This window comes from Pantoea conspicua, assembly GCF_002095315.1.
In the GTDB taxonomy this organism is placed as follows: domain Bacteria; phylum Pseudomonadota; class Gammaproteobacteria; order Enterobacterales; family Enterobacteriaceae; genus Pantoea; species Pantoea conspicua.
In genome coordinates this window covers 1-84,919 of record NZ_MLFN01000010.1, presented here as the reverse complement: position 1 = coordinate 84,919, position 84,919 = coordinate 1, and the positions used below count along the sequence as shown (strand labels likewise).

The 84,919-nt window shown below is 54.4% G+C and carries 80 protein-coding genes and 6 pseudogenes; 45 read left to right on the top strand and 41 right to left on the bottom strand.

Annotated features, from left to right (window positions below; all coding sequences use genetic code 11):
* A partial coding sequence (gene flhE / locus HA41_RS06125) for a flagellar protein FlhE (protein ID WP_094120017.1) occupies positions 1-329 on the top strand: 329 nt, incomplete at its 5' end.
* 151 nt (positions 330-480) lie between these two features.
* On the opposite strand, the gene HA41_RS06120 is transcribed toward flhE, so the two are convergent.
* The 6 genes and pseudogenes from HA41_RS06120 to HA41_RS21520 all read right to left on the bottom strand — a co-directional run bounded on the left by HA41_RS06120 (position 481) and on the right by HA41_RS21520 (position 5,522).
* Positions 481-813 (bottom strand): HigA family addiction module antitoxin, encoded by a 333-nt coding sequence (locus HA41_RS06120; RefSeq protein WP_094120016.1) that lies wholly within the window; start codon positions 811-813, stop codon positions 481-483.
* Between the two features lie 81 nt (positions 814-894).
* Positions 895-1,212: pseudogene (locus HA41_RS06115) on the bottom strand (type II toxin-antitoxin system RelE/ParE family toxin).
* Between the two features lie 74 nt (positions 1,213-1,286).
* Positions 1,287-2,285 carry an aldo/keto reductase gene (locus tag HA41_RS06110; RefSeq protein WP_094120015.1) on the bottom strand — a complete coding sequence of 333 codons (999 nt, stop codon included), beginning with the start codon at positions 2,283-2,285 and terminating at the stop codon, positions 1,287-1,289.
* Between the two features lie 163 nt (positions 2,286-2,448).
* Positions 2,449-3,369: a LysR family transcriptional regulator gene (locus HA41_RS06105; protein WP_094120014.1), complete on the bottom strand. Its 921-nt coding sequence runs from the start codon at positions 3,367-3,369 to the stop codon at positions 2,449-2,451.
* 91 nt (positions 3,370-3,460) lie between these two features.
* Positions 3,461-5,191: an arginine--tRNA ligase gene (gene argS / locus HA41_RS06100; protein WP_094120013.1), complete on the bottom strand. Its 1,731-nt coding sequence runs from the start codon at positions 5,189-5,191 to the stop codon at positions 3,461-3,463.
* Positions 5,192-5,399: 208 nt separating this feature from the next.
* Positions 5,400-5,522, bottom strand: coding sequence for a hypothetical protein (locus HA41_RS21520; RefSeq protein WP_007889544.1), 123 nt, complete (start codon positions 5,520-5,522; stop codon positions 5,400-5,402).
* A gap of 314 nt (positions 5,523-5,836) precedes the next feature.
* Between HA41_RS21520 and HA41_RS06095 the strand changes: the two are divergent.
* A pseudogene (locus HA41_RS06095) lies at positions 5,837-6,397 on the top strand (VOC family protein).
* Here the strand turns inward: HA41_RS06095 and HA41_RS06090 are convergent.
* Complete coding sequence (locus HA41_RS06090) at positions 6,394-7,539, bottom strand: MalY/PatB family protein (RefSeq protein ID WP_094120012.1); 1,146 nt, start codon at positions 7,537-7,539, stop codon at positions 6,394-6,396. The pseudogene HA41_RS06095 and the gene HA41_RS06090 overlap by 4 nt on opposite strands.
* A gap of 85 nt (positions 7,540-7,624) precedes the next feature.
* On the opposite strand from HA41_RS06090, the gene cutC reads away from it, so the two are divergent.
* On the top strand, positions 7,625-8,377 hold the full coding sequence (gene cutC / locus HA41_RS06085; protein WP_094120011.1) for a copper homeostasis protein CutC: 753 nt from the start codon (positions 7,625-7,627) through the stop codon (positions 8,375-8,377).
* A 112-nt stretch (positions 8,378-8,489) separates the two neighbouring features.
* Here the strand turns inward: cutC and HA41_RS06080 are convergent, their stop codons facing one another.
* Both HA41_RS06080 and HA41_RS06075 read right to left on the bottom strand, forming a co-directional pair.
* Positions 8,490-9,221, bottom strand: coding sequence for a DUF421 domain-containing protein (locus tag HA41_RS06080; protein ID WP_094120010.1), 732 nt, complete (start codon positions 9,219-9,221; stop codon positions 8,490-8,492).
* Between the two features lie 2 nt (positions 9,222-9,223).
* Entirely contained in the window at positions 9,224-9,922 is a 699-nt protein-coding gene (locus HA41_RS06075; RefSeq protein ID WP_094120009.1) for a DUF421 domain-containing protein, read from the bottom strand.
* Between the two features lie 268 nt (positions 9,923-10,190).
* Between HA41_RS06075 and HA41_RS06070 the strand changes: the two genes are divergently transcribed.
* Positions 10,191-11,039 carry a hypothetical protein gene (locus HA41_RS06070; RefSeq protein ID WP_094120008.1) on the top strand — a complete coding sequence of 283 codons (849 nt, stop codon included), beginning with the start codon at positions 10,191-10,193 and terminating at the stop codon, positions 11,037-11,039.
* A gap of 29 nt (positions 11,040-11,068) precedes the next feature.
* Here HA41_RS06070 and HA41_RS06065 read toward each other — a convergent pair whose 3' ends face one another.
* Positions 11,069-12,166 (bottom strand): glycerol dehydrogenase, encoded by a 1,098-nt coding sequence (locus HA41_RS06065; RefSeq protein ID WP_094120007.1) that lies wholly within the window; start codon positions 12,164-12,166, stop codon positions 11,069-11,071.
* Between the two features lie 155 nt (positions 12,167-12,321).
* Between HA41_RS06065 and HA41_RS06060 the strand changes: the two genes are divergently transcribed.
* On the top strand, positions 12,322-12,942 hold the full coding sequence (locus HA41_RS06060; protein WP_094120006.1) for a LysE family translocator: 621 nt from the start codon (positions 12,322-12,324) through the stop codon (positions 12,940-12,942).
* Between the two features lie 2 nt (positions 12,943-12,944).
* Here the strand turns inward: HA41_RS06060 and cmoB are convergent, their stop codons facing one another.
* The 4 genes and pseudogenes from cmoB to HA41_RS06040 all read right to left on the bottom strand — a co-directional run.
* Entirely contained in the window at positions 12,945-13,913 is a 969-nt protein-coding gene (gene cmoB / locus HA41_RS06055; protein WP_094120005.1) for a tRNA 5-methoxyuridine(34)/uridine 5-oxyacetic acid(34) synthase CmoB, read from the bottom strand.
* Complete coding sequence (gene cmoA, locus HA41_RS06050) at positions 13,910-14,638, bottom strand: carboxy-S-adenosyl-L-methionine synthase CmoA (RefSeq protein ID WP_094120004.1); 729 nt, start codon at positions 14,636-14,638, stop codon at positions 13,910-13,912. The genes cmoB and cmoA overlap by 4 nt, the downstream gene beginning before the upstream one ends.
* Before the next feature lie 81 nt (positions 14,639-14,719).
* The gene (locus HA41_RS06045) at positions 14,720-15,115 is read right to left on the bottom strand and encodes an MAPEG family protein (RefSeq protein WP_094120003.1); all 396 of its coding nucleotides are present in this window, start codon (positions 15,113-15,115) and stop codon (positions 14,720-14,722) included.
* Between the two features lie 68 nt (positions 15,116-15,183).
* Positions 15,184-15,531 (bottom strand): annotated as a pseudogene (locus HA41_RS06040) (DUF72 domain-containing protein); the annotation flags it as partial.
* Between the two features lie 302 nt (positions 15,532-15,833).
* Here HA41_RS06040 and HA41_RS06035 point away from each other — a divergent pair.
* The 9 genes from HA41_RS06035 to HA41_RS06000 all read left to right on the top strand — a co-directional run bounded on the left by HA41_RS06035 (position 15,834) and on the right by HA41_RS06000 (position 25,949).
* Complete coding sequence (locus HA41_RS06035) at positions 15,834-16,514, top strand: hypothetical protein (protein ID WP_094120002.1); 681 nt, start codon at positions 15,834-15,836, stop codon at positions 16,512-16,514.
* Between the two features lie 732 nt (positions 16,515-17,246).
* The gene (locus HA41_RS06030; RefSeq protein ID WP_094120001.1) at positions 17,247-18,575 is read left to right on the top strand and encodes a hypothetical protein; all 1,329 of its coding nucleotides are present in this window, start codon (positions 17,247-17,249) and stop codon (positions 18,573-18,575) included.
* Positions 18,576-18,697: 122 nt separating this feature from the next.
* The gene (locus tag HA41_RS20665; protein WP_158086615.1) at positions 18,698-18,985 is read left to right on the top strand and encodes a helix-turn-helix domain-containing protein; all 288 of its coding nucleotides are present in this window, start codon (positions 18,698-18,700) and stop codon (positions 18,983-18,985) included.
* Positions 18,986-19,204: 219 nt separating this feature from the next.
* Positions 19,205-19,582 carry a hypothetical protein gene (locus tag HA41_RS06025; protein ID WP_094120000.1) on the top strand — a complete coding sequence of 126 codons (378 nt, stop codon included), beginning with the start codon at positions 19,205-19,207 and terminating at the stop codon, positions 19,580-19,582.
* Between the two features lie 141 nt (positions 19,583-19,723).
* Complete coding sequence (locus tag HA41_RS06020) at positions 19,724-20,338, top strand: recombinase family protein (RefSeq protein ID WP_094119999.1); 615 nt, start codon at positions 19,724-19,726, stop codon at positions 20,336-20,338.
* An 840-nt stretch (positions 20,339-21,178) separates the two neighbouring features.
* A complete protein-coding gene (locus HA41_RS06015) occupies positions 21,179-21,466 on the top strand; it encodes a hypothetical protein (protein WP_094119998.1) in 288 nt (95 codons plus the stop codon).
* An 8-nt stretch (positions 21,467-21,474) separates the two neighbouring features.
* Positions 21,475-22,323 (top strand): hypothetical protein, encoded by an 849-nt coding sequence (locus tag HA41_RS06010; protein WP_094119997.1) that lies wholly within the window; start codon positions 21,475-21,477, stop codon positions 22,321-22,323.
* 52 nt (positions 22,324-22,375) lie between these two features.
* A complete protein-coding gene (locus tag HA41_RS06005) occupies positions 22,376-24,547 on the top strand; it encodes a hypothetical protein (protein WP_094119996.1) in 2,172 nt (723 codons plus the stop codon).
* A gap of 169 nt (positions 24,548-24,716) precedes the next feature.
* A complete protein-coding gene (locus HA41_RS06000) occupies positions 24,717-25,949 on the top strand; it encodes a hypothetical protein (protein WP_094119995.1) in 1,233 nt (410 codons plus the stop codon).
* On the opposite strand, the gene HA41_RS05995 is transcribed toward HA41_RS06000, so the two are convergent.
* Positions 25,901-27,511, bottom strand: coding sequence for a recombinase family protein (locus tag HA41_RS05995; protein WP_094119994.1), 1,611 nt, complete (start codon positions 27,509-27,511; stop codon positions 25,901-25,903). The genes HA41_RS06000 and HA41_RS05995 overlap by 49 nt on opposite strands.
* Before the next feature lie 54 nt (positions 27,512-27,565).
* Positions 27,566-28,048 (bottom strand): annotated as a pseudogene (locus HA41_RS05990) (DUF72 domain-containing protein); the annotation flags it as partial.
* Between the two features lie 220 nt (positions 28,049-28,268).
* Here HA41_RS05990 and aspS point away from each other — a divergent pair.
* The 6 genes from aspS to ruvB all read left to right on the top strand — a co-directional run bounded on the left by aspS (position 28,269) and on the right by ruvB (position 33,745).
* Positions 28,269-30,047, top strand: coding sequence for an aspartate--tRNA ligase (aspS, locus tag HA41_RS05985; RefSeq protein ID WP_094119993.1), 1,779 nt, complete (start codon positions 28,269-28,271; stop codon positions 30,045-30,047).
* Positions 30,047-30,478, top strand: coding sequence for a dihydroneopterin triphosphate diphosphatase (gene nudB / locus HA41_RS05980; protein ID WP_094119992.1), 432 nt, complete (start codon positions 30,047-30,049; stop codon positions 30,476-30,478). Before aspS ends, nudB begins: the two co-directional genes overlap by 1 nt.
* A gap of 234 nt (positions 30,479-30,712) precedes the next feature.
* Positions 30,713-31,456, top strand: coding sequence for a YebC/PmpR family DNA-binding transcriptional regulator (locus HA41_RS05975; protein ID WP_010258633.1), 744 nt, complete (start codon positions 30,713-30,715; stop codon positions 31,454-31,456).
* A gap of 37 nt (positions 31,457-31,493) precedes the next feature.
* Positions 31,494-32,021: a crossover junction endodeoxyribonuclease RuvC gene (ruvC, locus tag HA41_RS05970; RefSeq protein ID WP_031377446.1), complete on the top strand. Its 528-nt coding sequence runs from the start codon at positions 31,494-31,496 to the stop codon at positions 32,019-32,021.
* 96 nt (positions 32,022-32,117) lie between these two features.
* Entirely contained in the window at positions 32,118-32,732 is a 615-nt protein-coding gene (gene ruvA, locus HA41_RS05965) for a Holliday junction branch migration protein RuvA (RefSeq protein ID WP_031377445.1), read from the top strand.
* An 8-nt stretch (positions 32,733-32,740) separates the two neighbouring features.
* Complete coding sequence (gene ruvB, locus HA41_RS05960; RefSeq protein WP_031377444.1) at positions 32,741-33,745, top strand: Holliday junction branch migration DNA helicase RuvB; 1,005 nt, start codon at positions 32,741-32,743, stop codon at positions 33,743-33,745.
* On the opposite strand, the gene znuB is transcribed toward ruvB, so the two are convergent.
* Together znuB and znuC are read right to left on the bottom strand one after the other, a co-directional pair.
* Positions 33,746-34,531 carry a zinc ABC transporter permease subunit ZnuB gene (znuB, locus tag HA41_RS05955; protein ID WP_094119991.1) on the bottom strand — a complete coding sequence of 262 codons (786 nt, stop codon included), beginning with the start codon at positions 34,529-34,531 and terminating at the stop codon, positions 33,746-33,748.
* Positions 34,528-35,283 carry a zinc ABC transporter ATP-binding protein ZnuC gene (gene znuC / locus HA41_RS05950; RefSeq protein WP_094119990.1) on the bottom strand — a complete coding sequence of 252 codons (756 nt, stop codon included), beginning with the start codon at positions 35,281-35,283 and terminating at the stop codon, positions 34,528-34,530. The genes znuB and znuC overlap by 4 nt, the downstream gene beginning before the upstream one ends.
* Before the next feature lie 77 nt (positions 35,284-35,360).
* Between znuC and znuA the strand changes: the two genes are divergently transcribed.
* The 3 genes from znuA to lpxM all read left to right on the top strand — a co-directional run bounded on the left by znuA (position 35,361) and on the right by lpxM (position 38,752).
* Positions 35,361-36,308 carry a zinc ABC transporter substrate-binding protein ZnuA gene (gene znuA / locus HA41_RS05945; protein ID WP_094119989.1) on the top strand — a complete coding sequence of 316 codons (948 nt, stop codon included), beginning with the start codon at positions 35,361-35,363 and terminating at the stop codon, positions 36,306-36,308.
* A gap of 13 nt (positions 36,309-36,321) precedes the next feature.
* Complete coding sequence (gene mepM / locus HA41_RS05940; protein WP_094119988.1) at positions 36,322-37,653, top strand: murein DD-endopeptidase MepM; 1,332 nt, start codon at positions 36,322-36,324, stop codon at positions 37,651-37,653.
* Positions 37,654-37,777: 124 nt separating this feature from the next.
* Complete coding sequence (gene lpxM, locus HA41_RS05935) at positions 37,778-38,752, top strand: lauroyl-Kdo(2)-lipid IV(A) myristoyltransferase (RefSeq protein ID WP_094119987.1); 975 nt, start codon at positions 37,778-37,780, stop codon at positions 38,750-38,752.
* A gap of 28 nt (positions 38,753-38,780) precedes the next feature.
* Here the strand turns inward: lpxM and HA41_RS05930 are convergent, their stop codons facing one another.
* The 3 genes from HA41_RS05930 to HA41_RS05920 all read right to left on the bottom strand — a co-directional run bounded on the left by HA41_RS05930 (position 38,781) and on the right by HA41_RS05920 (position 42,526).
* Entirely contained in the window at positions 38,781-40,013 is a 1,233-nt protein-coding gene (locus HA41_RS05930) for an MFS transporter (protein ID WP_094119986.1), read from the bottom strand.
* Positions 40,014-40,097: 84 nt separating this feature from the next.
* Positions 40,098-41,540 (bottom strand): pyruvate kinase, encoded by a 1,443-nt coding sequence (gene pyk / locus HA41_RS05925; protein ID WP_031377493.1) that lies wholly within the window; start codon positions 41,538-41,540, stop codon positions 40,098-40,100.
* A gap of 107 nt (positions 41,541-41,647) precedes the next feature.
* The gene (locus HA41_RS05920) at positions 41,648-42,526 is read right to left on the bottom strand and encodes a MurR/RpiR family transcriptional regulator (RefSeq protein ID WP_208612746.1); all 879 of its coding nucleotides are present in this window, start codon (positions 42,524-42,526) and stop codon (positions 41,648-41,650) included.
* A gap of 365 nt (positions 42,527-42,891) precedes the next feature.
* Between HA41_RS05920 and zwf the strand changes: the two genes are divergently transcribed.
* A complete protein-coding gene (gene zwf, locus HA41_RS05915; protein ID WP_094119985.1) occupies positions 42,892-44,367 on the top strand; it encodes a glucose-6-phosphate dehydrogenase in 1,476 nt (491 codons plus the stop codon).
* 202 nt (positions 44,368-44,569) lie between these two features.
* Positions 44,570-45,208: a bifunctional 4-hydroxy-2-oxoglutarate aldolase/2-dehydro-3-deoxy-phosphogluconate aldolase gene (locus HA41_RS05910; RefSeq protein ID WP_094119984.1), complete on the top strand. Its 639-nt coding sequence runs from the start codon at positions 44,570-44,572 to the stop codon at positions 45,206-45,208.
* 35 nt (positions 45,209-45,243) lie between these two features.
* Here the strand turns inward: HA41_RS05910 and purT are convergent, their stop codons facing one another.
* Positions 45,244-46,422 carry a formate-dependent phosphoribosylglycinamide formyltransferase gene (gene purT, locus HA41_RS05905; RefSeq protein ID WP_094120025.1) on the bottom strand — a complete coding sequence of 393 codons (1,179 nt, stop codon included), beginning with the start codon at positions 46,420-46,422 and terminating at the stop codon, positions 45,244-45,246.
* A gap of 168 nt (positions 46,423-46,590) precedes the next feature.
* On the opposite strand from purT, the gene HA41_RS05900 reads away from it, so the two are divergent.
* Positions 46,591-47,247 carry a tellurite resistance TerB family protein gene (locus HA41_RS05900; RefSeq protein ID WP_094119983.1) on the top strand — a complete coding sequence of 219 codons (657 nt, stop codon included), beginning with the start codon at positions 46,591-46,593 and terminating at the stop codon, positions 47,245-47,247.
* A 114-nt stretch (positions 47,248-47,361) separates the two neighbouring features.
* A complete protein-coding gene (locus tag HA41_RS05895; RefSeq protein ID WP_094119982.1) occupies positions 47,362-49,425 on the top strand; it encodes a prolyl oligopeptidase family serine peptidase in 2,064 nt (687 codons plus the stop codon).
* On the opposite strand, the gene exoX is transcribed toward HA41_RS05895, so the two are convergent.
* Together exoX and HA41_RS05885 are read right to left on the bottom strand one after the other, a co-directional pair.
* Positions 49,419-50,087 carry an exodeoxyribonuclease X gene (gene exoX, locus HA41_RS05890; RefSeq protein ID WP_094120024.1) on the bottom strand — a complete coding sequence of 223 codons (669 nt, stop codon included), beginning with the start codon at positions 50,085-50,087 and terminating at the stop codon, positions 49,419-49,421. The genes HA41_RS05895 and exoX overlap by 7 nt on opposite strands.
* Before the next feature lie 2 nt (positions 50,088-50,089).
* Positions 50,090-50,320 carry a DNA polymerase III subunit theta gene (locus HA41_RS05885; protein WP_094119981.1) on the bottom strand — a complete coding sequence of 77 codons (231 nt, stop codon included), beginning with the start codon at positions 50,318-50,320 and terminating at the stop codon, positions 50,090-50,092.
* Positions 50,321-50,471: 151 nt separating this feature from the next.
* Here HA41_RS05885 and copC point away from each other — a divergent pair, with 151 nt between their 5' ends.
* From copC to adhP, 4 genes are all read left to right on the top strand, one after another.
* The gene (gene copC, locus HA41_RS05880; protein WP_094119980.1) at positions 50,472-50,849 is read left to right on the top strand and encodes a copper homeostasis periplasmic binding protein CopC; all 378 of its coding nucleotides are present in this window, start codon (positions 50,472-50,474) and stop codon (positions 50,847-50,849) included.
* Between the two features lie 5 nt (positions 50,850-50,854).
* Positions 50,855-51,730, top strand: coding sequence for a copper homeostasis membrane protein CopD (copD, locus tag HA41_RS05875; RefSeq protein ID WP_143807263.1), 876 nt, complete (start codon positions 50,855-50,857; stop codon positions 51,728-51,730).
* A gap of 31 nt (positions 51,731-51,761) precedes the next feature.
* On the top strand, positions 51,762-52,109 hold the full coding sequence (locus HA41_RS05870; RefSeq protein ID WP_094119979.1) for a YebY family protein: 348 nt from the start codon (positions 51,762-51,764) through the stop codon (positions 52,107-52,109).
* 432 nt (positions 52,110-52,541) lie between these two features.
* Complete coding sequence (gene adhP, locus HA41_RS05860; protein WP_094120022.1) at positions 52,542-53,561, top strand: alcohol dehydrogenase AdhP; 1,020 nt, start codon at positions 52,542-52,544, stop codon at positions 53,559-53,561.
* A gap of 208 nt (positions 53,562-53,769) precedes the next feature.
* Here the strand turns inward: adhP and HA41_RS05855 are convergent, their stop codons facing one another.
* The 8 genes from HA41_RS05855 to betI form a co-directional block, all read right to left on the bottom strand.
* Positions 53,770-53,955 carry a hypothetical protein gene (locus HA41_RS05855; RefSeq protein WP_094119978.1) on the bottom strand — a complete coding sequence of 62 codons (186 nt, stop codon included), beginning with the start codon at positions 53,953-53,955 and terminating at the stop codon, positions 53,770-53,772.
* Positions 53,956-53,996: 41 nt separating this feature from the next.
* Positions 53,997-54,269, bottom strand: coding sequence for a hypothetical protein (locus HA41_RS05850; RefSeq protein WP_094119977.1), 273 nt, complete (start codon positions 54,267-54,269; stop codon positions 53,997-53,999).
* Positions 54,270-54,415: 146 nt separating this feature from the next.
* Positions 54,416-55,558: an acyltransferase family protein gene (locus HA41_RS05845; protein ID WP_094119976.1), complete on the bottom strand. Its 1,143-nt coding sequence runs from the start codon at positions 55,556-55,558 to the stop codon at positions 54,416-54,418.
* 196 nt (positions 55,559-55,754) lie between these two features.
* Entirely contained in the window at positions 55,755-56,084 is a 330-nt protein-coding gene (mdtI, locus tag HA41_RS05840; RefSeq protein WP_094119975.1) for a multidrug/spermidine efflux SMR transporter subunit MdtI, read from the bottom strand.
* Complete coding sequence (gene mdtJ / locus HA41_RS05835; RefSeq protein WP_094119974.1) at positions 56,071-56,421, bottom strand: multidrug/spermidine efflux SMR transporter subunit MdtJ; 351 nt, start codon at positions 56,419-56,421, stop codon at positions 56,071-56,073. Before mdtJ ends, mdtI begins: the two co-directional genes overlap by 14 nt.
* A gap of 424 nt (positions 56,422-56,845) precedes the next feature.
* Entirely contained in the window at positions 56,846-58,528 is a 1,683-nt protein-coding gene (betA, locus tag HA41_RS05830; RefSeq protein ID WP_094119973.1) for a choline dehydrogenase, read from the bottom strand.
* Positions 58,529-58,552: 24 nt separating this feature from the next.
* A complete protein-coding gene (betB, locus tag HA41_RS05825; RefSeq protein ID WP_094119972.1) occupies positions 58,553-60,025 on the bottom strand; it encodes a betaine-aldehyde dehydrogenase in 1,473 nt (490 codons plus the stop codon).
* Between the two features lie 14 nt (positions 60,026-60,039).
* Positions 60,040-60,633 carry a transcriptional regulator BetI gene (betI, locus tag HA41_RS05820; RefSeq protein ID WP_094119971.1) on the bottom strand — a complete coding sequence of 198 codons (594 nt, stop codon included), beginning with the start codon at positions 60,631-60,633 and terminating at the stop codon, positions 60,040-60,042.
* Between the two features lie 257 nt (positions 60,634-60,890).
* On the opposite strand from betI, the gene HA41_RS05815 reads away from it, so the two are divergent.
* The 4 genes from HA41_RS05815 to HA41_RS05800 all read left to right on the top strand — a co-directional run bounded on the left by HA41_RS05815 (position 60,891) and on the right by HA41_RS05800 (position 65,601).
* Positions 60,891-62,921, top strand: a complete 2,031-nt coding sequence (locus HA41_RS05815; RefSeq protein ID WP_094119970.1) for a choline transporter — start codon at positions 60,891-60,893, stop codon at positions 62,919-62,921.
* A 124-nt stretch (positions 62,922-63,045) separates the two neighbouring features.
* Positions 63,046-64,362 carry an MFS transporter gene (locus HA41_RS05810; protein ID WP_094119969.1) on the top strand — a complete coding sequence of 439 codons (1,317 nt, stop codon included), beginning with the start codon at positions 63,046-63,048 and terminating at the stop codon, positions 64,360-64,362.
* Between the two features lie 138 nt (positions 64,363-64,500).
* Positions 64,501-64,716 carry a DUF1272 domain-containing protein gene (locus tag HA41_RS05805; protein ID WP_094119968.1) on the top strand — a complete coding sequence of 72 codons (216 nt, stop codon included), beginning with the start codon at positions 64,501-64,503 and terminating at the stop codon, positions 64,714-64,716.
* Positions 64,717-64,953: 237 nt separating this feature from the next.
* On the top strand, positions 64,954-65,601 hold the full coding sequence (locus HA41_RS05800; RefSeq protein ID WP_094119967.1) for a metallophosphoesterase: 648 nt from the start codon (positions 64,954-64,956) through the stop codon (positions 65,599-65,601).
* Between the two features lies 1 nt (position 65,602).
* Here the strand turns inward: HA41_RS05800 and rsmF are convergent.
* The 3 genes and pseudogenes from rsmF to yebS all read right to left on the bottom strand — a co-directional run bounded on the left by rsmF (position 65,603) and on the right by yebS (position 70,961).
* Positions 65,603-67,035: pseudogene (gene rsmF / locus HA41_RS05795) on the bottom strand (16S rRNA (cytosine(1407)-C(5))-methyltransferase RsmF).
* Between the two features lie 79 nt (positions 67,036-67,114).
* Positions 67,115-69,748, bottom strand: coding sequence for a PqiB family protein (locus tag HA41_RS05790; RefSeq protein ID WP_094119966.1), 2,634 nt, complete (start codon positions 69,746-69,748; stop codon positions 67,115-67,117).
* Positions 69,717-70,961: a membrane integrity lipid transport subunit YebS gene (yebS, locus tag HA41_RS05785; protein WP_094119965.1), complete on the bottom strand. Its 1,245-nt coding sequence runs from the start codon at positions 70,959-70,961 to the stop codon at positions 69,717-69,719. Before yebS ends, HA41_RS05790 begins: the two co-directional genes overlap by 32 nt.
* 213 nt (positions 70,962-71,174) lie before the next feature.
* Here yebS and HA41_RS05780 point away from each other — a divergent pair, with 213 nt between their 5' ends.
* The 4 genes from HA41_RS05780 (at position 71,175) to htpX (ending at position 75,659) form a co-directional block, all read left to right on the top strand.
* A complete protein-coding gene (locus tag HA41_RS05780) occupies positions 71,175-71,675 on the top strand; it encodes a GAF domain-containing protein (RefSeq protein WP_094120021.1) in 501 nt (166 codons plus the stop codon).
* 96 nt (positions 71,676-71,771) lie between these two features.
* Positions 71,772-72,473: an RNA chaperone ProQ gene (gene proQ, locus HA41_RS05775; RefSeq protein WP_046288277.1), complete on the top strand. Its 702-nt coding sequence runs from the start codon at positions 71,772-71,774 to the stop codon at positions 72,471-72,473.
* Positions 72,474-72,492: 19 nt separating this feature from the next.
* Entirely contained in the window at positions 72,493-74,532 is a 2,040-nt protein-coding gene (prc, locus tag HA41_RS05770) for a carboxy terminal-processing peptidase (RefSeq protein ID WP_094119964.1), read from the top strand.
* A 245-nt stretch (positions 74,533-74,777) separates the two neighbouring features.
* Positions 74,778-75,659, top strand: coding sequence for a protease HtpX (htpX, locus tag HA41_RS05765; RefSeq protein WP_094119963.1), 882 nt, complete (start codon positions 74,778-74,780; stop codon positions 75,657-75,659).
* 41 nt (positions 75,660-75,700) lie between these two features.
* On the opposite strand, the gene HA41_RS05760 is transcribed toward htpX, so the two are convergent.
* Positions 75,701-77,077, bottom strand: coding sequence for an MFS transporter (locus HA41_RS05760; RefSeq protein ID WP_094120020.1), 1,377 nt, complete (start codon positions 77,075-77,077; stop codon positions 75,701-75,703).
* A 363-nt stretch (positions 77,078-77,440) separates the two neighbouring features.
* On the opposite strand from HA41_RS05760, the gene kdgR reads away from it, so the two are divergent.
* Positions 77,441-78,232 carry a DNA-binding transcriptional regulator KdgR gene (gene kdgR / locus HA41_RS05755; protein WP_094119962.1) on the top strand — a complete coding sequence of 264 codons (792 nt, stop codon included), beginning with the start codon at positions 77,441-77,443 and terminating at the stop codon, positions 78,230-78,232.
* Between the two features lie 33 nt (positions 78,233-78,265).
* On the opposite strand, the gene HA41_RS05750 is transcribed toward kdgR, so the two are convergent.
* The gene (locus HA41_RS05750) at positions 78,266-78,502 is read right to left on the bottom strand and encodes a YobH family protein (protein WP_094119961.1); all 237 of its coding nucleotides are present in this window, start codon (positions 78,500-78,502) and stop codon (positions 78,266-78,268) included.
* A gap of 211 nt (positions 78,503-78,713) precedes the next feature.
* On the opposite strand from HA41_RS05750, the gene HA41_RS05745 reads away from it, so the two are divergent.
* The 5 genes from HA41_RS05745 (at position 78,714) to rlmA (ending at position 81,850) form a co-directional block, all read left to right on the top strand.
* A complete protein-coding gene (locus HA41_RS05745; RefSeq protein WP_094119960.1) occupies positions 78,714-78,986 on the top strand; it encodes a YebO family protein in 273 nt (90 codons plus the stop codon).
* An 18-nt stretch (positions 78,987-79,004) separates the two neighbouring features.
* Positions 79,005-80,009 (top strand): MBL fold metallo-hydrolase, encoded by a 1,005-nt coding sequence (locus HA41_RS05740; protein WP_094119959.1) that lies wholly within the window; start codon positions 79,005-79,007, stop codon positions 80,007-80,009.
* Positions 80,010-80,536: 527 nt separating this feature from the next.
* Positions 80,537-80,611, top strand: a complete 75-nt coding sequence (locus tag HA41_RS20660; protein WP_143811575.1) for a DUF2627 domain-containing protein — start codon at positions 80,537-80,539, stop codon at positions 80,609-80,611.
* Between the two features lie 81 nt (positions 80,612-80,692).
* Entirely contained in the window at positions 80,693-80,902 is a 210-nt protein-coding gene (gene cspE, locus HA41_RS05735; RefSeq protein ID WP_003852684.1) for a transcription antiterminator/RNA stability regulator CspE, read from the top strand.
* Positions 80,903-81,040: 138 nt separating this feature from the next.
* Positions 81,041-81,850 (top strand): 23S rRNA (guanine(745)-N(1))-methyltransferase, encoded by an 810-nt coding sequence (gene rlmA, locus HA41_RS05730; protein ID WP_094120019.1) that lies wholly within the window; start codon positions 81,041-81,043, stop codon positions 81,848-81,850.
* On the opposite strand, the gene HA41_RS05725 is transcribed toward rlmA, so the two are convergent.
* The 4 genes and pseudogenes from HA41_RS05725 to manX all read right to left on the bottom strand — a co-directional run.
* Positions 81,847-82,305: a DUF986 family protein gene (locus HA41_RS05725; RefSeq protein WP_094119958.1), complete on the bottom strand. Its 459-nt coding sequence runs from the start codon at positions 82,303-82,305 to the stop codon at positions 81,847-81,849. The two genes, rlmA and HA41_RS05725, sit on opposite strands and share 4 nt — an antisense overlap.
* 90 nt (positions 82,306-82,395) lie before the next feature.
* Positions 82,396-83,241 (bottom strand): PTS mannose transporter subunit IID, encoded by an 846-nt coding sequence (locus tag HA41_RS05720; protein ID WP_031374635.1) that lies wholly within the window; start codon positions 83,239-83,241, stop codon positions 82,396-82,398.
* Between the two features lie 15 nt (positions 83,242-83,256).
* Complete coding sequence (locus tag HA41_RS05715; protein WP_094120018.1) at positions 83,257-84,057, bottom strand: PTS mannose/fructose/sorbose transporter subunit IIC; 801 nt, start codon at positions 84,055-84,057, stop codon at positions 83,257-83,259.
* Positions 84,058-84,123: 66 nt separating this feature from the next.
* A pseudogene (manX, locus tag HA41_RS21325) lies at positions 84,124-84,919 on the bottom strand (PTS mannose transporter subunit IIAB); the annotation flags it as partial.

Here is an 84,919-nt window from a genome sequence, read left to right as displayed (position 1 = left end):
GGCAGGCCAGCGCCAGTGGTCCGCTGCTGGCGAACCGCGGCAGCTGGCAGCGGGCACAACCGCTGACGCCACCCGCCGACGTCGGTGGGGAAGTCAGCATCGTCAACTGGCGTTATGAGCTGAGCAGACCGGCCCCGTCTGGTCTGGAAGTCCGTCTGTGTGGCGAACAGCGCTGTACCTCTCTTGAAGGCGCCAGCGGCACCACGCGCGGGCTGGCACACCTGAACGCGGGTGAAACGCTGCACATGGTGTTTGGTTTTGCCGGAAGTGGGGCGCTGCCACCCGGATTACGGGTGGTGAGCAGCGAAGTGATGGTTAATTACCAGTAAGCGTGTCGTTGCTGAATTGAAGGAAGGGGAGACAGAGATCGATCTCTGGCTCCCTTTTTCGTGATGGCCCTGGCTGTAAACTGAAGTTAACTCTGCACCAGATGATTCGCCTGTTTCACATCCTGTCATGACCGGTGCGTGATAAAGCTTTTCACGCCACCTGATTCTCTTTCTGCGCCAGAAAATCCTTCAACGAGGTTACGCGACTAATCTCCTCCTGTGCCCTGGCATCATGCATCACTTCCCAGATATCGACACTGTTTTGCAGATTTAGCCAGAACTCAACGCTGGTTTCGAAGGCTGCCGCCAGCCTGAAAGCCATATCCGGCGTCAGCTTCAGATTATTGTTGACCAGGGCGCTGACTGTGTTGCGGTGCACTTTGAGCATCTCCGCTAAGTCGGGAATCTTCAGGCCGGTTGGCTCCAGATATTCGTAAAGTAATACATCACCGACGGTGGTCGGTTTGCGGGTCGCCTGGATCATAGTCTTGATCTCTTAATTCACTGACAGAGGTTGATGATGTTGCATGCTGTCTTACCGCGCCTGATGCAGCAGGATCAGTTTTCATCGCTTGTGCGTTTTATAGCTATGAGCATCCAGATAAAGGTCAACGGCCTTACCTTCTATCCATTTAAAGATCAGCCGATAATGCTCATTGACCCTGATTGAAGCATATCCCTCAAGAGGTGGATTTAGCGCCTCATACCGGTTGCCTGGCGGCGACCTTAAATCCTTATAGTTAATCGCCACATTGATGATGTCGAGCTTTCGCGCCAGCGCTGATGAGAGGGTTAACGGTATCCTTTTAGAAAATTTGCCCTATAAAAAATAATCCTCAAGCCATTCATCCCTGAAGCTTTCGATGTTCCTTAACGTCGCCACCTGATTACCTCCCTGTATCACGCTGAAAAGAGTTAACGCACCGTAGCATAGTGCGCGTGTGCGTAATGCGTCCTTCAGGCATTCACCCCTTTCATTCCCTCCTCAGAATAGCGACCGCCTTTGACCTCAATCTGCTGATGAATACGATTCAGCATCCGGAGATCTTCCTCTTCCAGCTCGATAGCTGCGGCCTCCGCGTTTTCAGTGAGATAAGCGATCTGTTTGGTGCCTGGAATCGGCACGATTTTTTCATACTGTGCAAGTAGCCAGGCCAGTGCAATCTGCCCGGTAGTGGCGTGATATTTCTCCGCCAGCGGCGTCACCGCGTTAAGAAGCTGGAGATTGTGATCGATATTTTCCTGCTGGAAACGGTCATTATTTTTGCGGAAATCACCTTCAGCAAAATCGCTGTTTTTACGGTATTTACCGGTCAGGAAACCTCTGCCCAGCGGCGAATAGGGCACCAGGCCGATACCGAGTCTTTTCACCACTGGCAGAATTTCCTCTTCGATGTCTCGCGTCCAGAGTGAATATTCCGTCTGCAGCGCGGCCAGCGGGTGGATCGCCTGCGCCCGGTTCAGCGTTGCGGCAGAGGCTTCACACAATCCAATCCGGGCGATTTTTCCCTCCTGCACCAGACGGCTGAGACACTGCATGCTCTCCTCAATCGGGGTCGCCGGGCTGATGCGATGCAGATAAAAGAGATCGATACGCTCGACGCCCAGCCGTTTCAGGGAGGCATGGCAGCTGCGGGTAATGTAGTCTGGCTGATTGTTAATAGTGCGGGCATAGGCCGCATCCGCCGGACGCTCGATGCCACATTTGGTGGCGACGGTGAATTTCAGCCGTTCAGCTTTGCTCAGCCCGGCAAGAAACTCTCCAATCAGCTGCTCGTTGTGGCCACGTCCGTAGAGATCGGCGGTATCGATAAAAGTGATATCCAGGTCGCGCAGCTGGCTGAGCAGTTGCAGGGAATGACGATCATCGGTCTGACCGTAAAATTCGCTTAGCCCCATCGCGCCGTAGCCGATGGCGCTGACGTCCAGACCCTGAGTTAACGTTCGCTTTTTCATTGTCTCTCCTCGTAAGTGAGACGCGATTGTTTCATTCCGCGCGAAAGCAATGAATTGCTCTTTCCGTCATGCAAAAAAGGTATCAGGGACGAGAGGGTACGACATCAGGACGGGCGACAGGCAGCCCGGAAGACGAGAAACCGCGACTCAGTCGCGCGGGGGCTCAGCGTTCAGCGGACTGCGAGAGTGCTCTCAGCGCATCGAGAACCGCCTCATTGTTTTCATCGGCGCGAATAGCCGCATAAACATCAATCGCCAGCTGTTGCGCCGCGCCTTCCGTCAGCGGGCGGTAACAGAGTCCTGCCTGATTAAAGGTACATTTTGACTTCGGCATCAGGGCGAAGCCTTTACCTCTGGCGATGTGCGACAGCATCAGCAGGGAATCTTCCGGCTCTCTCACTCGTTTCAGCGTGACGCTGAGCATGGCGAAGTAGCGCTCGCATTTATCGTAAAACTGCGGGTTGGCACTGCGCGCGAACCAGAACAGCGGCAGGTCAGCCAGCGCCTCCAGTGAGACTTTTTCCGCCAGACTGGCTGGGTGGGCCGACGGCATAGCGACAAGTAGCGGCTCGCGGTAAACCCAGGCGTACTGGACAGCTTTTTCCGCATCCGGGCCTTTTTCGCCGGTGAGGATCAAATCCAGGCTGTTTTTTGCGAGGCTTTGCAACAGCTGAGCGGAAGTCAGGCTGGGCATTTCCATCTCATCGCGGGCATGAAAACCGGCGAGTTGCTTATTGAGCGGCGCGATCAGTTCAAAGTTCAGCGTGCGTGTCAGCCCGATGCGCAGCCGTGCGGCAGGCTGTGCTTCCTGCTTTAAGGCACTCAGCGCACTGAGGATCGCTTCTGCTTTCGCGATCAGCGCACGGCCAGATTCGGTGAGCGTCACCTCGTGGGTTGTGCGACTGAACAGCAACTGACCGAGCAGATCTTCCAGGCTTTGAATCTGGCGGGTGAGCGGAGGCTGCGTCATGCTGAGGCGTTCTGCGGCACGGCGAAAATTAAGCTCGTGCGCGACAGCCAGAAAGCACTGCAACTGTTTAATGGTGGGAAGGTGGCTGCTGATGAGGTGCGCGGCGACAGACATAACACTCTCCTGCTGCGGAGATTTGAGGGAAGTTCAGAGAGGATAACTGAGAGCAGAAACGGAGAGGGAAAACCCCTCTCCGTTTCTGAGATTACATACGCTCGACGGTGTCGATACCCAGCGTATCCAGACCCTGTTTCAGGGTTTTCGCGGTCAGCGCGGCCAGCTGCAGTCGGCTCAGACGTGTCGCCTCCGATTCCGCGCTGAGGATTGGGCAATGCTCGTAGAAACCGGAGAACAGACCCGCCAGATCGTAGAGATAGGCACACATCACATGTGGCGTACCGTCGCGCGCCACCTGAGTGATCACCTCTTCGAACTGTAACAGACGGGTCGCCAGCTGCGCTTCGCGTTCTTCGCTGATCACAATCTCTGCGTCCAGCGCATCGGCATCAATGCCGGCTTTACGGAATACCGACAGCACGCGCGTGTAAGCATACTGCATGTAAGGCGCCGTGTTGCCTTCAAATGCCAGCATGTTATCCCAGTCAAAGATATAGTCGGTGGTGCGGCTTTTCGACAGGTCAGCGTATTTCACGGCGCTGATACCCACCACTTCGGCCAGCGCTTTCACTTCCGCTTCGCTCATCTCCGGGTTTTTTTCACGCACCAGGGTATAGGCGCGTTGATAGGCTTCATCGAGCAGATCGGCCAGCTTGATGGTGCCGCCGCTACGGGTTTTGAATGGACGACCATCTTTGCCCAGCATCATGCCGAACGCGTGATGTTCCAGCGGTACCGACTCCGGCACATATCCCGCCTTACGCACGATGGTCCAGGCCTGCATCAGATGCTGATGCTGACGTGAGTCGATGTAGTAGAGCACCCGATCGGCCTTCAGGGTTTCATAACGGTATTTGGCGCAGGCGATGTCGGTAGTGGTATAAAGGTAGCCGCCATCCTTTTTCTGGATGATGACACCCATTGGTTCGCCTTCCTTGTTCTGGAACTCATCCAGGAACACTACGGTAGCGCCTTCACTTTCCACTGCTAACCCTTTCTGCTTCAGGTCAGCGACGATGCCGGGCAGCATGTCGTTGTAGAGACTTTCACCCATCACATCTTTGCGCGTCAGGGTGACATTCATGCGGTCATAAATTTTCTGGTTCTGACTCATGGTGATGTCGACCAGTTTTTTCCACATCTGACGGCAATAGTCGTCGCCGCCCTGCAGTTTGACCACATAGCTGCGTGCCCGCTCGGCAAACGCCGGATCTTCGTCGTAGGTCCGCTTAGCTTCACGGTAAAACGCTTCCAGATCGGCCAGCGCCATCTCAGCGTGATGCTCGTTTTGCTGTTTTTCGAGGAAGGCGATCAACATGCCGAACTGGGTACCCCAGTCACCGACGTGGTTGGCGCGAATGACCCGATGACCGAGAAACTCCAGCGTGCGGACCGCCGCATCACCAATGATGGTGGAGCGCACATGGCCGACATGCATCTCTTTGGCCACGTTTGGGGCAGAGTAATCAACCACGATGGTCTGCGGTTCCACCTGCTGTACGCCGAGACGCGGCAGAGTCAGCGCTTCACGGGCCTGGGTCGCCAGCCACTGAACGTCGAGGAAAATGTTGATGAAGCCCGGTCCGGCAATTTCAACTTTACTGGCGATGCCGGTCAGGTCGAGATGCTGGATCACTGCTTCCGCTAATTGTCGCGGTGCTTGTCCCAGCTTTTTCGCCACGGCCATAATACCGTTAGCCTGATAATCACCAAACTGGACCCTGGCGGACTGACGAACCTGCGGTTCACAATCGGCGGGAGCGCCGGCTAAAACCATTGCCTGACTGACTTTTGCGGAAAGAAGAGCCTGAATATTCACCGAGTTACCTTCATGTGCTGAACAACGCCCGAACCTGTTGAGTCGAGCCGTCATCATCTTGCCTGGCAGCATCGCGCAACGGAGTGACAGAAACGGATGGAACAGACAAAATGGAAAAAAATGAGGGGAAAAGTATACGTGAAATGTCGGTGGGCGTCAGTAGCAGGATGAAGCGGGGAAACAGAGCCGAAGATGTTTCCCTGAGGCTTTAACGACGTCGCGGATGACGGCGAGGGTTCTTGACGCTTTTATCTTCACGCACCTTCCAATGGCGGGAAATTGCAAATCCCATCAGTGCGATCAGGACAGCGACAACGATGAGCATAGACATATAGCCATTCCTTTTGGTTGTGTTGAGTCAAATTTATAAGAAAGAGGAAGTGGCTGCAATTGTTTGGCCGCCAAATAAGACTTATCTTATTGTATTAAAGAAGGTGATAACAATCATGAAGTTAAGCCACTTTCATCAATAAACTCATGGACCTAAAGAGAGGATTAATCCGAATTGAAAGCTGTTCTTATACGCTTTTGCAGGAAATATTGGGCTAAATAGGATGAATCCTACGATTTTTAGATGCGCAAGGCAGTACGGCTCATGGGTTCTACTGATAAAAAAGTTTAATTAAACCGAGAGGATTTTCCGTTTTGAACAGACCTTTTCCCGCTGAATTGGAAGATTTAAAGACAGATTTGCGACGTTTTGAAGAATCGTTGCAAAATTTTGCGCAGAGGCTGGGTTTACGCCTTAACGATCTTGAAGCCGATCATATTGCGGTGCGTTGTCATCAGGAAGCGACCGCAATACGCTGGCAGTAAGGGCTACAGCAGATGGGCAGCCAGTTTTCGCAGGCAATAATCAATGGCCGGCCAATTTGCCTGTTTAAACTGCATCAGCCACTGCAGGTGGCGGGCTGGCAGGTGGATGTAGTTGAGTTGCCGTGGCCGGGTGAGAAACGTTACCGTCATGAAGGATGGGAGCATGTGGAAGTGGTGTTGCGCGGCGATCATCAGACGCTGGGCGTGCGGGCTATGGCGCTGTTATCCGATGACGCTCTGACTCAGCCGGGCATTTCGTTCAAGACCAGCTCGCCGCAGGCCGAAAATGAGCGCCTGCCCAATCCGACCCTGGCGGTCACAGATGGGCAGACAACCATTAAATTCCATCCGTGGCGACTGGAAGAGATCGTCGCCAGCGAACAGGATTAAGGCCGGGCGGCTACGGCGCGCTGCAGGCGTGCAACTGCCTCATCGAGCAGGGCGCGGGTACAGCCAAAGTTGAGACGGACAAACTGGTCGTCACCAAACTCGCGTCCGGCTGACAGCCCCAGCCCATGTTTTTCGAAGTAGATCGCCGGGCTGGCTACACCCAGGCCGCGTGCATCGATCCAGGCCAGGTAGCTCGCTTCGGGCGCTGAAAGCGACAACCCGGTGAGCTTATTCACCTGCGACACCAGCCAGTCACGGTTGCTGCGCAGGTAGTCGTTCTGCGCACTGAGCCAGGCGCTGCCCTCGCGCCACGCCGCTTCTGCGGCCGTCAGGGCCAGAATATCGACATCAGGCACGATGCCGCGCCGGACACGGTCAAAACGCGCGCGTAACTCAGCATTGGGAATGATGGCGATAGAGGCACCCAGCCCGGCAATATTGAAACTTTTGGAGGGTGACAGCAGCGTAATCGAGCGCTGTGCCGCGTCTTCGCTCAGGGTGGCAAACGGAATGTGCTGCACGCCAGGCTCCAGCACCAGATCACAGTGAATCTCGTCGGAACAGACGATCAGGTCATGCTGCTGAGCAAACGCCAGCTGCGCCTGAAGTTCGTCACGTCGATAGACCGTTCCTCCCGGATTCTGTGGATTGCACAACATCAGCAACCGCTCTTTGCCCGTCATCTGCCCGTCTGCAGCGGCCAGATCCAGCAACCAGCGTCCCTGTTGCAGGCTCAGCGGCAGGTTCAGCTGGCCACGTTCCGCCAGCTTTGCTGCACCGCGAAACGGCGGATAGATGGGCGTCGGGGCGATGCTGCGTTCATCCGGCGCAGTAAAGGCACGTACCGCAAGATTTAACCCGGTCACCACGCCTGGCAGCACCACAATCCATTCGGGATTAACGTGCCAGTGATAGCGTGAGGCCAGCCATGCAATGGCGCTGTCAATGAAACCAGCAGGCTTATCGCCATAACCAAAAATGCCATGTTCGGCGCGGGCCTGTATCGCCTCGATAACACTCTCAGGCGATCGAAAATCAGTGTCAGCCACCCACAACGGCAGAATGTCCTGGTCCGCATATTTGTTCCATTTAAGGCTATCGCTGTGACGACGGTCTATCCGTTGGTCGAAATTGAATGCCATAGTTAACTTTCCCGGTAAACTCATTCCAGCAGCCAGACTAACTGATGAATCTGCCTTGAACCAGAGTCATGTAAAGGAGAAGAGAATGACCACACTGGAAATTTGCTGCTATGGCGTGGATTGCGCAGTGACCGCGCAGCAGGCCGGCGCCGATCGGGTTGAACTCTGTGCCGCGCCGCGAGAAGGGGGCTTAACCCCGTCGGCGGGCATGCTGCACGCGGCCCGACGTGAGGTTTCAATTCCGGTTCATCCCATTGTCCGGCCACGCGGCGGTGATTTTTGCTACACCGCACGCGAATTTGAAGCGATGAAATCTGACGTAGCATTGATACGTGAGCTCGGTTTTCCGGGGCTGGTGATCGGGATGCTGGATGAGGATGCCCATATCCATCGTGGTCAGATGCGGCAGATTATGGCGCTGTGCGACGGACTGGCGGTGACCTTTCACCGCGCTTTCGACCTGTGCCACAGTCCGAAGCGGACGCTGGAAGAGTTGACCGATCTGGGTGTGGCGCGCATTCTGACTTCCGGCCAGCAACAGAGCGCGGAGAACGGAATTGCATTACTGAAGGAACTTAATGAAGTGAGTACAGGTCCTATCATTATGGCAGGTGCCGGTGTCCGCCTCAGCAACCTGCAAAAGTTTCTCGATATGGGCATACGTGAAGTCCACAGCTCGGCCAGCCGGCTAATCGCTTCGCCGATGCGCTACCGTAAAGCGGGTGTGTCCATGTGTTCTGAAGCCGAAACCGACGAGTTCAGCCGCTATTGTGTTGATGGCGATGTGGTGGAGGCAATGAAAAGCGTGATGCAGATGAGCACCGTTCGGGTGGCCTGAATCACTGACGATTTTGCCGCGCAGCACGCCGATCATTGACGTGGTGTTTGCAAGTACCAAACCCCAGTATGCTTGCTGGGGTTCTTTTTGCCTGCAGTTTCTCTTCTTTCCCTTATTCGCCCGCTTCGCGCGGATGCGCTTTCTGATGCGGGTCATAGACATTTTCCGTCCCCAGCCGCTTCACCGCCTGCCGCCATGTCTGCTGAGCACAGTAGTTGCACTGCTGTTCAGGCTGCTGTTCACTTCGCACCACATAACCGCAATGACCACAGGCGAAACAGCCGTCAACCGCGATATGCTGGTTGAAGGTCTCATTCTGTGCGGGCAGCAGCCACAGTCCGCTACGCGGCTTGCGATACAGTAACAGACTGACCCGGCCAGAGGGTTCCAGCCAGGCGCGCCGGACCTCACCGAGATGCTGAATCCCCATCGATCGTAATTCGGAAAATGTACGATCGCGGGAGAACTCTGCATGGTGCAGATGCTCCAGCGCCAGTCGCCCGTCCATGACCAGCAGCGTAGCATCACCCTGGGTCAGAACTTCAAGCCGATGCGAATAGAAAGCGCCCCAGGAAAGCAGGCGGAAACAGCCCAGCAGGGTGATCAGCAATACGATAGTCGTCAGGATTCCTTTCTCTGGCGTCTGCAACGGTGCGCCAATCGCGGCACCCAGCATAATCATAATCGCCAGATCGATAATACTTAGCTGACCGGCGAAACGACGACCCATCAGCCTCATCACCAGCAGTAAAAACAGATAAATAAACAAAAAGCGCAACAGGACTTCCGCTGCAAATGTCCAGGGCGCTTCACCCATCAGCCAGCGGAGCAGAAGATCACCCATTATCAGTCCTCCAGCGACGCAGACGCAGGCAGCCAGTGCTGCGCGTGGCAACAGGGGCAGACACTGTCGGCAGGAGCGTTGCAGTCAGCCAGCTTTCCGCAGGAAGCGCAAACCTGATGCTCACGGGTTTCCATCGCCGCGATCAGGGCGTTATCACCGCGGGGCACAATCGCCAGGCCGGGCCGTGGTGTATCACTCCAGATCAGCGTCAACGCGCCGGAAGGTTCGATGTAGATCCGGCTGAGCTGGCCCAGATGCTGAACGCCACGGCCGCGCAGCAGCGAAAACAGTTTCTCGCGTGACAGCACGGTGGCGCGCAGCGTTTCCAGCTGCAGGCGACCTTCATCCAGCAACACCCGTTCGCTGCCCGCCAGCAGTCGATCGAAGCGGCGTGAACGCAGGCTGAGATGGCCTGCCAGATGCTGTAACGCCAGCAGGCTGACAATGATTACCAGCGGTGGTAACAGCCCGCGTTTGTCATCCAGCAACGGGACGCCCATCGTACCCGCCAGCGTCACCACTGCGGACAATTCGAACAGCGTATATTGTGAGGCAACGCGACGCCCCAGCAGACGTAATGCGATAATAATCAACACAAAGCAGATTACGGCACGTCCCGTCACTTCCAGCAGAAACGTCGGCGGACTCTGCCCAAAAACCAGACGCGCAATATCTGACAAAGCGATTTCATCCCACTTCATGACGCATCTTTCCTCCGGTTAACTCACGCCAGAGTGAAAAGTATATCGGCTGAAATCCACTTTGCCGCACGGCCTGAAACGCGCTTGATCATTGTATCGTCTGGCCTGGATGTTAAAAAAGGCGGTAAAACAGGATGAAAGGATGATCTCTCTCCGGTCGCTGGCGATGGAATAATGGACACTGCCTGACTACGGATATTTTTGCACCACACCGCCATTCGCCGCTGCAGCGTTTACACTTAACGCAACGTTGTCTGGAACTTACCTTATGAAATGCGAACCGATTGTTGCCGTAAGCCTGTTACTGGCTGCGTTGAGTCCTCCGTTGTTTGCGGCCAGTGAGTGCGGCCCGCACAGTGGTGCTATTGCCAGCAGTAATAACTGGATCCTGCTGGGCGGAAGCGCAAAAGGTGCCGTTAAGCAGGTGATCGCCGGTGAGTTTGGCAAAGATGTAAATTCGCAGAAGCGGGTACTGGGTCAATTTGACGCCTGTGGCGATCTGCTGGTGGCCGACGTCAGTTACGACAAGAATGAGCGCAACGTGATCCTCAGTATGGAGCAGCACATCGCCAGAGTGCAGGGCGGCTGGGTGGCGGAATATGCTTATCTGGTGAAGGTGCTGAAAGAGGGGAAAGAAGTGGTGGTGGATAACCGGCAGGGGACGATTAACTGGCACAAGGGCCGGCACGGTAACATCATCAGCGCGTCGGACAAATTTACCAGCATGGGTAACAGCGGATTTACTGACACCACCTATCGTTACGATCCACAGTTCCGGCTGCAAAAGAGCGTGGCGCGTGGCAGCGATCAGCTGACTAACGGGGAATATCTTTATCGCTGGAATCAGCAGGGTCTGGTGACCCGTACCAGTTCAGCCCGCAGCACCGACAGCTACAGCTACGACAACCAGTGGCGCGAGCTGCGCCTGAATGGCACTGCGACCACACCGCTGAGCACCATCCGTACCGTCGATGAATGCCAGTCGTGGGACCAGGCGGGTAACTGTACCCTGAGCTATCTGCATGAAACCGAAATCTTTACCCGCGGTACCATCGAACGCCATCTCAGTTCGGCCTACAAATATGAGTACTGGGATCAGCCCGCCGCCGAAGAGTAGCGGGCGATTGGGCGATCGCCCATAGCGGTTTACTCCACCGTCTTACTGAACGCATCCAGCGCCAGCAGGGCGTTGGCAATATCTTCCGGCGACAGGTTAGGATTCAGATTCTTCAGCGTGTCGCCCTCGCTGTTAGCCAGCGCACCAATTTTGACCAGATTTTCCCAGCTTTCCTGCTCCAGATGCAGCTCTTTCAGGGTAGTTGGCATCTTGATCGCGCGATAGAAACGGATATAACGCGCAATCTCCTCGTCCGGCCGCTGCTCCAGCACCATCTGCGTCAGCGTGCCGTAAGCGACTTTTTCACCGTGCGTCAGGTGATGGATATCGCCATCAATCGCGGTAAAGCCGTTGTGGATGGCGTGGGCCGCGGCCAGGCCACCATTTTCGAAGCCCAGCCCGGAGAGCAGCGTATTCGCCTCAACCACCGCTTCGACTGCCGGTGTTATCCGTTTTTCACTCACCGCCACGTAGGCGCTGTAACCCCAGGTCAGCAGCGTCTCTTCACAGGCACGGGCGATGGCCAGCCCGGCAAGCGTGGGATCGCCATTGACCATTGATTTGGCGTGTGAGCGTGCCACTGCCTGTGCTTCAACCCAGGTAGCCAGGCCATCGGCGATGCCTGAGGCGAACAGCCGCGCCGGCGCGCTGGCACAGACTGCGGTATCTACCAGCACCAGATCCGGGTTCTTGCTGTAGAAACGGTAACTTTCAAACACGCCGCTGTCCGAGTAGATCACGGACAGGGCGCTGCAGGGCGCATCGGTTGAGGCGATTGTTGGCACGATCGCCACCGGCAGCTTCAGCTCATCCGCCACCGCTTTAACGGTATCCAGTGTTTTGCCGCCACCCAATCCGACCACCACATTACAGCCCTGACTTTTTGCCAGCTGGCTCAGGCGGGTGATCTCATTGCTCGACGCCTCGCCGTTGAACTGCTGCCAGTTGAAGTTAACGCCTGCCTTTTGCAGCGCCTGCTGCGCGCGTTCGCCGATCAATTTCCAGACGACGTCATCCGCGACCAGGAAAGCGTTATCGCCCAGTTCGGCAACATAGGGTCCCAGTTCATCCAGCACGCCTGCGCCCTGCACATATTTACGGGGTGAAGAGAAGATAAATTTACTCATAATCACAGCTCCTTAATATGAAGTTAAACCGCACTTAGCCTGGCACACGTCGACGCAACAGTGACAGTTAACAGGGTGAGATAATTCAGCTGGCCTGTTACGCTAACAGGACATCCAAACTTTGCTGACCGGCCGTCATCGCCAGGGAGAACGCCATGACTACCACGCTGTTTTCATTTCTGTTTGCCATCACCATTCTGACGCTGACGCCGGGCTTTGATACCGCGCTGGTGCTGCGCTCTGCGGTGGCCCAGGGCGCAAAGCGCGCCAGCGTGACGGCACTGGGGATCACGCTCGGTTGTCTGGTCTGGGGTGTCGCGGTGGGATTCGGATTAGGCGCGCTGCTGCTGGCCTCCGAAATGGCCTATAACCTGCTGAAGTGGCTGGGTGCCGCCTGGTTACTCTGGCTGGGGCTGAAATTGTTGCTGAAACCCCGCCAGACAGCAATCGACACGCAACAACCGGCGCTGCAACAGGGCTATCTTGCCTGCTTCAGCCGCGGTTTGCTGGGCAATCTGCTGAACCCCAAAGTGGGCATCTTCTATGTGAGTTTTTTGCCGCAGTTTATTCCGGCCGGGGCATCGGTCGCCCTGTGGTGTAGCCTGATGGCGCTGGCGCATATGCTTCTGGGGCTGGTGTGGAATGCGGTGTTGATTGGCGGCAGTCACTATTTCGCCGGTCATCTGCGTCAGCCACGGGTGCTGAAGGTGATGGATCGTCTGACCGGCTGTGTCTTTATCGGCTTTGCGGCGAAACTGGCGTTGTCCCGCCGCTAAACTCAGGGTTTGGTGGCAACCAGCACCGCACGCAGCGGCGCGGGATAACCCTCGACGGTTTTGCTGGCGTCGTCAGGATCGAGGAACTCGGCCAGCGATTCGCTGGTCATCCAGTCGGTACGACGCTGCTCTTCGGTGGTCGTGCGAGCGAAGTCGACGATGCGGACATCGACAAAACCGCTTTTCTCCAGCCAGCTCTTCAGCGCGTCGGCGGAGGGAATAAAGAACACATTGCGCATCTGTGCGTAGCGCTCGCCCGGCACCAGCACCTGATTAACGTCACCCTCAATTACTAAGGTTTCCAGCACCAGTTCGCCGCCGCTCACCAGCTGGTTTTTCAGCTGCAGCAGGTGATCCAGCGGGGAACGACGGTGATAGAGCACGCCCATCGAAAAGACGGTATCGAACGCCTGCAGCACCGGCAGTTGCTCAATCCCCAACGGCAACAGGTGGGCGCGACGATCGTCATTCAGCAGCTTGCGTACCGCTTCGAACTGTACCAGGAACAGCTGCATCGGATCGATACCGACCACCAGATGCGCGCCGGCACCGATCATGCGCCACATGTGATAGCCGCTGCCGCAGCCGACATCCAGCACCGTCCGGCCCGCCAGCGACGAGATATGCGGCAAGACGCGATCCCATTTCCAGTCGGAGCGCCACTCGGTGTTGATGTCGGTGCCGTAGAGCGAGTAAGGCCCTTTGCGCCACGGCATCAGATTACGCAGCAGTTTCTCAATGCCCTGACGGTGGCGATCGCTGATGTCATCGCGATCGGCGCTGACGCTGTGCAGCAGGTCAAGCTTTTGCGGCTCCAGTAGTGGCAGATATTCCAGCGACTTATACCAGTCCCGGAAGTGTCCGTGCAGGTTTTCCCGCTGCCATTCGCTGATTTGCGCTGGCAACACTTCCAGCCACTTCGCCAGCGGACCCACGGCGATTTGCTGATAAAAACGGCCAAAATCGATCATTTTAATGCCACCAGTGATCCAAAGTTAAAGCACTGGAACCAGAGTTCGGCGTGCGAGAAACCGGCCTGTTTCAGGCGGGCTTTGTGCGCTTCTACGCTGTCGGTCAGCATCACATTTTCCAGCATGCTGCGCTTCTGGCTGATCTCCAGTTCGCTGTAACCGTTGGCACGCTTGAAGTCGTGATGCATGTTAAACAGCAGCTCACCCACCTCGACGTCTTCAAAACTGAATTTTTCCGACAGTACCAGCGCACCGCCGGGCTTCAGCCCGTGCCAGATTTTCTCCAGCAGCGCCAGCCGCGCCGGCGGTTCGAGAAACTGCAGCGTGAAGTTGAGCACTACCAGCGAGGCGTTCTCAATCGCAACATCGCGGATATCCGCTTCCAGCACCGTCACCGGCGTGTCAGCGCGAAAGGCATCGATGTGGCGACGGCAGCGCTCGACCATCGCCGGGGAGTTATCCACCGCAATGATCTGGCAGCCGGGCACCTGAATGTTACGGCGCACCGACAGGGTAGCCGCGCCGAGTGAGCAGCCGAGGTCATACACCTGGCTGTCGGGCGTCACAAAACGTTCTGCCAGCATGCCAATCATCGAGATGATGTTGGAATAGCCCGGCACCGAGCGCTGAATCATGTCGGGAAAGACTTCAGCTACGCGCTCGTCAAAAGTCCAGTCGCCCAGTTTTGCAATGGGCGCTGAGAAGAGTTGATCGCGGTCAGACATATCGAAAATCCGAAGAGACGACGGAAAGGGCGCTATTCTGGCAGAAAGTGGGGCGGGCTGCACCCCTTAACCCGGCAACACTCAGTGTAGCGTCAGCACCAGTTCCCATGGCAGATAGATCAGGTTGAAAATCACCATGCCGCACAACGAAAACAGCGTCAGCAGCATGCCATATTTCCGTCCCGGCATGGCGCTGTGGCGCAGACCCCAGGCGTGCAGCAGGCGGCTGATAAAGAACAGCAGGGCGGTCAGATGAACCATCCAGATGTCGGCACCGTTCATCTCCATCATCACCAGCAACAGCAGCGCCAGCGGGATGGTTTCAATGGCGTTGCCGTGAATTCGAATCGCCATTTTTAAATCATGGTAACCGCCGTCGCCATAGGCGACCCGATAAAACCGGCGGTAACGCACCACATCCAGCGTAAACTTCATGACCAGCAACGCACCCCACACCACGTATAACGCGCTAACCATTGTGACTCCATCAGCATCAGTAAGGCGGCTATTCTAACCAGTGCGGAGGGCGCTGTCCTGTCCACTGATTAAAACAGTGATTCCTGTTGCGGCCAGTCGGGACCGCTGCCAATCTGCGGGTCAATCTGTTGCAGCTCGGGCCACAGCGCCTGCACCAGTGGAAATACCTGGCCCATATCCGGCGTATGCAGAAACAGCATCGCGTCACCCTGTTGCTGCCATTCCGCTAACTTTGCTCGCCAGATCTGAAACAGCGGCACGCTCTCCTCCACGCTGTCGCTGCCGATAAAGCGCACCATCGGCTGCGAGCCGGTGCGCAGAGCATGCGGCGGTACGCGCGGCTTCTGATTGCGTGCCGCCAGCGCCGCCGGGCTTTGCGAGGTTGATGCGTGGACCGGACGGCTGTCGAGGATTACAACTGTCCATTGATACACATTGCTAATTCTCAAATATGGTCATGTACACTCTGACAGTGATTCTAAGAGTGGGTAGGGTGATACGGGCCTCATAACTACTATTGCTTTCTACTTTGACGAGGTTATAGTGGTGTTCGGCACCCGCCTAAGTTTTGGACAGCTTAAAAAAGGTAGCAGTACATCCAATCACATTTAAACCTTCTTCATAGTGTCAGATCTGGCAAGTGGTTGAAGGTAACAAAATGTCCAATACCAAACCTTAAACGATTGCCAAGAGATCTGATACACCGGAGTGGTTTATCATGAAAGCTACTATCCAAGCTATCTGCTACAAGATTTCTCAACATTCTGAAATTCACAAGTCATCTCTTACACGTTCACAGATTCTTGAAGTGATCGCTGCTTTTCTTGGTTATAAAAGCTACGCTGCAATGCTTCAGGAAGAGAAAAACCCTGGGCAAGATTATGTATTGTCAGATGCTGAGTTCATCATCCTTAACCCTGCTCAGGGCCGTTACAGAGCTAAACACTTCAAAATGTCAGACACAGCTATTGATCTGTGTATCTCTGAGTTGAAAGAGGGTTTAACAGCTCCCGCCTGGCTCTCAATAGACGACTTTTACGATGACAATCAGGTAGGTTTTCTCGAACGCATCCAGGACGAGATTTTCTCATCAGATGACATTGTTAACAGCAATGCTGAATTTGAGGATTTACCTTATCTGAACCAGAAGATTACGGTTAGTGGCAATTTGTGGAAAGCTACACATGATTGGTCAATCGAAGATACCGGGACTTTGCAGGGTGGATACAGCAGCGATGGAGACCGTCTCTTCAATGGTGACAGTTTTGATGTCACGGCTAAATTTGCTTTCGCTAAAGCAGGTCGCGCAGGCTTGATATTTTTAGAAGACGATAGCCACTGTGTACTCAATGCCAACGAAGACTGGTACGATCCTGAGCTATTTTTGACGACTGAGTAATCAATCACAATTGCCAGATGTTGTAAGGGTGGCAGGGTAGAAACTTTGCCACCTTCACCAACTCACAATCTCGACCTCACCTGATTCGGATTAGTTTTTCTCATACTTCGCATTAGAAAATGTACGGTGAATAGTGCTTGATAGATATTGACAATGTGCGATAATTTTTACATAAACCAGAATCACGCATGACGACACAGCAGTTATGTTAACAGATCTTTTAAGAGTTCTGTTTACAGTCTGGTCACCTAAACAGAATGACTCTCCGCTACGCTCAACGAGTCTTATCGGTCGCTTGCTCCCTCTCTCTGAACAGTCCCACTTTACAGATTACTGATCAGTACCTCTGTACAGACTGAGCGAACTGGTGAGCGTTAAGCAACGATAAGGCAAAGCCAGTTGCATTCTGAACAGTCATACTTAACAGACCCCCCCCGTTACACTACTCCACAAGCTATTGTGACCCGTTCTAACCCCTCTCTTAACAGCATATCTACTATGTCTACAAAACACCCCATGGAAATCTTCAAATTTCTCTGCAAGCCCTTCTAATTACTACACTTTCCTGACTTTTTCATGGGACAGTAAAATGCACCCTGCACAAACCCCTTTGAGGCTCTGTGGGTTTCTAATTCACATAATAATTATAATGTCAATATGATAATCTTGACAATTATGTTAACAAGTGTTAGCATGTGTATATTAGCTAATTAATCAGGATCAGATTTATGAATGACAACGACTAAGCAGCCCCGTAACCGTAAACGCTGTGCACACTGCAAGAAGCGATTTGAAGCCTCCCGTTCATCAGTTCGCTACTGTTCATCCTCTTGCAGAGAAGCAGCCAAACGGAAAGAGTCAGACCCCGCAAAAGAACGCCGTCAAAAGTCACTCAAACTCGCTAAACACCCCCTGTATATCCTGCGTCAATCTAAATTCATAACCGACCTTCTACAGCAGATCGCCAGACATGGCTCTGTAGATTGCCTGTTAGATTTCCCGATTGAGTCTCTATACAGCTTATGGAAAGCACGTGGCAGACTGGCATTCAAAACAGGTACACAGGTTCACATCGCACACCTCGTACCATGCTCCAAGGGTGGGGCATACCATCCACTTAACCTGTCTCTGTTACCTGCAACGATTAACCAGAAGCAGGGCGCTCGCTTCAGATTCCCGAAAGGTATTGGCACACAGTGGACATCTAACCCAATCCAGCCATTCACTGGTGACCACGAACAGATCTGGACAGAACTGGTTAAAAAGCATCGAACCAAACTCACACAGTTCGCTAAGCGTCACCCTAAGATTTCAGGTACAGAACGTGTCAGAACAGCTCAGCGCCTCCTGAAAGCACCAGAGACAGACATACGTTACCTTTCAACAGTAATGTCTACGGCCCCTGAAAACCTTTCAGCCCTGTGTGACCGTCTGAGCATTGCAGAAGTACGCCAGTTAAACGGTACATCCACTGAAGACGAATCAGAAAAATGGCCTGCGGTCATGGTTCACATGTTCCATCTCCAGCGCCTTAAGCAATTCTACACAGACTCCGGTAAGCAGTGCACAGATCGCTTTATCAAAGTCATCTCAGCATTTCCCTCAGACAAGCTACCGATGGACATTATCGAAATTGCCTGCTGTGCAAGACCTGTTGAAGCCATGAACACGCTGCTTACACACATCATCGCCAACGAACACGACCTTCCATTTACCTTCGAGGACATCATGATGACCTTACAGACCGACGAAAACCTTTTCATCACCAGTGACCGTGATGGCAGTAATGAACACTCCCAGCACGTTGACCTTATCCACGAGAAGCAATTCCAGCGTGATGAAGACCTTCCAGCAGAAATGATCGCAATCCTTGACCGTCTGGAAGCTGAACTCTTCGCTAAAGCTGATAAAAATGCTCGTCTGGCATTGCTCAAAGCAAAGAAAACAGGCCAATCCCCTATCTATATTCTCGAACAAGCTGAACAGGCATTCTCAGGTAAACCAGCACTGTTTACCCGCTCTATGTCTCGCCTCGTGGACATCCTTAACGACGCAAGTTAACTATGTCTACAAAATACCCCATGAAAATCTGTAAAATCATCTGTAACTCATTATAATCATTACGATTTTACGACTTTTTCATGGGACAAGAAAAAGACCCCTGCACAAAAGGTATCCCTCCAATGTACACCCTCGCACCTACACCAGAGGTCACAGAGTTTTTGACACTGATTCACTCTGGAAAGTCTCCTTCACAGGCCGCCAGACAGTCTGGTCTCAACCCTCATGAATCGATCCTGATCCGTAAACTGGCAGGTCTCCCGGTTAACAGCCATCAGCCTCATATCCCTGAAAAAGTCGTTTACCTTCGATCTCAGGGAATGACTTACAAGCAGATCGCTCAGCATCTCAATATTTCACTGAGCTATGTGAACATCATTCTTCAGCGCCATCGCTCAGCAACTCGGTAAATAGCCATGCAACAGATAATTCACCATTTTTTCTACGACATACTGCCTACAGGGTTTTTCACCTTCTTCATCTCAAAACTATTTAACGACCTCTATAAATAGTTAACTTATTGATCTGTAATGATTATTCTGAGTATTCTTCTTGATAGTTGTCTGTCCAGATTATCGCTACTGTTTCACAGCTTTCCATTCTCTTAAAAAACAAAAGGTAACCTATGAATGACTACCACAATCACCACATCCAACGCTGATACTGTGACAGAGCAATCAGCCTCTTACAGCTTCCTTGAAGCCATTCTTCACAAAGACGCTGTAACACTCCGCAAATATGGTGTTGATGACAAGACCACTAATGCGATTGACCTGAAGACACAGATTGATGTTGCACAGAAGCTTTTAGCCTCCGACAACAACCAACGTCGATCAATGTCAAAGCGGCTTATGGCTGCTCAGGCTGGATTAACTGCCAAAAATAACGCACCAGACGGTACTACCCTCAACGCTGTGACAGGTGCACCTGCTGAACAAACTGCTCAATCAACTCCCGCCAAAGCAGCATTTCACCTGACAGTTCCAAAAACCCTGAAAGCAGTCTGACGTTCACATAGGGTATGCCTTATTAGTTCATGTGATTAAATCACTCATCACATTCATATTGAGTATAAATATTGACTTATCATGAACTATTCACGTATAGTCAGATAAATTAACTTATCGTGAACTCCGAGGCTGAACATTATGGATACGCTGCTTTACCTAAGAGCCAGTACAGACGAACAAGATGCTAACCGTGCTCGTGAGTCGATGCTTCAGTTTGCTGCTGATCATGGGCTGAATATCATCGCTGAATACGTTGATAATGCTTCAGGAGCATCGTTACAGCGTCCTGAACTGAACAGACTGCTCAAGGATGCCCGTAAGAATGACGTCTTGCTGGTGGAGTCTACAGACCGCTTAACACGCTTATCGGCTGAAGAGTGGGAACAACTGAAGATGCTGCTCACAGAACGTGGACTCAGACTTGTGATTGCGGATGTACCCACCAGCTACATGAACATGCAAACGGGCAATGCTGTTACAGACGGTATCCTTAAGGCTATCAATCAGATGCTGGTCGAGATACTCGCTACGATGGCTCGTGAAGACTACGAGAAACGTAAACAGCGTCAGCTACAGGGAATAGCGAAAGCTAAAGAGGCGGGTCTGTACAAGGGCAGGGCAGCGGATACAGCACTACGTTCGAAGATCCTGGTTAACCGTCAGAAGTTCCCAACAATGTCTCAGAAGGAACTCGCACAGCTTTCAGGATGCTCTGTAGGACTGGTAAACAAAGTTCTAAAAACATTGGCCTGAGAGCTATCTCTGGTTGGTTCTTCATTTCATTGTGACAGTTCCGACCAGATAGCTATAAAGTTCTATAAATATCATTAGGTTAACGATATTTTCACATTTCGCCGAGAATTCTGAGCGTAAGTCTGACCGTCTAAGCACCGAAAGTTAGACTTCAACAAAATCCTCCAGATATCCCTCCACCAGTTTTATCCCCCTTCAGATTTTAGAAAAAAAGAGGTCACCAGTAATGTTCAAGCCAACACGTTCAGAAATTCTTGAGAATAGAAGCTTGTCCGAAAAGGATCGTCAGAGAGAAATCCTGCGACAGCGTGCTTTCCGTGATGTACGAGCACAAGCAAACCTGCACCGTAGCCTGCCAACTGAGCCTGCTCATCATTATCAGAACAGCGAAGGGTATAGCGTGACAGTAAACAGCCTCCCCTTATCACTTTTCTAATACACTGTCAACAAATATCTTGACAGTTTTTACAGAAATGCTAAGATTAAAGAGTGGTCAGTTCTCTCTATCAAGTTCTCCCCATAGTGCGGTGTAAACCTTCACCGCCTATTCAATATCTCTCTGCAAAGATGTCTTATCGGTCATCTCAAACCAAATCCCGTAGCTTCCCATATCTCCAGTGGCATCAAAGCGCAGGTGCAAGAACTCCTACTCCGTTCTTTAGCGGGGTCACGGTTTCAGGAGTCTTTGCAGATAGATATTTTCCTGAGTATTCGTCGTCATACTGATAATCGGGTTGGCGACATTTTTTTAAAAGGTACCCCGCTAATGATTATTACCCCAGCAATCTACGTATTAACTATGACTCTCTGGCACATCGACACGATTTATAAGGTGGCACGATGAACATTGTCCAGTGGAAAGACCCTGAAGACCTGTCCAGAGGCTTCGTGATTGACCTCCAACACTGCTCTGTTAAGCAACTGCTTCAGACCGTCTACAAGAACCCTGAACAACTGATCAGTGCGTTCTCTGACTGTTTCTTACTCATGCGTTATTCACCAGAAGAAGCACAGGAGATGTCTCTGAACCTGTACACGCAGACACGGTTACATGTGACCCAGCTCCTTCAGAACCACATTGACATTCCTTACGTTCAAATCCCCGCTAACGCTGCTGTGCAGCACTAAGGCTTTTAATGACAGACACACAGAAATCACCAGAACTCCTAAAAGCTGAATCTCACGCAGCAGCTTTAGCCAGTATTGCCCGTTCAGAACATGAACCTACTCCGACCGACACAGTGACATATCGTGAAGAATTCAACCCTGCTACTGGTCGCTCACGACTCATCCCTGTTGCTCCGGTTGACACTGATCAAGAACTCGCCGACAAGCTTCAGTCTATCGCAGACGCACAGAACCTTAGCTTACAGGTTAACGCTGATGACGATGAGCGACAGAAGACCTTTGATCAGTTATTCCCCTCAGAACAGCGTCGTATGGTGGAAGAGTACTGGACACCGATCATCACAAAGCTGATCCGAGAACATCAGACTGCCTTTGACGATGTCGAAGATTATGAGTCATCAGAGGGTACTTATCGTGCCAGAATTCAGGCAGAGTTTGCCTTCAACCTCAAACACCCAGACATCAAAACGTTGCAAGTCCAAGGTGATTACCACTTCAACACATTGCTTGCGAATGGCTTGCTTAATATTGAAAGCTACAAACTTTGTGAGCGCAGGAGCAACGGAGGCGGGGTTCAGATAGTCAACGGTGCTCTCGCCCCATCTCAGGGGAGTTTCACATTAGTCTATATACCTGGGAACGTACCTAATGTGATGCATTACGCACAGTCACCAGAAGCTATCGCATATTCGCAAAAGCTTTATGATGCAGATTTACAGCGCCTTATTCAGAACCGTAAAGCCGTTTCAGTAAAGCTCACTGAAGCTAAAAAAAAGGCTCGCGATCAGCTTTCAACTATCCAAACGTTTGATCAGCTTATTTCAGACTCAGTCAAACGCGCTGTTAATAAAAAATAATAAAGGCTCCCTATTCAGGGGGCTTTTTCTTTTTCTGAAGGAAATAATATGAATGACCACATCATCAAAAGTCACTGTCGATGAATTTGTGATTCAGATGTCTTTGTCAGACACAATTCTACGTGGTCTGGCAAAGCTTGAGAAACAGATTCTGCCTATCGCTAACCGCATGGAGAGAACGCTTAACCGTCCCTTCGCTAAAGACCGCTCAGCAGCCCTGAATAAAACTTTCGATAAAATTGAGAAGCGTGCTACTCAGGCAGGGAAAAGCATCAACAAATCACTGTCACGCGGATTTGCTATCGGTCAGGCTAACTCAGGTCTATTTAATCGTTATGAGACAGAAGGCTTAAACGCTGCCCGTAAAGTTGGGGCAGCTATGCGTGCTGCTTATCGTGTCCGTGGGTCTGTACCCCCATTACCCCCCCTATCTCGACCTGGTCAACCTCGTATCACTACACGTCAACGTATCGAGGATATCCACCAGCGCCAGTTAACATCAGGCTTCTATGGTCAGATGGTTAACCGTGATGCTGATCGTGCTGCACAGTACCGTTCACGTCTTGAACGTCTCAGAATGGAATCTACCGCTGCTGGTGACTTTCGTGGCTTCCGTCAAAATCTTAGAACTCTTAATTATGAGTTTGCTCAGACTCAACGAGTAGCCTCACAGCAGCGTGCAGCACAGCGTTTACAGGCTCTTGAAGCGTCTAATGCTGGTAGTGGGTTATCACGTCTTGCAGACTCCGCAGGTGGGCTTGTAGCAGGCTTCTTTGCTCTCAATCGAGCTATGGCCTTTCTACAGGAATCAATCACCATCGGTGGTAAGTTCCAGCAGGCTCACACGATGGGGGTGGTGGCTTACGGTTCAGAAACTGAAAATACACGTATGACCCAGAAGTCTGATGACATCTCTCGTGGGTATGGCCTTGACCCTCTTCAGACACGTGAACAGATGGCTCAGATGCGTATGACAATGCCTGAGAACTTCTCGAACGATAAGATTGCTGAACTGTTTGAGAATGAGTCTGTATTTGCGCATACAACAGGTATGGATCCTCAAGCTGTGGGACGTCTTAACTATGCTTTACAACAGATCGCTGTCAGTGCTCATCTGATGGGTCAGGACTTTATGCAGGTAGTCAATGCGAGTCCAGCACTTGTTAAAAAACTCCAGCAGCTACACGGTCTCCAGAATAGCTCCCAACTCAAAGAGTATTACAAGACTGTACCAGGTTCTGCATTTGTTTCAGACGCTCTTAAGGTCATGAAACCGACCGATCAGCAAAAGACTATGGCTCAAAACAACATCATCGCTGCTCAGGGACGTCTGGCTGGTTCTATGCAATTTGCTAAGCGTGATTTCTTTGATCAGATGGAAAAGCCTATCGTCCGCCTTTTCGCTACCCTGACAGATTCCGCTGATAACCTCGGAGTAGTATTAACACCTGCTGCTAAAGGGGTAGGGTTCCTTGCTGATCGTATCAGCGACCTTGCATCTGGTTCAAACAATGCAGCAATGAATATCTCTGGATATGCAGGACTCGCGTCAGAGCGCTTTGACATGTTTTATTCTGATCTGGACAAATCCACTCAACAGAACCTAAGCAAACTGTCGGGTGTTTTCAATGAATGGTTTGATGCTCTCATTGTGATTATCGCTGGTAAGCTTGCATTAGCTGGAATCTCAAAAGTTGGTCAGTTGGCAGGCTACGGTGGAATCGGGGGCATGATGGGAGCAGCAGGTCGCACTTTCGGTGTAGCGGCTGCTGTTGTGCTGGGTAAGGAACTTGGCGATCTTGTATTTGACCAATGGATACCTGCATTCCACAAGGCTATGGGCTGGGATGACACTAAAACTAATCGCGGTGGAAACGTTGTTGAAGGTAGCTGGGTCGATACAGGGCTTAACTGGTTAGACAACGCGGTTGATACTCTCAAAAAGGCACCACTACCGGGAACTGGTTATCCATCTCTCGCCCCGTCGATTGTCTCATACCTTCCACCAGCCCCGCAGCCAATCACCTTTGCACCTCTGAAGGTAGAGATCAGCAACACAGGCAGCCTGAACGTGACTATGCCTGATGGCTCTGTCCAGAGAGTTGCACTCGACGCTATCCAGTCACAGCATGAGCTACAGATGATGTCTGCTCAGGGACTTCAAGGTGGCTGGCAGGGTGCAGGGAACAATGCTGGATTCACACCATCTTCACTGATGAAATAAACCTAACCCTGTTCAGTGAAAGCTGTTCAGGGTTTTCGTTTATCTGATTAAGGGTAATTGATTGTCTTTAAAGGTCTTTATCCAATAACCCACCAGCATTTTTCACTTGAAATGATAATCCTCAAGGCTCATTATGGGTTTATTAGATAAACAGCCACAAGGATGTAAAATGTCTACGCTTCTTCAAGACTATCAAGTTGAATTAGACCCTGAAGTTATAAGCGAATTTCGTGATGCAGTTAATAGTAATGACTCTTTTGTATGTAATTACTTTAAAAACCGAAATGGTAAAAATCACTGGAATGCTATTTGTAGTTGCATGGATTGGATTAGTGTAACAGTCAGATATATTAACAACTATCCAGAGATCTCAAAAGATATGGATGTTAAAGCGATGCAAATATACTCGCTCATTTCATCCATTGATATAATACATGAATCACTCACTCAATTACATCGTGTTATAGTTGACGGGAATATGAAAAGCTGGCCCTTTAAGGGGCGGTCTCAGATCTTTAACAACAAAGTTAAACACCTCTCACATTGTGATGATGATGACTACTTTAGAGAAATAAGAGCTATATTTGGAGCGCATCCAACTGCTTTAAAAGGTGAGCAAGGCGAGAGAATGTTTGCAAGTTGGCCTCATGACCATTCGTTCCAAGGTGAGGATTTTACCGTAAACTTGTACAGCAACATCCCAGATAAAAAAGATATTCATTTTGGTATTTATATCAAGGAGTTGTTGGAATATGCAAAAGAGCGCTATGAGTATCTTTTTGAACTTGAGAGATTACTTTCTTTATTGTTTCAAAAATACTGCTTAGAATTGGAAACTAAAGTTATACCTCAGACGCATAACACACTTGATGAAATTAGACTTCTGAGTGAAGAGAATGAAGAAAGGTTAGGTAGTGACTATTATCACGGTATTTTGTGGGAGTTGGATATATTATTCAGTGCTGAGTTGTCTGAGCCACATCTTAAGTCAGAAGAGCAGGAGTACAAAGACGAACTTTTGCAGTTGGTGAATGAGATAAGAAAAAACATACAGTCAATGAACATGGTTGATTTAGAATACGATTATCTTTTGCCAGGTTCCTTACCGAAAAACCATTTGCAGTATGACATATCAAAAGTTTTAACATCAATATCAAACGATAGATATGATCCACTGTTGCGCATGTATGTTAAAAATTTCAATGAGTACAGTAATAATCATTACGATTTCAAGCTATCCGAGAGTATTAACGTGATATATTTGAAAATTAAACTAATGATTTACGCCACAATCAAGAAAAAATGTTTAATTGAGTGGACTCTGCTTCAATGGAAATACAGAGTCCTGTTATATTATTCAGACTCGTTCACCCAATCAGGCGCGTCAGCCATCAACATGTGATTCGGTGTGTGACCTTTTCCATTGGTAAACCGCACTTCTGAGTAACCCATTACAGGCAACAGTTCCAGATCCCTGGCTCCATCAATAACCCTGTCCAGTGGGTAATCGTGGAACACAAGCCCGTTATGAAAATCAATCCTGCAAACCTTTCTGGCTGTATCCACTGTGATACAACGGATCATGCGCTTGATGATGATTTGAGCCTCTATCCTGTCCTTTTTAACAGTCAGATCCAGATGGTTAATCGTATCCAGCTTGCTTGATTGGTCACGCTGATGGGCTTCTGCAACAGCCTTTTCAGCTTCCTTAATCTGTTTGTTCAAACCTCGTAATTCACCAGCAATAGACTCAGTGTCATCTGTCAGCATAGCCAGCTTAACAAGCCTCTCCCGCTGCTTCTGTAGCGTTTCTAATGAAGACTGAAGGCTACCTATTACCTTCCCGTTATCGCTGCTCAGATTGAGCCTGTGCGCGTTATACAGCAGCCCCTGAACCAGTGCTTTATCAGTCTGTAACCGGGATATCCCCTTTGCATCGCATCGACCTTCATACTTCATTGAACACCTGTAGTTGCCTGAACGTTTATCAGTTACACCGCTCACGATCATCACGAACCCACATTTAGCGCAGCGCATAACGCCCTTAAACAGATTCGTTAGCAATGGCTTATCAGATGATGGTCTGCGTCCTGAACCTTCTTTAAGTTGCTGTACAGCGAAGAATTGCTCTTGTGTGATAACAGCGGGGTAGTAGTCGGGGATCTCCTGAACACTTTTGACAACCATCGACTTAGAAGGAACTTTATAGCCAATCACCGCACGATTGCTCAGAAGTTCGGTTACAGATGATTGCGACCACACACCAGCCTTTGATCTGAACTGATTGAGTGTGACAAACCCTTCCTCATTCATCTGTTTGGCTATCTTCATATGGGACAGACCATCAAGACGAAGCTGGAAGACACGCTGAACAGCTTTTACATTTTCGGGTATCTGCTCGAACTCTGTACCATCTTCAGAAACCCTGAGCCATGCTACACAGCGACGAGACATTATCTTGCCCGTTGATTCTGCTTCTCTACGTTTATTAGCCCACGCTGATTGAAGCCTCTTCGACTTGGTCAGTGACTCTTCGTGCGCTCTTTCCATCACCAGCATTGCCTTGATCATTGACAGGCTGTCTCTCAGCGACTCTTCCTTGTACCAGCTACCATCCACCAGCGTGACTACTTCAACACCTGCTCTGAGTATCTTCCTGAGTTGTTCGCCAGCCTTATCTATGTCCTGCCTTGAAACCCTGTCCAGACTCTCCACCAGCAGCACTGATCCCGGTTCGATGAAACCAGACTCAACAGCAGCCAGAAACTCACCAAACGCCCCAGATTTAGCATTAGCGCCAGAGTAACCACTGATTCCTAAGTCCTGAAAACGCATGTGTTCATCCAGAACATAACCGGGATTATGTTCAAGCCATGTGTTTATGAGTCTGCTCTGGCGTTTGGTACTGTCACCCTGAACCTGTGATTTTGTTGAAAAGCGTATGTAACTGATGGCTTTTGGCATGGGGAAACCCTGAATAGTCTGCTGATCCAGAGTGTATCATAAGGCAGGTTACATCAGCATCACCCGGTTAACGCTGCGTGCCAGCAAGCCCCGATTCAGCGCTCGCTCGGCTTCACCTTTGGCAAAAAACGCCGCATGGCGCACTTCGACACCGTATTCAAAACGCGCGGGCAGGCTGTCCAGAAAGCGCCAGAGATCGTTAAGCTGCGCCGGGGAAAACGTGGCAGGCAGCTGCAGCCAGTATTGACCAATGCGATCGGCCAGCGGTTCCATCAGCCGCAGAAAGTCGGTCAGCAGGTCATCGCTGTGCTGCAGCGCCGCCTGATGGCTGATGGTATTGGGGAACTTAAAGCAGAAGCGAAAGGCATCATGCGTCATATCACGCCAGCGCAATACGGTGTCGGGCGCGGGCAGCGCATATAGCGTGGTGTTGCCTTCAACACAGTGAAAATAGCGGGCATAGTCAGCCAGATTCTCAATACCCCAGCGTTTCCAGTGTGAGTGCTGCCACTGTGGCAGGCCAATACGAAGCGTCACGCCCTCTCTCCTGGCTCAGAATGAAGATTTACGATTATCCTCTAAGGTCATGCCCCGGTGCAAACAGGTCAACTGCCGATGAAATCGCCGCTTTGGCGCGGCTCTACTTATCCTGTTTGCCTTTTTCCATTATAATGACCGCCATTTTTGCGACAGCATCGCATCAGGTTACGCGGCCGGATGCTGTCAGCTGCAGCGGCGAAGTTAAAAGGATAGCGTTATGCGTACAGAATATTGCGGACAGCTCAATCTGTCTCATGTGGGTCAGCAAGTCACTCTTTGCGGCTGGGTAAACCGCCGTCGCGATCTGGGAAGCCTGATTTTTATCGATATGCGCGACCGTGAAGGCATCGTGCAGGTGTTCTTTGATCCCGATCGTCAGGACGCGTTTAAGCTGGCTTCTGAACTGCGTAACGAATTCTGTATCCAGATCACCGGTACCGTGCGTGCCCGTGACGATAAGAATAAAAACAGCGAAATGGCGACCGGGGAAGTCGAAGTGTTTGCCCATGCGCTGAACATCATCAACCGCTCTGAGCCGCTGCCGCTGGATGCTAACCAGAACAACAGCGAAGAAGCGCGCCTGAAGTACCGCTATCTGGACCTGCGTCGCCCGGAGATGGTGACCCGTCTGAAAACCCGCGCGAAAATCACCAGCTTCGTGCGCCGTTTTATGGATGATGAGGGTTTCCTCGATATCGAAACCCCAATGCTGACCAAAGCCACGCCGGAAGGCGCGCGCGACTATCTGGTGCCGAGCCGGGTGCATAAAGGCAAGTTCTATGCGCTGCCGCAGTCGCCACAGCTGTTCAAACAGCTGCTGATGATGTCGGGCTTCGATCGCTACTATCAGATCGTTAAATGCTTCCGTGATGAAGATCTGCGTGCCGACCGTCAGCCAGAATTTACCCAGATCGACGTCGAAACCTCCTTCATGACCGCGCCACAGGTGCGTGAAGTGATGGAGCGTTTAATCCGCAATCTGTGGCAGGACGTGCAGGGTGTGGATCTCGGTGAGTTCCCGCAGATGACCTTCGCCGAAGCGATGCACCGCTACGGTTCCGATAAGCCAGACCTGCGCAACCCGATGGAGCTGGTGGACGTCGGCGATCTGCTGAAAAATGTCGAATTCCAGGTCTTCTCTGGCCCGGCGAACGATGCAAAAGGTCGTGTGGCGGCATTGCGCGTGCCAGCCGGTGCGCAGCTGAGCCGTAAGCAGATTGATGAATACGGCAAGTTCGTTGAGATTTACGGTGCCAAAGGCCTGGCGTGGATGAAAGTTAACGTGCGCGCCGATGGTCTGGAAGGTGTGCAGAGTCCGGTGGCGAAATTCCTGAATGCGGAAATTGTGGAAGGCATTCTGAGCCGCACCGGCGCACAGGATAGCGACATCATTTTCTTTGGTGCCGATCGCGCCAAAGTGGTCGCTGACGCGCTGGGCGCGCTGCGTCTGAAAGTGGGCCGCGATCTCAGCATCACCGATGAGAAAGCCTGGGCGCCGCTGTGGGTCATCGACTTCCCGATGTTCGAAGAGGACGAAGAGGGCGGCCTGGCGGCGATGCACCATCCGTTCACCGCGCCGAAAGAGATGAGCGCAGAGGAACTGGCTGTTGATCCAACCCGTGCTGTGGCGAATGCCTACGACATGGTGATTAACGGTTACGAAGTGGGTGGCGGTTCCGTGCGTATCCACAACGGCAAAATGCAGCAGACGGTGTTCAGCATTCTGGGTATTGAAGAGCATGAGCAGCGCGAGAAGTTTGGCTTCCTGCTGGATGCACTGAAGTTCGGTACGCCGCCACACGCTGGCCTGGCGTTTGGTCTGGATCGCCTGACTATGCTGCTGACCGGTACCGATAACATTCGTGACGTGATTGCGTTCCCGAAAACCACCGCCGCGGCCTGCCTGATGACCGAAGCCCCAAGCGAAGCGAATCCCGCCTCGCTGCTGGAGCTGGGCATTCAGGTGGTAAAAAAAGAAAAGCCTGAGAATAAATAATGGGCTATAAACACCCGGTTTCGGTGCTGGTAGTCATTATGGCGCGCGACACAGGCCGGGTGTTAATGCTGCAGCGGCAGGACGATCCGGCCTTCTGGCAGTCGGTCACAGGCAGCCTTGAAGCAGGGGAGTCGCCGCTGACTGCCGCCGTGCGTGAAGTGGGCGAAGAGTTGGGTATCGACGTGCTGGCCGAGCGGCTGGAGATGGAAGATTGTCAGCGTCAGATCGTCTTTGAAATCTTTCCGCACTATCGCCATCGTTATGCACCCGGTGTCACCCATAATCACGAGCACTGGTTCCGGCTGCGGTTGCCAGCAGAGCGTGATATCGCGCTGACCGAGCATCTGGCGTTTCGCTGGCTGCGACCGGCGGAGGCTGCGGCACTCACCAAGTCCTGGAGTAATCGCCAGGCGATTGAAGAATTTACCTGAATCGCTGCCGCCGCGCATTTTTCCGGCGACGGATCGATTAAATTTGATGAATCTGGTGAGTTTTAACAGGACTACACCAACCTATTGAACAGTCAGGCGTAATCAGCGCCGCGAGGTTGTTCACCGCCAGCGCGCCCTGACCCGCGTACCGGGGTACGGGCGTTGCGAGAACGGCAGGGGACAAGTTCGCCAGCAGGATAGCCTGCACCATGCTAAGTTCGGAGAAAACGTAAAATGGCAGGACACAGTAAGTGGGCAAACACTAAACACCGTAAGGCGGCGCAGGATGCTAAGCGCGGCAAAATCTTCACCAAAATCATTCGTGAACTGGTGACAGCGGCCAAGCTGGGCGGCGGCGATCCGGGTTCAAACCCGCGTCTGCGTGCAGCAATGGATAAAGCGCTGGCGAACAACATGACGCGTGACACCATGGATCGCGCCATCGCGCGCGGTGTGGGCGGCGATGACAATGCCAACATGGAAACCATCATTTATGAAGGTTACGGTCCAGGCGGCTCCGCTATCATGATCGAATGCCTGAGCGACAACCGTAACCGTACCGTCGGCGAAGTGCGTCATGCCTTCACCAAAACCGGCGGTAATCTCGGCACCGACGGCTCTGTGGCTTACCTGTTCAACAAGAAAGGCGTGATCTCCTATGCGCCAGGTCAGGATGAAGATGCGGTAATGGAAGCGGCACTGGAAGCCGGTGCAGAAGACGTGGTCAGCTACGACGACGGCGCGATTGATGTCTTCACCGCCTGGGAAGAGATGGGCACGGTGCGTGATGCACTGGAAGCACTCGGCCTGAAAGCGGATACCGCAGAAGTGGCGATGATCCCGACCACCAAAGCGGAAATGGATGCGGAAACGGCCCCGAAACTGCTGCGTCTGATCGACATGCTGGAAGATTGCGACGATGTGCAGGAGGTTTATCACAACGGTGAGATCTCCGACGAGGTGGCGGAAACGCTGTAATGGCGCTGATCCGCACCCCCTTAACCGGAGAGGCTTAATGTCGATTATTCTGGGTATCGATCCCGGTTCGCGCATCACCGGTTATGGTGTCATTCGTCAGACCGGCCGCCAGCTCACCTATCTGGGCAGCGGCTGTATCCGCACTAACACCACTGAGCTGCCCGCCCGCCTGAAGCTTATTTATGCGGGCGTCTGTGAGATCATCACCCAGTTTTCGCCCGATTATTTTGCCATCGAACAGGTGTTCATGGCGAAGAATGCGGATTCCGCACTGAAACTGGGCCAGGCGCGTGGCGCGGCGATTGTCGCGGCGGTCAACCACGATCTGCCGGTATTCGAGTACGCCGCGCGTCAGGTGAAACAGACGGTGGTCGGCATCGGCAGCGCCGAGAAAAGCCAGGTACAGCACATGGTGCGAACCCTGCTGAAACTGCCAGCCAACCCGCAGGCGGATGCCGCCGATGCGCTGGCCATCGCGATTACCCATTGCCACGTGTCGCAGAATGCCGCGCGGATGAGCGACAGCAAGCTGGTGCTGACCCGCGGGCGTTTACGGTCGGGTTAAGCGCACTGACGCAGTGAACCCCCGCAGGCTGGATATTCATCCAGCCTTTTTTATGTTATAAAATCCGCCACATTCGTTAGTTAAGGAAGTATTCAGGTGATAGGTCGTTTACGGGGCAATATTCTGGAGAAGCAGCCGCCGCTGGTGCTGCTTGAGGCGCACGGCGTAGGCTATGAAGTCCATATGCCCATGACCTGTTTCTATGAGTTACCTGAACTGAATCACGAAGCGGTGATTTTTACCCACTTCGTGGTTCGCGAAGATGCGCAGCTGCTGTTCGGCTTCAACAGCAAACAGGAGCGAGCGCTGTTTCGTGAATTAATTAAGGTGAATGGCGTCGGCCCGAAACTGGCGTTAGCCATCCTCTCAGGCATGTCGGCACAGCAGTTTGTCACCGCGGTCGAGAAAGAGGAGATCGCCTCGCTGGTGAAACTGCCGGGTGTGGGCAAGAAGACCGCTGAGCGTCTGGTGGTTGAGATGAAGGACCGCTTTAAAGGAATGCATGGCGATCTGTTTGGCGGTGATTCCGCCTTCACGCTCACCACCCCGAACGCGGAACCGGAAACCAATGATGCGGAAGCCGAAGCGGTTGCAGCGCTGGTGTCGCTGGGTTATAAACCGCAGGAAGCCAGTCGTATGATCAGTAAAGTCGGTCGACCGGATGCGGATTGCGAAACCCTGATCCGCGAAGCGCTACGCGCCGCCATTTGAGGTAAGTCATGATAGAAGCCGACCGCCTGGTCTCTGCTGTAAGCGTTAACGAAGAAGAGAGTCTCGATCGCGCCATTCGCCCGAAAATGCTGACCGAATATGTTGGTCAGCCGCAGGTGCGTGAGCAGATGGAGATTTTCATCAAGGCAGCGCAGCTGCGCGGCGATGCGCTGGATCATCTGCTGATCTTTGGCCCGCCGGGACTCGGGAAAACCACCCTGGCGAACATCGTCGCTAATGAGATGGGGGTTAACCTGCGCACCACATCCGGCCCGGTGCTGGAGAAAGCGGGTGACCTGGCGGCGATGCTGACCAACCTTGAACCGCACGACGTCCTGTTTATCGATGAAATCCATCGTCTGTCACCGGTGGTGGAGGAAGTGCTCTATCCGGCGATGGAGGATTATCAGCTGGACATCATGATTGGTGAAGGCCCGGCTGCCCGGTCGATTAAGCTCGATCTGCCGCCGTTTACCCTGATTGGTGCCACCACCCGCGCCGGTTCACTCACCTCACCGTTACGCGATCGCTTTGGCATTGTGCAGCGGCTGGAGTTCTATCAGGTGAAAGATCTGCAGCACATCGTGGGCCGCAGTGCCGCCTGTCTGGGCCTGGCGCTGAGCGACGAAGGCGCGCTGGAGATCGCCCGTCGCGCCCGTGGAACGCCGCGTATCGCCAACCGTCTGCTGCGCCGGGTACGTGACTTCGCCGAAGTGCGCGCTAATGGTGAGCTGAGCGGTGAGGTCTCCTCCAGCGCACTCGATATGCTGAACGTCGACAGTGAAGGGTTCGATTACATGGACCGCAAGCTGTTGCTGGCGATTATTGATAAGTTCATGGGCGGACCGGTCGGGCTGGATAACCTGGCGGCTGCCATTGGCGAAGAGCGTGAAACCATTGAAGATGTGATCGAGCCCTTTTTGATCCAGCAGGGGTTTATTCAGCGCACACCGCGCGGCCGAATGGCCACGCAGCATGCGTATCGTCATTTTGGTATCACCCGCGAGGTCTGATCAGACCGCCGGCTTACGCACCATGCTGAAGATAAACAGGATGGCCGCGCACAGCACCACCGACGGACCGGCGGGCGTGTCATAAAAGGCCGAGAAGGTCAGACCGCCGGTGACGGCGAGTACGCCAATAATCACCGCCACGCCAGCCATCCCTTCGGGGGAACGGACAAAACGACGTGCGGTGGCAGCCGGGATGATCAGCAGGGACGTAATGATCAGCGCGCCGACAAACTTCATCGCCACCCCAATCGTCAGCGCGGTGACCAGCATCAGAATCAACCGGGTACGCTGAATATTGACGCCATCCACCTGTGCCAGTTCCGGGCTGATGGTCATCGACAGCAGCGAACGCCACTGCCACGCCATCACCAGTAACACCACCACTACGCCGCTACCCATCATCCAGAGATCGTCCGGCGTGACCGCCAGCAAATCGCCAAACAGATAGGCCATCAGATCGACCCGCACGTTCTTCATCAGGCTGACCACCACCAGACCCAGCGATAGCGCACTGTGCGCCATGATACCGAGCAGGGTATCGATTGCCAGATGCGGACGCCGCTCCAGCCACACCAGTCCGAGCGCCAGACAGACCGTCACCAGGATCACGGCGTAGTAGGGGTTGACGTTAAACAACAGACCAAAAGCGACGCCGAGCAGTGAAGCATGGGCCAGCGTATCGCCGAAGTAGGACATTTTGCGCCAGACCACAAACGACCCCAGCGGGCCTGCAGCCAGCGCTAACATCACGCCGCCTATCCAGCCCGGTAATAACAACTCAATCATGATGAACCCTGTCCTTTGCGTAAAACAATTCGTCCCTGAAGGTCGTGACGGTGATTATGGTGGTGGCGATAAATGGCCAGCTGCTGCGCGCCGCGAGGACCGAACATGGCGATAAATTCGGGATGTTGCGACACCGCTTCCGGCGTACCGGAACAGCAGATGTGGTGATTTAGACACAGTACCTCATCGGTTTTGGCCATCACCAGATGCAGATCGTGGGAAACCATCAGCACGCCACAGTTCAGTTCATGACGCAGCTGATCGATCAGATCGTACAGCGCCACCTGACCATTAACGTCTACGCCCTGGGTCGGCTCGTCCAGTACCAGTAGCTGCGGCTGGTTGAGCAGGGCGCGCGCCAGCAGTACCCGCTGGGTTTCACCGCCGGAGAGTTTTTGCAAGGGCGCATTGAGCAGGTGACCTGCCTGAACGCGTTTAAGTGCGGGCAGAATCTCAGCGCTTTTACTGCCGCGCGATAAACGCATAAAGCGTTCTACCGTGACCGGCAGCGTCGGATCGATGTGCAGTTTTTGTGGCACATAGCCGATGCGCAAGCCAGGGCTACGTTTGAGCGTGCCGCTGGTCGGGGCTAACAGCCCCAGCACCACTCGCACCAGTGTCGACTTTCCCGCACCGTTAGGTCCCAGCAACGTCAGAATGCGGCCCGGCTGCAGCGCAAGGCTTACGCCAGATAACACAGCGCGCTGGTCAAATTTAATCGAAATGTTTTCGAGTGTAACAAGTGAGTTCATAGTATTTACAGGTTGCACAGAATTTCGAATGTTATAATATCACATTCCACCTTCTGGTCACGATGGAATGACGCATAATGTTACATATTAAAAAAGGCGCACTTTTCGCCTTAACTGCTTTATCCGCTACAGCTTCATTTACCTTTGCAGCACACGCCAATGTGGTTGCTTCACTTAAACCGGTCGGTTTTATCGCGGCGGCGATTGCCGATGGCGTGACTCCGGTCGAGGTTCTGCTGCCGGACGGGGCCTCAGAGCACGATTACGCACTGCGTCCTTCTGATGCAAAACGTATAAAAAACGCGGACTTAGTCGTATGGGTCGGGCCTGAAATGGAAGCCTTTATGGCGAAATCTGTGGCTGAACTACCGGCTAAAAAAAATCTGTCGATGGCCGATATTAATGGGGTTAAACCGCTATTGATTAGCGGTGGGGAAGATGAAGATGAACACGAAGCAGAAAAATCCGAAGCCGCAGACGCCGAGGCCCATCATCATCATCACGGCGAGTTTAATATGCACCTGTGGTTGTCGCCGGAGATAGCACGGAAAACCGCGGTTGCAATCCATGAAAAATTATTGGAACTTATGCCGCAAGATAAAGCCAAACTTGACGCCAACCTCCAGCAGTTTGAGGTAGCTTTGGCGGATACGGACAAACGCGTTAGCGCACAACTCGCGCCGGTCAGAAATAAAGGATATTTCGTTTTTCACGACGCTTACACGTACTTTGAAAAACACTACGGTCTCTCGCCCGCCGGGCATTTTACCGTCAATCCTGAGATTCAACCGGGCGCTCAGCGTTTACACCAAATACGAACACAGTTGGTTGAGCAAAAGGCGGTCTGCGTCTTTGCTGAGCCACAATTCAGGCCAGCAGTCATCGATGCTGTCGCCCGCGGAACGCAGGTGCGTAAAGGTACGCTCGATCCGCTGGGAACAGACATCAGCTTAGCTAAAGATAGCTATGTGAAATTCCTCTCACAGCTGTCGAGCCAGTATGCAAGCTGCCTGAATGGAGCATGAGGAATAGGTAAAAGTGCAGCAGATAGCCCGCTCTGTCGCCCTCGCATTTAATAATTTGCCGCGCCCCCACCGCGTTATGCTGGGTTCTTTAACTGTTGTGACACTGGCCGTCGCCGTCTGGCGGCCTTACGTTTATCACCCCACCGATGATGTGACGCCTATCGTCAAAACCATCGAGCTGGATAAAAATGAACTCCGCACGCTGCTGCCGGAAGCCAGTGAGCCGATTGATCAAAGCACACCGGAACCGGATGAAGAGCTGCCTGCGGACGATGTCGATACCGGCGTACCTGAAACACCAGGCGTTCATGAATACACCGTCTCCTCCGGCGATACGCTGAGCAGTGCACTGAATCAGTATGGCATCGACATTGGCGACATCAATTCGCTGGTGGTCAGTGACCGTGATTTACGCAATCTGCAGGTCGGGCAGCAGCTGAGCTGGACCCTGGCCGATGACGGCAGCCTGAAAACCCTGAGCTGGGAGATCTCCCGTCGCGAAACCCGTACCTATGAGCGCACCGACAAAGGTGGCTTTAAAATGGACGCGGAGATGCAGAAGGGGGAGTGGCGCAACAGCGTGCTGCAGGGCGAAGTGCGCGGCAGTTTTGCCGCCAGTGCCCAGCGTGCCGGGTTAAGCAGTGCCGAAGCCAGTGCTGTCATTAAGGCGCTGCAGTGGCAGATGGATTTCCGTAAGCTGCGGGCCGGCGATCAGTTCAGTGTCTTAATGTCACGTGAAATGCTCGACGGCAAAAGTGCCCAAAGTCAGCTGCTCGGGGTACGCCTGCGAAGCGGCGGCAAAGACTATTACGCCTTTCGTGCCGAAGATGGCAAATTCTACGATCGCAACGGTTCCGGCCTGGCGCGCGGCTTCATGCGCTTCCCGACGGTGAAGCAGTATCGCGTCTCATCTAACTTCAACCCGCGCCGTCTCAACCCGGTGACCGGACGCATCGCGCCGCATAAAGGCGTCGACTTTGCGCTGCCGATCGGCACGCCAGTGCTGGCAGTGGGCGACGGGGAGATTGTGGTGGCGAAGAATGGCGGGGCGGCCGGTAACTACGTGGCGATCCGTCACGGTCGTCAGTACATGACGCGCTACATGCACATGAAGAAAGTGCTGGTGAAGCCGGGACAAAAAGTGAAGCGCGGCGATCGCATCGGGCTGTCAGGTAACACCGGTCGCTCAACCGGACCACATCTGCACTTTGAAATCTGGATCAATAATCAGGCGGTCAACCCGTTAACGGCGAAGCTGCCGCGGATGGAAGGTCTGACCGGCAAAGATCGCAGCCAGTACATGGCGCAGGTGAAATCCTGGCTGCCGCAGCTGGGTCTGAAATAAGCGAATTTCGCCAAATCGCACAGAAACCGACGGCAATCCCGTCGGTTTTTTCTATCTGGCGCACGATGATTGCAAATTTGCCCGTCGTCACTATCATAAGCCGGTCATTGCTTGAGGCGAGTGCATGGAAACCCGAAAAAAAAATAACGCTGAATTTATTCCCGTTTTTGAACGTTCATTTCTCAAACCTGAATACTGGGGAAGCTGGCTGGCGATTGGTGGACTGGCTGGTATGGCGATGTTACCGCCCAAAGTGCGCGATCCGTTGCTGGGTCGTTTAGGCCGCTTTGCCGGCAAGCTGGCGAAAGGCGCGCGTCGCCGCGCCCTGATTAATCTCTACTATTGCCTGCCGGAACTGAGCGAGACCCAGCGTGCCACGCTGGTTGACGAGATGTTCGCCACGGCACCGCAGGCAATGGCAATGATGACCGAGTTAGTGCTGCGCGATCCGGCACGCATCCGTGAGCGCGTAGAGTGGCATGGCCGCGAGATTATCGATCAGATGCAGGCTGAACAACAGAACGTCATTTTTCTGGTACCACACGGCTGGGCGGTGGATATTCCCGCGATGCTGCTGGCATCGGAAGGGCAGAAAATGGCGGCGATGTTCCATAACCAGAGCGATCCGCTGATGGACTATGCCTGGAATACCGCGCGTCGCCGTTATGGCGGCCGGTTACATGCCCGCAATGACGGTATCAAACCCTTTATCAGTTCGATCCGCCAGGGCTACTGGGGCTACTATCTGCCCGATCAGGATCATGGCCCGGAGCACAGCGAGTTCGTGGACTTTTTCGCCACTTATAAAGCGACGCTGCCGGCACTGGGCCGTTTGATGAAGCTGTGCCGCGCCCGCGTTGTCCCGTTGTTTCCGGTCTATAACAGCGACACGCATAAGCTGGAAATCTATGTGCGGCCACCGATGGACGATCTGCTGGAAGCGGATGACCATCAACTGGCGCGCCGGATGAATGAAGAAGTCGAAATTTTCGTGCGCCCGCATCCGGAACAGTACACCTGGATCCTGAAACTGCTGAAAACGCGCAAAGACGACGATATCGAGCCCTATTCGCGCAAAGAACTCTACCCGCGCAAATAGCAAAAAGGCCGCTGATGCGGCCTTTTTCTCAGAGTGCTTCCAGCTTACTGCGACGTTTGCGTTCCCGCATAAACACAATCACCAGACCAAACCACAACACCCCGCTGATAAAGTTAATCAGACAGAACCACAGCGTGCCGCCACTGAAGTAGCCACTTTTCGCCAGTTCAATGCCGATAGCCAGCGTCAGAATGCTGATCATTCCCAGCATCGCCGCCACGCTGCCCTTGCCTTCGTCACTGGCGTAAAGCGTCAGGCGGTAGAGCCCGGCATTGACCATGCCCGCGCCAAAAGCGTACAGGCTGAGACCGGCGGTAATCAGCAGATAGCCGTGACTGTTCAGCAGGCTCGCCACCAGGGCCAGGCTCAGCCCGATAAGGATAGGCCAGGCGGCTAACTTCACCGGCTGCTCAATCGGCACCCGTCCTGCCAGCTTACTCAGCGTCAGATTACCGGCGATCATCGCCAGGAACACCGGCAGCTGCAGCAACGCATACTGCATACGCGACAGCCCTTCGTCATGCATCAGGATCACCGGCGACAGCGCCACCCAGGTCAGAATCGGGATAAACACCAGGCCGATAGCGAACGAACCCGTCATCACCAGCCGATCTTTTATCAGGCGACCGTAGTTGCGCGCCAGATTCGGCAGCGCTATCGAATGGCTGCGATCGCCAGCGGTTTCCGGCATCACCCGCCACAGCACCACAAAGGCCAGCAGGCTACAGGCAGCGAACAGCCAGAACATGCTGCGCCAGCTGCCCACGGTGAGCCAGGCGGCACCCGCCAGCGGACCGGCCAGTGGGGCCAGCAGTGCGACATTCGCCATCAGCGCCATCATCCGCACCGCCAGCGCTTCATCAAACGCCTCCTGAATCGCGGCATAGCCGACCGCACCGATAAAGCACAGGCTGATCCCCTGCACAAAGCGCAGGCTGACAAACTCTTCGATAGAGCTGACCCAGTTAGTCAGCAGACAGGCGGCAGCAAAAAACAGGATACCGAACAGCATGACCGGACGGCGGCCAAACTTATCGGAAAGCGGGCCCAGCAGCCATTGCAGCACCACGCCGCCAATCAGGTAGGCGGTCAGCGAGGTGGAGACCCATTCCGGGCCGACGTTAAATTCTGCCGTGACGATCAGCATACCCGGCTGGATCATGTCATGAGCAATGTAGGTGGCAAATTCGAATAACACTAACGCCAGAGGAAATAACAGTACCCGGCCGGTCAGCTGGCTGATGGGGTGAAAACGGGCCATCTGGCCTCCTTGTCAGAAAAGAAAACGCGACTGGCAGGCAGTCGCGTCTTTTATTCTACACTGGCAATCTCAACCCGGTGTTAATTAATCCACGCGCAGTACGCGAGTGGTATTAGTGGTGCCGGTGGCGCCCATGACGTCGCCCTGAGTGACAATCACCAGGTCGCCTGAAACCAGGAAGCCTTTATCACGCAGCAGATTAACGGCATCGTGTGCCGCTGCCACGCCGTCATTGTTACTGTCAAAGAACACCGGCGTCACACCGCGATAGAGCGCGGTCAGATTCAGGGTGCGCTCATGACGCGACATGGCGAAAATCGGCAGGCCCGAGGTGATACGGGACGTCATCAGCGGCGTACGGCCCGATTCGGTCATGGTGATGATGGCGGTTACACCCTGCAGGTGGTTAGCGGCATACATCGACGACATCGCAATGGCTTCTTCTACGTTGTCGAACTGCACATCCAGACGGTGTTTAGAGACGTTAACGCTGGGGATCTTCTCTGCGCCAAGGCAGACCTTAGCCATTGCCGAGACGGTTTCTGCCGGATACTGACCGGCGGCGGTTTCAGCCGACAGCATCACGGCATCGGTTCCGTCGAGCACGGCGTTTGCCACGTCCATGACTTCTGCACGGGTCGGCATCGGGTTGGTGATCATCGATTCCATCATCTGGGTGGCGGTGATGATGGTGCGGTTGAGCTGGCGGGCGCGACGAATTAACGCCTTCTGAATCCCGACCAGTTCCGGATCGCCAATTTCCACGCCGAGATCGCCACGCGCGACCATCACCACATCAGAGGCGAGAATAATGTCATCCATCGCTTCCTGACTGGCCACCGCTTCGGCACGTTCTACTTTCGCCACCAGTTTGGCATCGCAACCCGCTTCACGGGCCAGACGACGCGCATAGTTCATGTCTTCGCCACAGCGCGGGAAGGAGACCGCCAGATAGTCGACCTTAATTTTCGCGGCGGTGATGATGTCCGCTTTGTCTTTTTCAGTCAGCGCTTCAGCCGACAGGCCGCCGCCCAGCTTGTTAATCCCTTTATTGTTCGACAGCGGGCCACCGACGGTGACTTCGGTGAACACTTTCATCTCCTGTACTTCCAGCACCTTGAGCTGCACGCGACCATCATCCAGCAGCAGGATGTCGCCAGGCACCACGTCGGCCGGCAGGCCTTTATAGTCGATACCGACGCGCTCTTTGTCGCCTTCGCCTTTACCCAGGCTGGCATCCAGCAGGAAACGATCGCCGATGTTGAGGAAAACTTTGCCTTCTTTGAAGGTAGAAACGCGAATTTTTGGACCCTGCAGGTCACCGAGGATCGCAACATGGCGACCCAGTTTTGCTGCAATCTCGCGCACTTTATCTGCACGTATCTGGTGATCTTCTGGCGTGCCGTGGGAGAAGTTGAGTCGTACAACGTTAGCGCCAGCCGCGATGATTTTTTCGAGGTTATTATCACGATCGGTAGCCGGGCCGAGGGTTGTTACGATCTTGGTTCTTCTGAGACGTCTTGACATGAAGGACTCCGTTAACAAATAAGCCGGTCCTGATCTCCGGACGCGGCATGGTTAGCTATTCTATATGATCGATGGGTTGTGATACGACTCACATTGTAAATGTGATGTTAATTATTTTGTTGTGTATCTTTTTCCCGAATGGCGTGCTTTTCGTAACGCGACGCTTTCAGCGCCTGTTTAACGCGCTTGAGGTTTTCCCGGAAGGGCGTTCCGCGTTCCAGGGTAAAACCGGTCGCCAACACATCGATCACGGTCAACTGCGCCAGGCGCGACACCATCGGTAGATAGACATCAGTATCTTCCGGTACATCAAGCACTAAAGCCAGCGCGGCTTCGTCGGCAAGGGGCGAGTCGGCAGAGGTGATGGCAATAACGGTGGAACCGTTTACACGGGCCAGGCGAGCCAGTTCTACCATATTTTTTGTGCGGCCAGTATGTGAAATGAGAACAAAAACGTCACCGGCTCGACTATTTATACAACTCATGCGCTGGATCACAATATCGTCCGACCAGAAGACCGGCAAATCAAAGCGCAGAAATTTTGTGAAGGCGTCATGCGCCACTACCGCGGAAGCGCCCAGGCCAAAAAAGGCGAGTTTATCTGCCCCGGTCAGCAGTGTGACCGCCTGCTGCAGACGCGCGGCGTCCAGCCGGTTGCGGACCTGTTGCAGACCAGCCAGCGCCGAATCAAAAATCTTATGGCTGTAGTTTTCCACATCGTCGTGCTGTTCAACGCCACGGCTGACCCAGCTGCTGCCTTTTACCAGGCTTTGCGCCAGTTGCAGTTTGAAGTCCGGAAAACCGCGCGCACCTAACCGATGGCAGAAACGGTTAACCGTGGGTTCGCTGACGCCCGCCGCGCGCGCCAGCGTGGCAATGCTGGAATGCATTGCAGCCTGCGGCGCTGCCAGAATCTGTCCGGCCACTTTCTGTTCCGCTTTACTTAACGCAGCCTGCTGCGCCTCAATCTTTTCCAGCATATTCATAAGTGGATGACCATTATCACTTTTATCGATTTCAATTATTGCTGTCGCCGGCACCCGATAACAGAGACTATATCGCGTTAGCGCGGGTCGGGCGCAAGGGCGGATAAGCCGGACGCGCTTTTTTTTGGCATACTTTGAGCGGTGCCAGATTTTGTCTGACAACATCAGACACAGAAAAAAGCAGAAATGCGCACGTGTCATCACGCGCGCTGACACTATCCGGTACAGAGTGAATGCGGTTGACCCGGCGAGTCGGTTTACCTGGCGCGGGGAAAAAAGTACATTGTGCTGAAAGAGAATAACAACCTGGACCCGGTGGCAGAGGATGCATCACCATCGGATTATCCTGCAACGAGGAGAGGAAAATGGCGGTTACACAAACAGCCCAGGCATGCGATCTGGTGATTTTCGGTGCCAAAGGCGATCTTGCACGCCGTAAACTGTTGCCTTCATTGTATCAGTTAGAAAAAGCGGGTCAGATTCACGAAGAGACCCGCATCATTGGCGTAGGCCGCGCCGAGTGGGACAAAGCGGAATACACCAAAGTGGTACGTGAAGCGCTGGAAACCTTCATGAAGGAGAAAATTGACGAAGCGCTGTGGGATAAGCTCAGCGGTCGTCTCGACTTCTGCAACCTCGATGTCAATGACACCACGCACTTCCCGAAACTGGGCAAGATGCTGGATCAGAAGAAACGCACCACCATCAACTATTTCGCCATGCCACCGAGCACCTTTGGTGCTATCTGTCAGGGTCTTGGCACCGCGAAGCTGAATGACAAACCGGCGCGCGTGGTGATGGAAAAGCCACTCGGTACCTCACTGGAAACCTCGCAGGAAATTAACGACAGCGTCGGTGAATACTTCGATGAGAGCCAGGTGTTCCGTATTGACCACTATCTGGGTAAAGAGACGGTGCTGAATCTGCTGGCGCTGCGCTTTGCTAACTCGATTTTCGTGAATAACTGGGATAACCGCACCATCGACCACGTGCAGATCACCGTGGCGGAAGAGGTCGGGATTGAGGGCCGCTGGGGATATTTTGACAAAGCTGGCCAGATGCGTGACATGATCCAGAACCACCTGTTGCAGATTCTGACCATGATCGCCATGTCGCCGCCTTCCGATCTCAGCGCTGACAGCATCCGTGATGAAAAAGTGAAGGTTCTGCGTTCGCTGCGCCGCATCGATCAGACCAACGTGCGTGAGAAAACCGTACGCGGTCAGTACACCGCCGGCTTTGTGCAGGGTAAAAAAGTGCCGGGCTACCTCGAAGAAGAGGGCGCTAACAAATCCAGCGCCACTGAAACCTTCGTCGCCATCCGGGTGGATATCGATAACTGGCGCTGGGCGGGCGTGCCATTCTATTTGCGCACCGGTAAACGGTTACCGACCAAATGTTCCGAAGTGGTGGTTTACTTCAAAAACCCTGAGATGAACCTGTTTAAAGATTCTTACTCAGAACTGCCGCAGAACAAGCTGACCATTCGTCTGCAACCGGATGAAGGGGTGGATATCGAGATCCTGAACAAAGTGCCAGGCCTCGACCACAAGCATAAGCTGCAGACCACCAAGCTGGATCTGAGCTACTCCGAAACCTTCAACCAGTCGCATCTGGCGGATGCTTATGAGCGTCTGCTGCTGGAAAGTATGCGCGGCATTCAGGCGCTGTTTGTCCGTCGTGACGAAGTGGAAGCGGCCTGGACCTATGTCGATTCCATCATTGAAGCCTGGGCGGCAGATGGCGACTCCTCCAAGCCGTATCAGGCTGGCACCTGGGGCCCGGTTGCCTCGGTAGCGATGATCACCCGCGATGGTCGTTCGTGGAACGAATTTGAATAACTGATGCTCTGAGGCCCGCACCGTGCGGGCCTTTTTTTTGCCCGGTGCGATCGAAGAAAAGTGAACTGGCGTTTCAAAAAACGCGTCGGGCGATGGACGCTCAGGAACTGAATCATGTATGGTAGTGGCGCAATTAACAGGGCAGGAGCCGAGGCTCCATGACCGGGCCGCTAATCCCGGTGTTATCAAGCAAGGGGAAGTGATGAAGAACTGGAAAACAAGTGCTGAACAGATTCTGACCACCGGACCGGTCGTGCCGGTGATCGTGGTGAACAAGCTGGAACATGCGGTCCCGATGGCGAAAGCGCTGGTCGCGGGTGGTGTCCGTGTGCTGGAAGTCACGCTGCGTACGCCGGTGGCAATGGATGCGCTGCGTGCGATGATTAAAGAAGTGCCGGAAGCGATTGTTGGCGCGGGTACGGTGATTAATCCTCAGCAACTGCAGGAAGTGACCGAGGCTGGCGCGCAGTTCATCATCAGCCCTGGCGTCACTGAGTCGTTACTGAAAGCCGCTGTTGAAGGCCCGGTTCCGTTGATTCCTGGCATCAGCACCGTTTCAGAACTGATGACCGGCATGGACTACGGCCTGCGTGAATTTAAATTCTTTCCAGCGGAAGCCAACGGCGGCGTGAAAGCGCTGCAGGCGATTGGCGGGCCTTTCCCACAGGTGCGTTTCTGCCCGACCGGCGGTATCTCTCCGGCCAACTACCGTGATTATCTGGCGCTGAAAAGCGTGCTGTGCATTGGCGGTTCGTGGCTGGTGCCTAACGATGCGCTGGAAGCGGGCGACTGGGATCGGATTACCCGACTGGCGCGTGAAGCGGTAGAAGGGGCGAAGTAAGTTCAGGCGGTGAGCACAGGCTCACCGCCTGTATCTTATCCCTCGACCGTCACCGCTGCCGCGCTGGCAACCGCACGTGCAATCGCCTGAGTGGTGGTGTCACCGCTGGCCAGCGCCACGCCCAGTCGGCGCTGACCGCTGATCTCTGGCTTGCCGAACAGACGGAGTTGCAGACCGGCACCCAACGCCGCCTCGACATTCACGAACTGCACATTCTGGCTGGTCAGCTGCGGCAGGATCACCGCCGAGGCAGCAGGGCCGTACTGGCGGATGCCGCCAATCGGCAGACCGAGGAAAGCACGGACGTGCAGCGCAAACTCCGACAGATCCTGTGAAATCAGCGTCACCATGCCGGTGTCATGTGGACGTGGCGACACTTCGCTGAAGATCACCTCATCACCGCAGACAAACAGCTCAACGCCAAACAGACCGTATCCGCCCAGCGCCTCAACCACCTGAGCCGCAATCGCCTGCGCCCGCTGCAGCGCCAGATCGCTCATCTGCTGGGGTTGCCAGGATTCACGGTAATCGCCATCTTCCTGACGATGGCCAATCGGTGCGCAGAAATGAATACCGTCTACCGCACTGATGGTCAGCAGGGTAATTTCAAAATCAAACGTGACGACACCTTCAACGATCACCCGACCGGCACCGGCGCGACCGCCTTGCTGTGCATATTCCCATGCGCTGTCCAGCTGGCTGGCATCACGGATAAAGCTCTGGCCCTTGCCGGAAGAGCTCATCACCGGTTTCACGATGCAGGGAAAGCCGATCTCTGCAGCGGCCTGATCGAAACGCGCTTTGCTGTCGGCGAAGCAGTAACGGGAGGTCGGCAGCGACAGCGCTTCGGCAGCCAGACGGCGAATGCCTTCGCGATTCATGGTCAGTTGTGCTGCACGGGCGGTCGGCACCACGCGCTGTCCCTGCTGCTCCAGCGCAACCAGTGTGTCGGTGGCGATGGCTTCGATTTCCGGCACCACGAAGTCAGGTTTTTCCTGCGCGATCAGCGCGGCCAGCGCCACACCATCCAGCATGTTAATTACATGACTGCGATGTGCCACCTGCATTGCCGGGGCATCCGCGTAGCGATCGACGGCAATCACTTCCACACCCAGACGCTGACACTCCAGCGCCACCTCTTTACCCAGTTCACCTGAACCCAATAGCATCACGCGCGTGGCCGAAGGGCGCAGCGCGGTTCCGAGAGTCGTCATAAATTCACCTAAGCAGTCACAAAATGCGCGCGCAGTATAAACGAAAACGATTGCGCACTCATCTTTCTTACCGAACGAACAGCTGTTTGCCTTACTTTTCCCGCTCTGACGTTTCCTGACATCTTTTTCGTCAGGATGACGGACTACCATCTTAAACAGGAGTGGATGATGAATAACTGGTTACAACAAATTCAGTCGGTACTGGCAAAGAAGGGCGGTGACAGCAAGTCTGGCGGTGGTTTAAGCGATATGCTGGCACCGGGCGCGTTGGGCGGCCTGGCGGGTATGCTGATTTCCAGTAAATCGTCGCGCAAACTGTTAACCAAATATGGCGGTAAAGCGCTGATCATTGGCGGTGGTGCTGCCGCTGGCGCGGTGCTGTGGAACAAATATAAGCAGCGGGTCAGCGAAGCGCACCAGAATGAACCTGACTTTGGCGCAGCACAGACGCCCATTGACCTGCGCGCCGAACGTCTGGTCACGGCGCTGGTCTTTGCCGCCAAAAGTGATGGTCACATCGACGATCAGGAACGGGCAGCAATTGAGCAGAATATTCATCAGTCCGGTTACGGTCAGGAGGCGGAACAGCTGATTCAGAAAGCGATGAACCGCCCACTCGATCCGCAGTGGCTGGCCGCCGACGTGAAGAATGAAGAGGAGGCGCTGGAGCTTTACTTCCTGAGCTGCGCCGCGATCGACGTCGATCATTTTATGGAACGCAGTTATCTGTCGGCGCTGGGCGATGCGCTTAAAATTCCGCAGGATGTCCGCGACGGTATTCAGCAGGATATCGTGGCTGAGAAGGCCCGTTTACCCGCCAGTTAATCCTGACTGGCCACCTCCGGTGGCCAGCTTGCTGTTTCCGTACCCGTTGATGCTTGGCTTCCTGCGCCTTTGGTGCCACGCTTACAAATCATTACTTTCACGGAGACGGATGTCATGAAAGCACCCATCGCAAAGAAAATACCGCATGAGATGACGCTGCATGGTGAAACGCGCGTCGATAATTACTACTGGCTACGCGACGACAAACGTGAAGATAACGAGGTCCTTGATTACCTGCGGGCTGAAAATAATTATGGCCGCAAAATCATGGCCTCTCAGCAACCGCTACAGGAGCGGGTACTCAAAGAGATCATCGATCGTCTGCCGCCGGAAGACCATTCGGTGCCCTATGTGAAGAACGGGTATCGTTATCAGAGTCGCTATCAGAGCGGCAATGAATATCCGGCTTATTATCGACAACCCGCCGACAGCGTGAAATCAGATGATTGGACCCTGCTGCTTGATGCCAATCAGCGTGCCTCGCACAGTGAGTTCTACACCATGGGCGCGCTGCACATCAGCCCGGATAACCAGGTGATGGCGCTGGCCGAGGATTTTCTGTCACGGCGGCAATATGGTATCCGCTTCCGCAATCTGCAGAGCGGCAGTTGGTACCCTGAAGTGCTAAGCAATGCCTCTTCCAGCTTTGCCTGGGGCAACGATTCCCGCACCGTTTACTATGTGCAGAAGCATCCGCAGACGCTGCTTTCTTATCAGGTCTGGCGGCATGAACTGGGAACGCCGCAGCGCGACGACCAGCTGGTGTATGAGGAGAAGGATGATACGTTTCACCTCAGCGTGCATAAAACCACGTCAAAACAGTTCATCCTGATCGCGCTGTTCAGCACCACCACCAGTGAAATTCAGCTGATCGACGCTAACTTTCCGGATGCGCTACCGCATGTATTCCTGCCGCGCCGCCGCGATCATGAGTACAGCATTGACCATTACGATCATCAGTTCTTTATCCGCTCGAACCGTGACGGCAAAAACTTCGGGCTTTATCGCACCCGTTATCTGCCTGAATCCCGCTGGGAGACGCTGATCCCGGCGCGGGATCACGTGGTGATGGAAGATTTCCAGCTGTTCCGTGACTGGCTGGTGGTGGAGGAGCGCCAGCGCGGGCTGACCAGCCTGCGGCAGATTAACTGGGCCAGCGGCGAAAACAGTGGCATCGCGTTTGACGATCCGACTTATGTTACCTGGCTGGCCTACAACCCGACGCCACGCACCAGTAAACTGCGATACGGCTACTCATCATTGACCACCCCGACCACGCTGTTTGAGCTGGATATGGATACCGGTGAACGTCGCATCCTGAAGCAGACGGCGGTAAAAGGCTTTAACGCGGACGACTACAAAAGCGAGCATCACTGGATCAAAGTCAGCGATGGCACCGAAGTGCCGGTTTCGCTGGTCTATAACCGTAAGTATTATCAACCGGGGCAGAATCCGATGCTGGTCTACGGCTACGGCGCTTATGGCAGCAGTATGGATGCCGATTTCAGCGTCAGCCGTCTGAGTCTGCTGGACCGCGGCTTTGTGTACGCGCTGGTTCAGGTTCGCGGCGGCGGTGAGTTAGGCCAGCAATGGTACGATGCGGGCCGCCTGCTGAATAAAATGAATAGCTTTACCGATTTTATCGACGTGACCAATGCGTTGGTAGCGCGTGGCATCGGGCATCCTGAACGGCTCTACGCGATGGGTGGCAGCGCCGGCGGGCTGCTGATGGGCGCGGTAATCAATATGGTACCACAGCGTTTCCACGGCGTGGTGGCGCAGGTGCCGTTTGTGGATGTGGTGACCACCATGCTCGATGAGTCGATCCCACTGACCACCGGCGAATATGACGAGTGGGGCAACCCCAGTCAGGCGGAGTTCTATCACTACATCCGCCAGTACAGCCCTTACGACAACATCGAAGCTAAAGCCTATCCCCATTTGCTGGTGACCACCGGCCTGCATGATTCGCAGGTGCAGTACTGGGAGCCGGCAAAATGGGTGGCGAAGCTAAGATCAATGAAAACCGATACTAACCTGTTGCTGCTCTGTACCGACATGGATGCCGGCCACGGCGGCAAGTCCGGTCGCTATAAAGCCTACGAAGGGGTGGCGATGGAGTACACCTTTATCCTCGGGCTGGCGCAGGGGACGCTACCCCCGGCCGGAGATTACTGAGCCTCGCTGAGGTATTTCCGTAGCGCCTGCCGTAATGGCGGGCGCAGATCGGCCACGTTATCCAGCATCCATTTCAGGTAGCCCGGATCTTTGCGGGCGATCACCGCAATCGCCTGGCCACGATACTTGCCGAACGGCAGAACATCGTCGCGCTGGGCCGCCGGTTGCGAGCGCACAATCATCTCGGATGCGCCCCAGCCTGAAGTCTCCATGATGCGTATTAACAGCGCGGCGGTGACATAACAGTCATAGAGCGCGCGGTGCGCATGCAGATCGGCGGGCGGCGTGACGTCCAGCTTCAGCGAATGCCGTAGTGCCTGATTGCCATATTTGATTCCCGGCCACAGCTGACGCGCCAGCTGCATGGTACAGATCCACTCACCGTACATCTCTGGCAGCATGCGACGATCGAAGCTGGCGTTATGCGCCACGTAGAAGGCGCTGCCGTGGTAGCGGGAAATCGCCTGTTCAATGGTCGGCTTGTCGGCCACCATCGCTTCGGTAATGCGATGCACCGCCATCGCCTGCCGACTGATAGGGCGGTCAGGCAGGATCAGATCGCTCATCGGGTTAACAATCTGGCCATTGATCACATCCACCGAGGCCACTTCCACCACGCCGCCCTGCAGGCCGCAGGTTTCGGTATCAATTACGCGTAACATCATTATTTCATCTTCGGTTCATAAGGCAGGCGCGACAGGCTGAGTGACGCCTGACGGTAGTGCATCAGACGCTGACGAAACCAGTCGCGTAGCGCCTCGGGCTGTTCCTGAGCGACCATCTCTGCCACCACCGGCATGTTATAGCGCTCTTTGAACGCCACGCCCGCTGCGGCCAAATCGACATTGATTTTGTCTTTCTCTTCCCGGGACAGCCGGGCAAGGTTATGACTCATAGTGTTCTCCTGATGATGTGGGGCAAAAGTAATGTTTTCCCCGGTCTGAATCAAGGGTTAAGGATCGCATCGCTGGCCTCGACACCATAAATAGAGCAGCGTATCCTTTCGCCACGTTTGTCGCTTCAACGGTTGTTAAAAGGATGATCTTATGCAGAAAAAAGTGGTTTCCCGCATGATCACTGCGCTGGCGGTTGTCGCTGGCCTGAGTTTCAGTCAGTTTGCGCTGGCCCATGCTCATCTTCAGTCATCAGACCCGGCGGCCAACGCGCAGGTGTCCTCTTCAGCGGATGCGCTGACGCTTGATTTTAGCGAAGATATTGAGGCGGCATTCAGCGGTGTGACCTTACTGGATGCGGCACAACAGCCGGTGGCGACCGGCAAAGTGCGTGTCGGGGCGAAACAGGCCAGTCATCTGATTGTTGATCTGAACCAGCCGCTTAAAGCTGGCGACTATCAGGTTAACTGGCATGTGCTGTCGGTTGACGGGCACAAAACCTCAGGAAGCTACCACTTCAGCGTGAAATAAACGTGGTGGAAACCCTCTGGGTGAGTCTGCGCTGGCTGCATTTTGCCGCCCTGATGCTGCTGACCGCGAGCGCAGGTTACTGTGCGCTACTGGCACCGGCACGCTACCGTCCACGGCTGGCGATGGGCTTAAATCCCTTATTGCAGTGGAGCACGTGGCTGGCGCTGCTGAGCGCACTGACAATGCTGGCCTGCCAGAACGTATTAATGAGCGGCGACAGCGCCAACCTGGCCGAGGGTGCCATCTGGCTGGCGGTGCTGGGTACCCGCTTTGGCGCCGTATGGCAGTGGGAGATACTGTTCAGCGTCCTGGCCGTTGCAGGGCTATGGCTGAAGGGACGGCTGCAGGCGCAGACACTGCTGCTGGCGGGCGTGTTACAACTGGTCGCTCTGGCCTTAACCGGACACGCGGCGATGCGGGAGGGCTGGTCGGGCCTGCTACATCAGATCAATCAGGCGTTGCATCTGATTGCTGCAGCGTTCTGGGCCGGTGGTTTGTTACCGTTGCTGCTGTTGATGCGCGAGGCGCGCCAGATCGAGTGCCGTACTGATGCTATCCATACCATGATGCGTTTTTCCCGTTATGGTCATCTGGCCGTCGCGTTAACGCTGCTGACTGGCGTGAGTAACAGTCTGATGATCCTCGGCTGGCCGCCGACATGGCCTGATTCACCTTATGTGACATTACTGCTGTGGAAGGTGTTGCTGGTGGCGTTAATGGTGCTGGTAGCGCTGATCAATCGTTACTGGCTGGTGCCACGCTTTCGTCTGGCGGGCAGTAGGACGCAGCAAAAATTTATCCGCATGACCCAGCTGGAACTGTTGCTGGCGTGTGGCGTGGTTGGGCTGGTCAGCGTTTTTGCCACGCTGTCGCCGGCCTGAATATTATTTAAGAAATGTGTAAAGGTAAGTTATGTTGCTGAAGAAAGTGATTCCCGCAGTCCTGTTGTTATCCGTATGCGGCCAGGCGCTGGCGGCGCAGATCATTACCGTCAGCCGCTTTGAAATCGGTAAAGACAAATGGCCGTTCAACCGTGAAGAGGTGATGCTGACCTGCGAAAAAGACGGTTCGCTATTTGCCATTAACCCCAGCACCCTGATGCAGTATCCGCTGAATGACAAGGCTGAGCAGCTGTTTAAAAATAAACAGGTGAAAGCGCAGCCGATCAGTGTGATTCAGAGCGAAGACAAAGCCAATCCGGGCCATATGATGAGCCTGCAGCCGATTGTTGAGCGCACCCAGGCGCTGTGCGGTAAATAAACCCGCCGGGTACAGCGCCACGCTGTACCCCAATTCTACTGTTTTCTGCCGTTGCGATCACAAACTGTTCCAGATTCCGGCCTCCAGCCTCGTGCTGGCTGGCAAATCCTGCACGCTGATCTAATCTTAAATTGCAAGGCGACACCGCCTGCAAGAATGCCAACTTTTAGCGCACGGCTCCCTGAGAGCCATTTCCCTGGACCGAATATAGGAATCGTATTCGGTCTTTTTTTGTTTAGTACCTGACCTTTCTCAATGTCAATTAAATCAATAAGTTGATCCCCACTCCATCGCCCTTTTTTCCACTCTGCTGGAGCCTGTACCGCCTTAATCCAGAGAAAATTCACCTGCCACCACGCTCATTCCGCCAGTAAACTTGTTATCGCTCGCGTCTGGCTTATCCTTACAGCTCAATCAAAGGGAGGTATGTTTATGAAAGCTGCAATTGCTAACAGTGAGCACCAGGTTGATGTTGTAGAGAAAACTCTGCGCCCGCTGAAGAACGGTGAGGCACGGCTGCGGATGGAGTGCTGCGGAGTTTGCCATACCGATCTGCATGTGAAGAACGGTGACTTTGGCGATAAAACAGGCGTGACCCTCGGACATGAAGGTATCGGCATCGTGGAGGAAGTGGCACCTGATGTCACCTCGCTCAAGCCTGGCGATCGCGCCAGCGTGGCGTGGTTCTTCAAGGGATGCGGCCACTGCGAATACTGTAACGCGGGTAACGAAACACTCTGTCGCGATGTGGTGAATGCCGGTTATACCGTTGACGGTGGCATGGCTGAAGAGTGTATCGTGGTGGCGGATTATTCGGTCAAAGTACCGGAAGGGCTCGACCCCTATGCGGCCAGCAGCGTGACCTGCGCTGGCGTCACCACCTATAAAGCGGTGAAGGTGTCAGAAGTAAAACCCGGTCAATGGATTGCTATTTACGGACTCGGCGGACTGGGCAATCTCGCACTGCAATACGCGAAGAATGTCTTCAACGCCAAAGTTATCGCCGTGGATATCAGCGAGGGTCAGCTTGAACTGGCGAAACAGATGGGGGCCGATCTGGTGGTCAACTCTGCCACTCAGGATGCGGCTGCGGTTATTCAGGAAAAAACCGGTGGCGCGCACGCGGCGGTCGTTACCGCTGTCGCTAAAGCGGCGTTTAACTCAGCTGTTGACGCGGTCCGGGCTGGTGGCCGGGTTGTCGCTGTCGGGCTGCCGCCTGAAGAGATGAGCCTGAATATTCCGCGACTGGTGCTGGACGGTATTCAGGTAGTCGGCTCGCTGGTCGGAACCCGTAACGATCTGGCTGAGGCTTCCCAGTTTGCTGCAGAAGGAAAGGTGGTGCCTAAAGTCACCAAACGGAAGATCGGTGAAATTAATACCATCTTCGATGAGATGATTCAGGGAACCATCCGCGGCAGGATGGTGATCGATTTTACCGGCCAGTCTGCCTGACAGCTGAACGCCCGAATCTGTAGCCCGCGCCATGCGGGCTTTTTTACGCCTCAGGACCGCCATAAGTGGATGCCAGCAAAGGAAGAAAGTATCAGGAAGGCGTCAACTGCGGGCTGATTCTGCCACTAAAACAGAAGTGCAGGTCGGGGCATCTGCTGAACGATAAGAGTAAAACCCCGCCGTAGCGAGGTTAATGCGTCAGGCTGACTTACACCAGGCTGACCGAGAGCAGAGTAATCTCTGCGGTTTGCAGCGACATGTTTTTCTTAATCTCAAACATATAGGCTTCCAGCGCCTCTTCGACATCCTGGCCTTCAATGAAAGCATGGGCGGTAACATGATCTTCGCCTTTCGGCTTTATCACATAAGAAACGAACCACTTCTTATTCTGCATAATCACCTTCCTTCTCTGTATTAAATCATTTTCAACGCGACTCACGATGCTGGCTCGTCAATCGGGGCGGGATGGAGCAGGTCAATCACATCATCTATCTCATTGCTGGCTGCGTGGCGATCAAGCGCGACGGCATAATAGCGGCCTTTACAGTAGTGCCGCGTCACGGCAACCCGATGACCGGTATCACCATTAGCCTCACCGCCGGTAACCGTTCGCAGATGCGGCGGGATCACCAGCTCCTTTTCGAGTTCATCAGCTTCGATGATCAGATGACCACCGTCGCTGGAAAGTAGCAGATGCTGAACGCTCATTGTCTCTCCTCTGTTGATCTCATGGGGTACCGGAAAAGTGTAGCGCAAGGCTGTCAGGGCGCAGTGGATGCGGCAGAGGCTTTTGCTGACCGATAAAAAAAGCCCCGCTGGCGGGGCCTGATGCAGAGCAAGACACAGCGCTGAGATCAGCCAGCCTGACTGGCCAGTTTTGGTTTTAGTACCCGTTTGCCGATCTGGATACCTGGTTTCTCGACATATTTATACAGCAGCGACGCCAGCGCATAGGTGACCGGAATAGCGGTAACGCAGACGATCAGGAAGCGCACCAGGTCGCTTTTGAATTCGATGTCGGTATGGTTAAGCAGCAGGGCGATCAGCGGGATCACAATCAGCAGATGCAGCAGGTAAACCGAAAACGATACGTCGCCCAGCCAGGTGCTCAGGCGGTTATTCAGCAATTTACGCGGCAGCATAATCAGTCGTGCCATCATGCTGTTCTCCTGATACTGCCACAAAATAGCGGTCATCCCGATAATCATCAGCGCTTCCATAATTACCTGCAGCTTAATTGCCTCCAGGCCAATCGCCACGCTGGCGACCGGGCCCAGCAGCGCATAGGCGACGTAAAGCAGGGATTTACGGCGAATCGCTTCGGCCAGCAGCATTCCCGACAGGAACATGTTGAGCTTAATCAGGATCATCGACGGCATCTCAAAGGCTTCGTAGTAATCCGCCAGCAGATAACGTCCGGCGCAACACAGCGCCATAATGCCAATCAGTGAAGCCGCATAGCCAAAACGCAGCGTCACCAGCATGATGAACGGGAACAGCAGATAGAACTGCATCTCCAGACCAATGCTCCAGTCCGGCAGCACAGTATTGAAGCCATATTCAGGCAACAGGCCAAACAGAAAGCTGAAGTGGGTGAGAATATTGGTCAGTGACTGATCGGTGTATCGGGATGATTCGGTCGCGGTCCCTGAGTAGAAATGGGCAATGGTGTCGCGCATCTCACCGAACCAGGGGCCGTAAATCAGGGCGATGATTAACAACAGGTAATAGAGCGGGGCGATACGGAAAAAACGACGAATCCAGAATTTTTTAATGGTTTCAGCGCGCTGCCACGGCTCTTTTTGCTGGCGCTCAACGTAGTTTTTCGCCATCAGATAACCGGAGAGCAGAATAAACAGATCGACCCCGATGCCGGGAGATGAAATCAGCGTGATATGGCAATGTACCAGCAGACTGATATGGCCGACCAGCACCCACAGAGAGGCAATACCGCGCAACCCCTCCAGTTCCGTTGACCATCCTCTTGTTGCAGACATGAAACTTCCTCGTTTTCCGTTTTACCCATCTTTGGGCGCTCACTTAGCCTTATGGTTGCGCTTAAGTAAACGGGGCGGCAACAAAGTGGGAACATTCTGAGCACGTTTCAGCAGTAAAAATCAGGAGGAACAGGCAAGAAAATGCTGCGGGTTAACAGCCTGCCGTCAACCCGCGCAAATCATCTGTCGGAGTCCATCAGGCCAGCTTTAACAGGATCATACCGGCCAGTAGCAGGGTTAATCCGGCCCAGCCTTTCCTGTTGAGACGCTGGCCAAATAACACCCAGCCGGCCGCGACAGTGGCAATAATCCCAAAACCACCCCAGACCGCATAGGCCACCGATAATTCGATGCCTTTCACCGCTTGTGCCAGCGCACTAAAGGCCAGCAATACCGACGCCAGTGAAAGCGCACCAATCAGAGGTTTCTTAAAACCATTGGAGTATTTAAGGAAGATGTTAGCGGCAATTTCCAGCACGACCGCCAGCGCGAGCCAGGCGGGATGAATCAGATCAGCGATAACCATGACTCACCTCCGGCGTGGTCAGGGTGCCGGTTTTGATCAGCACAATGCCCGCTATCAGCGTCACCAGGCCACAGAGTTTCAGCAGGGTCAGGGTTTCGCCAAACAGCTGCACGCTGAACAAAGTAATCAGCATAATGCCAATCCCTTCCCACAGCGCGTAAGCCACCCCCAACGCGATGCGTTTGATGGCAAAGCTCAGCAAAATATAGGAACAGGCAATCATGCCCAGCAGCATCAGGTAGCCCGACTGGCTGCCGCTCAGGCTGGACCATTTCATAAACAGGGTGCCGATAATTTCAGTAACAATAGCGAGTGATAATAAGATCCATGCACGCATGGGCTTCTCCAGCAACGATAGCCATTCCTGCTATCACACGAGGTGTCAGCAGACTCAGAATTCAGTCGAAGTGGAAAGGGGACTACAGGGCGCTGCGCCAGTGCTGATCGGCGGCGTTCCAGCCAGAGAGGAAAGCGGTGATTTTGACAGGGATTGAAATGAACATTCTGCTCATAATATTAACGACGCATCCACATTGTTGCTTCTCATCAGTGGACGAAATATGCCTCCGGTATTAAACACGCCAGATTTATAGCATTTTGCTCAACAGGTAATCAACAGCAGAATATGCTTCGTTTTGGATTCGTTCAGGTCTGACACATTGGAAAGTAAGAGTAATAAGGAGGGTTGTATTGGTCAGGGGAGAATATAAAACAGCCGGGCAACCCAGTGCCCGGCTGTATTTACGTGACAACGTCACTGATTACTTTGCGCGTTGTGGTACCGTACGCACCGGCGCATCACCTGCCACATAATAGCGGGCGGTGCTGCGTGGCAGGGGCTCGCGACCACGGATAATATCGGCAATCTTCTCACCAATCATGATAGTGGTGGCGTTGAGATTTCCGGTGATGATCAATGGCATGATGGACGCATCGACCACGCGTAAACCTTTCAGACCATGCACTTTGCCTTCACCATCCACCACGGACATTTCGTCGTGACCCATTTTACAGGTGCCGCACGGGTGATAAGCGGTTTCACCATGGTTACGCACAAACTCATCCAGCTGCTCATCAGTCTGGCACTCCAGCCCGGGACTGATTTCACGTCCGCGGTATTTATCCAGCGCAGGCTGGTTAATGATCTCACGGGTAATACGAATCGCGTCACGGAACTCGTGCCAGTCCTGCTCATGCGACATGTAGTTGAACAGAATAGCCGGATGACGGCGCGGATCGCGTGACTTCAGGCGGACGTGTCCACGGCTCGGTGAACGCATTGAGCCGACGTGACACTGGAAACCGTGTGCATCAACCGCATTCGAACCGTTGTAGTTAATCGCCACCGGCAGGAAGTGGTACTGAATATTCGGCCAGCTGAACTCTTCACGGCTGCGGATAAAACCGCCCGCTTCAAACTGGTTGCTGGCGCCAGTTCCGCTGCCATTGAACATCCACTCGGCACCGATTTTCGGCTGGTTCCACCATTTCAGCGCCGGATAGAGTGATACCGGCTCTTTGCATTCATATTGCAGATACATTTCCAGATGGTCCTGCAGGTTTTCACCCACGCCTGGCAGATCCTGTACCAGCGGGATATCGAACTGCTTCAGCAGGTCGGGCGAACCGACGCCGGAACGCTGCAGGATTTGCGGCGAAGCGATGGCACCGGCGCACAACAGCACTTCGCGACGCGCGGTCACCTTGAGGATGCTGTTGCTGTCACCCTGCAGGTACTCCACGCCGACTGCTTGTTTGCCGTCGAACACAATCCGATCAGTAGTGGCATGGGTAATAATTTTCAGGTTTGGCCGGCCTTTTGCCTGATCAAGGTAGCCGCGCGCAGTGCTGGAACGGCGTCCCTGCGGTGTCACGGTGCGATCCATCGGACCAAAACCTTCCTGCTGAAAACCGTTGAGGTCGTCGGTGCGCGGATAACCCGCCTGCACGCCGGCTTCGATCATCGCTTCAAACAGCACGTTATTGCCCGCTTTTGGCGTCGCCACGCAGACCGGGCCGTCACCGCCGTGGAAGTCATTCGGGCCGATATCGCGGGTTTCCGCTTTACGGTAGTAGGGCAGGCAGTCGGGATAGCTCCAGTGCTCCAGACCCGGTGCGGTGGCCCAGTTATCCAGATCCATCGCGTTACCGCGGATGTAACACATACCGTTAATCAGCGACGAACCACCCAGACCTTTGCCGCGACCACACTCCATGCGGCGATTGTTCATGTAAGGCTCTGGCTCGGTTTCGTACGCCCAGTTATAACGTTTTCCCTGCAAGGGATAGGCCAGCGCCGCGGGCATCTGGGTCCTGAAATCAAATCGATAATCCGGGCCGCCCGCTTCCAGCAACAGCACATTTACGCTGCTGTCCTCGGTCAGACGGGTGGCCAAAACGTTCCCTGCGGATCCGGCTCCAATAATGATGTAATCAAATTCCATTCATCGTTCCTCAGGTTTTAATGATTAAAATACAGACTGAAAGCGCGACAGCTCAACCTGCACTGACTTCACCTGGGTATAGCTTTGCAGCGTCATCAGGCCATTTTCGCGTCCGATTCCGGAGTGCTTGTAGCCGCCGACCGGCATTTCCGCCGCCGATTCACCCCAGGTGTTGATCCAGCAGATGCCGGCTTCGATCTGGTGAATCACGCGGTGCGCCCGGTTGAGATCCTGGGTCACCAGACCGGCCGCCAGGCCAAAGTCGGTGTCGTTGGCGCGGCGGATCACTTCTTCTTCGCTGTCGTAGCTCAGAATCGACATCACCGGTCCGAAGATCTCTTCACGGACGATTTTCATCTCATCGCGGCAGTCGGTGAATACCGTGGGTGCCACCCAGGCACCCTGATCGAACTCGCCCCCGGTCAGACGCTTGCCGCCGCACAGCAGGCGCGCGCCTTCGGCAATGCCGGATTCGATGTAGCGCATCACGTTGTCGCGATGGCTGAAGCTGACCATCGGACCAAAGTTGGTCTCCGGCTGGCGCAGATCGCCAGCCCGGATGCGGGCGACGCGCTCGCTGATTTTGGCTTCAAAAGCTGCCTGCAGTTTTGTCGGAATAAACACCCGGGTACCGTTGGTGCAGACCTGGCCGGAACTGTAGAAGTTCGCCATCATGGCGATGTCAGCCGCCAGATCGAGGTCCGCGTCGTCGAAGATGATCAACGGAGATTTACCGCCCAGCTCCATCGTGACCTCTTTCAGCGTTGAACCTGCAGCGTTGGCCATCACTTTTTTGCCGCTGACCACGCCACCGGTAAACGACACTTTATCGATACCCGGATGTTCGGTCAGCAACTGGCCGGTGACCGAGCCGATGCCAGGCAACACGTTGAATACGCCGTCCGGCAAGCCCGCTTCGGTGTAAATTTCCGCCAGTTTCAGCGCGGTCAGCGGCGTGACTTCGCTGGGTTTGAAAATCATCGCGTTGCCGGCCGCCAGTGCCGGGGCGGATTTCCACAGTGCGATCTGAATCGGGTAGTTCCAGGCGCCGATACCGGCGACCACGCCCAGCGGTTCGCGGCGGGTATAGACGAAAGAAGTGTCTCGCAGTGGGATCTGCTGGCCTTCCAGTGCCGGCACCAGACCGGCGTAGTATTCCAGCACGTCTGCACCGGTAACGATGTCGACGCTGGCGGTTTCGCTCAGTGGTTTACCGGTATCGAGCATCTCAAGCTCTGCCAGTTCATCGTTCCGTTCACGCAAGATATCGACTGCGCGGCGCAGAATGCGTGAACGCTCCATTGCGGTCATCGCGGCCCAGACTTTCTGGCCTTTTCTGGCGGCGGCAACGGCGCGATCGACATCCTGCTGACCGGCAGCGTGGACTTCGGCCAGCACGTCGCCGTTAGCCGGGTTGATGGTCTGGAACGTTTCGCCAGACGTCGCGGCAACGTAAGCGCCAGCGATGTAGAGTTTCTGCTCGGTGAATCGGGACATGTTATCTCCTTCCGTTATTCGTGCTCGCCAGCCAGTTGCTGACGGATGAATTGGGTAGTCAGTGCGCGGGCCACCACCGGCTTAAACGGCTTACCGCTCAGCGCGGCGCGTAACCATAAGCCGTCGATCAGGGCGGCTAACCCGTGGGCAGCAAGGCGAGCCTGTTCCAGCGGCAGCTCGCGGCGAAATTCGGCGACCAGCGTCGAGTAAAGTCGTCGACTGCTGACCCGCTCAAGCCGATTCAACTGGGGCTGATGCATACTGCTTGCCCAGAAATCGAGCCAGGCTTTCATTGCGGCGCTGTGAACCTGGGTTTCATCGAAATTGCCATCGACGATGGCCCGCAGACGCTGCTCTGCCGGGGCATCAGCCAGCGGCTGCAGCCGGCTTGAGACCGCATCGCGCAACTGGCGCGTCACATCACGCATCGTCGCTTCCAGCAGGCCGTTTTTGTCTTTAAAGTAATGACTAATGATGCCGGTTGACACACCCGCCCGGCGGGCAATCTGGGCGATGGTGGCATCATTAATCCCCACTTCGTTAATCGTGCTCAGGGTCGCATCAATCAATTGCCGACGTCGTATCGGCTGCATCCCCACCTTTGGCATAGCTCCAGCTCCACCCTCAAATCGAGTACCTATTAAAACTTTTTTTGATTGCACGTTCAATATAAAAAGAAAAGTTGTTAGGATGCTGTTCTTTAAATGTAGCGAAAGCGAAACGGCATTGAGTGCGAAGACTGACCCGATTGCCGAAGCGACGAATCAGGAAGAGACAGTACAACAACAGGCCGCACGGCGCGTCAGCCGCAGACGGCGACATTTATCCATTGCGTATTTTCAGGAAAACTAACCAGAGGTAATCGATGAATAATCCACCTGCCGGTGAAAAAGACAGACTCAATCCCGTTGTGTTTTACACCTCTGCCGGATTGATTCTGACGTTTTCACTTGTGACGATTCTCTACAGCGATCTGGCCGGCGGCTGGATCCTCTCGGCGGTGAACTGGGTCTCCGCGACCTTCGGCTGGTACTACATGCTGGCTGCTACGCTCTACATCGTGTTTGTGCTCTACATGGCCTGCTCACGGTTTGGCTCGATCAAGCTGGGACCTGAGCAATCCAAACCCGAATTCAGCGTGCTGAGCTGGTCGGCGATGTTGTTTGCCGCCGGTATCGGTATCGACCTGATGTTCTTCTCGGTCGCCGAACCGGTGACCCAGTACATGCAGCCGCCGGAAGGGGCAGGGCAGACGCTGGAAGCCGCTCGCCAGTCGATGGTCTGGACGCTGTTCCACTACGGTCTGACCGGCTGGTCGATGTATGCACTGATGGGCATTGCGCTTGGCTACTTCAGCTATCGCTATAACCTGCCGCTGACCATTCGTTCGGCGCTCTACCCGATATTTGGCAAACGAATCTACGGTCCGATTGGGCATACCGTTGATATCGCTGCGGTGGTCGGCACCATTTTTGGTATCGCCACCACGCTCGGCATTGGGGTGGTACAGCTGAATTACGGTCTGAAGGTGCTGTTTGATATTCCGGAAGGGCTGACCGCGCAGACCGCGCTGATTGTGCTGTCGGTAGTAATCGCCACGATTTCGGTGACCTCCGGCGTCGACAAAGGGATCCGCATCCTGTCAGAGCTGAATGTAGTGCTGGCGCTGGGACTGATCCTGTTTGTGCTGTTCTTCGGTAATACCGAATTCCTGCTGAATGCGCTGGTGCTGAACGTCGGCGATTACATCAACCGCTTCATGGGCATGACGCTGAATACCTTTGCCTTTGACCGGCCGACGCAATGGATGAATAGCTGGACGCTGTTCTTCTGGGCATGGTGGGTTGCCTGGTCACCATTTGTCGGGCTGTTCCTGGCGCGTATTTCTCGTGGTCGTACTATCCGCGAGTTTGTGCTCGGCACCCTGATCATTCCGTTTACCTTTACGCTGCTGTGGCTGTCGGTGTTTGGCAATGCCGCGCTCTACCAGATCATTCACGGCAATGCCGGTTTTGCTCAGGAAGTGATGGCCCATGCCGAACGCGGGTTCTATAGCCTGCTGGCGCAATACCCGGCGTTTAAACTCAGCGCATCGGTCGCCACCATTACCGGGATGCTGTTTTACGTCACCTCGGCTGACTCCGGTTCGCTGGTGCTGGGTAACTTCACCTCTAAGCTGAAAGATATCAACAGCGATGCACCTAACTGGCTACGTATTTTCTGGTCGATCGCGATTGGGGTCCTGACCCTGAGTATGCTGATGACCAACGGAATTTCTGCATTGCAGAACACTACGGTAATCATGGGTCTGCCGTTCAGCTTTGTGATCTTCTTTGTTATGGCGGGACTCTATAAATCGCTGAAAGTGGAGGACCACCGTCGCGCCAGCGCCACGCGTGATACTGCACCTTATCTGGCGCATGCCACCGATCGTCTGACCTGGAAAAAGCGTCTGTCGCGGCTGATGAACTATCCTGGCTCGCGTTATACCCAGCAGATGATGGAAAACACTATCTATCCGGCGATGCAGGAAGTGGCAAAAGAGCTGGAGCTACGCGGTGGCGGGGTCACACTGGAAAAGGTGGCACCGGATAATGACAATCCGATTGGCTATCTGGACCTGCGCGTCCATCTTGGCGAAGAGCAGGATTTTGTCTATCAGGTCTGGCCGCAGCAATACTCTGTTCCGGGCTTTACCTATCGCGCACGCAGCGGTAAATCGACCTACTACCGACTGGAAACCTTCCTGCTGGAGGGCAGCCAGGGTAACGATTTGATGGACTACAGCAAAGAGCAGGTGATTATCGACATACTCGATCAGTATGAGCGACACCTGAACTTTATCCATCTCAACCGTGAGGCGCCGGGCAGTAATATCTCCTTCCCGAGCGTGTAACAGGCAGCCCGTAAACATACCGTTGTTTACGGGCTTTTTTTAATCCCGATGCCCTATCGGGATTTGATCGGCTATATTCAGGGCTTACTGGTCAGATGCCTGCCAGCTGTAGACAGGGAGTCGTATGCGTAAAATATTCAGTACGTTTCTGCCGTTGTACACCACCACGCTGCTGATGCTATTGGGCTCGGGCCTGTTAACGACCTATGTTTCGTTACGTCTTGCCAGCGAGCAGGTCAATGGCGCACTGATTGGGGCGATTATTGCCGCTAACTACATCGGGCTGGTGATTGGTGGCAAAGTCGGGCACAACCTGATCGCCCGTGTCGGCCATATTCGCGCTTACGTTGCCTGTGCCGGGATCATTACCGCCTCGGTGATTGGTCATGGGCTGACCGATTTTATTCCGCTGTGGGTCTTCCTGCGCCTGATTATCGGGCTGTGCATGATGTGTCAGTACATGGTGCTGGAAAGCTGGCTCAACGATCAGGCGGAATCGTCACAGCGCGGGGTGATTTTTGGTTTTTACATGGTCGCCACCTATCTTGGTCTCAGCGGCGGACAGGTGATCCTGAGCCTGCAGAGCGGCTTTGACGTCAGCACGCTGCTGATTGTGGCGCTCTGCTTTGCTCTCTGCCTGGTGCCGATTGCACTTACCACCCGTACGCATGTCCAGCCGATGTCGCCCGCCCCGATGGAGCTCGGTTACTTCATTCGCACCATTCCTAAACTGCTCGGTACCACGCTGGTGACCGGCATGGTGATTGGTGCTTTTTATGGTCTGGCGCCGGTTTATGGCAGCAGTAAAGGCTTTACCACCAGCCAGACCGGCTACTTTATGAGCATGACCATCTTTGCCGGGCTGGTGTCGCAGTTTCCGCTCAGCTGGCTGTCGGACCGCTACGACCGCCAGCGACTGCTGTTCATCATGTCGTTGCTGTTTGCTGCCGCCTGCGTGCCGCTGGTATTGCTGCCGCATCTGACCTTTAACTGGATGATCGGTATTGCCTTTGCCGCCAGTATGATGCAGTTTTCGCTCTATCCGTTGCAGGTGGCACTGGCAAACGATCAGGTGGCCGCTGAGCGGCGGGTCTCGTTAACCGCCTGTCTGCTGATGGCTTTTGGCATTGGTGCCAGCATCGGCCCGCTGGTGATCGGGGCGCTGATACAGCCATTTGGCAGCAATATGCTCTACCTGTTCTTTAGCCTGTGCGCGCTGGTGATTGCCGGACTGAGTTATGTCAAAGCCCCAGGACCGCTGCCCACTACTGAAGTGCCATTGCCGCATGTGGTGATGCCGGATAGCCTCGCCACCTCACCGCTGGGTGCGGCGTTGATACCCACGCTGGAAGAGGAGGTGATTCAGGCGTCTATGGGCAACAGCGAGCCTGAGCCGGACGAAGAGCAGGAAGATCAACGTGAATATGAGCCGCTAAAATAATCACAGCCAGGGCGTGGCGGCACCGGTCGCCGCCAGCGTGGTCACACCTTAGCCTCAGGTGATTGTACTGATTAGAGGCTCGACAATCGGGCCTCGCCAGGCGAAGCTGGAGAACTTTTCATCGTCTGGATAAACGCCATGCTGGAACTTCGCCCCAACTGTGAACGCTGTGACACCGATTTACCCCCAGCCTCGACCGCAGCACGCATCTGCTCCTTTGAATGCACCTTTTGCGCGGATTGCGCCGAACAATCACTGAACCATCTTTGCCCCAACTGTGGTGGTGAACTGGTGCGGCGGCCGATTCGTCCGGCTGAAAAGCTGGCAAAATTTCCGGCTAAAACCCGCACCTGAGTCGTTTCCGGCCCCAATGGCACGGGTGGTTATCTGTTTGGAAAAATCTTAACGCGGCGATATCACTAAGTTGCACGTCGTCGCTGACAGCGCTAGCCGCTTTACTCAGTGTCGGAGATCAGCGCCGGACGGGACAATCCCTTTCTTGCGTCGTCCAGGCTCTCGGTTTACGCGTGGTAAATCTCCCCGATCTATACTTCACCTATCGTCGTTAACCCCTCCGCTGAAGGTCACGCTATGCACTATCACTATCTCAACGGTGAAAACTGGGACAGGATCTGGATTGTCGGGGACCTGCACGGCTGTCGTCGTGAACTCGATGCGCTGTTATTACGCCACCAGTTCAATCCGCAACAGGATTTACTGCTGTGTACCGGCGATTTAATCGATCGGGGTGAAGAGAGTGAAGGTTGCCTGGCACTGCTTGACGAACCCTGGTTTCGCTGTGTGCGCGGTAACCATGAGGAGATGGCACTGTCGGCGTTACAGGGTCACGAAGTGGCACTCTGGCAGATGAACGGTGGTGACTGGTTCTGGCAACTGCGCGGTGCGGCGTTGATCAATGCCCGTCACGCTCTGCAGCGCTGTCGTGAACTGCCACTGATTCTGCATCTGCAGCTTGAGCAGCGCATTATCGTGGTGGCACATGCCGATTATCCTTCAGCCCGCTATGGCTGGGAAAAAGCGCTTAACTGGCAGGACGTTGTGTGGAGTCGCCGCCGGCTGCAGGCGATAGCGTCGGGCCAGCGGGGCGCTATTGAAGGCGCCGACGCTTTTTACTTTGGTCACACCCCCCTCCAGCAGCCGCTGGAGGTGGATAATTTGCATTACATCGATACCGGCGCGGTGTTTGGCAATCACCTGACGCTGATGCAGCTGCAGTGACTCAGCGGAACAGACGCCCGTCACGCACCAGTTCGCGTGGATAACTGTTTTTAATCCGGCTTCCGACTTTTTTTGCCAGCCCCAGCGGTTGTCGCTGCCAGGTGACGATCATCTCATCACGCGTTATCGCCGATTCAGGATAGATATCCCGGCCGCGATACCACTCCTCTGCCTCCGCGGCGCTGAGTTCAAACGTTTGTTCCGGCGCGGGTTGGGCCAGCGCGATTACCGCTTCATGTTGCCAGCGATAGCCTTTAGCAAAGGTTTCAGCCAGTTTCAGGCCAATCCGTGAGAAGCGTACTTTACCCAGCAGCGGTGTGACGGCGGCGGGGAACAGCCAGATCTCTTTATCGCGCTGCCACAGCTCCAGCGAGTCATCCCATTTGATAGAGACAGCGGCCGCTGCCTGCCGGATTTCGCCCTCCAGCTTGCGGCTGAGGTGGGAGAATGGCAGCTTGCCGACTTTGTAAGTCGCAGCGGTAATGGCTCGACCGATGCGGTTTTACGCAGACGGGCAACAAAAAAGCCTTCGCTGTCGAACAGTTGCGGGAAGACATGCAGATAGCCCTCTGGCGTCGCAGCCTGCGCGGCACCCTCAAACAGCTGATCGAGCGGCATCACTTCGACGGCGTCAGGATAGCGCTGTAACAGCCAGGCGATGACCTGCTGATTCTCGATCTGATTGAGCGTACAGGTCGAATAGACCAGGGTCCCGCCGGGCTTCAGCGCGTGAAAGGCACTGTCGAGCAGATCGCGCTGGGTAGCCGCGATCTCTTCCGTGCTCGCCAGCGACCAGTTTTTCAGCGCATCAGCATCCTTTCGCATCACGCCTTCGCCGGAGCAGGGTGCGTCGAGCAGGATGGCGTCAAACTGTTCCGGCAGGGCTGGCCCGAAGACCCGCGCGTCAAAGTGCGTTAAAGCACTGTTGCTGACGCCGCAGCGGCTGATATTGGCATGCAGCACCTTAACCCGACTGGCGGAAAACTCATTCGCCAGGATGAGCCCCTGATTATTCATCCGCGCGGTAATCTGGGTGGTTTTAGAACCGGGCGCGGCCGCCATGTCCATCACTGCCGTGACCTCAGGCTGTGCATCAAACAGTGCGGTGACCGGCAGCATCGAGCTGGCCTCCTGAATGTAGAACAGGCCGCTGAGATGCTCAGCCACGCTACCCAGCGGCAGGCTCTCATCTTCCCGGCTGATCCAGAATCCTTCGCTGCACCACGGCACGGGCGTCAGTTGCCAGCCATACGGCGCGGTCTGAGCAAGGAAATCGGCCACGCTGATTTTCAGGGTGTTGACGCGCAGGCTGCGGCGCAGCGGTTGCTGACTGATGGCGATAAATTGTTCGAAGCTGGCATCATCGGGCAGGTTCTGGCGCATTAAATTAAGAAAATCAGCGGGGAAGAGCGAAGAGGAGTCTGACACGGGCACATTCCAGTTAAGGCAAAGGCGGCAGTGTAGCATGGAGAAAGGAAACGGGCAGCCAGCAGGCTGCCTGTTTCAGACTAGCTTAATGTGGAGACGGGATCGCCGTTCCCCAGTTACGCCACTCTTTCGGCGCTTCGTCCTGCAGCAGGAAGTGCTTATCCGGATTCGCCTGCGGTGCCAGTGGTACGGTTGGCGGCGTGGCAAACTGGATGCCGCCCTGAATAAACTGCTGGAAGGTGCCGGTTTTCACCACGCCGCCAATCAGACCAAAATCGAGGTTATAGCCTGACGCCAGCCAGAAGACCGAGTTGTTACGCACCAGATGCTGATATTTCTTACTGATGCGCAGTGCAATCTGCACCCGGTCAGCCATGTTGCCCAGCGAGGTGCCGGTCACGGTACCCACCTCCACCCCACGGAACAGCACCGGCGTTCCCAGCGACAGCGAACCGGCTTCGGCGGCATCAACGTAGATGTTCAGGCCATTCAGGTAGCGCGAATCGGTAATGGTGCTCTCCTGCAGTTCAAAGGTGCGCGCCGTGCGTCCCTTGCCCGGATCGACGTTGACGTAAGGCTGCAGCAGGGTTTCCAGATGATTCACGCCGGTCGCGGAGATCTCCGGTGACACCACCGAGAAACGACTGCCGAGGCGGGCGAAATCGTCCACATACTCCGGGTAGAGCACCGCTTTCGCCACCACCTGATTTTTATCGCTGCTCAACGACAGCGACTCCACCTGGCCGACATTAATGCCGAGATAGCGGATGGGCATACCGGCCGACAGTTTGCTGGCATCGTAGGTATGCAGCGTGATCTGGCTACCCACTGCGCGCGCCGCGGTCTCCGACGGATAGAGGATGCGTTTGGCGCCTTTGGCTGACAGCGCACCGCTCATATTATCGAAGCTGATGGCGCCTCTTAGCGCGCGGTTAAGCGGCGATGCCTGTACCGTCAGGCCGCTGCCGTTCAGCTGAACCCGTGCACCACCTTCTGCCCAGAACACGCTTTCGCTGGTCAGCAGCTTGCGATACTCCGGCTGAATATGAACGGCAATATCAAACGCATCGGCGCGTGGCGTCACTTTCACAATCTCGCCGACCTGAAACTTACGGTAGAGCACGATGGAACCGGCCTGCACATCGGGCAGGCTGGTGGCAGTCAGGGTGAGGGTGGTTGAAGGCGCGTCGCCGATAATCCCTTCTTTGGCTTTTTCCGCGTCGGCAAACAGTGGATAGCGGGTTTTTGGCTGGCCTTTCTGGCCGGGATCAAGACGAATACCGCCGTCGACCCACTCGCGGGCGCTGGCACCCAGCACCTGCATACCATCCAGTCCGAATTTCACATCCAGCCGGCTGTTAACGATAAATTTGCTGTCGCCATGCACCAGTTCGCGATGCTCCGGGTTGACCGCAACCACGAAATTGACGCCATTTTCATCCAGCGAGCGCGACATCACCTGACCAATCTGCATCCCGTGCAGCATCAGCGGCTGGCCCTGATCGATGCCATAACTTTCAGGTGCGTTGAGTTTTACCGTCAGCACGTCGGGTTTCTGCAGCAGCGTCTCATTGGAGGCCAGCACGGTATAGTGCTGCTGCGGCGGACCTTCGCCCGGCACCAGTTCAAAGGTGTTGCCGGTCAGCAGCGCACTGAGACTGGTATCGGTCAGGCTGATTTTCGGGCTGCGCATCTCAATGCGGGTTCCGCTGCGCATCAGGCCAACCACGGAAGGATCGATGGTCAGCTCGCCGGTAACCTTACCGCCGTCCTGCAAATTGAGTTTGGTCAGGGTGCCCACTTCCAGGCCCTGATACATCAGCGGCGTACTGCCCGCTTTGAGATTTTTTCCGTCAGGCAGATCGAGGGTGATCAGGACGCCGCGCTGGCTGTGAGCCAGATCGGGATAGAGCTGGTAATTCTGATCCGCTTTAGCCGGTTGCGCATCGTCAGGTGAGTCAAAGGCTACCGCACCGTTAACCAGCGCCGCCAGACTCTCCAGCTGCACTTTGGCGCCGCTCAGGCTGACATCAGCATTAACGCCTGACACGTTCCAGAAGCGGCTGGTCGTTTTCACCAGATTGGTAAAGCGACGATCGATCAACACATCAATCGCCACGCCATCGGTTTTGTTGTTAATGCTGTAGTCATAGACCCGACCCACCGGGATTTTCCGGTAGTAGACCAGCGAGCCGGTGCTCAGCGAGCCTAAATCGGGCGCATGCAGGTGAATCAACAGTTCGCCGGTATTTACCCGATATTTGGGTTGCGTATCCAGGGCGGTAAAGGCTTCGCTCGGCTTACCTTTGCCCGGCATCATGCCGATATAGTTACCTCCGACCAGCGCATCCAGCCCCGATACGCCCGCCAGAGAAGCCTTCGGCGTAACCAGCCAGAACTGGGTATCTTCACGCAGCGCATCACGCATGTCGCTCTTGATGCTGGCTTTGATCTGAATGCTGCGATAGTCATCGCTCAGATTAATGCCTTGCACAGTGCCCACTTCCACACCCTGATAGCGAATCGGTGTGCGGCCCGGGACGATACCATCCGCCGTCTGGAAATTGATGGTGATGGTGGTGCCGCGCTCCTGATAATTGGTCCACAGCAGCCAGCAGGCGATCAGCATCGCAATGATCGGCAGCAGCCAGAAGGGCGAAATTTTACGCTTGTTGCGCAGCGTGGCGTTAGTCGGTGTAGTCGGCGTTTCCTGTTGCATGTGCATCCCAGAGCAGGCGGCTGTCCAGCCACTCAACAGACATAATGGTCAGGATCACGGCGGCGCCAAAAAACAGCGCTGCCGGTCCCATGGTAAAAGCCAGCAGCTGGTCACGGTTGACCAGCGACATGGTTAACGAAATCACGAACAGATCGAGCATTGACCAGCGGCCAACCCAGGTAACGAATCGCAGTAACCGGATACGGGTCTTCATCCCCTGTTCGCAGCGGAAGTGGATACTTAACAGCAGCGTCAGCATCACCAGCACTTTGGTGAACGGCACCAGAATACTGGCGATAAAGACGATCGCCGCGATGGGAATATTGCCGGAGCCCAGCGAAACGATACCGGAGAAAATGGTGTCTTCGCGTCGTGATCCGTTGAGGTAAACCACCGAAATCGGCATCAGGTTGGCCGGGATCAGCAGCACGATAGAGGCAATCAGCGCCGCCCAGGATTTTTGCAGGCTGTGACGGCGGCGGAAATCGAGCGGAGTGTGGCAGCGTGGACAGCGACCGCGCGCATCCGGTATGCCAGTATGGTGGCAGTTAAGGCAGACCTGCAGGTCATCCCGGGCAACATTGTCGGGGCTTTGCGGATAGAAATGATCCCACAGTTGCTCAATATTGAGATGGATTAGCGTCAGCACACTGAGCACCGTCAGGGCGATATAGGCGGCGAGGCCGTAGCCGAGTTCCAGCGAAGCGTAATCCTGCACTTTAATCGAGGCGACAGCGATACCGATCAGGTAGATATCCAGCATCACCCACTCTTTGAGCTTCTCCAGCATCAACAGCACCGGGCGTAAGTTCATCCCCAGCCGATGACCGATGCCGAGATAACAGATGCCCGCGACCAGCGTGACCGGCGCGCCAATGGTGCAAAATGCCACCATTGAGGCGGTCAGTACATCGCCTTGCTGGGTCATCTGGATCACACCTTCCAGCACGCTGGCGTTGATTCGCATACCAAGTAGCCGGATATCCACCAGTGGCAGAGAAAAAGCAAACGGCATCAACACTATCATGGTAGCGGCCATCGCCATTAATCGGGCCATTGGCCAGTCGCGGCCGCTGAGAATTTGTGCGTTGCAGCGTGGGCAATGCGCCGACTGATGCGATTTCACATCCGGTAAGGAAAAAAGGGTATCGCATTGCGGGCAACGCTGATAACGTGCGTGAGGCAATGTCTGGCTGATAGCGTGAATTTTCATAGGGTGATGCAATCTTCGCTCATCGTAAGTAACACATATCGGTCGTTAAGACAGCGCCTGTGTGCCTGTCTCGGGCATCACGCTTCGATCCACAGAATGCTAAGGGTATAGTAACTAACGCTATGATTCACCTTGTGGCTCTGGATATTTAGTGCTTATTTTTAACGAGCGGTGAAATCACTCCGCTCAGATGTCATTGGTAACGGTCAAATAATGAACAAAACTGCCTTTTACGCCGATTTGAATCGCGATATGCGCGCCTTGCTGGCGGGAGAAACGGCGTTCCTCGCCGCAATGGGTAACTTTAGCGCGCTGTTGTATGAACGTCTCGAAGGCGTGAACTGGGCAGGTTTCTACCTGCTGACGGAAGCGGATACGCTGGTACTGGGCCCGTTCCAGGGCAAAATTGCCTGTGTGCGCATTCCGGTCGGTAAAGGGGTATGCGGTACCGCGCTGGCTGAAGAGAAAGTGCAACGCGTGGATGATGTGCATGCCTTTCCGGGACACATCGCCTGCGACGCAGCCAGTAATGCTGAGATTGTGATTCCTCTGAAAGTGAATGGCACTGTGGTTGGGGTGCTGGACATCGACAGCGTGGAATACAATCGCTTTGACAGCGACGACGAATCGGGGCTGGTCACACTTACTGATGGGCTTTGTGAAGTGCTTGCGAACAGCGACTTAGAAAAATATCTGCAGCTGAAGCGCAGCTAATCGACTGGATCACATGGCATTTAGCGATGTTGTCATTATAATGTCGCCTGTTCATGCCTGCGCTGGTCGGCAAACCCGTTGTAATCAGGAAATTTCATGGAAAATCAACCTAAGTTGAATAGCAGTAAAGAAGTCATCAGCTTTCTGGCGGAGCGCTTTCCGCACTGCTTTAGCGCTGAAGGTGAAGCGCGTCCGCTCAAGATCGGTATCTTTCAGGATCTGGTCGAGCGTGTTCAGGGCGAAATGAATCTGAGCAAAACGCAGTTGCGTTCTGCCTTACGCCTTTATACCTCCAGCTGGCGCTATCTGTACGGCATCAAAGCCGGTGCGACCCGTGTCGATCTCGACGGTAACGCCTGTGGCGTGCTGGATGAGCAACACGTAGAGCACGCACGTAAGCAACTGGAAGACGCCAAAGCGCGTGTTCAGGCGCAGCGTGATCAGCAGCGTGCCGCACGTCGTGAAGCAGGCGAAAGCGAAGAGGGCGCGGCACCGCGTCGTCCACGCAAGCCGGCTGCGCGTAAACCTGCCGAAGGCGACGCCGCGCGTAAACCGCGTCCGCAGACTGCAGCAGAACGCCCGACCGCCTCACAGCACCGCAAACCGGCCCCACGCCCGGAGCAGCAAGCCCGACCCATCACTGATACCTCAACTTTGCAGCCCGGCCAGAGTATTAAAGTTAAAGCAGGCAAAAGTGCGATGGACGCGACCGTTCTTGAAGTATCGAAAGACGGCGTTCGGGTCCAGCTCGCTTCCGGCATGGCAATGATTGTGCGCGCAGAACACTTGCAGTTCTGAAACGGAGGCTGACCCCGGCATGAACACCCTTTTTAAAATTGGACTTATTGCGGGCCTGCTGTTGTCAGGCCCTTCCTTTGGCGCGGAGAATATTACGCGCGCCGATCAGATTCCCCAGTTACATGAGGATGCGCAGGATCCGACGGTCAGTGAGCGCGTCACGTCACGCTTTACCCGTTCCCACTACCGCCAGTTCGATCTGAATCAGGACTTTTCAGCGAAAATTTTTGATCGCTACCTGAACATGCTCGATTACAGCCATAATGTGCTGCTGGCCTCGGATGTGGCCCAGTTTGCCAGCAGAAAAACCACCGTCGGCGATGAGCTGCGCAGCGGTAAGCTGGACCTGTTTTACGATCTCTACAATCTGGCCCAGAAGCGCCGCTTTGAGCGCTATCAATATGCGCTGACGGTTCTGGCTCGCCCGATGAACTTTAGCGGCAACGACACCATCGACATTGACCGCGCGAAAGCGCCCTGGCCGAAAGATCAGTCCGAGCTGAACGCGCTGTGGGATGCCAAGGTCAAATATGACCAGCTGAGCCTGAAGCTGGCCGGTAAAGACGAGAAAGAGATTCGCGAAGTGCTGACCAAGCGCTATAACTTCGCTATCCGTCGTCTGGCACAGAGCAACAGTGAAGATGTGTTCCAGCTGGCGATGAATGCCTTCGCCCACGAAATCGATCCTCACACCAGTTACCTGTCACCGCGCAACACCGAACAGTTCAACACCGAAATGAGCCTGTCGCTGGAAGGGATCGGCGCGGTGCTGCAGATGGATGACGACTACACCGTGATCAATTCTATGGTGGCGGGCGGTCCGGCTGCGAAAAGTAAAGCCATTACCGTTGGCGACCGCATCGTCGGCGTAGGCCAGCCCGGCAGCCCCATCGAAGATGTGATTGGCTGGCGTCTGGATGATGTGGTAGCAAAAATTAAAGGCCCGAAAGGCAGCAAAGTCCGCCTGGAAGTGCTGCCTGCTGGCAAAGGCACCAAAACCCGCACCGTAACGCTGACGCGTGAGAAGATCCGTCTTGAAGATCGGGCAGTGAAAATGAGCGTGCGGAATGTCGGTAAGGAAAAAGTCGGCGTACTTGATATTCCCGGCTTCTATGTCGGCCTGACTGATGATGTCAAAGTGCAGCTGCAGAAACTGCAAAAGCAGAACGTGGATAGCGTGGTGATCGATCTGCGTACCAACGGTGGCGGTGCGCTAACCGAAGCCGTTTCGCTCTCCGGCCTGTTTATTCCGAGCGGCCCGGTAGTGCAGGTGCGAGATAACAACGGTCGGGTGCGCGAAGACAGCGACAACGATGGCGTGGTCTACTACAAAGGCCCGCTGGTGGTACTGGTCGATCGCTTCAGTGCTTCAGCCTCGGAAATTTTCGCGGCGGCAATGCAGGATTATGGCCGCGCGGTGATTGTCGGTGAGCCGACCTTTGGTAAAGGCACCGTTCAGCAGTATCGCTCGCTGAACCGGATCTACGATCAGATGCTACGCCCGGAATGGCCGGCGCTGGGCTCGGTCTCTTACACTATTCAGAAGTTCTATCGCATCAACGGTGGCAGTACTCAGCGTAAAGGCGTGACGCCCGACCTGCTGATGCCAACCGGCGTAGAAGCGGCTGAAACCGGTGAGAAGTTCGAGGACAATGCGCTGCCGTGGGACAGCATCAATGCGGCGACCTACGTCAAAACCGGCGATGTTAAACCGCTGGTACCGCAGCTGACCCGTCAGCATGCCGATCGCATCGCCCAGGATCGTGAGTTCCAGTACATCATGAAGGACATTGCCCGTTACAATGCCCTGAAAGATAAACGCAACATTGTGTCGCTCAACCTCGCCCAGCGAGAGAAAGAGAATCACGAAGATGATGCGTCACGACTGGAGCGGATCAATGCCCGTTATCAGGCCGAAGGCAAAAAACCGCTGAAAAATCTTGATGAACTGCCAAAGGATTATAAAGAGCCGGATCCGTATCTTGATGAGACGGTGAAGATTGCCAACGATCTGGCGCAGCTCGATAAATCTCAGCCAGACGCGCCTGCCGCTAAATAAGTCGCCGTCGGGATGAAAAAAGCACCGTTCAGCGGTGCTTTTTTATTGGCAAAAATCGCTTGCCGGTCATCTTTGATAAGCGGCGGTAACCGATGCAGGCGCGGCGCAGACCGGTGAAGATAACAAAATGTAAAGTTATGTCTTTTTAGACACTTAAACGTTAAGGTCGCTTGAAAAGCCGCACAATGGACATAGGATATGTATCCGCGCACATGCGCGTGAACCACTGAGGAAGATTAACAAATATGATGCGTATTGCTCTTTTCCTGATGACCAACCTGGCTGTGATGTTGGTATTCGGGCTGATTCTCAGCCTGACAGGGATCCAGTCAAGCAGTGTTCAGGGCCTGATGATCATGGCGGGTCTGTTTGGCTTCGGCGGTGCGTTTGTTTCACTGCTGATGTCGAAGTGGATGGCACTGCGTTCGGTTGGCGGTGAAGTGATTGAACAGCCACGTAACGAAACGGAGCGCTGGCTGGTAACGACTATTGGACGTCAGGCGCAGCAGGCCGGTATTGCGATGCCTCAGGTTGCGATCTATCACGCGCCGGACATTAATGCTTTTGCAACCGGCGCGCGCCGTGATGCGTCACTGGTGGCGGTTTCAACCGGCTTACTGCAAAACATGAGCCGTGACGAAGCGGAAGCGGTACTGGCACACGAAATCTCACACATTGCCAACGGCGACATGATCACCATGACGCTGATTCAGGGTATCGTGAACACCTTTGTGATCTTTGTTTCACGTATTCTGGCGCAGATCGCGGCGGGCTTTATGTCCGGCAACCGTGATGGCGAAGAGAGCAGCAACGGTAATCCGCTGGTCTATTTTGCGTTATCAATGGTGCTGGAACTGGTGTTTGGTATTCTCGCCAGCATCATCACCATGTGGTTCTCACGTCACCGTGAATTTCATGCCGACGCGGGTTCGGCGAAGCTGGTGGGTCGTGAGAAGATGATTGCAGCGTTACAGCGTCTGAAAACCAGCTACGAACCGCAGGAGCCCAGCAGCATGATGGCGTTCTGTATCAACGGTAAAGGCAAATCGTTCAGTGAGCTGTTTATGTCGCATCCACCGTTAGATAAGCGTATTGAAGCACTGCGCAGCGGTCAGTATCTGAAGTAAACGTGATAACAAGGAAAAGGCGACCTTCGGGTCGCCTTTTTTTATGCCGCGGCGCGGGTCTGGGTCATACGAGACAGGCTGACAATCGCCGCCACCGTTGAAAAGCCACCCGCAAGTAGCAGCGAAGCATGAGTGCCGCTCTGGTCGAAAAGGTTGAACATCAGCGCCACCAGTGCCGCACCGACGCTCTGACCCAGCAGGCGGGCGGTGCCGAGCATTCCGCTGGCGCCACCGCTGCGGTGACGCGGTGCAGAGGTGATAATGGTGTGATTATTGGGCGACTGAAACAGTCCAAATCCCGCGCCGCAGAGCATCATCCGCCAGATAATATCCCCGTCGGTGGGCTGGACCGGCAGCATCGCCAGCAGAAACAGCCCGGCTGCAAACATCGCCAGACCGATGCCGCCAAGCAGGCCGGCGTGGACGCGCTCAATCAGCCGTCCGGCAATCGGGGCGAAAACCATGGTTGCCAGCGGCCAGGGTGTCAGCAGCAAACCGGTTGTCACCTCATCGCGGCCCAGCACGTTCTGCAGGAAGAACGGCAGCGACACCATAGCGAGCATCTGCGCGCAGAATGAACAGACCGAGGTGCCCATCGACAGACTGAAAATGGGGATACGCAGCAGATCCACCGGCAGCAGCGGGACCGCCATGTTCAGCTGACGTCGAATAAAGACCAGGCCCACCAGCAACAACGCCACTAATTCCGCCAGCACCAGCCAGCCATTCTGGCCCTGAGCAAATCCGCTTAAGGCTGATATCAGCAGGCCGAAAAACAGGGCATTCATGATGGCGCTGGGTATATCGAACTTTTGTGAGGTGGCTTTCTGCGGGTTATCCGGCAAGGTACGCAGTGCCAGCCACAGCGCAATAATGCCCAGCGGCACGTTAATCAGAAACAGCCATTTCCAGCTGGCAAAGGACAGGATCGCTGCGGCGACCGTAGGGCCGGCTGCGGTCGATACCGCTACAATCAGCGAATTGATTGCCATTCCGCGGCCAAGGTAGCGCTGCGGATAAATAATGCGTATCAGCGCAGTATTCACGCTCATCAGGGCCGCACCGCCAAAACCCTGCAGCACACGGGCAAAGGTTAGCATATTCAGCGAGGTAGAGAGGGCGCAGAAGAGCGAGGTTGCGATAAACAGCGCCAGCCCGGCCTGATAGACACGGCGGTAGCCCAGCATATCGCCCAGGAACGACAGCGATAACAGCGAGACGATAATCGCAATCTGGTAGGCATTGACGATCCACACCGATTCCGCCGGGCTGGCATTCAGTTCACGGGAAATGGTCGGTAACGCCACGTTGGCAATCGCACCATCCAGCACGGCCATGGTGATGCCCAGTGCAATGGTCAGAATCGCCCAGTAGCGCTGGGCGACAGGGAGTCCGTCTTGCGGAATAGAGGTCGGCATAAAGTAGTTACTAAAGAGGGTGAATATCATCATGCTAATGAAACTGTCATGAAAAAGCAGCGCGCAGCGCGACAAAAAGTTGTCTGAAAATATGTCTTAGCGCGGGCAGCGACCTCTGCGCCGCCGATGCTTCATCTGCTGCTCCTTGCTGCTGTTCACCCTGACGGACGGAATGCCCGGCTATCAGCCCCTGTGCCTGTGCCAGAAACGTAGCGTACGACATGGCATTTCCAGCGTCTTACCGGTCACGATTCTGATGGATAAAGGCGGTCTGACACGCGAAATCATTGCCGCCGTTGCCGGCCTCGCTCTATACTGACAGTCCGTTCCATTTTTTTTGAAACAGGTTTAACAAGGTGCGCGATGTCCTCTGCTGAAAATGACAAACAGCCCGATTCAGTCTCCTCGGTTCTCAAAGTGTTCGGTATTTTGCAGGCACTGGGTGAAGAGCGCGATCACGGTATTACTGAACTCGCGCAGCGCGTGATGATGTCCAAAAGTACCGTTTACCGTTTTCTGCAAACCATGAAGTCGCTGGGTTACGTTACGCAGGAAGGGGAAAGTGAAAAATATTCGCTGACCCTGAAGCTGTTTGAACTGGGCGCAAAGGCGTTGCAGAACGTCGATCTGATTCGTAGCGCCGATGTGCAGATGCGGGAACTGTCGCGCCTGACCAAAGAGACGATTCATCTCGGTGCGCTGGAAGAGGACAGCATTGTCTACATCCATAAAATTGATTCGCTCTACAACCTGCGCATGTATTCACGCATCGGCCGACGTAATCCGCTACATACCACCGCCATTGGTAAAGTGCTGCTCGCCTGGCGCGATCGTCAGGAAGTGAGAGAGATCCTGCGCGACGTTGAGTTTAAACGCAGCACTGCCAATACGCTGTTAAGCGCAGAGGCACTGATTGAGACGCTGGATCAGGTTAAAGCCCAGGGTTACGGCGAAGATAATGAAGAGCAGGAAGAGGGGTTACGCTGCATTGCGGTACCGGTATTTGATCGCTTCGGCGTAGTGATCGCCGGTCTGAGTATTTCCTTCCCGACCATCCGTTTTTCGGAAGACGCCAGACAGGATTATGTGGCCATGCTGCACCGCGCAGCACGCACCCTGTCAGCAGAAATGGGATTTCATCACTACGAATTCTGACAACAGCGGGCCATTGTGCCCGCCGTTTTAAAATCAATTATCAATCACTTCTCCGCTCTTCTTCAGTAACGGACAATCGGTCACGCCGATCACGCCACTGTCAGTATGCAGATACTGCGCGCTGATAAGGCCGCGAGCAGTAAGATAACTGCACTGCAATCCCAGACCTGCCGCGTTTTTGGTGCTGCCGGTCAATACGCCGTAGCCGGTAAAAAGCATCGCCAGCCAGATCACCGCCAGTAAACCCATTGCCCGAATCAACAGTTTCATTTTGTCTCCTTGTGACAGATAACGCAGCGATCCACGTATTGCTGCTGGTCGTGATTGTACCAGCATGCCTCCCTTTTCTGGCCGGATCGATCAGAGATAACTGAAACGGTAAATTCTGTATTCTCGCAAACCCATTATCTTTTACCAGCCTGAGGGTAGAATGGGCGGTTGCCGTGTTTTCAGATTTTCCACAAAGGTGTATGAGGCAGTTATGAATGAGTTAGCCGCAAATTCGGGACCACTGGTCAGTTATGGTCTGCTGGTGATAATTTTGATTGTGGCCTTTATCGTCTGGTTCTTTGTCAACCGGGCCAGCGTTCGTGCCGGTGAGCAGATTCATTTACTGGAATCACTGCTGGAAGAGCAGAAGAAGCAGAACCTTCTGTTACGGCGTCTGATTGAGGCGCAGCCGGGTGCAGAGACCAAAAAAGGCGACGAAGATCAGGATAAACGCGATTTCATCCGCCTGATTCCGGAACGTTAATTCCCGCAGGGAGGCTGGATGGCCTGGAAAAATCGGTGGTATGACCGCAGCAAAGCGCATCACACGCCTGAGGGCTTTCGCAACCCGGAGCCCGACGAGCGTCAGCCAGGCGATCTGCAACGCTGGCGTCGTGAGCGTAAAGCGCAGGGATTGCCACCGCCGCCGCAGCAGGGTTATGCGGGCTTTACCGCACAGTGGTGGCAACCTGCCGATCTGAGCGGCCGCGATGACCGCATCTGGTGGCTGGGACATGCTGCGCTGTTACTTCGGATTCGGCAGCGCTATATCCTGATCGATCCCGCATTATCGCCGCGAGCTTCACCGCTGCGCTTTGCCGGACCACTGCGCCGGACGCCTGCACCTTTGAACATCCGCGATTTACCGCGGCTCGATCTGGTGCTGGTCTCTCATAATCATTACGATCATCTCGACACACCGACGATTAAGCAGATTATCCGGCGGTTTCCGCAGGTCAGGTTTGTGGTTCCGCTCGGTCTGGCCGCCTGGTTTAGCCGTCAGGGTGCCAGAAAGGTGGAGCAACTGGACTGGTGGCAGTCGCTGCAGATTGACGATCTCTGCATTGATGCGGTACCGGCGCGGCACTGGAGTATGCGAACGCCGCGCGATCGCAATCGATCACTGTGGTGCGGCTGGGTCATTCGCTCGGCCGGGCTGCGTTTCTGGTTTTCGGGCGATAGCGGCTACAGTGACACTTTACTGGAGATTGCGACTCGTCTCGGGCCGTTCAACTTCGCGGCTTTACCCATCGGGGCCTGGGCACCAAAATGGTTCATGGCGAGCCAGCATATGGACCCGGATCAGGCTGTTGCACTTTGGCGAGCGGCTGGCAGGCCGCTGACGGTTCCGATCCACTGGGGCGTCTTTGAGTTGGCTGATGAGTCCTTAGACGTACCTCCGGCCGAACTGAAGCGTGCGCTGCAGCGGGCAGGGGAGAAGGAGACCCGTTTTACTGCCTGGCGAATAGGGGAAAGCCGAACACTGGATAATACTAACCAGGAATAATCTTAAAGCAGAGGAAATGATTTTAATCAGACTCAGTTTTAACTGACAGCAATTTTTCAGATCAAAAGCAGAATTTTTAATAAGTAAAATCTGAACTCCTGCTTTTATTTGGCGCAGCAAAAAATGATGTTTCCTGTTTTTGGTGCATCGTGCTTTTTATATTTGTACTTAATAAAGTGCGCTGTACAGGATTGGCGCTGCGTTAATCACTTTCTTGGTCTTCCGCTTCGCTTATTATTTTAGCGTTTGCCATATTTGTGAAATAATAATTTCTTATGGTATCCATCAGTTTAGCTGAAGCCGGGCGCAGAGACGCAGGCTGCTGCGACCGCTAACGCATATGACGGAATAGCGAAAGCCTTTATTTCATTGGGCCGAAAATCGCGTCTTCTGAACCAGACGGAACATTCATTGTGAGCACTCTGGCAATTGTGCGCAAAGCTTCTCACCTCGTTTAAAAATGGCTTGCCATTATTTTGAGGATATGTGATAACAATTCGTGGGTTAAACGAGGTACAGTTCTGTTTATGCATGGCATCTTCAGTAAAGAAGTTACGAGTAAAGACGTTGACGTTGAATACCGCTTCCTTGCCGAACCTTAATTAGTGCCTCATTCAGTAACGTCTCTGGTTTCTCTGTAAGTCAGCCTTCGGGCTAAATAAACATTCAAAGGAATTTGCAAAATGGCAAAGATTAAAGGTCAGGTTAAGTGGTTCAACGAGTCTAAAGGTTTTGGTTTCATTACGCCTGCTGACGGTAGCAAAGATGTGTTTGTACACTTCTCCGCTATCCAGGGCAATGGTTTCAAAACCCTGGCCGAAGGCCAAAGCGTTGAGTTCGAAATTCAGGACGGCCAGAAAGGCCCGGCAGCAGTAAACGTTACTGCTATCTGATTCGACTCCGACTCGGTGCAACTGCACCTCGACACGGAATCTTAAAGCCCTGGCGAATTAGCCGGGGCTTTCTTTATGCTTCCGAAGCGCAAACGTAAAGGGTACACTGCGGCGCGTTATCTGCTGCCGGAGTACCTCATGTCGTTGATCTGCCCCCTTTGCTATTCCCCTCTTATCCTGACTGAGCGTAGCTGGCGCTGTGAAAACCGTCATCAGTTTGATCAGGCGAAAGAGGGCTACGTCAATTTGCTGCCCGTTCAGCATAAACGTTCACGTGAGCCGGGTGACAGTGCGGAAATGATGCAGGCACGGCGCGAATTTCTGGAGGCGGGCTATTATCAGCCGCTACGCGACCAGGTGGTCAGCCTGCTGGCCCCGACGCTCTCCCAACCGGGCAGCCAGATACTTGATATTGGTTGTGGCGAAGGCTATTACACCGCGGCGCTGGCGGCAGCCAACAGCGAGACGGGACAGGTTTATGGGCTGGACGTCGCCAGAATGGCGATCCGGCTGGCGGCAAAGCGCTACGCTGAGGTGATGTTCTGCGTCGCCTCGAGCCAGCGTTTACCCTTTGCCAGCCAGTCGCTGGATGCGATAGTGCGGATTTACGCACCCTGTAATGAAGCGGAGCTGGCGCGGGTGCTGAAGCCCGGCGGCATCGTGCTCACCGTTACTCCAGGCCCGCACCATCTGCAGCAGTTTAAGGCGCTGATCTATCGTGAGGTGCAGTTGCACGCGGCGGAACAAAAAAGCTATCCCGATTTTCACCTGCTGGGGCAGCATTCGCTGCGTTACCCGATGGCGCTGACCGGCGCAGCGGCCACCACGCTATTACAGATGACGCCTTTCGCCTGGCGGGCACGTGATGAGGTCTGGCAAACGTTGCAGCAGAGCGAACAGTTCAACTGCGACGCGGATTTTACCCTGACGCTGTGGCAGCGCGACTAACGCGCCTCGACCAGGGTGTTATAGATGCGCTCCAGATCGTCAAGTTGCTGTACTGCAACCAGCAGCCGACGCTGTTCGAGCTGGATCACCAGAATGCCATCTTCAGAGAGATTCATCCCCTGAATCCGTCGGTAGTCGATCCAGACGCCGGCATAAAACAAGCCGCCGTTTTTCATCAGCAGTTTTGGCCGGCGTAACCAGAACAGCCAGAACGCCAGAAAGCTCAGCACCATCAGTAGCGAAGTGGTGAGTTGCGGGCCGTGATGGCTGACGTTATTCCACAATAGAATCAGCAGCAGTCCAATGAAAATCAGACTGTCGATTTTATGTCGCCGCTGCAGCGCTACCCGCAGACGGGTGGGTCCGTGACGACGCGGCAGAATCGCCTCGTCATAAATCGCGAAAAGCAGCAGGGCGGCAATACAGCCTGCAATCAACATGTCGGTCAATGACATGGAACCTCCTCAAACAGGGTGAGATCAGCCCACCAGGGCTCAGCTCACCATGCTCAAAAAGTCGGGAGCCTGGGCTCCGACCGGCTGGCATTACAGGCCGAGCAGCCCGATCCAGTAACCGAAGATACCGATGGCGAAGAAGCCGACGATAATCCACAGCGCATTGACCTTACGGCGCAGCAGCCACATACAGGCGAAGGTCAGCAGCAGCGGCACGACGCCCGGCATCAACTGATCGAGAATCGACTGGACCGTAGTGACAGTGGTTTTGCCGGTTGAATCGGTGATACGCGAGACGACCAGCGGAATATTAACGTGCGTCCACTTGTTCACCAGCGCGCCCATGACAAACAGGCCCAGTATTGAGGCGCCCTCCGTCAGTTTTTGCAGGAAGCCGCCGCCCATATCACTGACGATATCGATCCCTTTGCGGTAACCGTAGGCCACGCCGTAATAGCGGGTCAGCAGACGCGCCAGGTTAAACAGCACAAAGAACAGCAGCGGGCCGAGCAGGCTACCGCTCATCGCAATGCCTGCACCCAGAGCTGCAAACACCGGGCGTACCGTTCCCCAGAAGATCGGATCGCCAACCCCGGCCAGCGGCCCCATCAGACCGACTTTGATACCGTTAATGGCACCATCATCAATCGCGGCACCATTGGCACGCTGCTCTTCCATCGCCATGGTCACGCCCAGGACCGGCGCTGCCACGTAAGGGTGAGTATTAAAGAATTCGAGGTGGCGCTTGATCGCCTGTTTGCGTTCGTCATTATTTTCAGGATAGAGACGGCGGATCACCGGCACCATCGAGAAGCAGAAACCGAGCGCCTGCATACGTTCAAAGTTCCACGATCCCTGAAACAGGTTGGAGCGCATAAAGACAGCACGGACGTCACCCGGCGTGAGTTTCTTTTCGACTTTGGTAATATCAACCATGTTCTCACCTGTTCCTTAATCGAGTTCGTTATCGAGATCGTTAGCACTGGCTGGGCCTGCAGGCGCGCCAGCGACACGGTTGTATTTCGGGCTGAGCTGGATGTAGAGTACCGCCATCACCACACCGATCACGCCCAGTGCCACCAGGTTGAAGTCGGTAAAGGCTGCGGTCACGAAGCCCAGATAGAAGAACGGCATCAGGTAGCCTGCGCGCATCATATTGATGACCATCGCGTAACCTACGACCACGATCATCCCGCCGGCGATGTTCAGGCCATTGGTCACTACGTCAGGAATCGAGCTGAGTAAGGCGTGAACCGCACTGGTACCGACGGAAATCGCCACAATCAGTGCCGGAATAGCGATACGCATCGCCTGCAGCAGCAGGGCAGAGACATGGATCCAGGAGATAGCGGTCAGATTCCCTTTCTCGGCCGCCTTATCGGCAGCGTGCTGGAATGCCACGGTGATGGTACGCACGATAATCGTCAGCACCTGTCCGGCTGCCGCCAGCGGAATCGCCAGCGCAATACCGGCACCGACGCTTTGGCCGCCAGCGATGACCAGAATGGTCGAGATGATGGAGGCGAGCGCGGCATCTGGCGCGACAGCGGCACCGATGTTCATCCAGCCCAGCGCGATCATCTCCAGCGTACCGCCGATGATAATCCCGGTTTTCATATCACCTAATACGGCACCAATCAGCGTACAGGCGACCAGCGGGCGGTGAAACTGGAACTCATCCAGAATCGATCCCATACCGGCAATACAGGCGACAATAAAAATCAAAATGATTTGTAGCGAGGTTATTTCCATCATACTTCTTGTCCTCAGCAGGATAACGAAAATGAGCCTGGCGAAGCAGGCGCAGACGGCACTCCGTTACGAATTAACCTTCGCAATCAGATCCATCATTTTCAGTTTCTGGTCGCTGGAAACTTTACGGACTTCCAGTTCAATATTGCGCTCATTCAGTTTGCGAAACGCGGCAATGTCCTTTTCATCGACCGAGACGGCATTGTTCACCTGGGTTTTGCCCTGACGGAATGCCATGCCGCCAATATTGACGGTTTTAATATCAACACCCTGTTCTACTACCCGCAGCACATCGGTAGGTTAGTAAACAGCAGCATCACCCGATCCTGACCATATTTCGGGTTATTCCACACCCGCACCATTTTATCGACATCCACCACGTGTGCAGTGACACCCGGCGGCGCAACCTGCGTCAGTAGGGTTTTACGTACATGATCGTTAGCTACCTCATCGCTGACCACGATAATGCGCTGAACGTTGGTCTCTTTGGTCCAGCGTGTCGCAACCTGACCATGGATCAGGCGGTCATCAATACGTGCCAGCCCGATTTTCATGTGGTCGCCCGGCGCCATCGGTTTCGCCGGTTGTGCGGGTGCTGCCGCCGGTTTTGCTGCTGCCGGAGCAGGGGCCGCTTCTTTGGCTTTCAGCGCTTTCACGCCTTCACGGCCGGTTTCGACCGCCACGGCAATCAGTTCGTCAAAAGCAGGGTTGTCATCGCGTGCCATCAGGGTTTCGACCAGCATCGGGATATTGACGCCAGCAACCACATCATAATCGGGCTTATCCACTACGATGCGGCTGGCCGCATTAAAGGGACTGCCTCCCCAGGTATCGACTAAAAACAGCACACCCTGCGCGGGGC

Bases quoted from the DNA above. Each gene is read 5' to 3' on its own strand.
- HA41_RS06120 (WP_094120016.1), bottom strand. From the start codon at position 813: ATGATCCAGGCGACCCGCAAACCGACCACCGTCGGTGATGTATTACTT.
- HA41_RS06110 (WP_094120015.1), bottom strand. From the start codon at position 2,285: ATGAAAAAGCGAACGTTAACTCAGGGTCTGGACGTCAGCGCCATCGGC.
- HA41_RS06105 (WP_094120014.1), bottom strand. From the start codon at position 3,369: ATGTCTGTCGCCGCGCACCTCATCAGCAGCCACCTTCCCACCATTAAA.
- HA41_RS21520 (WP_007889544.1), bottom strand. From the start codon at position 5,522: ATGTCTATGCTCATCGTTGTCGCTGTCCTGATCGCACTGATGGGATTT.
- HA41_RS06090 (WP_094120012.1), bottom strand. From the start codon at position 7,539: ATGGCATTCAATTTCGACCAACGGATAGACCGTCGTCACAGCGATAGC.
- cutC (WP_094120011.1), top strand. From the start codon at position 7,625: ATGACCACACTGGAAATTTGCTGCTATGGCGTGGATTGCGCAGTGACC.
- HA41_RS06080 (WP_094120010.1), bottom strand. From the start codon at position 9,221: ATGGGTGATCTTCTGCTCCGCTGGCTGATGGGTGAAGCGCCCTGGACA.
- HA41_RS06075 (WP_094120009.1), bottom strand. From the start codon at position 9,922: ATGAAGTGGGATGAAATCGCTTTGTCAGATATTGCGCGTCTGGTTTTT.
- HA41_RS06070 (WP_094120008.1), top strand. From the start codon at position 10,191: ATGAAATGCGAACCGATTGTTGCCGTAAGCCTGTTACTGGCTGCGTTG.
- HA41_RS06065 (WP_094120007.1), bottom strand. From the start codon at position 12,166: ATGAGTAAATTTATCTTCTCTTCACCCCGTAAATATGTGCAGGGCGCA.
- HA41_RS06060 (WP_094120006.1), top strand. From the start codon at position 12,322: ATGACTACCACGCTGTTTTCATTTCTGTTTGCCATCACCATTCTGACG.
- cmoB (WP_094120005.1), bottom strand. From the start codon at position 13,913: ATGATCGATTTTGGCCGTTTTTATCAGCAAATCGCCGTGGGTCCGCTG.
- cmoA (WP_094120004.1), bottom strand. From the start codon at position 14,638: ATGTCTGACCGCGATCAACTCTTCTCAGCGCCCATTGCAAAACTGGGC.
- HA41_RS06045 (WP_094120003.1), bottom strand. From the start codon at position 15,115: ATGGTTAGCGCGTTATACGTGGTGTGGGGTGCGTTGCTGGTCATGAAG.
- HA41_RS06035 (WP_094120002.1), top strand. From the start codon at position 15,834: ATGAAAGCTACTATCCAAGCTATCTGCTACAAGATTTCTCAACATTCT.
- HA41_RS06030 (WP_094120001.1), top strand. From the start codon at position 17,247: ATGACAACGACTAAGCAGCCCCGTAACCGTAAACGCTGTGCACACTGC.
- HA41_RS20665 (WP_158086615.1), top strand. From the start codon at position 18,698: ATGTACACCCTCGCACCTACACCAGAGGTCACAGAGTTTTTGACACTG.
- HA41_RS06025 (WP_094120000.1), top strand. From the start codon at position 19,205: ATGACTACCACAATCACCACATCCAACGCTGATACTGTGACAGAGCAA.
- HA41_RS06020 (WP_094119999.1), top strand. From the start codon at position 19,724: ATGGATACGCTGCTTTACCTAAGAGCCAGTACAGACGAACAAGATGCT.
- HA41_RS06015 (WP_094119998.1), top strand. From the start codon at position 21,179: ATGAACATTGTCCAGTGGAAAGACCCTGAAGACCTGTCCAGAGGCTTC.
- HA41_RS06010 (WP_094119997.1), top strand. From the start codon at position 21,475: ATGACAGACACACAGAAATCACCAGAACTCCTAAAAGCTGAATCTCAC.
- HA41_RS06005 (WP_094119996.1), top strand. From the start codon at position 22,376: ATGACCACATCATCAAAAGTCACTGTCGATGAATTTGTGATTCAGATG.
- HA41_RS06000 (WP_094119995.1), top strand. From the start codon at position 24,717: ATGTCTACGCTTCTTCAAGACTATCAAGTTGAATTAGACCCTGAAGTT.
- HA41_RS05995 (WP_094119994.1), bottom strand. From the start codon at position 27,511: ATGCCAAAAGCCATCAGTTACATACGCTTTTCAACAAAATCACAGGTT.
- aspS (WP_094119993.1), top strand. From the start codon at position 28,269: ATGCGTACAGAATATTGCGGACAGCTCAATCTGTCTCATGTGGGTCAG.
- nudB (WP_094119992.1), top strand. From the start codon at position 30,047: ATGGGCTATAAACACCCGGTTTCGGTGCTGGTAGTCATTATGGCGCGC.
- HA41_RS05975 (WP_010258633.1), top strand. From the start codon at position 30,713: ATGGCAGGACACAGTAAGTGGGCAAACACTAAACACCGTAAGGCGGCG.
- ruvC (WP_031377446.1), top strand. From the start codon at position 31,494: ATGTCGATTATTCTGGGTATCGATCCCGGTTCGCGCATCACCGGTTAT.
- ruvB (WP_031377444.1), top strand. From the start codon at position 32,741: ATGATAGAAGCCGACCGCCTGGTCTCTGCTGTAAGCGTTAACGAAGAA.
- znuB (WP_094119991.1), bottom strand. From the start codon at position 34,531: ATGATTGAGTTGTTATTACCGGGCTGGATAGGCGGCGTGATGTTAGCG.
- znuC (WP_094119990.1), bottom strand. From the start codon at position 35,283: ATGAACTCACTTGTTACACTCGAAAACATTTCGATTAAATTTGACCAG.
- znuA (WP_094119989.1), top strand. From the start codon at position 35,361: ATGTTACATATTAAAAAAGGCGCACTTTTCGCCTTAACTGCTTTATCC.
- lpxM (WP_094119987.1), top strand. From the start codon at position 37,778: ATGGAAACCCGAAAAAAAAATAACGCTGAATTTATTCCCGTTTTTGAA.
- HA41_RS05930 (WP_094119986.1), bottom strand. From the start codon at position 40,013: ATGGCCCGTTTTCACCCCATCAGCCAGCTGACCGGCCGGGTACTGTTA.
- pyk (WP_031377493.1), bottom strand. From the start codon at position 41,540: ATGTCAAGACGTCTCAGAAGAACCAAGATCGTAACAACCCTCGGCCCG.
- HA41_RS05920 (WP_208612746.1), bottom strand. From the start codon at position 42,526: ATGAATATGCTGGAAAAGATTGAGGCGCAGCAGGCTGCGTTAAGTAAA.
- zwf (WP_094119985.1), top strand. From the start codon at position 42,892: ATGGCGGTTACACAAACAGCCCAGGCATGCGATCTGGTGATTTTCGGT.
- HA41_RS05910 (WP_094119984.1), top strand. From the start codon at position 44,570: ATGAAGAACTGGAAAACAAGTGCTGAACAGATTCTGACCACCGGACCG.
- purT (WP_094120025.1), bottom strand. From the start codon at position 46,422: ATGACGACTCTCGGAACCGCGCTGCGCCCTTCGGCCACGCGCGTGATG.
- HA41_RS05900 (WP_094119983.1), top strand. From the start codon at position 46,591: ATGAATAACTGGTTACAACAAATTCAGTCGGTACTGGCAAAGAAGGGC.
- HA41_RS05895 (WP_094119982.1), top strand. From the start codon at position 47,362: ATGAAAGCACCCATCGCAAAGAAAATACCGCATGAGATGACGCTGCAT.
- exoX (WP_094120024.1), bottom strand. From the start codon at position 50,087: ATGTTACGCGTAATTGATACCGAAACCTGCGGCCTGCAGGGCGGCGTG.
- HA41_RS05885 (WP_094119981.1), bottom strand. From the start codon at position 50,320: ATGAGTCATAACCTTGCCCGGCTGTCCCGGGAAGAGAAAGACAAAATC.
- copC (WP_094119980.1), top strand. From the start codon at position 50,472: ATGCAGAAAAAAGTGGTTTCCCGCATGATCACTGCGCTGGCGGTTGTC.
- HA41_RS05870 (WP_094119979.1), top strand. From the start codon at position 51,762: ATGTTGCTGAAGAAAGTGATTCCCGCAGTCCTGTTGTTATCCGTATGC.
- adhP (WP_094120022.1), top strand. From the start codon at position 52,542: ATGAAAGCTGCAATTGCTAACAGTGAGCACCAGGTTGATGTTGTAGAG.
- HA41_RS05855 (WP_094119978.1), bottom strand. From the start codon at position 53,955: ATGCAGAATAAGAAGTGGTTCGTTTCTTATGTGATAAAGCCGAAAGGC.
- HA41_RS05850 (WP_094119977.1), bottom strand. From the start codon at position 54,269: ATGAGCGTTCAGCATCTGCTACTTTCCAGCGACGGTGGTCATCTGATC.
- HA41_RS05845 (WP_094119976.1), bottom strand. From the start codon at position 55,558: ATGTCTGCAACAAGAGGATGGTCAACGGAACTGGAGGGGTTGCGCGGT.
- mdtI (WP_094119975.1), bottom strand. From the start codon at position 56,084: ATGGTTATCGCTGATCTGATTCATCCCGCCTGGCTCGCGCTGGCGGTC.
- mdtJ (WP_094119974.1), bottom strand. From the start codon at position 56,421: ATGCGTGCATGGATCTTATTATCACTCGCTATTGTTACTGAAATTATC.
- betA (WP_094119973.1), bottom strand. From the start codon at position 58,528: ATGGAATTTGATTACATCATTATTGGAGCCGGATCCGCAGGGAACGTT.
- betB (WP_094119972.1), bottom strand. From the start codon at position 60,025: ATGTCCCGATTCACCGAGCAGAAACTCTACATCGCTGGCGCTTACGTT.
- betI (WP_094119971.1), bottom strand. From the start codon at position 60,633: ATGCCAAAGGTGGGGATGCAGCCGATACGACGTCGGCAATTGATTGAT.
- HA41_RS05815 (WP_094119970.1), top strand. From the start codon at position 60,891: ATGAATAATCCACCTGCCGGTGAAAAAGACAGACTCAATCCCGTTGTG.
- HA41_RS05810 (WP_094119969.1), top strand. From the start codon at position 63,046: ATGCGTAAAATATTCAGTACGTTTCTGCCGTTGTACACCACCACGCTG.
- HA41_RS05805 (WP_094119968.1), top strand. From the start codon at position 64,501: ATGCTGGAACTTCGCCCCAACTGTGAACGCTGTGACACCGATTTACCC.
- HA41_RS05800 (WP_094119967.1), top strand. From the start codon at position 64,954: ATGCACTATCACTATCTCAACGGTGAAAACTGGGACAGGATCTGGATT.
- HA41_RS05790 (WP_094119966.1), bottom strand. From the start codon at position 69,748: ATGCAACAGGAAACGCCGACTACACCGACTAACGCCACGCTGCGCAAC.
- yebS (WP_094119965.1), bottom strand. From the start codon at position 70,961: ATGAAAATTCACGCTATCAGCCAGACATTGCCTCACGCACGTTATCAG.
- HA41_RS05780 (WP_094120021.1), top strand. From the start codon at position 71,175: ATGAACAAAACTGCCTTTTACGCCGATTTGAATCGCGATATGCGCGCC.
- proQ (WP_046288277.1), top strand. From the start codon at position 71,772: ATGGAAAATCAACCTAAGTTGAATAGCAGTAAAGAAGTCATCAGCTTT.
- prc (WP_094119964.1), top strand. From the start codon at position 72,493: ATGAACACCCTTTTTAAAATTGGACTTATTGCGGGCCTGCTGTTGTCA.
- htpX (WP_094119963.1), top strand. From the start codon at position 74,778: ATGATGCGTATTGCTCTTTTCCTGATGACCAACCTGGCTGTGATGTTG.
- HA41_RS05760 (WP_094120020.1), bottom strand. From the start codon at position 77,077: ATGCCGACCTCTATTCCGCAAGACGGACTCCCTGTCGCCCAGCGCTAC.
- kdgR (WP_094119962.1), top strand. From the start codon at position 77,441: ATGTCCTCTGCTGAAAATGACAAACAGCCCGATTCAGTCTCCTCGGTT.
- HA41_RS05750 (WP_094119961.1), bottom strand. From the start codon at position 78,502: ATGAAACTGTTGATTCGGGCAATGGGTTTACTGGCGGTGATCTGGCTG.
- HA41_RS05745 (WP_094119960.1), top strand. From the start codon at position 78,714: ATGAATGAGTTAGCCGCAAATTCGGGACCACTGGTCAGTTATGGTCTG.
- HA41_RS05740 (WP_094119959.1), top strand. From the start codon at position 79,005: ATGGCCTGGAAAAATCGGTGGTATGACCGCAGCAAAGCGCATCACACG.
- cspE (WP_003852684.1), top strand. From the start codon at position 80,693: ATGGCAAAGATTAAAGGTCAGGTTAAGTGGTTCAACGAGTCTAAAGGT.
- rlmA (WP_094120019.1), top strand. From the start codon at position 81,041: ATGTCGTTGATCTGCCCCCTTTGCTATTCCCCTCTTATCCTGACTGAG.
- HA41_RS05725 (WP_094119958.1), bottom strand. From the start codon at position 82,305: ATGTCATTGACCGACATGTTGATTGCAGGCTGTATTGCCGCCCTGCTG.
- HA41_RS05720 (WP_031374635.1), bottom strand. From the start codon at position 83,241: ATGGTTGATATTACCAAAGTCGAAAAGAAACTCACGCCGGGTGACGTC.
- HA41_RS05715 (WP_094120018.1), bottom strand. From the start codon at position 84,057: ATGGAAATAACCTCGCTACAAATCATTTTGATTTTTATTGTCGCCTGT.